Annotated in this window: 131 protein-coding genes, 1 tRNA gene, 2 riboswitches and 1 other annotated feature (2 of these 135 running past the window's edge); of the genes, 104 read left to right on the top strand and 28 right to left on the bottom strand. The window is 42.0% G+C overall.

The features are described from left to right. The 7 genes from MHH26_RS09955 to MHH26_RS09925 all read left to right on the top strand — a co-directional run. Positions 1-729: the end of a rhomboid family intramembrane serine protease gene (locus tag MHH26_RS09955; protein ID WP_340973319.1), read on the top strand. Its footprint begins 810 nt before the window's first position; 729 of the gene's 1,539 nt are visible here — the last part of the coding sequence; its start codon lies off the left edge, out of view; it ends in the stop codon at positions 727-729. A gap of 70 nt (positions 730-799) precedes the next feature. Then, positions 800-1,003 carry a YqgQ family protein gene (locus MHH26_RS09950; RefSeq protein ID WP_008342322.1) on the top strand — a complete coding sequence of 68 codons (204 nt, stop codon included), beginning with the start codon at positions 800-802 and terminating at the stop codon, positions 1,001-1,003. 13 nt (positions 1,004-1,016) lie between these two features. Next, on the top strand, positions 1,017-1,970 hold the full coding sequence (locus tag MHH26_RS09945; RefSeq protein WP_340973317.1) for an ROK family glucokinase: 954 nt from the start codon (positions 1,017-1,019) through the stop codon (positions 1,968-1,970). 214 nt (positions 1,971-2,184) lie between these two features. Further along, complete coding sequence (locus MHH26_RS09940) at positions 2,185-4,104, top strand: LTA synthase family protein (protein WP_066030661.1); 1,920 nt, start codon at positions 2,185-2,187, stop codon at positions 4,102-4,104. An 86-nt stretch (positions 4,105-4,190) separates the two neighbouring features. Continuing rightward, on the top strand, positions 4,191-5,315 hold the full coding sequence (locus MHH26_RS09935) for a M14 family metallopeptidase (RefSeq protein ID WP_340973314.1): 1,125 nt from the start codon (positions 4,191-4,193) through the stop codon (positions 5,313-5,315). 155 nt (positions 5,316-5,470) lie between these two features. Then, positions 5,471-6,724, top strand: a complete 1,254-nt coding sequence (locus MHH26_RS09930; RefSeq protein WP_340973313.1) for an MFS transporter — start codon at positions 5,471-5,473, stop codon at positions 6,722-6,724. A 77-nt stretch (positions 6,725-6,801) separates the two neighbouring features. Continuing rightward, positions 6,802-7,116, top strand: a complete 315-nt coding sequence (locus tag MHH26_RS09925; RefSeq protein ID WP_034662003.1) for an MTH1187 family thiamine-binding protein — start codon at positions 6,802-6,804, stop codon at positions 7,114-7,116. Positions 7,117-7,139: 23 nt separating this feature from the next. On the opposite strand, the gene MHH26_RS09920 is transcribed toward MHH26_RS09925, so the two are convergent. After that, a complete protein-coding gene (locus tag MHH26_RS09920) occupies positions 7,140-7,313 on the bottom strand; it encodes a DUF2759 domain-containing protein (protein WP_003217333.1) in 174 nt (57 codons plus the stop codon). A 157-nt stretch (positions 7,314-7,470) separates the two neighbouring features. Between MHH26_RS09920 and MHH26_RS09915 the strand changes: the two genes are divergently transcribed. Next, positions 7,471-8,109 (top strand): MBL fold metallo-hydrolase, encoded by a 639-nt coding sequence (locus MHH26_RS09915; RefSeq protein WP_095285390.1) that lies wholly within the window; start codon positions 7,471-7,473, stop codon positions 8,107-8,109. Between the two features lie 48 nt (positions 8,110-8,157). Here the strand turns inward: MHH26_RS09915 and MHH26_RS09910 are convergent, their stop codons facing one another. After that, entirely contained in the window at positions 8,158-8,400 is a 243-nt protein-coding gene (locus MHH26_RS09910) for a DUF2626 domain-containing protein (RefSeq protein WP_003217440.1), read from the bottom strand. A gap of 210 nt (positions 8,401-8,610) precedes the next feature. Between MHH26_RS09910 and MHH26_RS09905 the strand changes: the two genes are divergently transcribed. Continuing rightward, a complete protein-coding gene (locus MHH26_RS09905; RefSeq protein ID WP_034661298.1) occupies positions 8,611-8,991 on the top strand; it encodes a Spx/MgsR family RNA polymerase-binding regulatory protein in 381 nt (126 codons plus the stop codon). A gap of 55 nt (positions 8,992-9,046) precedes the next feature. Here MHH26_RS09905 and MHH26_RS09900 read toward each other — a convergent pair. Continuing rightward, positions 9,047-9,117: transfer RNA gene (locus tag MHH26_RS09900), tRNA-Gln, on the bottom strand. A 98-nt stretch (positions 9,118-9,215) separates the two neighbouring features. Here MHH26_RS09900 and MHH26_RS09895 point away from each other — a divergent pair. From MHH26_RS09895 to MHH26_RS09855, 9 genes are all read left to right on the top strand, one after another. After that, on the top strand, positions 9,216-10,088 hold the full coding sequence (locus MHH26_RS09895) for an STAS domain-containing protein (RefSeq protein ID WP_340973312.1): 873 nt from the start codon (positions 9,216-9,218) through the stop codon (positions 10,086-10,088). 177 nt (positions 10,089-10,265) lie between these two features. Further along, positions 10,266-11,336: a competence type IV pilus ATPase ComGA gene (gene comGA, locus MHH26_RS09890; protein ID WP_034661296.1), complete on the top strand. Its 1,071-nt coding sequence runs from the start codon at positions 10,266-10,268 to the stop codon at positions 11,334-11,336. Continuing rightward, positions 11,317-12,357, top strand: a complete 1,041-nt coding sequence (comGB, locus tag MHH26_RS09885) for a competence type IV pilus assembly protein ComGB (protein ID WP_340973310.1) — start codon at positions 11,317-11,319, stop codon at positions 12,355-12,357. Before comGA ends, comGB begins: the two co-directional genes overlap by 20 nt. A gap of 16 nt (positions 12,358-12,373) precedes the next feature. After that, on the top strand, positions 12,374-12,667 hold the full coding sequence (gene comGC / locus MHH26_RS09880) for a competence type IV pilus major pilin ComGC (RefSeq protein ID WP_003217322.1): 294 nt from the start codon (positions 12,374-12,376) through the stop codon (positions 12,665-12,667). Beyond that, the gene (gene comGD / locus MHH26_RS09875; protein WP_340973309.1) at positions 12,660-13,106 is read left to right on the top strand and encodes a competence type IV pilus minor pilin ComGD; all 447 of its coding nucleotides are present in this window, start codon (positions 12,660-12,662) and stop codon (positions 13,104-13,106) included. Before comGC ends, comGD begins: the two co-directional genes overlap by 8 nt. Continuing rightward, entirely contained in the window at positions 13,090-13,407 is a 318-nt protein-coding gene (gene comGE, locus MHH26_RS09870) for a competence type IV pilus minor pilin ComGE (protein ID WP_034661291.1), read from the top strand. The genes comGD and comGE overlap by 17 nt, the downstream gene beginning before the upstream one ends. Further along, a complete protein-coding gene (gene comGF / locus MHH26_RS09865) occupies positions 13,346-13,846 on the top strand; it encodes a competence type IV pilus minor pilin ComGF (RefSeq protein WP_340973308.1) in 501 nt (166 codons plus the stop codon). The genes comGE and comGF overlap by 62 nt, the downstream gene beginning before the upstream one ends. Continuing rightward, positions 13,843-14,226: a competence type IV pilus minor pilin ComGG gene (locus MHH26_RS09860; RefSeq protein ID WP_340973305.1), complete on the top strand. Its 384-nt coding sequence runs from the start codon at positions 13,843-13,845 to the stop codon at positions 14,224-14,226. Before comGF ends, MHH26_RS09860 begins: the two co-directional genes overlap by 4 nt. Positions 14,227-14,284: 58 nt before the next feature. Continuing rightward, on the top strand, positions 14,285-14,479 hold the full coding sequence (locus MHH26_RS09855) for a YqzE family protein (RefSeq protein WP_024718846.1): 195 nt from the start codon (positions 14,285-14,287) through the stop codon (positions 14,477-14,479). Between the two features lie 33 nt (positions 14,480-14,512). Here MHH26_RS09855 and MHH26_RS09850 read toward each other — a convergent pair whose 3' ends face one another. Beyond that, on the bottom strand, positions 14,513-14,791 hold the full coding sequence (locus tag MHH26_RS09850) for a DUF3889 domain-containing protein (RefSeq protein WP_307500677.1): 279 nt from the start codon (positions 14,789-14,791) through the stop codon (positions 14,513-14,515). 298 nt (positions 14,792-15,089) lie between these two features. On the opposite strand from MHH26_RS09850, the gene tapA reads away from it, so the two are divergent. Genes tapA through tasA form a run of 3 tightly spaced genes read left to right on the top strand, consistent with a single transcriptional unit; the run spans position 15,090 to position 17,099 of the window. Further along, positions 15,090-15,617, top strand: a complete 528-nt coding sequence (tapA, locus tag MHH26_RS09845) for an amyloid fiber anchoring/assembly protein TapA (protein ID WP_307499920.1) — start codon at positions 15,090-15,092, stop codon at positions 15,615-15,617. 51 nt (positions 15,618-15,668) lie between these two features. After that, positions 15,669-16,241 carry a signal peptidase I SipW gene (gene sipW / locus MHH26_RS09840; RefSeq protein WP_066031752.1) on the top strand — a complete coding sequence of 191 codons (573 nt, stop codon included), beginning with the start codon at positions 15,669-15,671 and terminating at the stop codon, positions 16,239-16,241. Positions 16,242-16,298: 57 nt separating this feature from the next. Next, positions 16,299-17,099 carry a biofilm matrix protein TasA gene (gene tasA / locus MHH26_RS09835; RefSeq protein ID WP_034661283.1) on the top strand — a complete coding sequence of 267 codons (801 nt, stop codon included), beginning with the start codon at positions 16,299-16,301 and terminating at the stop codon, positions 17,097-17,099. Between the two features lie 67 nt (positions 17,100-17,166). On the opposite strand, the gene sinR is transcribed toward tasA, so the two are convergent. From sinR to MHH26_RS09815, 4 genes are all read right to left on the bottom strand, one after another. Further along, on the bottom strand, positions 17,167-17,502 hold the full coding sequence (gene sinR, locus MHH26_RS09830; protein ID WP_095285385.1) for a transcriptional regulator SinR: 336 nt from the start codon (positions 17,500-17,502) through the stop codon (positions 17,167-17,169). A gap of 33 nt (positions 17,503-17,535) precedes the next feature. Next, complete coding sequence (locus MHH26_RS09825; protein WP_003217357.1) at positions 17,536-17,700, bottom strand: anti-repressor SinI family protein; 165 nt, start codon at positions 17,698-17,700, stop codon at positions 17,536-17,538. Positions 17,701-17,882: 182 nt separating this feature from the next. Then, positions 17,883-18,680: a YqhG family protein gene (locus MHH26_RS09820; RefSeq protein ID WP_034661279.1), complete on the bottom strand. Its 798-nt coding sequence runs from the start codon at positions 18,678-18,680 to the stop codon at positions 17,883-17,885. A gap of 14 nt (positions 18,681-18,694) precedes the next feature. Then, positions 18,695-20,365 carry a DEAD/DEAH box helicase gene (locus MHH26_RS09815; protein ID WP_334749719.1) on the bottom strand — a complete coding sequence of 557 codons (1,671 nt, stop codon included), beginning with the start codon at positions 20,363-20,365 and terminating at the stop codon, positions 18,695-18,697. Positions 20,366-20,615: 250 nt separating this feature from the next. Further along, positions 20,616-20,723, top strand: a riboswitch (glycine riboswitch). Between the two features lie 3 nt (positions 20,724-20,726). After that, positions 20,727-20,822, top strand: a riboswitch (glycine riboswitch). A 104-nt stretch (positions 20,823-20,926) separates the two neighbouring features. On the opposite strand from MHH26_RS09815, the gene gcvT reads away from it, so the two are divergent. The 3 genes from gcvT to gcvPB are packed head-to-tail and all read left to right on the top strand — an operon-like array spanning position 20,927 to position 24,837. Then, positions 20,927-22,024: a glycine cleavage system aminomethyltransferase GcvT gene (gene gcvT / locus MHH26_RS09810; RefSeq protein ID WP_340973303.1), complete on the top strand. Its 1,098-nt coding sequence runs from the start codon at positions 20,927-20,929 to the stop codon at positions 22,022-22,024. A gap of 16 nt (positions 22,025-22,040) precedes the next feature. Next, on the top strand, positions 22,041-23,387 hold the full coding sequence (gene gcvPA / locus MHH26_RS09805; RefSeq protein WP_340973301.1) for an aminomethyl-transferring glycine dehydrogenase subunit GcvPA: 1,347 nt from the start codon (positions 22,041-22,043) through the stop codon (positions 23,385-23,387). Next, complete coding sequence (gcvPB, locus tag MHH26_RS09800; protein WP_066030668.1) at positions 23,380-24,837, top strand: aminomethyl-transferring glycine dehydrogenase subunit GcvPB; 1,458 nt, start codon at positions 23,380-23,382, stop codon at positions 24,835-24,837. The genes gcvPA and gcvPB overlap by 8 nt, the downstream gene beginning before the upstream one ends. A gap of 44 nt (positions 24,838-24,881) precedes the next feature. Here the strand turns inward: gcvPB and MHH26_RS09795 are convergent, their stop codons facing one another. After that, entirely contained in the window at positions 24,882-25,262 is a 381-nt protein-coding gene (locus MHH26_RS09795; protein WP_024718853.1) for a rhodanese-like domain-containing protein, read from the bottom strand. A 220-nt stretch (positions 25,263-25,482) separates the two neighbouring features. On the opposite strand from MHH26_RS09795, the gene MHH26_RS09790 reads away from it, so the two are divergent. The 3 genes from MHH26_RS09790 to MHH26_RS09780 all read left to right on the top strand — a co-directional run bounded on the left by MHH26_RS09790 (position 25,483) and on the right by MHH26_RS09780 (position 28,027). Next, complete coding sequence (locus MHH26_RS09790) at positions 25,483-26,319, top strand: lipoate--protein ligase family protein (protein ID WP_340973299.1); 837 nt, start codon at positions 25,483-25,485, stop codon at positions 26,317-26,319. An 85-nt stretch (positions 26,320-26,404) separates the two neighbouring features. Next, positions 26,405-26,839, top strand: coding sequence for a transcriptional regulator MntR (gene mntR / locus MHH26_RS09785; protein ID WP_003215946.1), 435 nt, complete (start codon positions 26,405-26,407; stop codon positions 26,837-26,839). A 312-nt stretch (positions 26,840-27,151) separates the two neighbouring features. After that, complete coding sequence (locus MHH26_RS09780) at positions 27,152-28,027, top strand: patatin-like phospholipase family protein (RefSeq protein ID WP_034661272.1); 876 nt, start codon at positions 27,152-27,154, stop codon at positions 28,025-28,027. On the opposite strand, the gene MHH26_RS09775 is transcribed toward MHH26_RS09780, so the two are convergent. Beyond that, a complete protein-coding gene (locus MHH26_RS09775; RefSeq protein WP_060596828.1) occupies positions 28,024-28,419 on the bottom strand; it encodes an SA1362 family protein in 396 nt (131 codons plus the stop codon). The genes MHH26_RS09780 and MHH26_RS09775 overlap by 4 nt on opposite strands. A gap of 38 nt (positions 28,420-28,457) precedes the next feature. Then, a complete protein-coding gene (locus MHH26_RS09770) occupies positions 28,458-29,414 on the bottom strand; it encodes a DUF1385 domain-containing protein (protein WP_060596827.1) in 957 nt (318 codons plus the stop codon). Between the two features lie 222 nt (positions 29,415-29,636). Here MHH26_RS09770 and MHH26_RS09765 point away from each other — a divergent pair, with 222 nt between their 5' ends. The 29 genes from MHH26_RS09765 (at position 29,637) to MHH26_RS09625 (ending at position 55,162) form a co-directional block, all read left to right on the top strand. Then, positions 29,637-30,164: a YqhR family membrane protein gene (locus MHH26_RS09765; RefSeq protein WP_307499911.1), complete on the top strand. Its 528-nt coding sequence runs from the start codon at positions 29,637-29,639 to the stop codon at positions 30,162-30,164. A 108-nt stretch (positions 30,165-30,272) separates the two neighbouring features. Continuing rightward, positions 30,273-30,716 (top strand): type II 3-dehydroquinate dehydratase, encoded by a 444-nt coding sequence (aroQ, locus tag MHH26_RS09760; RefSeq protein WP_003215787.1) that lies wholly within the window; start codon positions 30,273-30,275, stop codon positions 30,714-30,716. Continuing rightward, entirely contained in the window at positions 30,713-31,774 is a 1,062-nt protein-coding gene (locus MHH26_RS09755) for a M24 family metallopeptidase (protein ID WP_340973293.1), read from the top strand. Before aroQ ends, MHH26_RS09755 begins: the two co-directional genes overlap by 4 nt. Positions 31,775-31,799: 25 nt before the next feature. Next, positions 31,800-32,357, top strand: a complete 558-nt coding sequence (gene efp / locus MHH26_RS09750) for an elongation factor P (RefSeq protein ID WP_012010541.1) — start codon at positions 31,800-31,802, stop codon at positions 32,355-32,357. A 382-nt stretch (positions 32,358-32,739) separates the two neighbouring features. After that, a complete protein-coding gene (locus MHH26_RS09745; protein ID WP_340973291.1) occupies positions 32,740-33,021 on the top strand; it encodes a YqhV family protein in 282 nt (93 codons plus the stop codon). A 66-nt stretch (positions 33,022-33,087) separates the two neighbouring features. Continuing rightward, entirely contained in the window at positions 33,088-34,011 is a 924-nt protein-coding gene (gene spoIIIAA, locus MHH26_RS09740) for a stage III sporulation protein AA (RefSeq protein ID WP_340973290.1), read from the top strand. Further along, positions 34,005-34,520, top strand: a complete 516-nt coding sequence (gene spoIIIAB, locus MHH26_RS09735; RefSeq protein ID WP_106037976.1) for a stage III sporulation protein SpoIIIAB — start codon at positions 34,005-34,007, stop codon at positions 34,518-34,520. Before spoIIIAA ends, spoIIIAB begins: the two co-directional genes overlap by 7 nt. 19 nt (positions 34,521-34,539) lie before the next feature. After that, a complete protein-coding gene (spoIIIAC, locus tag MHH26_RS09730) occupies positions 34,540-34,746 on the top strand; it encodes a stage III sporulation protein AC (protein WP_003153142.1) in 207 nt (68 codons plus the stop codon). Then, the gene (gene spoIIIAD, locus MHH26_RS09725) at positions 34,743-35,156 is read left to right on the top strand and encodes a stage III sporulation protein AD (protein WP_087978339.1); all 414 of its coding nucleotides are present in this window, start codon (positions 34,743-34,745) and stop codon (positions 35,154-35,156) included. Before spoIIIAC ends, spoIIIAD begins: the two co-directional genes overlap by 4 nt. Positions 35,157-35,175: 19 nt before the next feature. Beyond that, complete coding sequence (gene spoIIIAE / locus MHH26_RS09720; protein WP_340973288.1) at positions 35,176-36,369, top strand: stage III sporulation protein AE; 1,194 nt, start codon at positions 35,176-35,178, stop codon at positions 36,367-36,369. 13 nt (positions 36,370-36,382) lie between these two features. Further along, the gene (spoIIIAF, locus tag MHH26_RS09715; RefSeq protein ID WP_034661262.1) at positions 36,383-37,015 is read left to right on the top strand and encodes a stage III sporulation protein AF; all 633 of its coding nucleotides are present in this window, start codon (positions 36,383-36,385) and stop codon (positions 37,013-37,015) included. Then, positions 37,008-37,679, top strand: a complete 672-nt coding sequence (spoIIIAG, locus tag MHH26_RS09710; protein ID WP_307499905.1) for a stage III sporulation protein AG — start codon at positions 37,008-37,010, stop codon at positions 37,677-37,679. Before spoIIIAF ends, spoIIIAG begins: the two co-directional genes overlap by 8 nt. Continuing rightward, positions 37,679-38,311 carry a SpoIIIAH-like family protein gene (locus MHH26_RS09705; RefSeq protein WP_334750284.1) on the top strand — a complete coding sequence of 211 codons (633 nt, stop codon included), beginning with the start codon at positions 37,679-37,681 and terminating at the stop codon, positions 38,309-38,311. The genes spoIIIAG and MHH26_RS09705 overlap by 1 nt, the downstream gene beginning before the upstream one ends. Before the next feature lie 195 nt (positions 38,312-38,506). Beyond that, positions 38,507-38,983, top strand: a complete 477-nt coding sequence (gene accB / locus MHH26_RS09700) for an acetyl-CoA carboxylase biotin carboxyl carrier protein (protein WP_340973285.1) — start codon at positions 38,507-38,509, stop codon at positions 38,981-38,983. Positions 38,984-38,994: 11 nt separating this feature from the next. Then, positions 38,995-40,344 carry an acetyl-CoA carboxylase biotin carboxylase subunit gene (accC, locus tag MHH26_RS09695; protein WP_307499903.1) on the top strand — a complete coding sequence of 450 codons (1,350 nt, stop codon included), beginning with the start codon at positions 38,995-38,997 and terminating at the stop codon, positions 40,342-40,344. Positions 40,345-40,369: 25 nt separating this feature from the next. Beyond that, positions 40,370-40,777 (top strand): Asp23/Gls24 family envelope stress response protein, encoded by a 408-nt coding sequence (locus MHH26_RS09690; protein ID WP_034661256.1) that lies wholly within the window; start codon positions 40,370-40,372, stop codon positions 40,775-40,777. Positions 40,778-40,986: 209 nt separating this feature from the next. Continuing rightward, a complete protein-coding gene (gene nusB, locus MHH26_RS09685; protein ID WP_034661255.1) occupies positions 40,987-41,382 on the top strand; it encodes a transcription antitermination factor NusB in 396 nt (131 codons plus the stop codon). 11 nt (positions 41,383-41,393) lie between these two features. Then, positions 41,394-42,245 carry a bifunctional methylenetetrahydrofolate dehydrogenase/methenyltetrahydrofolate cyclohydrolase FolD gene (gene folD / locus MHH26_RS09680; RefSeq protein ID WP_060596823.1) on the top strand — a complete coding sequence of 284 codons (852 nt, stop codon included), beginning with the start codon at positions 41,394-41,396 and terminating at the stop codon, positions 42,243-42,245. A 70-nt stretch (positions 42,246-42,315) separates the two neighbouring features. Then, on the top strand, positions 42,316-43,662 hold the full coding sequence (gene xseA, locus MHH26_RS09675) for an exodeoxyribonuclease VII large subunit (protein ID WP_307499901.1): 1,347 nt from the start codon (positions 42,316-42,318) through the stop codon (positions 43,660-43,662). Next, complete coding sequence (locus MHH26_RS09670) at positions 43,659-43,919, top strand: exodeoxyribonuclease VII small subunit (protein ID WP_003215880.1); 261 nt, start codon at positions 43,659-43,661, stop codon at positions 43,917-43,919. The genes xseA and MHH26_RS09670 overlap by 4 nt, the downstream gene beginning before the upstream one ends. Further along, entirely contained in the window at positions 43,903-44,799 is an 897-nt protein-coding gene (locus MHH26_RS09665; protein WP_370876251.1) for a polyprenyl synthetase family protein, read from the top strand. Before MHH26_RS09670 ends, MHH26_RS09665 begins: the two co-directional genes overlap by 17 nt. 150 nt (positions 44,800-44,949) lie before the next feature. Continuing rightward, positions 44,950-46,851: a 1-deoxy-D-xylulose-5-phosphate synthase gene (gene dxs / locus MHH26_RS09660; RefSeq protein WP_334749698.1), complete on the top strand. Its 1,902-nt coding sequence runs from the start codon at positions 44,950-44,952 to the stop codon at positions 46,849-46,851. Further along, complete coding sequence (locus MHH26_RS09655; protein ID WP_340973282.1) at positions 46,848-47,702, top strand: TlyA family RNA methyltransferase; 855 nt, start codon at positions 46,848-46,850, stop codon at positions 47,700-47,702. The genes dxs and MHH26_RS09655 overlap by 4 nt, the downstream gene beginning before the upstream one ends. A 162-nt stretch (positions 47,703-47,864) precedes the next feature. After that, on the top strand, positions 47,865-48,314 hold the full coding sequence (ahrC, locus tag MHH26_RS09650; protein WP_034661246.1) for a transcriptional regulator AhrC/ArgR: 450 nt from the start codon (positions 47,865-47,867) through the stop codon (positions 48,312-48,314). Positions 48,315-48,347: 33 nt separating this feature from the next. Next, the gene (recN, locus tag MHH26_RS09645; RefSeq protein WP_340973280.1) at positions 48,348-50,081 is read left to right on the top strand and encodes a DNA repair protein RecN; all 1,734 of its coding nucleotides are present in this window, start codon (positions 48,348-48,350) and stop codon (positions 50,079-50,081) included. Positions 50,082-50,279: 198 nt separating this feature from the next. After that, on the top strand, positions 50,280-51,557 hold the full coding sequence (gene spoIVB / locus MHH26_RS09640) for a SpoIVB peptidase (protein ID WP_340973278.1): 1,278 nt from the start codon (positions 50,280-50,282) through the stop codon (positions 51,555-51,557). 285 nt (positions 51,558-51,842) lie between these two features. Next, positions 51,843-52,646, top strand: coding sequence for a sporulation transcription factor Spo0A (gene spo0A, locus MHH26_RS09635; RefSeq protein WP_012010520.1), 804 nt, complete (start codon positions 51,843-51,845; stop codon positions 52,644-52,646). A gap of 451 nt (positions 52,647-53,097) precedes the next feature. Further along, positions 53,098-54,198 (top strand): Rap family tetratricopeptide repeat protein, encoded by a 1,101-nt coding sequence (locus MHH26_RS09630; protein WP_066030680.1) that lies wholly within the window; start codon positions 53,098-53,100, stop codon positions 54,196-54,198. Between the two features lie 226 nt (positions 54,199-54,424). Then, positions 54,425-55,162: a glycerophosphodiester phosphodiesterase gene (locus MHH26_RS09625; protein ID WP_307499896.1), complete on the top strand. Its 738-nt coding sequence runs from the start codon at positions 54,425-54,427 to the stop codon at positions 55,160-55,162. 34 nt (positions 55,163-55,196) lie between these two features. Here the strand turns inward: MHH26_RS09625 and MHH26_RS09620 are convergent, their stop codons facing one another. After that, entirely contained in the window at positions 55,197-55,433 is a 237-nt protein-coding gene (locus MHH26_RS09620; protein WP_307499895.1) for a DUF2627 domain-containing protein, read from the bottom strand. 149 nt (positions 55,434-55,582) lie between these two features. On the opposite strand from MHH26_RS09620, the gene MHH26_RS09615 reads away from it, so the two are divergent. The 9 genes from MHH26_RS09615 (at position 55,583) to MHH26_RS09575 (ending at position 66,003) form a co-directional block, all read left to right on the top strand. Beyond that, positions 55,583-57,655 (top strand): sigma-54 interaction domain-containing protein, encoded by a 2,073-nt coding sequence (locus tag MHH26_RS09615; protein WP_307499894.1) that lies wholly within the window; start codon positions 55,583-55,585, stop codon positions 57,653-57,655. A 125-nt stretch (positions 57,656-57,780) separates the two neighbouring features. Then, positions 57,781-58,674, top strand: a complete 894-nt coding sequence (gene yqiS, locus MHH26_RS09610; protein ID WP_034661238.1) for a phosphate butyryltransferase — start codon at positions 57,781-57,783, stop codon at positions 58,672-58,674. Positions 58,675-58,699: 25 nt separating this feature from the next. After that, positions 58,700-59,794: a branched-chain amino acid dehydrogenase gene (bcd, locus tag MHH26_RS09605; protein WP_003215658.1), complete on the top strand. Its 1,095-nt coding sequence runs from the start codon at positions 58,700-58,702 to the stop codon at positions 59,792-59,794. A 33-nt stretch (positions 59,795-59,827) separates the two neighbouring features. Beyond that, positions 59,828-60,949 carry a butyrate kinase gene (gene buk / locus MHH26_RS09600; protein ID WP_370876250.1) on the top strand — a complete coding sequence of 374 codons (1,122 nt, stop codon included), beginning with the start codon at positions 59,828-59,830 and terminating at the stop codon, positions 60,947-60,949. Beyond that, positions 60,939-62,363, top strand: a complete 1,425-nt coding sequence (gene lpdA / locus MHH26_RS09595) for a dihydrolipoyl dehydrogenase (protein ID WP_340973274.1) — start codon at positions 60,939-60,941, stop codon at positions 62,361-62,363. Before buk ends, lpdA begins: the two co-directional genes overlap by 11 nt. A 17-nt stretch (positions 62,364-62,380) precedes the next feature. After that, the gene (locus MHH26_RS09590) at positions 62,381-63,373 is read left to right on the top strand and encodes a thiamine pyrophosphate-dependent dehydrogenase E1 component subunit alpha (RefSeq protein WP_095285375.1); all 993 of its coding nucleotides are present in this window, start codon (positions 62,381-62,383) and stop codon (positions 63,371-63,373) included. 12 nt (positions 63,374-63,385) lie between these two features. Then, positions 63,386-64,369: an alpha-ketoacid dehydrogenase subunit beta gene (locus tag MHH26_RS09585; RefSeq protein WP_034661229.1), complete on the top strand. Its 984-nt coding sequence runs from the start codon at positions 63,386-63,388 to the stop codon at positions 64,367-64,369. Positions 64,370-64,387: 18 nt separating this feature from the next. Continuing rightward, positions 64,388-65,644 carry a dihydrolipoamide acetyltransferase family protein gene (locus MHH26_RS09580; protein WP_106031018.1) on the top strand — a complete coding sequence of 419 codons (1,257 nt, stop codon included), beginning with the start codon at positions 64,388-64,390 and terminating at the stop codon, positions 65,642-65,644. 65 nt (positions 65,645-65,709) lie between these two features. After that, positions 65,710-66,003, top strand: a complete 294-nt coding sequence (locus MHH26_RS09575; RefSeq protein WP_034661226.1) for a YesK family protein — start codon at positions 65,710-65,712, stop codon at positions 66,001-66,003. A 15-nt stretch (positions 66,004-66,018) separates the two neighbouring features. Here MHH26_RS09575 and MHH26_RS09570 read toward each other — a convergent pair whose 3' ends face one another. After that, a complete protein-coding gene (locus tag MHH26_RS09570; protein WP_340973271.1) occupies positions 66,019-66,912 on the bottom strand; it encodes a YegS/Rv2252/BmrU family lipid kinase in 894 nt (297 codons plus the stop codon). A 169-nt stretch (positions 66,913-67,081) separates the two neighbouring features. Between MHH26_RS09570 and MHH26_RS09565 the strand changes: the two genes are divergently transcribed. The 6 genes from MHH26_RS09565 to MHH26_RS09540 all read left to right on the top strand — a co-directional run bounded on the left by MHH26_RS09565 (position 67,082) and on the right by MHH26_RS09540 (position 71,614). After that, a complete protein-coding gene (locus MHH26_RS09565) occupies positions 67,082-67,519 on the top strand; it encodes a BrxA/BrxB family bacilliredoxin (protein WP_034661224.1) in 438 nt (145 codons plus the stop codon). Positions 67,520-67,714: 195 nt separating this feature from the next. Further along, entirely contained in the window at positions 67,715-68,479 is a 765-nt protein-coding gene (locus MHH26_RS09560; RefSeq protein ID WP_307499890.1) for a transporter substrate-binding domain-containing protein, read from the top strand. A gap of 126 nt (positions 68,480-68,605) precedes the next feature. Continuing rightward, positions 68,606-69,262, top strand: a complete 657-nt coding sequence (locus tag MHH26_RS09555; RefSeq protein WP_003215691.1) for an amino acid ABC transporter permease — start codon at positions 68,606-68,608, stop codon at positions 69,260-69,262. Beyond that, the gene (locus MHH26_RS09550; RefSeq protein ID WP_106031019.1) at positions 69,255-69,977 is read left to right on the top strand and encodes an amino acid ABC transporter ATP-binding protein; all 723 of its coding nucleotides are present in this window, start codon (positions 69,255-69,257) and stop codon (positions 69,975-69,977) included. The genes MHH26_RS09555 and MHH26_RS09550 overlap by 8 nt, the downstream gene beginning before the upstream one ends. Positions 69,978-70,097: 120 nt before the next feature. Continuing rightward, a complete protein-coding gene (locus MHH26_RS09545) occupies positions 70,098-71,051 on the top strand; it encodes an aromatic acid exporter family protein (protein WP_034661221.1) in 954 nt (317 codons plus the stop codon). A gap of 53 nt (positions 71,052-71,104) precedes the next feature. Continuing rightward, the gene (locus tag MHH26_RS09540) at positions 71,105-71,614 is read left to right on the top strand and encodes a L,D-transpeptidase (protein ID WP_307499888.1); all 510 of its coding nucleotides are present in this window, start codon (positions 71,105-71,107) and stop codon (positions 71,612-71,614) included. A 38-nt stretch (positions 71,615-71,652) separates the two neighbouring features. Here MHH26_RS09540 and prli42 read toward each other — a convergent pair whose 3' ends face one another. Next, complete coding sequence (prli42, locus tag MHH26_RS09535) at positions 71,653-71,745, bottom strand: stressosome-associated protein Prli42 (protein WP_149865350.1); 93 nt, start codon at positions 71,743-71,745, stop codon at positions 71,653-71,655. Positions 71,746-71,847: 102 nt separating this feature from the next. Here prli42 and mce point away from each other — a divergent pair, with 102 nt between their 5' ends. From mce to MHH26_RS09515, 4 genes are read left to right on the top strand one after another with little or no spacing between them, the layout of a single operon-like run. Continuing rightward, the gene (gene mce, locus MHH26_RS09530) at positions 71,848-72,270 is read left to right on the top strand and encodes a methylmalonyl-CoA epimerase (protein WP_340973268.1); all 423 of its coding nucleotides are present in this window, start codon (positions 71,848-71,850) and stop codon (positions 72,268-72,270) included. Continuing rightward, positions 72,257-73,726 carry an acyl-CoA carboxylase subunit beta gene (locus MHH26_RS09525; protein ID WP_307499885.1) on the top strand — a complete coding sequence of 490 codons (1,470 nt, stop codon included), beginning with the start codon at positions 72,257-72,259 and terminating at the stop codon, positions 73,724-73,726. The genes mce and MHH26_RS09525 overlap by 14 nt, the downstream gene beginning before the upstream one ends. Positions 73,727-73,742: 16 nt before the next feature. Then, a complete protein-coding gene (locus MHH26_RS09520; protein ID WP_034661216.1) occupies positions 73,743-74,864 on the top strand; it encodes a M20/M25/M40 family metallo-hydrolase in 1,122 nt (373 codons plus the stop codon). Positions 74,865-74,878: 14 nt separating this feature from the next. After that, positions 74,879-75,343 carry a chemotaxis protein CheW gene (locus MHH26_RS09515; protein WP_340973264.1) on the top strand — a complete coding sequence of 155 codons (465 nt, stop codon included), beginning with the start codon at positions 74,879-74,881 and terminating at the stop codon, positions 75,341-75,343. 36 nt (positions 75,344-75,379) lie between these two features. Here the strand turns inward: MHH26_RS09515 and MHH26_RS09510 are convergent, their stop codons facing one another. Next, positions 75,380-76,198, bottom strand: a complete 819-nt coding sequence (locus tag MHH26_RS09510) for a membrane protein insertase YidC (protein ID WP_034661213.1) — start codon at positions 76,196-76,198, stop codon at positions 75,380-75,382. A 27-nt stretch (positions 76,199-76,225) separates the two neighbouring features. Then, positions 76,226-76,507 carry a hypothetical protein gene (locus MHH26_RS09505; protein WP_034661212.1) on the bottom strand — a complete coding sequence of 94 codons (282 nt, stop codon included), beginning with the start codon at positions 76,505-76,507 and terminating at the stop codon, positions 76,226-76,228. Between the two features lie 107 nt (positions 76,508-76,614). Between MHH26_RS09505 and MHH26_RS09500 the strand changes: the two genes are divergently transcribed. From MHH26_RS09500 to MHH26_RS09460, 9 genes are all read left to right on the top strand, one after another. Beyond that, a complete protein-coding gene (locus MHH26_RS09500; protein WP_307499884.1) occupies positions 76,615-77,871 on the top strand; it encodes a DNA polymerase IV in 1,257 nt (418 codons plus the stop codon). A 98-nt stretch (positions 77,872-77,969) separates the two neighbouring features. Continuing rightward, positions 77,970-79,379, top strand: a complete 1,410-nt coding sequence (gndA, locus tag MHH26_RS09495) for an NADP-dependent phosphogluconate dehydrogenase (protein ID WP_060596800.1) — start codon at positions 77,970-77,972, stop codon at positions 79,377-79,379. Positions 79,380-79,501: 122 nt separating this feature from the next. Next, positions 79,502-80,350: a GRP family sugar transporter gene (locus tag MHH26_RS09490; protein WP_034661991.1), complete on the top strand. Its 849-nt coding sequence runs from the start codon at positions 79,502-79,504 to the stop codon at positions 80,348-80,350. Between the two features lie 11 nt (positions 80,351-80,361). Continuing rightward, positions 80,362-81,147: an SDR family oxidoreductase gene (locus MHH26_RS09485; protein WP_268495522.1), complete on the top strand. Its 786-nt coding sequence runs from the start codon at positions 80,362-80,364 to the stop codon at positions 81,145-81,147. 143 nt (positions 81,148-81,290) lie between these two features. Next, positions 81,291-81,602, top strand: coding sequence for a PTS sugar transporter subunit IIB (locus MHH26_RS09480; protein ID WP_003215713.1), 312 nt, complete (start codon positions 81,291-81,293; stop codon positions 81,600-81,602). A gap of 3 nt (positions 81,603-81,605) precedes the next feature. Further along, positions 81,606-81,938, top strand: coding sequence for a PTS lactose/cellobiose transporter subunit IIA (locus MHH26_RS09475; RefSeq protein WP_060596797.1), 333 nt, complete (start codon positions 81,606-81,608; stop codon positions 81,936-81,938). Positions 81,939-81,963: 25 nt separating this feature from the next. Beyond that, the gene (celB, locus tag MHH26_RS09470) at positions 81,964-83,310 is read left to right on the top strand and encodes a PTS cellobiose transporter subunit IIC (protein ID WP_307499881.1); all 1,347 of its coding nucleotides are present in this window, start codon (positions 81,964-81,966) and stop codon (positions 83,308-83,310) included. Continuing rightward, positions 83,294-84,700, top strand: a complete 1,407-nt coding sequence (locus MHH26_RS09465; RefSeq protein WP_400558816.1) for a glycoside hydrolase family 1 protein — start codon at positions 83,294-83,296, stop codon at positions 84,698-84,700. Before celB ends, MHH26_RS09465 begins: the two co-directional genes overlap by 17 nt. A gap of 153 nt (positions 84,701-84,853) precedes the next feature. Further along, on the top strand, positions 84,854-85,576 hold the full coding sequence (locus MHH26_RS09460) for a GntR family transcriptional regulator (protein WP_340973261.1): 723 nt from the start codon (positions 84,854-84,856) through the stop codon (positions 85,574-85,576). 47 nt (positions 85,577-85,623) lie between these two features. Here MHH26_RS09460 and zwf read toward each other — a convergent pair whose 3' ends face one another. Beyond that, a complete protein-coding gene (gene zwf / locus MHH26_RS09455; RefSeq protein ID WP_307499880.1) occupies positions 85,624-87,099 on the bottom strand; it encodes a glucose-6-phosphate dehydrogenase in 1,476 nt (491 codons plus the stop codon). 221 nt (positions 87,100-87,320) lie between these two features. On the opposite strand from zwf, the gene rnz reads away from it, so the two are divergent. After that, positions 87,321-88,250 (top strand): ribonuclease Z, encoded by a 930-nt coding sequence (gene rnz, locus MHH26_RS09450; protein WP_034661203.1) that lies wholly within the window; start codon positions 87,321-87,323, stop codon positions 88,248-88,250. A gap of 139 nt (positions 88,251-88,389) precedes the next feature. After that, complete coding sequence (locus MHH26_RS09445) at positions 88,390-89,697, top strand: aminotransferase class I/II-fold pyridoxal phosphate-dependent enzyme (protein WP_340973258.1); 1,308 nt, start codon at positions 88,390-88,392, stop codon at positions 89,695-89,697. 47 nt (positions 89,698-89,744) lie between these two features. Here the strand turns inward: MHH26_RS09445 and MHH26_RS09440 are convergent, their stop codons facing one another. Beyond that, a complete protein-coding gene (locus tag MHH26_RS09440; RefSeq protein ID WP_307499878.1) occupies positions 89,745-90,509 on the bottom strand; it encodes an alpha/beta fold hydrolase in 765 nt (254 codons plus the stop codon). A 119-nt stretch (positions 90,510-90,628) separates the two neighbouring features. Next, on the bottom strand, positions 90,629-91,645 hold the full coding sequence (namA, locus tag MHH26_RS09435; RefSeq protein ID WP_340973256.1) for an NADPH dehydrogenase NamA: 1,017 nt from the start codon (positions 91,643-91,645) through the stop codon (positions 90,629-90,631). Between the two features lie 140 nt (positions 91,646-91,785). Between namA and MHH26_RS09430 the strand changes: the two genes are divergently transcribed. The 3 genes from MHH26_RS09430 to MHH26_RS09420 all read left to right on the top strand — a co-directional run bounded on the left by MHH26_RS09430 (position 91,786) and on the right by MHH26_RS09420 (position 94,002). After that, complete coding sequence (locus MHH26_RS09430; RefSeq protein ID WP_307499876.1) at positions 91,786-93,399, top strand: M20/M25/M40 family metallo-hydrolase; 1,614 nt, start codon at positions 91,786-91,788, stop codon at positions 93,397-93,399. A gap of 122 nt (positions 93,400-93,521) precedes the next feature. After that, positions 93,522-93,680: a hypothetical protein gene (locus tag MHH26_RS09425; protein ID WP_340973252.1), complete on the top strand. Its 159-nt coding sequence runs from the start codon at positions 93,522-93,524 to the stop codon at positions 93,678-93,680. After that, positions 93,673-94,002, top strand: coding sequence for a DinB family protein (locus MHH26_RS09420; protein WP_340973250.1), 330 nt, complete (start codon positions 93,673-93,675; stop codon positions 94,000-94,002). The genes MHH26_RS09425 and MHH26_RS09420 overlap by 8 nt, the downstream gene beginning before the upstream one ends. Positions 94,003-94,048: 46 nt before the next feature. Here MHH26_RS09420 and proC read toward each other — a convergent pair whose 3' ends face one another. Next, positions 94,049-94,876 carry a pyrroline-5-carboxylate reductase gene (gene proC / locus MHH26_RS09415; RefSeq protein ID WP_034661197.1) on the bottom strand — a complete coding sequence of 276 codons (828 nt, stop codon included), beginning with the start codon at positions 94,874-94,876 and terminating at the stop codon, positions 94,049-94,051. A gap of 41 nt (positions 94,877-94,917) precedes the next feature. Then, positions 94,918-95,129 (bottom strand) — a binding site (T-box leader). A gap of 169 nt (positions 95,130-95,298) precedes the next feature. On the opposite strand from proC, the gene MHH26_RS09410 reads away from it, so the two are divergent. Together MHH26_RS09410 and MHH26_RS09405 are read left to right on the top strand one after the other, a co-directional pair. Next, positions 95,299-96,249: an MBL fold metallo-hydrolase gene (locus MHH26_RS09410; RefSeq protein WP_034661196.1), complete on the top strand. Its 951-nt coding sequence runs from the start codon at positions 95,299-95,301 to the stop codon at positions 96,247-96,249. 12 nt (positions 96,250-96,261) lie between these two features. After that, entirely contained in the window at positions 96,262-97,038 is a 777-nt protein-coding gene (locus MHH26_RS09405) for an SDR family NAD(P)-dependent oxidoreductase (RefSeq protein WP_268495512.1), read from the top strand. 65 nt (positions 97,039-97,103) lie between these two features. Here MHH26_RS09405 and MHH26_RS09400 read toward each other — a convergent pair whose 3' ends face one another. Continuing rightward, entirely contained in the window at positions 97,104-98,432 is a 1,329-nt protein-coding gene (locus MHH26_RS09400) for a CoA-disulfide reductase (RefSeq protein WP_340973245.1), read from the bottom strand. A 187-nt stretch (positions 98,433-98,619) separates the two neighbouring features. Between MHH26_RS09400 and coaA the strand changes: the two genes are divergently transcribed. Continuing rightward, a complete protein-coding gene (coaA, locus tag MHH26_RS09395) occupies positions 98,620-99,579 on the top strand; it encodes a type I pantothenate kinase (protein ID WP_034661193.1) in 960 nt (319 codons plus the stop codon). 30 nt (positions 99,580-99,609) lie between these two features. Here coaA and MHH26_RS09390 read toward each other — a convergent pair whose 3' ends face one another. The 4 genes from MHH26_RS09390 to MHH26_RS09375 form a co-directional block, all read right to left on the bottom strand. Continuing rightward, positions 99,610-100,845, bottom strand: a complete 1,236-nt coding sequence (locus MHH26_RS09390; RefSeq protein ID WP_034661190.1) for an MDR family MFS transporter — start codon at positions 100,843-100,845, stop codon at positions 99,610-99,612. Positions 100,846-101,033: 188 nt separating this feature from the next. Then, on the bottom strand, positions 101,034-101,378 hold the full coding sequence (locus tag MHH26_RS09385) for a YolD-like family protein (protein ID WP_034661189.1): 345 nt from the start codon (positions 101,376-101,378) through the stop codon (positions 101,034-101,036). A 15-nt stretch (positions 101,379-101,393) separates the two neighbouring features. Continuing rightward, positions 101,394-102,626, bottom strand: coding sequence for a DNA polymerase IV (locus MHH26_RS09380; RefSeq protein WP_034661188.1), 1,233 nt, complete (start codon positions 102,624-102,626; stop codon positions 101,394-101,396). 149 nt (positions 102,627-102,775) lie between these two features. Next, the gene (locus MHH26_RS09375) at positions 102,776-103,225 is read right to left on the bottom strand and encodes a YfmQ family protein (protein ID WP_034661187.1); all 450 of its coding nucleotides are present in this window, start codon (positions 103,223-103,225) and stop codon (positions 102,776-102,778) included. 279 nt (positions 103,226-103,504) lie between these two features. On the opposite strand from MHH26_RS09375, the gene MHH26_RS09370 reads away from it, so the two are divergent. Together MHH26_RS09370 and MHH26_RS09365 are read left to right on the top strand one after the other, a co-directional pair. Then, entirely contained in the window at positions 103,505-103,984 is a 480-nt protein-coding gene (locus MHH26_RS09370) for a GNAT family N-acetyltransferase (protein WP_034661184.1), read from the top strand. Continuing rightward, positions 103,981-104,955: a GNAT family N-acetyltransferase gene (locus tag MHH26_RS09365; RefSeq protein WP_334749659.1), complete on the top strand. Its 975-nt coding sequence runs from the start codon at positions 103,981-103,983 to the stop codon at positions 104,953-104,955. Before MHH26_RS09370 ends, MHH26_RS09365 begins: the two co-directional genes overlap by 4 nt. Before the next feature lie 17 nt (positions 104,956-104,972). On the opposite strand, the gene MHH26_RS09360 is transcribed toward MHH26_RS09365, so the two are convergent. Then, positions 104,973-105,635, bottom strand: a complete 663-nt coding sequence (locus MHH26_RS09360) for an expansin EXLX1 family cellulose-binding protein (protein WP_223249902.1) — start codon at positions 105,633-105,635, stop codon at positions 104,973-104,975. 257 nt (positions 105,636-105,892) lie between these two features. Between MHH26_RS09360 and MHH26_RS09355 the strand changes: the two genes are divergently transcribed. The 3 genes from MHH26_RS09355 to MHH26_RS09345 all read left to right on the top strand — a co-directional run bounded on the left by MHH26_RS09355 (position 105,893) and on the right by MHH26_RS09345 (position 108,040). Beyond that, a complete protein-coding gene (locus MHH26_RS09355; RefSeq protein ID WP_034661177.1) occupies positions 105,893-106,219 on the top strand; it encodes an iron-sulfur cluster biosynthesis family protein in 327 nt (108 codons plus the stop codon). A 12-nt stretch (positions 106,220-106,231) separates the two neighbouring features. Beyond that, positions 106,232-106,471: a YqkC family protein gene (locus MHH26_RS09350; RefSeq protein ID WP_003215790.1), complete on the top strand. Its 240-nt coding sequence runs from the start codon at positions 106,232-106,234 to the stop codon at positions 106,469-106,471. A gap of 306 nt (positions 106,472-106,777) precedes the next feature. Then, positions 106,778-108,040 carry a Rap family tetratricopeptide repeat protein gene (locus MHH26_RS09345; protein ID WP_307499865.1) on the top strand — a complete coding sequence of 421 codons (1,263 nt, stop codon included), beginning with the start codon at positions 106,778-106,780 and terminating at the stop codon, positions 108,038-108,040. Positions 108,041-108,066: 26 nt separating this feature from the next. Here the strand turns inward: MHH26_RS09345 and MHH26_RS09340 are convergent, their stop codons facing one another. Beyond that, positions 108,067-108,999 carry an alpha/beta hydrolase gene (locus tag MHH26_RS09340; protein ID WP_334749653.1) on the bottom strand — a complete coding sequence of 311 codons (933 nt, stop codon included), beginning with the start codon at positions 108,997-108,999 and terminating at the stop codon, positions 108,067-108,069. Positions 109,000-109,123: 124 nt separating this feature from the next. Between MHH26_RS09340 and MHH26_RS09335 the strand changes: the two genes are divergently transcribed. Both MHH26_RS09335 and MHH26_RS09330 read left to right on the top strand, forming a co-directional pair. After that, complete coding sequence (locus MHH26_RS09335; RefSeq protein ID WP_034661172.1) at positions 109,124-109,348, top strand: YqkE family protein; 225 nt, start codon at positions 109,124-109,126, stop codon at positions 109,346-109,348. A gap of 170 nt (positions 109,349-109,518) precedes the next feature. Then, a complete protein-coding gene (locus tag MHH26_RS09330; protein WP_340973242.1) occupies positions 109,519-109,785 on the top strand; it encodes an LCI fold-containing protein in 267 nt (88 codons plus the stop codon). A gap of 86 nt (positions 109,786-109,871) precedes the next feature. On the opposite strand, the gene MHH26_RS09325 is transcribed toward MHH26_RS09330, so the two are convergent. After that, entirely contained in the window at positions 109,872-110,795 is a 924-nt protein-coding gene (locus MHH26_RS09325) for an aldo/keto reductase (RefSeq protein ID WP_340973240.1), read from the bottom strand. Positions 110,796-110,962: 167 nt separating this feature from the next. Here MHH26_RS09325 and MHH26_RS09320 point away from each other — a divergent pair, with 167 nt between their 5' ends. The 5 genes from MHH26_RS09320 to MHH26_RS09300 form a co-directional block, all read left to right on the top strand. Continuing rightward, positions 110,963-111,520, top strand: a complete 558-nt coding sequence (locus MHH26_RS09320) for an NUDIX hydrolase (RefSeq protein ID WP_060596775.1) — start codon at positions 110,963-110,965, stop codon at positions 111,518-111,520. Further along, entirely contained in the window at positions 111,517-112,698 is a 1,182-nt protein-coding gene (locus tag MHH26_RS09315) for a TIGR00375 family protein (RefSeq protein WP_307499859.1), read from the top strand. Before MHH26_RS09320 ends, MHH26_RS09315 begins: the two co-directional genes overlap by 4 nt. After that, positions 112,685-113,137, top strand: a complete 453-nt coding sequence (locus tag MHH26_RS09310; RefSeq protein ID WP_034661163.1) for a GNAT family N-acetyltransferase — start codon at positions 112,685-112,687, stop codon at positions 113,135-113,137. The genes MHH26_RS09315 and MHH26_RS09310 overlap by 14 nt, the downstream gene beginning before the upstream one ends. Before the next feature lie 68 nt (positions 113,138-113,205). Further along, positions 113,206-113,427 (top strand): hypothetical protein, encoded by a 222-nt coding sequence (locus MHH26_RS09305; protein ID WP_334749644.1) that lies wholly within the window; start codon positions 113,206-113,208, stop codon positions 113,425-113,427. A 109-nt stretch (positions 113,428-113,536) separates the two neighbouring features. Further along, positions 113,537-114,207 carry the 5' portion of a S8 family peptidase gene (locus MHH26_RS09300; protein WP_340973237.1) on the top strand. It continues 460 nt past the right edge of the window, so the window shows 671 of its 1,131 coding nt (coding positions 1-671); the start codon lies at positions 113,537-113,539; its stop codon lies beyond the right edge, outside the window.

Raw genomic sequence — 114,207 nt, 5'->3', positions numbered from 1 at the left:
TTCATTTCCGGCATTTTTGGCTCCATTGCGAGCTTTGTCTTTAATACGGCCATCGCAGCCGGTGCATCAGGTGCGATCTTTGGCTGCTTAGGTGCGCTATTATATTTAGCAATTTCTAACCGCAAGCTATTCTTTCGAACGATGGGGACAAATATTATTGTGATCATCCTGATCAATTTAGGGATAGGCTTCACCGTATCAGGTATTGATAACGCAGGGCACCTTGGCGGTCTGGTTGGCGGTTTTTTAGCCGCTTTAGCTGTCCGGCTCCCTAAACAGGTGCAGCCTGTCAAAATGTTTGTTGCTAGTGCTGTTCTGCTGTTGATTGGCGGTTTTGGACTGTATACAGGGTTTCATTCAGACGATCAAAAGGAAGCGGCGGCAGTAAGTGAGGCAGCAAGTCTATTTGATGAGAAGAACTATAACGAAGCAAGTAAACGATTAGAGGAATATGTACACCAAAAGGATGCATCAGCTGATGCTCTCCATATATATGCACTATCGGAAGCGCAGCTCGGCCACCTTGACAAAGCGATTGAATTTTTACAAAAGTCGCTTAAAAAAGATCCTGATGATCCAAATAAACTGTATCATTTATCGTTGTTGTACGTAGAAAAAGGAGAGACAGCGAAAGCGGAGGATCTAATCGAGAAAGGGTTAGACCAAGATCCAAAAAATGATCAATTTTTAAAACTGAAACAATATATTGAAAGCACGCAAACACATTGAATGACTTGACTGAAAGCGCATTTATGAATACGCTTATCCTATCTGTTGATGAGAAGAAATGGTGGAAATAATGAAAACGTTATATGATGTACAGCAGCTGCTCATGAGATTTGGAAATTATGTGTATTTCGGAGATCGTGAAGTGGAATTAGAATTTATGGCAGATGAACTGAAGGAAATGTATACATCGGGCATTATTGACCGGACCGAATGGTCAAACGCAATGACTATTCTTCAAATGGAACTAGCCAAATTAAATCGAAAAACAATGTGAAGGTGGAGGGCATATGACAGGGGATTGGTTTGTAGGAGTTGATCTTGGCGGTACGACAATTAAGCTTGCGTTCATTAATCTATATGGTGAAATTCAGCATAAGTGGGAGATTCCTACGGATAAATCAGGGCAGACGATCACAGTCGATATTGCCAAATCAATTGACCACAAACTGGTCGAAATCAGTATGCCAAAATCAGCGCTTATTGGGATTGGAATGGGTGCACCTGGGCCTGTAGATAAAGTATCTGGGATTGTCTATAAAACAACGAATCTCGGCTGGACAAACTATCCACTCAAAGATCACCTGGAGGCAGAGACAGGACTTCCATCTGTCATAGAAAATGATGCGAATATTGCTGCACTCGGTGAAATGTGGAAGGGTGCAGGAGATGGCGCAAAAAATATCCTGATGGTCACACTTGGCACGGGTGTTGGCGGCGGTATTATTGTAAATGGTGAAGTTGTTCAAGGTGAGACAGGGGCTGGCGGAGAAATTGGCCATATTTGTGCCGTTCCATTCCAAGGAGCACCGTGCAACTGCGGAAGAACAGGCTGTATTGAAACCATTGCATCTGCGACTGGCATCGTTCGGCTTGCAAAGGATAAATTAGAAAGGGAGCAGCATACATCTTCACTTGGCACGCTCACTTCGCTGTCTGCAAAGGATGTGTTTAGGGCCGCTGAATGTGGAGATGATCTTGCCATGCGTGTCGTAGAAGAAGTGACGACTCATCTTGGACTTGTCTTAGCGAATCTTGCCAGTGCGTTAAACCCAACAAAAATCGTGATTGGCGGCGGTGTTTCAAAAGCAGGGGAGCTTCTTCGCAGTAAAGTAGAGCACGTTGTTAAACATCACGCATTTCCGCCTTGCGCTGATGATGTCGAAGTCGTGATTGCTTCACTCGGAAACGATGCAGGAGTCATCGGTGGTGCATGGATGGCAAAAAACAAATGGCTGTCTTAAACAAAAAAGTCATCATGATGTCATTTTTATTAAAAAAAGCGATAGATGGGCATGAAATGAAATGTTTAGCATATTCATAAGTTTGTCATGAGGAAAAAGACATTGATTTTCCAGCACATACAGGATAAGATATAGTTTAGTTATTTTTGAAGAAGCACCAATAATTAGGGTATTCCCTAACTTGAGTGCATGCTTAGAGCATAAGGAGGTTACAATGCGAAAGAAAAGATTAAAGGCGATTTCATTTTTACTGATTGCGACATTGTTAATGTGGGTCAAAACCTATGTTATCTATAAATCTAGCTTTAATATTAAAATAGAAAATTTCATGCAGGAGTTTATCCTGTTTATTAATCCGCTTAGCTTTCTCTTGTTTATCTTCGGTATCGGTTTATTTATGAAAGAAAAAAATCGCAATCGATATATCATCGTGATGAGCTTTATCCTGACATTCATTTTGTTAGCTAACATTGTGTTTTATCGATTCTATAGTGACTTTCTAACCATCCCCGTCCTATTTCAAACAAACAATATGGGTGACCTCGGGTCAAGTATTACCTCTTTAATTGAACCAGTCGATTTTCTGATGTTCGTTGATATTATGATTTTAATGTGGCTCTATAAAAAGCAGCCTTCCTTTAGAACGGATGTCACCATTTCACGAAAAGAACGAGCAGCTTATTATTTATTTGTGGCAGCCACTTTCTTCTTTAACCTTGGTTTGGCTGAAACAGAAAGACCAGAACTGCTCACTCGCTCATTTGACCGTGAGATGCTGGTGAAAAATATTAGCTTATATAATTTCCATATTTATGATGGAGTGTTGCAATCGAAGCAGTCTGCTCAACGAGCCCTTGCCGACAGCAATAGCTTAACGGAAATTGAAAACTATGTAAGCGCAAATCAAACCGACCGTAATGAAAAAACGTTTGGTCAAGCGAAAGGGCGAAATGTCATTCTTGTCTCCCTAGAGTCTACTCAGAGCTTTGTGGTCAATGAAAAATTAAATGGGAAAGAAATTACCCCATTTTTAAACAAACTAATCAAGAAAAGCTACAACTTTACTAATTTCTATCATCAAACAGGTCAAGGGAAAACATCGGACTCAGAGTTTATTGTTGATAACTCTCTCTATCCACTTGGAAGAGGGGCTGTGTTCTTCACAAACCCAAGCAATGAGTATACAGCCACACCTGAGTTGTTAAAGGATGAGGGGTATCACTCTTCTGTTATTCATGCGAATAACAAAAGTTTCTGGAATCGTGACCTGATCTACGATAGCTTTGGCTACGATAAGTTTTTTGATATTAAATCATTTGATGTGAATGAAGAGAACTCAGTTGGCTGGGGCTTGAAAGATGGTCCGTTCTTTGAACAGTCAGCGGAATTGATGAAATCGATCCCGCAGCCTTTCTATACGAGATTGATTACATTAACGAATCACTTTCCATTTGATCTAGATGAAGAAGATAAGCTCATTGATGAATATGATTCTAAGAGCAAAACGTTAAACAAGTTCTTTCCTACAGTGCGTTATCAAGATGAGGCGCTGAAGATTTTCTTTGAAAAGATGAAGGAAACAGGTTTGTACGAAAATTCCATCTTTGTTTTATATGGGGATCACTATGGAATTTCAGAAAACCATAACGAAGCAATGGGACAATTTTTAAATAAAGAGATTACGCCATTTGAAGAAGTGCAGCTTCAAAAAGTCCCGTTTGTTGTACACATTCCAGGGATCACAGATCAACATCCAAAAGAAATTGACACGGTAGGCGGTCAAGTCGATATCCGTCCAACTATACTCAATCTTTTAGGAATTGATACAAGTAAACAGATTCAATTTGGTCATGATCTTTTATCAAAAGATAAGAATGACTTTACCGTGCTTCGTGATGGCAGCTTTATTACGAAGGACAGTGTTTTCACAGATGGAGTTTGCTACAATAAAGAAACGGGTGAGCCAAGAGAAGATGAGACCGTTTGTCAGTCTTATGAAGAGAAGGCAAAGCAAGAGCTCCAATTCTCTGATCAAATCATCTACGGTGATCTCCTTAGATTTTATGACCGGAACAGCCCGGACCATTCTCCATCCAAAAAAGAAGATGAAACGAAGCTGAAAAAGGCGTCCTAACATATGAGAAAACCTCTGCTATTTTTAGATGCAGAGGTTTTCTTTTTTTGTCTGCCGGCTCATATAGTATGAGAGGAGGGATGTAAATGAAGACAACGTCATTTGGGAAAATTGAATGGCAGCTGGATGAAGCGGGAAAGGATAATGTGGCAAAGCAGTTAGGGATAGGGAATGCGGCTTTTCATTTATCCAATCAAACAAGCACTGATCACCTTCTTTTACCGGGATATAGACTTCCGGAAGGCATCCATTCATTTTCTTCCATAGGTGAGCTGCAGAAATTTATTGCGCCTTACAGGCTGCAGCAATCCGATGATTGGATCAATGGAACCTTTGAATATGATAGTGCTCAATTAGAAGAAGAGCTGAGCCGCTTGAAAGCCGCATTTCCTTTTCTTCAAATCAGCATAATAGGTCATTCAGTGCTTGATACACCTATTTATGAAATCCGAACAGAGCCTGTTCAGCATTTACATTCTATTCATTTGAATGCCTCTTTTCATGCAAATGAATGGATCACGACGTCTGTTTTAATAAAATGGCTGAAATCGCTGTGTTTAGCCGCATCTGACCCGGTGCAAGCAAGACATCATGAAGCCGTTCATATTCTGCGAACCACAGCTCTCTCCATCGTGCCAATGGTGAATCCAGATGGCGTAGACCTCGTACGGAATGGACCTGAGTCGCTAGGTCTCAGAAGTGAAGAATTCACACCGCTACATGGTAGATATGCTGATTATCAGGAGTGGAAAGCAAATATTCGAGGGGTGGATTTGAACAATCAATTTCCAGCTTATTGGGAGATCGAATACTACCGTCATCAGCCTAAGGCACCGTCCAATCGGGGTTTTCCAGGGCGCGAGCCGCTAACAGAACCAGAAGCGAAAGCGATGGCAAATCTAGCGTTACGAAAACGCTTTGACCGGCTGATCGCTCTCCATACACAAGGAGAAGAGATATACTGGGGCTTTCTTGGCCACGAACCTGCCATCTCAAAAGAAACGGTCAAACGATTCGAGCAAGTAAGCGGCTATAAACCGGTTCAATATCTTGACAGCTATGCAGGCTATCGCGATTGGTTTATTTATCAATTTCACAATGAGGGCTATACAGTCGAGCTTGGATTAGGAAAAAATCCTCTTTCCATGAATCAATTTGATTCCATCTATGAGAAAACAAAGCGGCTGTTATGGGAAGCATGTAAGTGTTAAAAAGCACCTGTCAGGTGCTTTTTACATTTGAATATGAAGCAATTTCTTATTGTCAATAAAAATAATGTTAGAGCAATTGACGAAGGCCGCCTTGTGAGCTATTGTGAAAAGTACGGATGTAAAAAAAAGGATATGTTTTAGGGAGATGTCGATCATTGAGTGCTCAAAGCCTGTGGAAAAGGAATTTCACTTACTTATTTATTTCTAAAATGTGCAAAATAACAGCTGATAGTTTATCTTTCAACACCATCTTGTGGCTTTTAGTACTAGGCGGGAAAGGGGCAATTGGAACAGCTTTTTTTATTGCGGTCAGCTTTGTTCCGCAAGCCATTGTTGGGCCGCTGATTACCCCAATGATGAAGCCGCATCAATTGAAATTTTGGATGTGTTTTGCTGATTTAACAAGAGGAGCGATAATCCTTGTGATCGTGGTCAGTTACTTTTATGATTTCACGCCATTAGCACTTGTGATTGGCTGTATGCTGCTTCATTCGGCGACTGGTGGCTCCTACGAACCGGCGTCCGTATCAATTATTCCAAAGCTTGTCCATGAGGACCTCATACAAAAAGCGAATGCAACCATCCAATCAGCAAGTCATGTGGTCAGGCTTGTGACGGTAACGATTTGTGGTGTCATGATTGCATTTGTAGGGGTAGGATATACAATGCTTGTGATCATTCCTCTTTATCTCTTGTCCGCTTTATTGGTATTAATCATTACATATGAAACAGAAGTCATCATCGATAAAGCCAAAAAAGGGTTATCATACGGCAAAAGATTAATTCGGGGATTTTCACTTGTTAAAAGGCATCATATTTTGTTTCCATTGGCGATTTTTTGTGTCTGTTCAAACTTCGCTGCAGCACCATGGGAAGCATTGTCTGTTATTTATTTAACAGAGGATTTACATAGTGGACCAGTTATCTATTCATTTATTAAAGTCACAACGGCACTAGGTGCCTTCTTGATGGGGTTTGTTTTGACAAAGGTAAAAGTGAACCGGTATGGGCTGCTGTTTATAGGTGCCGGGATCGTTGATGGAATCTCGTTCTTCATCACAGGCATGAACGCATTTTTACCACTTGTGTTTATATCAGCCTTTGCTTTAGGGGCTGCCATTAGTGCAGTCAACGTGCCTGAACATACAATGATTCAATTGTCAGTAAAAGCAGAGGATCAGCCGCAAGTGTATGCGATTATCAACATGATCTCCTTCTTCATGATTCCGTTAGGCGCTCTCATTGGCGGCTATATGGCGACACTATTTGGGTCTGGGTATGTCATTGCGGCTGGTGGCATCATTGAAGCTGTGTCAGGGATATGCCTGCTTCTATTCACAAAGATTGGGAAGGTAGAGAGGGCGGATTTGACGATAGAACGAGACAAAACTTCTTTAAATGCAACGTGAGCATGGCATGATTGATTGTGAATAGGTTACAATGAGGACGAGAAAACATGAGGTTTCAATGGAAAGGGGCAAGAAATATGGCCATAGCAGATGTGACCATCATTCCAATAGGTACTGAAACACCAAGTGTCAGTGCTTATGTAGCAGATGTACAAAGAATTTTAGAAGGCTTTCAAAAAGAAGGGAAAATTAATTATCAATTAACACCAATGAATACGTTAATTGAAGGTGAATTATCTGTTTTATTTGAAGTCATTCAGCGCATTCATGAAGCACCTTTTGAAAAGGGATTGCACCGCGTAGCCACCAATATCCGCATTGATGACAGGCGGGATCAAACCACAACGCTTACAAGTAAAATAGAAAGCGTGAATAAGCACTTGAATCAATAAAAAAAGCCTGCTATTGCAGGCTTTTAATGTGCGGTTGGATAACCGCTATAGATGATGGTCATGACAGTAAACCATCCAAAAACCAAAAATGTCGCGCCAGCAAAAGCGATGGCAAGTACGTTCACTTTTTTAAGTGAGCGATAGATCCCGAGTGCAGCTAAAATCGTGACTAGACCAAAAATAATGACGAGCATCATGTGAAAGTCCCCCTTTGTCATCAATCCCCTTGATTTCCTTTCTTTTCATTTTAACCGTTTTTATAAAGCTTGTCGAGTAGATTCCAGTTGACGATTGTTTGAATTTTTATTGTGTAGCCTTCATAATAAAAAAGAATGAATAAAGTAGGTGATGAAAATGAATTGGAGAAGAATGCCACTAGGCTATGTACAAGCGAATGCGTATATTTGGAAAAATGAGCACGGAGAATGCTTAATCTTTGATCCAGGCGGTGAAGCACAAAAGCTGATTTCCTATATAAAAGAAAAACAGCTCACACCGCTTGCTGTCTTACTGACACATGCTCATTTTGATCATATCGGTGCGGCAGATGAGGTGCGTGCAGAGTGGGGAGTGCCACTCTATGTACACGAGAATGAAAAGGAATGGCTGACGAACGCTGAATTAAACGGTTCAGCTCGATTGATTGGGAATGGAATTACGGTCAAAGAAGCAGAAAAATTAATTACGTCAGAAGGAACTCTTCAAATTGGATCGTTTACATTAGAGATGTTCCATACACCTGGGCATTCACCAGGCAGTGTGTCTTACTATTCGGCGGAAGAAGGATTTGTGATTTCTGGTGACACGTTATTCGAAGGTGGCATCGGGAGAACAGATTTAGTAGGGGGCAGTCAAGAAGTGCTGCTTCAATCGATTCATAACAAATTGTTGTCATTACCAGAATCAACTCTTATTTTAAGTGGACATGGCGGTGAAACCACTGTACTCACAGAGCAGGAGCAAAATCCGTTTATCAATGGTTTTTCTCTTTAAACACAGGTATGAAAAAAGCATCTCTTTTTAAAGAGACGCTTTTTTCAATTAATGTCCGGTACCGGGAACCATGATGAAGATCGAATAATATGTAAATCCGGCAAAGAAAATCGTCAAGTACGCTCCGAAAATGTAAATATACATTCTTTCGGATAAATTCAAGTAGGATAAAAATACAAAAAGAACGGTTTGACCGAAGAACAGCAGCGATGCATCTTTCATATGCCCTAAATAGAACATGACAGCAAAAATACCCGTCCAAAAGCCAAGCACGCGGAACATGCGATTCATTTCTTTCCCTCCCCTTAAAAAAACCCCTTTGATTCATATTATAGCTGATCACCACTTGTTATGTAAACATTTACATTTTTGACAACGTGTGAACATTTATTTTACAAGCAGAAAAATTTTTGAAAAAGTGATCAAAACGTGTTTATGCCGAAATACATGAGGGTACTTACTCCATAAGAGAAAAGGTTAATGACCTAAGGAGGAAGACTAATGAGTGACATTACTTTTTATTCATACCCGAGCTGCACGTCTTGCCGCAAAACAAAACATTGGCTAAAGGCGAATCAAATTGATTTTAAAGAGCGTCACCTTTTCAGAGAAACGCCAACCCTAGATGAATTAAAAAAGATTCTTTCCTTAACAACAGAAGGAATGGATGAAATTTTAGCCACACGAAGCCAGGCTTTTAAAAGCTTAAATTTAAATATTAATGATTTAAAAGTAAACGAGGTTCTTCAGCTTCTCATTGAAAAACCAAAACTGCTCCGGAGACCAATTATCCTTGATGGAAATAAATTGGTAGTAGGCTATAATCCCGGAGAACTCATGAAAATATCAAAAAAGAAAGCGATTCATCAATCGGTTTCCTAATAAAAAACGAAGATCAGCTGAAACATTCTTCAGCCGTCTTCGTTTTTGTGCTGAACTGGGCTAGCTGGGTTCGAACCAACGATCACGGAGTCAAAGTCCATTGCCTTACCACTTGGCTATAGCCCAATATCAAACGTGTAATGATATTGTTCACCATCTGCGGTCATTTATACATAAAAGTTGTATGTCACTAGTTTTAAGTGAAAAAGGAGCGGAAGAAGTAAATGAAAAATGAAAAATCTAAGCAATTATATGAATTTATCCTAAAAGAAGCCCCTATCATGACCGAAGAATGGCTGAAAACAAGAACAGAAGAAGGCTCATTATATTCCAAACATGCTTCAGAGGAAACGGAAATGAAGCTGAAGGAACAGAACACAGCGTTTATTCAAACCATTGCAGCAACGCTTGTGACGCTGTCAGACAAAGTAGAAAATCATTTAAAAAAATGGTCTGTTGATATTGCACGTGATCGAGCCGTTCATGAGGTGCCTTTATATGAAATCATTGGACAATTTAAGATATTCCGTCAGATTTTCTGTTCGAGAATCGAGAAATTCATACTAGAAACAGAGCTTGAAGTGACGCTCCAAGATGTGTGCGGGTGGAATCAGCATTTTCATTCCACGTTTGATAATATGATCGAGCGTTTATCAGAAGAATACGACCGTGTGACACTGAGTCAGCTAAATGCACAAAGAGAGATGATTCAGGAACTGAGTGCTCCTGTTATTCCAGTTTCAAAGGAAATTGGGGTTTTGCCGCTCATCGGAGAGATTGATACGTATCGGGCCAAAATTATTCTAGAATCCGTACTAGAACAGGCTTCAAGACTGCGTCTAACGCATTTGTTTATTGATATATCAGGCGTACCGGTCGTTGATACGATGGTTGCTTATCAGCTCTTTAAAGTGGTGGATAGTGCGAAGCTTCTAGGAATCGAGACGATTATTTCAGGCATCCGCCCAGAAATTGCTCAAACCGTCGTGAAATTGGGCATTGATTTCTCAAAAGTAAATACTGAACACAGCCTTGCAAAAGCTTTAGAAAAAAGAGGATTTCGTATTTTTGAAGAACAGCCGCAAGAAGCAACATGACCAAAAAACCTGCACTTGTAAAAGTCAGGTTTTTTTATATGCTCTTTTTTAAAAAACCACGTTTTCCATCGCAAGCTGATGATTTTTTCGCATGATTAGTCGTTAAAATGATAAAATGCTCTTTTGTCAGACAGGTTCCTCCAACTTACAATATGGTCAGAGAAGGGAGTGAACCATTTGTATGGTATTGAATATTTGGGACAAGAGCTGCTAGAAGAAGCATGCCGCATGAGAGCATCTGATGTGCATATTGTTCCAAAAGAAAAGGAAGCGTCGGTATCTTTCCGCGTAGACTCAGATTTAATTCAGCAGCGAACCATTGATAAAAAAAGCGGCGAGCGGCTCATTGCTCATTTTAAATTTTTATCATCCATGGATATCGGGGAAAAAAGGAGGCCGCAAAATGGGTCACTAGCTGTGATGCTAAGAAGCGGCCAGGTGTTTATTCGGATGTCTACCTTACCAACTGTAAATGATGAGAGCTTAGTGATTAGAATATTGCCGCAGGATCATGTTCCAAAAATAAAACATCTGTCACTATTTCCGAAAGCCTCCACCAGGTTATTATCATTTTTGAATCATTCGCATGGGCTGATTTTATTTACCGGTCCAACAAATTCAGGGAAAACAACAACCCTTTATTCATTAATCCAGTTTGCAAAAAAGAATTTCAACCGAAATATTATTACACTTGAAGATCCTGTGGAAACAAGAAATGAAGAAGTGTTACAGGTTCAAGTGAATGAAAAAGCCGGCATCACATATGCCGCAGGATTACGTGCTATTTTAAGACATGATCCAGATCTGATTGTGCTAGGAGAAATAAGAGATGCCGAAACGGCCCGAACGGCAATTAGAGCAGCACTGACAGGCCATTTAGTGATGAGTACGCTCCATGCGAAAAATGCAAAAGGAGCCCTTTATCGTATGCTTGAATTTGGTGTCACAATGAATGAACTCGAACAAACGATGGTTGCGATTGCTGCGCAGCGATTAATCGAGCTCACCTGTCCTTTTTGCGGAGAAACATGTCAGCTTTACTGTAAATTAAATCGACCGGTCAGACGAACAAATGTATTTGAACTGCTGTTCGGAAAGGAGCTCGGTGAGTGTATCAAGGAGGCTAAAGGAGAATATGCTCACTCGTCATATGAAACACTGCAAAGATTAATTCGTAAAGGAGTGGCACTAGGCTATTTATCGAAAAACACCTATCATCGCTGGGTTTATGAAGAAGCAAGCCTCTAAAGCATGGTCGAAAAAGGACCAAGCGGAATGTCTATCAAAACTTGCTCAATTGATTCAGGCTGGATATACAGTGATTGAGGCATTAACGATGGTGAATATCCAGTTGTCGAATGAGCAGCAGCAGCAATTAACACCGGGCATTCAGTGGCTGCTCGAAGGGGAGCCTTTTTATGTGGTGCTGGAGAGACTCCAATTTCAGCGGGAAGTCATTGCCATATTAAGTTTCTCCGAAAAGCATGGCAGTCTAGCACAAGCACTTGAACAAAGCGCGCGGTTTTTAGAGAAAAAAATCAAACAGGTAGACACGTTTAAACGCATGTTACGTTACCCGATCTTCCTCATCTTTACGGTTTTGGTCGTGCTCATACTCGTTCAGCAGATGATCATTCCTCAATTTTCTCTCTTGTACTCCTCGATGGATAGCCGAATGTCATGGCTGATTCAAGGTATGTTTGGACTTTTTCAATTGCTGCATGTTTCTCTCCTCCTCATCGGCTGTGTGTGTATCTGTTTGACCGGATACTATGCTGTCTTTTTTAGGAAAAAGTCCACCCTTGAGAAGCTGAGGGTGATAAGCAGGTTTCCTTTTTTATATAAAGGAATGCGGCTGATGCATACGTACCTTTTCTCTCTTCAGTTAAGCGGACTGCTTCAAGCTGGATTATCGATGTACGAGAGCTTGCTAGCTTTTAAACAGCAAAGCTACTTACCCTTTCTTCAAGAAATATCAGAACAGATGATTGAAGAGCTAAGAAAAGGAGAAAGCATGGCACATCAAGTAAGCTCGTCTCCTTTTTTCGAGAAACATTTTGCAACCGTCATCGAGCATGGTGAAGCGAGCGGGATGCTTGCAAGAGAAATGTACACGTACAGCCAATTTCTATTAGAGAATGCAGAGCTGAAAATTGAAAAATGGATTTCGTGGCTGCAGCCGGTTATCTATGGTGTGACAGCACTTCTTATACTCATTGTGTATCTATCTATTCTTTTACCAATGTATCAACTCATGGAGCAAGTGTAAGAAGGAGGAGAAAGACATGAATGATAAAGGATTTACCCTGTTAGAAATGTTAATTGTCATGCTCGTGATTTCGATTCTTTTACTTATTACCATTCCGAATATCACTCGTCACCACCAAACGATTCAAGCAAAGGGCTGTGAAGGGCTTAAATCAATGGTGAGCACACAGGTGATGGCATATGAATTAGAGCATGATGGCAAGACACCATCTTTAGCTGAATTAGAAAAAGAAGGCTATGTCAAAAAGGGATTAACGTGTCCTAATGGAAAAGCGATTGTCATTCAAAACGGCCATGTGAAGCATGAATAAATTGATTTTTCATGAGAAGGGTTTTACCCTCATTGAACAGCTAATGATCTTACTTGTTCTATCGATTCTATTGTCGATCATAGGAGGAAAAATCCCAAATTTAATAGAAGGCGCTGAAGCCAAAAGACAAGTGAACATCATGAAACAAGATTTTCAAATGGCTGCTTATACTGCATTTATCAAAAAAACACGTGTGTATGTTGAATTCCATCCGCCACATGTATCATATCAGGTAATCGATCAGAAGGATGGCGAAGTCATTACTTCTTTTCAGCAACAAAAGGGAAGCATTAAGGCTTCTACATTTCCACAAGGTATCTATTTTAATGTAAACGGACATCCAAGCAGCGGCGGGTCTCTCATCATTCAATTTGGCAGTCAAACGTATAAACTCACGATCTATTTAGGAAGCGGGCGAATCCATGTTCAAAAACAATAGAGGGTTTAGTACGATTGAGGCGCTGTTTGCTTGTCATATCTTCCTATTTGCAGCCCTTGTGCTCATGCCAGCCTATGAAAAAATCATGATAGGGAAAAATGAAGTAAGAGCCAAACTTGAAGCTTACCAAATCTTGCATGAACAGATGAATGAATCGTTCATAGATGGTACAAAACCTTCTGTCAAAAAGAAACGAGGCGACGTCACATATGTATTCAATTGGAGTAAAGAGAAGGGATGTGTATCATACAAAATACAAAAAAAGCAGACCATATGCTTTCACCATGTTGCTGAACGATGAACAAGGTTTTACCCTTGTCCAGACTTTGTGGCAATTACAGCTATTTTTGTTCCTTTCTTTTGGCTGTGTACTAATCTTTTCTACAGCTGAGAAAGCCCGTCCTTTTGAAGAGATTAACCGATTTTCACAAATGGAATGGAAACAGACTGTCCTGCAATTAGATGAGGAATTAAGCCGTGCAACGGCTGTTAGATCGGTGCAAGGAGGTAAAGCGTTAGAGTATGTATCTGATCAAGGGCGAGTGGTAACGATTGAGCCATATCAAGAGATGCTTCGGAAGCGAATGGATCAAGCAGGCCATCTTCCTTTATTGCAAAAGGTGAAAGAATTTCGTGTCAGAACGAATCAATATAGAGCCATCCTGAAAGTCACAGATGAATCTGGTAAGGTGTATGAAGCCGTTTTTTTCATATATAAAGGGGTGGTTCCTACATCGTGAAAAGAGAAGGAGGATTTATCTATCCGCATGTACTAGCTGCGATTCTATTTTTTCTCTTGATCCTAGGATCAATGACGATAGGGTTTCAAAAAGAGCTGAGAAGTGCAGAGCTGACGATTTCTTTTTATAAAAAACAGCAGCTTTTCAGGGTGGGGGCGAGTGAAGCTGCCCGTACATTACATCTTTTGTGTGAAAAGCAGCATACCCATATTGACACTGAAGAAGGCCGCGTGACATTGAAGCAGATGACATGCGATCAAAAGAAAAAGCGTATCCTCATGTTAGTCAGTGTGAAAACAAAGGATGGTTTATCAGATGAGCGGGAACTGGTGCTGGATTGGAAGACCCGTGAAATCATGAAATGGGCAAACCCTGAATAGCCAGTGTATAAAATGATCCTCTTCTAGGTAACACTTGAAGAAAGAAGAGGTGAATGTGTTGAAAACCAATGACTATGTAAAATATATGACGCAGGAAATCATTAAATATATGAATACACCACGTGACGAACGGAAGGAACATAAACAAGAGAAAATGGAAACGAAACCGCCATTTTCACAGCGTTTATTTGGGGTTCTGCCGTTTGGGTTTTCAATGATGTTAAAAAAACGTCAGCGACATCGACGAAAGTAAAAAGCCGCCAGCAGGCGGTTTTTTTATGCCCCTTTAGCTGTATTCTTCCACAACAATCACTTTATTGACCTTGTTTGAGTAAGGGTTATAAGAAATAGTGACAAATACCCCAAATTCTTTGGCGTGGTCTTTTAACGTAATATGATACTGTTTCACAGATTCCTTCTCACGATGACGGTCCCATACTTTTTGTTTGAATAAGACTTGTGCCAGCGGATATCGTTTCTTTGCTTCTTTGACTGCCCGTGTTTCCCATTGATCTGCGGCGGCAGTGAAACCTTTCGCATCCGCAGGAGTGGCGTCGTGTATCATAGGGCTCAACAGTAAACTGAGCATGATTATCATCTTTCCATATTTCACTTCACATCACCTCACCTGTATTATTCTGACCAAATGCTGCACTTTTATGTAAATTTTTAAGAAGTACAAATGTCACACAAAAAATTATTGAATACGGCGAAAGAATGAGAAAATGGAAGAATTTTCTCGTAATGGTTCTTGTTTACGAACAAAATGGACTAATTTGACGTTTTGGGTTTTATAGGTATTTCCTTATACTGTATGTAATCGTTCTTATTAAAGAACAATCGTTCAAGGAGTTGGAGAATGAATGAAACAGTCGCTCTTTGTACTCTTTTGTGCCATTTGTTTGATTTTCACATCTCTTTTGATCTCAACAACGAACGCTTCTTTTAACGATGTTGAGCACTCAAACTTTGTCATGAAAACATGCGAAAATTTTGAACAGACAGATCAGCATTGTCAGCCTACCAAATGGGATAGAAGTCATTTGGAACTCATCGATCAAACGATGAACAAAGGAACAGTCTGCGCGCCTCAAAAGCTGAGCATGACACTAAAAAATAGTGGACAACCTATTGCACACTCTGAATGGAAATGGGAATTACATAAAGTAAAAAGTGAGCAGAAGCCGTTACAAGATGGTCATATTATTGAAAAAGGCTCTATACAGTCCCTTCTTTCACAAGAAACAACGACTGTCACGACAGATAAAGCAAAAACGAATGGAATCTATGCTTTTAAAATCTATTATCCTAAAGGTTTTGGTGGATCTGAAGAAGCATTCATATGGTCTAAACATATGCAGCTCGCAAAGTGTCAAGAAAAGGCATCCTAAATGGAGCTGTCTTCTAAAGGAAACAATGATAGGCGAAGGGGAGAAGAGGTCATGAAAAAATGGATGAAGATGTCTGGAAGTATTCTTTATGTGGTGGTGTTCACGGTGATGATTGCATGTATTATTGTCGTATTGTCTTCAAGAACTACTGGGGGAGATCCTCAGATTTTCGGTTATCAATTCAAGCAAGTATTATCTGGATCTATGGAACCGGAATTTTCGACTGGCTCACTCATTGTCGTAAAAGAAGTGACTTCACCGGAGGCGCTTAAAAAAGGAGATATTATCACGTTTCAAACGAAGCAGGACCAGTCTTATGTGACCCACCGAATTGTTGGGGTGAAAGGAAAGGGAGCAAATAAAGCCTTTGAGACGAAAGGTGACCACAATATGTATCAGGACGGCACGCTAGTAAAAGCGGATCAGGTGGCTGCGCAGTATACGGGTGTGAACATTCCTTATGCAGGAAAGCTTCTTTCGTATGCAGGGACTTCGGCTGGAACTGCGTTGCTGCTCATTATACCAGGTGTGATGCTGCTCGTTTATTCCACTCTTCATTTTGTGGGCGCTGCAAAACACCGAAGACACACGGCTGATTTACATATGTCAGAGGAACAAGCTTAAATTTTCGTTTGTAACCTAATTAGGTTTCAATAAAACAATTTATTAGGGGGTTCATTCATGGCAAAGAAAAGATCAATTCGTTTAGGTGTATTATCAGGGGCTTTAGGCCTTGCATTAATCGGCGGGGGGACATGGGCGGCGTTTAACGATGTAGAAAAGGCAAACGCGGTCTACTCGACAGGAGAGCTGGATTTATCAGCAAAAGAGAACTCCGGCGCCATCAACCTTGCGAACTTAAAACCTGGTGATCGGATCAAGAAAGAATTTCATTTTGAAAATAAAGGATCGCTTGCGATCAATCAAGTGCTGATGAGTCTTGATTACAGCCAGTTTCAAGACGGAGCTTCCGCGAAGAATGGCGGTAAGAATACAGCTGAAGAATTTCTCAGCCAGTTTCAGGTGAGTGTTCTTACGGTTGGAGCCGAAGGTGGAAATGGTTATCCGAAAAATATTATCTTAGACCATGCAAACCTGCTTGACTTGCATCAACTAACGTCAAAACAGGATCAGACCGCATTTGAAAAGCTTCGTCATGCCGTCGATGAGAAGTTTTTACATGAAAGTGGGAAGATTAATGTAGCAACTGTTGATGGAACAGTGGCTCCAGAGTATGACGGCATTCCAAAGAACCCGTTTGATTACGATAAAATGGAAATGATCATTGAATTTGTCAATGACCAGACGAAGGATAAAGCTGGTCACTATATCCAAAATAAATACCAAGGCGATGCGATTCAAATTGATCTTTCCTTCGAAGCGACTCAGTGGAATGGTTTAACGATCAATCCCAAAAAGCATACGGATGAAAAAGGCTACGTGAAAGAAAACGAAAAAGCACACAGCGAAGATAAAAAATAAAACCAGTCTTTAGACTGATATCAAGCTCTGCATAGCAATTGGAGGAGTATGCGCTAAAATGTGCGCTTTACTCCTCTTCTTGATTTTTTTTCCAGATTTGATAATCTAAAAATTCACGAAATTGCTTTTTCGAAACCCCTGATGTCATTGCATCTCGAACTAGTTTTTCCCATTCACTATCTAATTGACCATCGTATTCGGTTTCATCTTTTTCGTGTAACAGTGTATGAACCGAGACGTCCAGAACAGCGGAGACTTTTTCAAGAAATTGAATGGAGGGGTTTGTTTGCAAGTTTCTTTCTATTGAGCTTAAATAAGACTTCGCTACCCCAGCCTTTTCGGCCAGTTCTGATAGTGAGTAGCCTTTTTCATTGCGGTATTGTTTAATACGCTGGCCAATCAATGTCATCACCTTCCTTTCGATATTATAGCACATTCAGAAAGGTTTGATAGAATGACTTCTTACCAGAGGGTGAGACTCAGAGGACTTTTCACTTGATTTGAGGAATTGACGGACTTCTTCAACTGTTAGCCCTGCTTTACGAGCTTCAAGTAATAATTGAACCCATTCACTGTCTAATATGTTCGTTTTCTTTTCCATACAAATACCCTCCTAAAATACTGAATCATGTATTTCAGGCACTTAACGCATGAAATGGAAAGACACAGGTGGTAAGACCTCATAGTTTGCTTGCGTCATTTTTCCGCCCAATACAAACAGACAAACGTTGCTTTTGGCTGATCGAAAATTGTATGTCACATGAAAGGGAGGGGACCTATGGGTCAACCTCCTCTTTTTTGCTGTAAGTAAAAAAGTCCGCCATTTTCAATCGTAAGACTGATTTTTGGTTCGTATAAAGTTTTGAGTGCTTGTCTTTCTATTTCATATTCTACAGATGTGTCTGAAGTCCCTTCATAAAATTGGTTTAAAAGTTCAGTGTCTTCTTTCCATTTTTGAACAGCTCTCACCGCCCAATTGTCTGGTTCCTCATGGGCGTAACGCTCCATTAGACTATAGAGCCGTTTGACTCCGCTTTCTGGCTTGATCATTGTACTCATTGTAAAGCAATAATCGGGAATTTGAGATGACAGCTCACGGGTTTCCAGCTTTTCTTGAAATTGTTCAACGACTTCTCCGCGTATTAGATGAAGTCCTAGTGATAAAAGCTTATCCTTTTTTCGATCTGCGAGATAAGAAATTTTCACATTGAGACCAAGCCATGGCTCGAGTGCGATCTGGTTGTTCGTGAGCGGAGTGACTCGTTCATAGAGACGGATAAAACGGCCCTGCTGTTTGACAGCTTCAAATATTTGAAATAAACGAGGGGAGCCGAAGTGGATAAATTCACCCTCAATCGTATCATCCACTTTTTTTTGATCGGTGATGAGGGTCAATTGCCGCGGCTCTGGTACACCACCAGTTTTTTCAAGCCAGTGCCAATAAAAAGGGCGGTTCATAATCAATTTATCCATATCGATGGTTAGTTGTACGGTCATATGTCCTGCACTTTCTTCTAGTATGTCGCATTGATTTGCCTGAAAGAAACGGAGAAGAAAGGTATGTATGTCACGCTGCTCCATTGATCAACTCTCCTTTATGAGCCTTGCTGTCTTTTTTCTAAAAGTGGTGTTTTTGCTTCTGATAAATAGGAAGCAAACTGGGTTAATTTCTTTTTCATGTCTCCGTCTGATTCGTGCTGAAAGAGAATCTGATGTAGTTCTGTTTCGGCATCTTTGATATCTATTCGCGTTAAAATATCATCTAGATCGCCAATGACGTTTTCAAACAGCTGAATTTTTTCATATAAAAGCTTTAAGATATGTTCCTCAACGGTTCCGTTTGTTGCCATATTGTAAATGTGGACATCTCGCTCTTGTCCAAGGCGGTGGATACGTCCAATTCGCTGTTCTAGACGCATCGGGTTCCACGGAAGATCGTAGTTGATGATTTGGTTACAAAACTGAAGGTTGATTCCTTCGCCGCCCGCTTCTGTCGCAATTAACACTTGCGCCCGTTCTCTAAATAAATCTTTCATCCAATCTTTTTTGCCCCGCTTAAAGCCGCCTCGAAAAGGAACGGAGCTGATGCCATTTTGCTGAAGAAACCATTGTAAATAAATTTGTGTCGCGCGGTATTCGGTGAAAATAATGACCTTTTCATTTAACTGCTGAATAAGCTTGACGACTTCAAGCGCCTTTGTGTTTTGCTGAACTTGATTGATTTTCTCCATAATTTGCGCTATAGCAGAGGATCCAAGGATATGTTTTTCATCTTCCTGCATTTTTTTAATCGTCATATAGACCGCCTCGCGGCTTGAACAGCATTCTCGTTCCAAGGTCATGATGGAAAACATGTGCTTTGCATAAGACGGGTTCTCTTTCAGCTTGCAGATTTCATCATACAAAGCTTGTTCTGTTGGAGAGAAATCAATGGAAATTGTTTTGACATGCCGTTTTGTCCACTCGATGCCTGTGTCTTGCCTTCGGTTACGAATCATCACTTTATTCACAAGCTGTTTTAATCGGTCGTGGTCTTCAAGCTGTAAATCCTTTTTGGCAAAGACATCTTTAAACTGATGTTCATTCCCGAGGTGGCCTGGCTTCAGAAGGGAAACGAGATTAAATATTTCTCCGATACGGTTTTGGATAGGTGTCGCTGTCAGCAGCAGGCAGAATTTCTTATTTAGATTTCTCACAAATTCATAGTTTTTCGTTTTATTGTTTTTCAGTTTGTGTGCTTCATCAATAATGACCATATCGTAGGCTATTGATAAAATGGTGCCTCGATGCGGCTGTCTTTTGGCTGTATCAATGGAGGAAACCACGACGTCACACTGCTCCCACACGTAGCTCTTTTTTTGTTCAACAGCATCAATGTAAAATTTCGTCCGCAGCTCCTGTACCCATTGAGACACAAGGGAGGCGGGGACAAGTATGAGAATTTTTTTTGCAAGTCCACGAATCATGTATTCTTTGATAATGAGTCCTGCTTCTACGGTTTTTCCAAGTCCCACTTCATCTGCTAAAATGGCTTTTCCATTCATCTCTTCTACGACTCTTCTGGCTACTTCAAGCTGATGTTTTAAAGGCGTGAATGCAGGCAGGTGCGCGGGAGCTTGCAGTCCTTCAAATGAATCAATGGCTGTGACTTTTTGGACCTGCGTCGCTAAACGGTACATTTCCCAGTTCGCCCAGGGGCCGTCTGCTGCAAGCCGCTGCTGAAATTCACTTGCCCATTCCTGATCAAAAATCGTTTGAATATTCAATGTGATCGCCTGCCTTTCTAATAGGTTAATGATAAAATTGTTCTGTATTTAAACGCTTCATTTTTTAAGAGGTCTTTAAAAGACTAGATATATGAATAAAAGCGAACAATAGTGAATGTTTGTTTGAAAAATGTTAATGATTTTTCTGTTGCTCTTCATCCGTTTCTAATGGTAGGATGTTGGTAAGTGATCTAGAAAATAAGTCACCCATTTTGATAGTATGTCCAATAAATGTGAAGAATATGAGCGGATGATGGTATGGGGAGAGACTTGGCGGTTATTTAGCACTGGCAGGCGCCGAAGGAGCAAGCTGAATCGTTTCAGTGAATCTCTCAGGCAAAAGTACTCTTACCGGACGCAACTCTGGAGAGTGTTTGCTCATCGATTTTTAGCAAACCACCAAAGGGGAAAACGCACAATGCTGTTGTGCTGTAAACTTTCAGGTGCAAGGACAGAGACTTCTTTTTGATAAAAGGGAGCGCTCTGTCCTTTTTTGCTGCGATTTTTTTCTGAAAATTCAGCTTGTGATCTGCACTGAAAGAAAAAAGGGGGAAACGATTGATGTTGAAACGAACACCGCTTTTTCATGCGTATGAAACGTTTGGCGCAAAAACCATTGACTTCGGGGGCTGGGAATTACCTGTCCAATTTTCTTCCATTAAAGAAGAACATGAAGCTGTTCGAACAAAAGCAGGGCTTTTTGATGTGTCTCACATGGGTGAGGTGGAAATCAAAGGTCAAGATGCCCTTCCTTTTTTACAAAGGTTATTAACCAATGATGTGTCTAAGCTGACAGACGGTAAGGCACTATATACAGCCATGTGCTATGAAGATGGCGGGACGGTGGATGATCTGCTCGTCTACCAAAAAGAAAAGAACGATTATTTGCTTGTTATTAATGCATCAAATATCGAAAAAGATGTGGATTGGCTGCTTCAGCATCAAGGTGAGAACAACGTATTGATCCAAAATGTCTCGGATCAAATCGCCTTGCTAGCCCTTCAAGGACCTCTTGCCGCTGACATTATGAAAGATGTGGCGGATGAAGAAGTGACATCTCTCAAGCCATTTACATTTTTATCAAAAGCTGAGGTCGCTTATAAAGAAGTGCTTGTTTCGAGAACGGGCTACACAGGGGAAGACGGCTTTGAGATCTACTGCCAGTCAGAAGATGCGGTCCACATCTGGTCGGCTTTATTAGAAGCAGGCGAGCCAAAAGGGTTAATACCGTGCGGGCTCGGTGCACGTGACACCTTAAGATTTGAAGCAAGACTTCCGCTTTATGGCCAGGAGCTGACAAAGGATATCTCTCCATTAGAAGGCGGGATTGGCTTTGCTGTCAAAACGGATAAAGAAGCCAATTTTATTGGCAAAGAAGCGCTCAAAAAGCAAAAAGAAGAGGGAGCGAAGCGAAAGCTTGTCGGCATTGAAATGATCGATAAAGGGATTCCGCGCACAGACTATCCGGTCTTTTCAGGAGAAAAGCAGATTGGGGTTGTCACAACGGGCACACAATCTCCAACATTAAAGAAAAATGTCGGGCTTGCTTTGATCGAATCTTCTCAGGCGCAGCTTGGAACAGAGGTGGAAGTACAAGTTCGCAAAAAACGCCTAAAAGCGAAAATCGTCTCGACACCATTTTATAAAAGAGCCAAATAACGAGGGGGAATAGAGGATGAAGCATAGGTATCTGCCGCAAACAGAGCAAGATCAAAAAGAAATGCTGGATGTCATCGGCGTTCAGTCGATTGATGAGCTTTTTTCAGATATCCCAGAAAAAGTGAGATTTAAAGGAGCATACAACATTAAACCAGCCGCATCTGAAACAGAGCTTGTAAGGGAATTATCCCGATTAGCTGCAAAGAATAAGGATACTGTTTCCTATGCATCGTTTCTTGGTGCTGGTGTATATGATCATTACCAGCCTGTCATTGTTGATCATGTTATCTCACGTTCTGAATTTTATACAGCCTACACACCTTATCAGCCGGAGATTTCGCAAGGTGAACTACAGGCCATTTTTGAATTTCAAACAATGATTGCTGAGCTGACGGGTATGGATCTTGCTAATTCCTCGATGTATGATGGCGGGACGGCATTAGCTGAAGCGGCGATGCTGGCTGCGGGACATACAAAAAAGAAAAAAGTGGTTGTTTCTGAAACGGTTCACCCTGAAGCAAGAGCCGTGCTAAAAACATATGCCAAAGGACAGCACATCGAAGTTGTTGAAGTGCCTGCAAAAAAAGGGCAGACGGATCTAGCAGCATTAAAGAAGGTCGTCTGCGACGATACAGCAGCAGTTCTTGTGCAATATCCAAACTTTTTTGGTGTCGTCGAACCGTTAAAAGACATTGAACCTATTGCGCATAAAGGGAAAAGTCTGTTCATTGTCTCAAGCAATCCGCTTGCACTCGGGTTACTGACGCCGCCAGGAAAACTTGGGGCAGACATTGTCGTTGGTGATGCACAGCCGTTTGGCATTCCAGCTGCGTTTGGCGGACCTCATTGCGGATATTTTGCTGTGACGAAAAAGTTGATGCGAAAAGTACCAGGTCGTTTAGTCGGGCAGACAGAAGACGAAAATGGTGTTCGTGGGTTTGTGCTGACCCTTCAAGCGCGTGAGCAGCATATTCGGAGAGATAAGGCGACGTCCAATATTTGCTCGAATCAGGCATTAAATGCTTTAGCCGCTTCCGTTGCCATGACAGCGCTCGGAAAAACAGGCATCAAAGACATTGCCTATCAAAACGTGCAAAAAGCCCACTATGCGAAGACGCAGGCAGAAGCACATGGACTGCTTGCTGATGTAGAAGGGGCCCATTTCAATGAATTTGTAATCAAATTACAAGAACCTGTGAAAGAAGCCAATAAACGATTGCTTGAAAAAGGAATCATCGGCGGCTATGACTTAGGGAGAGACTATCCTGAGCTTCAACATCACATGCTTGTCGCCGTAACAGAGCTAAGAACGAAAGAAGAAATTGATACGTTCATTAAGGAACTGGGGGATCGCCATGAATAAACAAGATCAGCCGCTTATTTTTGAATTATCCAAAGAAGGAAGAATTGGTTATAGCCTGCCTGATTTAGATGTACCTGAACAGGAGATCCCGTCTTTATTTGATGACACGTATATCCGTCATGAGGATGCTGAGCTTCCTGAAGTATCTGAGCTTGATATCATGCGTCATTATACAGCATTATCAAGACGTAATCATGGGGTCGATTCCGGATTTTATCCTCTTGGCTCTTGTACGATGAAATATAATCCGAAGATTAATGAAAAGGTCGCACGCCTTGCAGGCTTCGCGCAAGTCCATCCACTACAGGAGGCAGACACTGTACAAGGTGCATTAGAATTACTCCACGACCTGGGTGCTCATCTTGAAGAAATTACTGGGATGGACGCTGTGACATTACAGCCTGCGGCAGGAGCACACGGGGAATGGACAGGACTCATGATGATCCGTGCGTACCATGAAGCAAGAGGAGACCATAAGCGAACAAAAGTCATTGTGCCTGATTCTGCCCATGGAACGAACCCGGCATCTGCGACAGTGGCCGGATTTGAAACCATTACCGTCGCATCTGATGCGAATGGGCTTGTTGATTTAGAGGACCTGCGCCGTGTTGTCAATGAAGAAACAGCTGCTTTAATGCTGACGAATCCGAATACACTCGGCCTATTCGAAGAAAATATTTTAGAAATGGCTGAAATCGTTCATGGAGCTGGCGGTAAGCTTTATTATGACGGAGCCAACTTGAATGCCGTTTTAAGCAGAGCAAGACCGGGGGATATGGGATTTGATGTCGTTCACTTAAATCTTCATAAAACCTTTACAGGTCCACACGGAGGGGGAGGCCCTGGTTCAGGTCCTGTTGGTGTAAAAAAGGATTTGATTCCGTACTTGCCAAAGCCGGTACTTGTGAAGAAGGAAGGCCGCTTTTACTTTGATGATGATCGACCAGAATCAATTGGCCGCGTGAAGCCGTTCTATGGCAACTTTGGCATTAACGTCAGAGCATATGCGTACATTCGCTCTATGGGTCCAGACGGCCTAAAGGCTGTAACGGATAATGCCGTGTTAAATGCGAACTATATGATGCGCCGCTTAAGTGCTCATTTCGATTTGCCATTTGACCGTCACTGTAAGCATGAATTTGTCCTTTCAGGTAAACGTCAGAAAAAATTAGGTGTGCGGACACTCGATATTGCTAAACGATTACTTGATTTTGGCTATCATCCGCCAACGATCTACTTCCCGCTCAATGTAGAGGAATGTATCATGATTGAACCAACTGAAACAGAATCAAAAGAAACTCTTGATGCCTTCATCGAAGCGATGATTCAGATTGCCAAAGAAGCAGAAGAGAATCCAGAAGTGGTACAGGAAGCGCCGCATACGACGGTCGTCAAACGAATGGACGAAACAAAGGCCGCGCGGAATCCAGTCCTCGTTTTTGAAAGATAAAGAAAAAAAGACTCAGGGGGATCACGCTCCCAGAGTCTTTTTTGTTAGTTCTTCGTTTTGATGCGGCCGCCCCATTTTTTAAAGCCGCCTTTTAAATTATAAATCTCACGACAGCCGTTTTTACGTAAAGTTTGAGCTGCTTTTCCGCTTCTTAAATTGTTTTGGCAATAGAGATAAACAGGCTTGTCAGGACGAATTTCATTTTTGCGCTGCTTTAGCTGGGAAAGGGGGATGTTTCTTGCCCCTAAAATATGTCCGCCTTCAAACTCATTTGGCTCTCTCACATCAATGAGTTGAGCTTTGCGGTAACCTTTAATAAATTCTGCTTCCGTCAGCGTTTTCATAATGCGCTGCTGATAAATGTAGCTGCCGATGGAATAAAGAACGAAAAGTCCACAAAGTGAGAGGACGATATAGTTGAATATTGACAATACAACTCGACTCCTTCTTGAGCATCAGCACAGTAGCCTGTCTGATGGTACGTTTTAGACAAATACTATTATAGTAAAGCAAAAGAAACTTGTCATCATAAATGGTAAGAATTATTTTCAATTCGTTCCCTATTTGATAGACTGATGAAGAGAGAAAACCGGTGGCCATCACCATCATCTAACATTGACTACGTAAAAGAGAAGGGATTTTTATATGCAAAAAGAGAAATGGTGTTTCATTGATACAGGAAATCAAGACCCAGCCTTTAACATGGCAATGGATGAAGCCTTGCTTTATTGGCATAGTGAGAAGCTCATCCCGCCTGTCATCCGTTTTTATGGATGGAATCCGGCGACATTGTCTGTTGGGTATTTTCAGCATGTTGAAAAGGAAATCAACATGGAAGCAGTCGAGCGCTATGGTCTTGGGTTTGTCCGCAGACCAACTGGAGGGCGGGGGGTTCTTCATGATCAGGAGCTGACCTACAGCGTGATTGTGTCAGAGGAACATCCAGAAATGCCAGCGACGGTGACAGAGGCATACCGCGTCATTTCAGAAGGCATTTTAGAGGGCTTTAAAAAACTGGGACTCGATGCATATTTTGCCATTCCTCGTACAGATAAAGAAAAAGAAAGCTTAAAAAATCCAAGATCGTCTGTATGCTTCGATGCTCCTTCCTGGTATGAGCTTGTCGTAGAAGGCAGAAAGGTAGCAGGCAGTGCTCAAACGAGACAAAAAGGAGTGATCCTCCAGCACGGCTCCATCTTAATTGACCTTGATGAGGACAAATTGTTCGATTTATTTCTTTATCCAAACGACCGTGTGAGAGAGCGGATGCAGCGGAGCTTTAAAAACAAAGCGGTCGCCATCAATGAAATCTCAGACCGAACCTGTACAATAGACGATGCGCGTGTTGCGTTTAAACGAGGATTTGAAAAAGGGTTAAATATTGAGCTTGTGCCTTATGAGCTGACAGATGAAGAATTAGCGTTTGTTCATCATCTCGCCAAAACGAAATATGCCTCAGACGAGTGGAATTACAAGCGTTAGGACAGTGGACACTCCTTGTTTTTTAATGGGCGATGGTGTAGAATTGTTATGATTATTAAGTAAAGGTGCATTATGGAGGGGTTTTATGACTACACCTAGTATGGAAGATTACATTGAACAAATATATATGCTGATAGAAGAAAAAGGATATGCCAGAGTCTCTGATATTGCAGAAGCACTCGCTGTCCATCCCTCCTCTGTAACAAAAATGGTTCAGAAGCTAGATAAAGATGAATACCTCATTTATGAGAAGTATCGTGGTCTAATTTTAACCCCGAAAGGCAAAAAAATTGGAAAACGTCTCGTATACAGACATGAACTGCTAGAGCAATTTTTAAGAATCATTGGTGTAGATGAAGAGAAAATTTATGATGATGTAGAAGGCATTGAACATCATCTCAGCTGGAACAGCATTGACCGCATCGGCGATCTCGTTCAATTCTTTGAAGAAAACGACGAGCGATCTGTTCAGCTGAAAGCGATTCAAAAGAAAAACGAACAAACAAATCAAGAATCTTAAGAAAAAGGACACCCTCAGCAAGGGTGTTCTTTCATATTGTTGACAAAGGGCTAAAATGAACTTTATTTTAGCCCTTTGTCTTCTTTTTTTTCAGCGTGACTTGAAAACCTTTGCAGTCTAGGAAGGACGAGTACCGGAGCGGAGCGAATTTGACATTCGTGAGCACCGGAGCGCAGACCTGACACCGAATGCGAGGGTTTGTCCGCGCGCTGAAAGGACACCCTCAGCATGGGTGTCCTTTTTGATTAAAGTTCTAATTGAAAGCATATGCTCTTACACTATTAATAGCGTGATATCAAAGGGGGCTCCTTGATGAAGATAGATGGTGTGTTCTCAGGTGGAGGCATTAAAGGGGCAGCACTTGCGGGTGCCTATGAAGCGCTTGAAGCGAGAGGATATCAATTTGTCCGTCTTGCTGGTACAAGTGCTGGAGCGATCATTGCTTCACTCATCGCAGCAGGTTTTACAAGTCAGGAGATTCGGGAGCTTTTAGATGAAATGGATGAACATCACTTGCTTGACAGGAGATGCCAATTCATTCCGTTTAAAATGCTCAGGTGGGTATCCATTTACTGGCGCCTCGGTCTGTACAAAGGCGATCGGCTGGAAAAATGGCTGACAGATGTGTTGAAACGAAAAGGGGTTACCGTATTTGGGGATCTCAAAAAAGATTCTCTGAAAATTGTTGCCTCTGATTTAACAAATGGGAAAATCCTCGTGCTGCCAGACGACCTTCCTTCATACGGCTTAAATCCAGAGCGCTTTTCCGTTGCAAGGGCGATTCGGATGAGTTGCAGCCTGCCGTATTTTTTCGAGCCTGTCAAACTAAGGTCATCAAAAGGCATTTGTACCATTGTGGATGGAGGAGTGCTTAGCAATTTTCCAATTTGGTTGTTTGCGGAAGAGAAAAAAAGACCGTTCGTCGGTGTCACATTAACCCCAAACGAAAAAGAACGCCCTCAACACTCCATCCGCAATGCGTTTGAACTGTTTGGCGCTCTTTTTGAAACGATGCGTGGTGCTCATGACGAAAGACACATTGCCACAAAACACGAACGTCATGTTATTTTTATTCCTGTAGAACACGTCATTGCCACTGATTTTCATCTGATGACAGAAAAGAAAAAGGCGCTTGTCGATCTAGGCAGACAGAAAGCCGAGCAATTTTTAAAAAGCTGGACATTTTAAAACAAGGCGCGATTCTTCTTTTTGTTTTTCTTGCCTTCAATCACAGTTAACTGTGTTTGGCTTTTCTTTTTGAGAAGGACGGGCTTAGACTTGTGGTCAGTCGGCACGCTTCGCAAATGAGTGACCCGATTTTTCATCTGGCTTTTCGTTTTTGGTTTAGGCTGCTGGTAGCGACGTTTTGATTGTTTGACTGCTTTACGATAAAGATTGCCCTCTGTTCCAGTTCTTCGATTCATCAGCCATCTAAATAGGAAAAATAGAGCCGCTCCAATGATCACAACTGATAGCAGCATTGTAAAAAGTCTGCCTGGATTCGTTGTGAGTAAATACACAAATCCCAAAACACCTAAAGCGAAAATAATGGTAAAAGCAGGATGTACTCGGCGATTCATAACTGTCCACCTCCGAAGGAATTTACCGGATTTATAAGTTAGATCACTTGATGAGCAGAATCTGATGCTTGTTTCTCAGACGCTTCCTCTAAACGAAGAAGTTCATTAAAACTTGCAATGGCTACCTCGACTTGATCGTCAGAGGGTTCTTTTGTTGTGAGCAATTGCAGCCAAAGGCCAGGATAGCCAAGCACTTTAAGCACAGGCACTTCTCGGAGTTTGTTCGTGAGCTGAAGCACTTCAAATGAAATGCCCAGAACAACCGGAATGAGCGCCAAGCGATTCAGAACTCTCACCCATAAAGGATCTGTCGGTACGAGTAAATAGACGAACATTCCGACAATGACAGTGAATAAAATAAAGCTGCTGCCGCATCGATAATGCAGCCGTGATTGTTTTTGTACATTTTCCACTGTGATGTCAAGATTCTGTTCATAGCAGTTTATGACTTTATGTTCTGCGCCATGATATTGAAATACCCTTTTAATTAAAGGGGTCATGGAAATAAAGTAAATGTAGCCTAATAACAGGACCAGTTTAAAGAATGTTTCCACTGCGATTTGTGCGAAATTCCCTGAAAAGACGGGCCGCACCAGTTCAGCTAAAAAGACAGGTACTAGGGTAAAGACAAATTTACTAAAGAGAAGAGAGAGAACTCCGATTACAGCAATGCCGAAAATCATGGATAATTTCGAGCTTTTTTGTTCTTTTTCAAGAGTATGATCTTCTGAAGGATCTAAGTCATAGCGCTCGCTGGAGAAGTTCAAGTGCTTACTGCCATTTGCGCTTGCTTCAACAAGTGCAGCAACACCCCTGACAAAGGGGATTTTCTTGAGAAAGGCGGTTCGTTTATTGGAGGTCCGGGGAAGCTTCAAAAACTCAATGGACTGATCCTTTCGCCGAATCGCTGTCACATAGTTCTTTTTACCTCCAAACATGACACCTTCGACAACTGCCTGCCCTCCATATGCTGGACGTTTTGTTTGATTGGACATATTTCATCAACCTGCCTGTTTCCTGTAATTTACATGCATTTCCTTATACCTTTATTGTACAGGAAATGAGGGGAAATCACTAGCGCACAGGTCGATTATCTACTAGAATTCTATCTACCTCTTTTTAGCCAGTATACCCTGTTATAAAAATTTTACACTCACGGATGGAAATCCTTTTTTTTATGACATTTTGGACATACTACTTGCTGGAGGTGTTCACAAATGAAACGTGATGAAAAGAAAAACCAAGAAGAAAAAAATCAGTCTGTACAAACGTCATCGCTGTTGGCAAGAGCAGCTGCGACAGGCTTTGTTGGCGGTGTTTTTTGGGGCTTTATCGGGTTTCTGACCCATATGTTTCATTTCTCAGAGGTGAGTCCCAATATGCTCCTTCAGCCATTTGTGCTTGGAGAGTGGAAAAAGGGAGGACTTGGCACTTTTATTAGTATTGTGCTTTTAGGGGTTTTATCGATTGGAGCAGCCTTTATTTATTATGGGATTTTGAAACGGATCAAAGGCTATTGGATGGGGCTGATATATGGCGCGCTTTTATGGCTGCTCGTTTTTTACGTATTTAATCCGATTTTCCCAGATGTAAAGCAAGTCCAAGATTTGCAGCAAAGCACCATCGTCACGACATTTTGCCTATATATTTTATATGGCATGTTTGTCGGGTACAGTATTTCGTTTGAATATAATGAATTAACGAGTCAGAAGCTTGCAAGGGCTCTCGGGAAAAAGACAGAATAAAGTGTAAATCACCTATTCATATGATAAAATATTTTTGGAAACGAAAGGTTTCTAAGGAAAAAGAAACAGATCTCGATATAGATTGAATCAGGGTGAAGGAGTGGTTGTATGCCTCATTTTCTTGTGCTGAATGGGCCCAATTTAAATAGGCTTGGCAAAAGAGAGCCGGCTGTTTACGGAAGTAAGACGCTGACAGATTTAGAAACGGATTTGTTCCAGTTTGCAGAAAGAGCCAATATCCAGTTAACGTTCTTTCAATCGAATCACGAAGGGGATTTGATTGATGCGCTCCACGAAGCAGAAGATCAGTACGATGGAGTCGTGTTTAACCCGGGTGCTTTTACACACTACAGCTATGCGCTGAGAGATGCCATTGCAAGTATTTCTTTATCCGTCGTCGAAGTACATATCTCAAACGTTCATAAGAGAGAGGAATTCCGCCATCATTCTGTACTTGCTCCAGTATGCCAAGGGCAAATCGTTGGTCTTGGTTTAGAAGGGTATAAATTGGCGATTCGTTATTTAGTGAGTGAAGGGGGAGCAGTATCATGAAACTTGAAAAGTTAAGAACACTTTTATCTGAATTAGAGATCGATGGTCTTGTCATTACGAGCAGCTTTAATTTACAGTACATGACCAGCTTTACTGGCTCAGCCGGTCATGCAGTTGTTTCAAAGGACCAGGCAGCTTTTATCACAGATTTCCGTTATACAGAGCAAGCGAAGGACCAAGTAAAAGGCTACGACATTATTGAACATAAAGGAAACATCGTGGAAACCGCAGCCCAAACGGCAAAGGAATTTGGGATAAAACGCCTTGGGTTTGAACAACATCATATGACATTTGCCACGTACCAGCAGTATGCAGATAAAGCAGGCGATATAGAGCTTGTTCCGGTCTCAGAATCAGTTGAAAAGTTGCGCTTGATTAAGTCTAGTGAAGAGATTAAGATATTAGAGGAAGCTGCGAAGATTGCAGATCACGCCTTTGATCATATTCTCACTTACATCAAGCCGGGCTTGACGGAAATTGCTGTCATGAACGAGCTTGAATTTTTCATGAGAAAAGAAGGCGCTGAAGGATCTTCATTCGATATGATTGTCGCCTCAGGTGTTCGTTCAAGCCTGCCGCACGGAAGAGCGAGTGAAAAGGTGATTGAATCTGGTGATTTAGTCACACTCGATTTTGGTGCTTACTATAAAGGTTATTGTTCTGATATGACAAGAACGATTGCTGTCGGCACACCGAGCGATAAGCTAAAGGAAATTTATCATATCGTATTAGAAGCAGAAAACGCTGGTGTGGATAGAATCAAGCCAGGCTTAACAGGAAAAGAAGCTGATCGCATCACACGTGACATCATTGAAAAGTATGGCTATGGTCAATACTTCGGGCATTCAACTGGCCACGGGCTAGGGATGGAAGTACATGAAGCGCCAGGCCTTTCCTCACGATCAGAGGTCGTCTTAGAAGAAGGAATGGTCGTGACAGTTGAGCCGGGAATTTACTTGCCGGATGTCGGCGGCGTGAGAATTGAGGATGATATTGTCCTGACAGCTGACGGCAATAAACGATTGACCCACTCACCGAAAGAACTTATCATATTATGATGGTGAAATGTAGGAGGATGACAAAATGATTTCAGTAAACGATTTTCGTACAGGCCTGACAATTGAAGTGGACGGCGGTATTTGGCGTGTAGTGGATTTCCAACACGTAAAGCCAGGGAAAGGCGCAGCGTTTGTTCGTTCGAAACTGCGTAACCTGCGTACTGGTGCCATTCAAGAAAAAACATTCCGTGCAGGCGAAAAAGTAGCGAAAGCTCAAATTGAAACAAAAACAATGCAGTACTTGTACGCAAATGGCGACCAGCATGTCTTCATGGATACAAGTTCTTATGAGCAGCTTGAACTAAGTGAAACACAAATTAAAGATGAGCTGAAATATTTGCTAGAAAATATGTCAGTTCAAATTGTGATGTACGGTGCTGAAACACTTGGAGTAGAACTTCCAAACACGGTAGAACTAGAAGTAGTAGAAACAGAGCCTGGTATTAAAGGTGACACAACATCAGGCGGCTCAAAACCTGCAAAAACTGAAACTGGTTTAATCGTCAACGTTCCTTTCTTTGTGAACCAAGGAGATAAACTAGTCATTAATACATCAGACGGTTCATACGTGTCAAGAGCGTAATGAACGAAGAAAGACTGTAAACCTCGTGTTTACAGTCTTTTTAGATTGTTGACAAAGGGCTAAAATGACGTTTATTTTAGCCCTTTGTCTTCTTTTCAGCGTGATAGAAAACCTTTGAAGTCTAGGAAGGACGAGCACCGAAGCGGAGCGAATTTGCCATTCGTGAGCATCGGCGCGCAGGACTGACACCGAATGCGGGGGTTTGTCTACACGCTTTGACTGTAAACGTCGTGTTTACAGTCTTTTTTTATTGTAAAACATGTAAGACTCCTCAAAAGGCAGACCTTCTCTCAATTCTCTCATTCATCTCTCTTCCTTTCTGAAAAACAAGACTACTTCCAGCTAGACAAGCATATAGTGTAAAAAAAGCTGGAGGTTCTATATGAAACAATTTCTCCCAGGCATACACCCATCAGTAGCTGCAATGGCAGGCGTGAGGTTCTTATCGGCCGCGATTGAACTGACGGCCGCCATCCTCATTTTAGTCACAAATGACGTTCGAAAAGCGGTTGTCATCAATAGTATATTGGCGATCATTGGGCCGCTCATTTTTATTATCACGATGACGATTGGAATCTATCAAATTGCAGGGCAGTTATCCTATGCCAAGCTCGTCTTTATTTTCATTGGTGTCGTGTTTATTCTTGTTGGGATCTATAAGTGAAACGGCTTGGCATAATTAACGACTCCCATCATACATTTTAGAGAAGAAAAAAAGGAGGGGAATTCGTTGCGGAGTTTGTTGGATATTCTCCCGCACTCGATTGGACAAGAACTTAGACTGCTAAAAGAAGCAGAATGGGATCAAATAGAAGAAATCCGCATTCGCACGGATCGTCCTATTGAATTGATGCAAAGAGGAAAACCGCGCTTTCTTTCTTATCGCACAACAGGAGAAGATGCGTCTCAGCTATTAGGCAGGCTGAGCAATTACAGCATGTACACACTTGAAGAGGAGCTAAAGCAAGGCTACATCACCATATCTGGCGGACACCGGGTGGGACTTGCAGGAAAGGTGATCGTTGAAAACGGCATTGTCAAAGGATTAAGAGATATCTCTTCATTTAATATCCGCATCGCAAAAGAAAAAATCGGGATTGCGCTTCCCTTTCTTCCTTATTTATATGACGAGCACTGGTGCAATACACTCATCATCGGTCCACCGCAAACAGGGAAAACGACATTATTGCGGGATGTAGCAAGACTTGTTAGTACTGGCAGAAAAGCAATTCCTCCTAAAAAAACAGGCATTATAGATGAGCGTTCTGAAATCGCCGGAAGTATAAGAGGGGTGCCGCAGCACCAGTTTGGACACCGGGTTGATGTGCTCGATGCATGTCCAAAGGCTGAAGGTTTGATGATGATGATTCGGTCTATGAGTCCAGAGGTCATGATTGTTGATGAAATCGGAAAAAGCGAGGATGTGCAGGCACTTTTAGAAGCAATTCATGCTGGGGTCACCATTATCGTCTCAGTTCATGGCTATTCACTTGAAGATGTGTATAAACGTCCATCATTGAAGCCGTTATGGGAGCTTCGAGTATTTGAACGATATGTTGAATTAAATCGCAAGAATGGTCCCGGCACGATCGGGCGGATATATGACCAAGACGGACAAGAGATGAAATGGAGGCGGGGAGTGGACGTATGTTAAAGCTCATTGGCGCTATCTTGATTGTCGCGGCTACGACTTGGGGAGGGTTCGAGTTTGCCAAACGATATAGCGACCGGCCGAAACAAATTCGGCAGCTTCGGTTTGCGCTCCAGTCTCTTGAAGCTGAAATTATGTATGGCCAAACACCTCTAGCGCGGGCTGCAGAGCAAATTGCGTCGCAAGTAGGTCCTCCTGTGAATCGGTTATTTGAGCAATTTGCAGAAAAACTGAAAGTCGGAACTTTTTCTGCACGGCATGCATGGAATGAGAGTCTTGAGGATGTTTGGAAAAAAACCGTTTTGAAAAAAGGCGAATATGAGGCACTGAAGCACTTTGGAGAAACACTTGGCCAGCATGATGTCGCGTCTCAGCAAAAGTATATCAAGCTTGCTTTAGGTCATTTGGAATCGGAGGAGAAGGAAGCTGAAATCGCCCAAGCGAAAAATGAAAAAATGGTCAGAAGCCTCGGATTTTTAAGCGGATTACTACTGATTCTTTTATTGATGTGAGAGGAAGGGAGTCGAGAGCATGGGCGTTGATGTAAACGTCATTTTTCAAATTGCGGGAGTAGGCATCGTTGTGGCATTCCTCCATACGATTTTAGATCAAATGGGGAAAAAGGAGTACGCTCAGTGGGTCACGCTGCTTGGGTTTATCTACATTTTGTTTATGGTGGCAACCATTGTAGATGATTTGTTTAAAAAGATTAAAGCCGTATTTCTATTTCAAGGATAGGGGAGGGCTTACAAATCGAAATCATACAAATTGTTGGACTTGGTTTAATCGCTACTTTTTTAGCATTAATCGTCAAAGAACAAAAGCCGACCTTCGCCTTTATGCTTGTTGTTTTTACAGGATGTGTGATTTTTCTTTATTTAATTGATCAAATCTATGCCATTATCTCGATGATTGAAAAAATTGCGGCAAGCGCCGGCGTCAATATGAAGTATGTTGAAACCATTTTAAAAATTATTGGCATTGCCTATATTGCAGAATTCGGCGCCCAGCTGACAAAAGATGCTGGACAAGGCGCCATTGCATCAAAAATAGAGCTTGGCGGCAAAATTCTCATCTTGGTCATGGCAGTCCCTATTTTAACAGTCATCATTGAGACCATCTTAGGTATGATCCCGTCCATGACGTAATTGAAAAGAGGTGATGACAATGAAACGGGTGACAGCTGTTATGGGACTGATGCTTTTCTTCTGGCTGATCGCTCCGCATGCAGGTGCAGAAGAGAAAGTACCTTTATCAAATGAAGAACCAGCAGTAGAGGAAGTGGCGAATGGACAGGCTGATGCACTAGAGCTTCAATCCATCAATGACTTTTGGGAAACCATATTGGACGAGTATGGCGGCTTTCTGCCAGAAAGCCAAAAAGGCACAGTGAAGGAAATGATTGATGGCGATAAAGAGCTGTCTCCCCAAACATGGCTGAAAGCCTTTGTTCATTATCTTTTTCACGAGGTCATAGCAAACGGAAAGCTTCTAGGTACACTGATTTTACTCACCATCTTTTGTTCGCTTTTGCAGCTTTTGCAGAATGCGTTTGAGCAAAGCACCGTCAGTAAAGTCGCATACGCTCTTGTTTATATGGTGCTGATCATTATTGCACTCAACAGCTTTCATGTGGCGATTTCTTATGCAACAGAAGCCATTCAAACGATGACCAGTTTTATTCTTGCTCTTATTCCTCTTTTATTAGCACTTATAGCTTCATCAGGCGGGCTTGTCTCAGCCGGATTCTATCATCCCGTTATTTTATTTTTGATGAATACGAGCGGCGTTTTTATTCAATATGTCGTTCTTCCCCTTATCTTTTTATCTGCGATATTGAGCATTGTCAGTACGCTGACCGAACAATACAAGGTCACCCAGCTTGCCCAGTTGTTAAGAAATGTGGCGATAGGCGGGTTAGCCGTTTTTTTAACTGTCTTTCTTGGCGTCATTTCTGTGCAAGGTGCATCTGCTGCAATTACGGATGGAATCGCTCTTCGTACAGCCAAATTTATTACCGGAAATTTCATCCCTGTCCTTGGCAGAATGTTTACAGATGCGACGGATACCGTGATCAGTGCCTCTGTGTTACTCAAAAATACGGTCGGACTTGTTGGCGTCGCCATTCTCATTTCAATTGCCGCCTTCCCGGCGATTAAAGTGCTCTCGCTAGCCCTTATATATAAGCTTGCCGCAGCCATTCTTCAGCCATTAGGAGGCGGACCGATCATCAGCTGTCTTGATGTCATTTCAAAAAGTGTGCTTTATATCTTTGCCGCACTTGCTGTCGTGTCGCTCATGTTTTTTTTAAGCATTACCGTCATTATCACTGCTGGCAACTTGACCATGATGATGAAGTAAGGAGGGACACCTTTTGAGTTTTCTCACGGAATGGATCACAAGTATTATTCTCTTTATCTTATTTGCGATTGTCATTGATCTTCTGCTTCCCAATTCAAGCATGCAAAAGTATGCCAAAATGGTCGTCAGCCTGCTGCTGATTGTGGTGATGCTCAATCCGATCTTTGCTTTATTTCGGGCAGACCCTGACCAAATTTTTTCGGAATTGATGAAGGGGAAGGAAGAAGCACAGTCAGAAGAAATAAAAAATCAGATGAATTTAGAAAAAAAAGAAATACAAGCCTCTCAGCGTGCATATATTTTAAAGCAAATGGCTGTCCAACTAGAAAAAAGCGCAAAGGAGCCACTGGAGAAGGAGAGCTATGAAATGAAACACGTAGAAGTGCTGGCAGATGAGGAGCACCTGGATCAGAATATGGAGGCGGATCAATTTCGCATCAAAGCAGTTCTTTCCCCGCTCACAGGTGATGCTGTAGAAACGGTGGCAAAGGTGGACATTGATCTCTCCACGCAAAAGGAGGAAAGCGCTGAATCTTCTAGCAAAGAGATCACGAGGGTGAAAGAGACACTTGCTGATGTTTGGAATACGAGTCCTGAGCACATTGCGCTGAACATTGAGGGAGGTGACGCAGCAGATCATGAATAACAAGGACTGGAAACAAAAGCTGAAATCATTCTTGCAGCCGCCTGAAAAAGGTGAAGGGAAACCAAAATTAACGAAGCACCATTACTTGCTGCTTGTATTCATCATCGGCGTATCTTTCATGTTAGTCAGTCAGATCTTGTCACCGCCATCAAGCAAAGAACAGGCTGCTGTTCCTGCTTCTAATAAAACATCCTCACAAGAGCAGGAGGTATTCAAGCCGGCATCGTCAAGTAAATCAAAGAATTCGATTGAGGATGTGGAGCAAGAATACGAAAATCAGCTGAAAGAAATTTTAGAGACCATCATTGGCGTTGAGGATGTATCGATTGTGGTCAATGTAGACGCAACTTCTTTAAAAGTGTTTGAAAAAAACAAATCCAATAAAAGCACAACGACCGAGGAAACAGATAAAGAAGGCGGCGTGCGAAGTGTCACTGATCAAACAAAAGAAGAAGAAATCGTCATCATCAAAAATGGCAATAAAGAAACACCTGTAGTGGTTCAAACGAAAAAACCAGATATTCGCGGTGTCCTCGTTGTTGCTCAAGGAGTAGACAACGTTCAAATAAAGAAAACCATCATTGAAGCGGTTACACGAGTGCTTGATGTACCGAGCCATAGAGTGGCTGTTGCCCCTAAAAAAATTAAGGAGGATTCGGAATGATGTTAAAAAAACAAACGGTTTGGCTATTAACGATGCTAAGTTTAGTTGTCGTCTTAAGTGTGTACTATATCATGTCTCCACAAGGTGAAAATGCAGTGACAGTAGAAGATATGAAATCAAAAGGAACGGAAGAGAAAAAGACTGAAACAGAAAAAGGGACGGACAAAGGAACGGAAAAAGGCACTGATGAGAAGTCCGCTGACAAAGAAACAAATGGCAAACAAGAGGATATCGAAACAAGCGGTGAAGAAGGAAAGGCTGTGTCGGAGCAAACAGACGATGAGCTTTTTACAACATACAGATTAGAGCTTGAAGATAAACGAAGCAAACAGCGCGAAGAGTTCAACGAAATCGTATCCAGTGATGATGCAACAGCACAAGAAAAAAGTGAAGCGTATGATCAAATGACAGCACTTAGTGAGGCAGAAGGAACGGAGCGTCAGCTCGAAACCTTAATTAAAACAAAAGGATATAAAGATGCGCTAGTGAGTGCAGAGGGAGATAAAGTGAGCATCACGGTTCGTTCTGACAAAAAATCAAAGTCCCAAGCGGCCGATATTATTGATATGGTCACAAAAGAAATGAGAGGTCTTGATAACGTAGCTGTCACTTTTGAGCCCTCCAATCAATAAAAAATGAACAAGCGCCCTTTGCCGAAAAGGGCGTTTTTTGATGCGGTTTGGCGCCCCCTCCAAGGTGCTTTCGCGAGGCGCTTCGCCACAATAGTAGTTGAATTCATTGAAATCCTCCTGTAAGATGGTTATAGTATGTACTTTTAGTACTAGCCTATAAGAAAAAGATAAATCCATACATAGGGGTGCAAATCCATGTTAAAAATTGAAGAAATTCATGAACTGATTAAATTAATTGACGAATCTACAATTGATGAATTTACGTACGAAAACGAAGGTGCAAAAATCAAACTGAAGAAAAATAAAGAAGTCGTTCAGCAAGTTGCGGCACCAGTGGCTCCTGTCCAAGCAGCTCCAGCTCAACAAGCTCCTAAAGCACAAGCTCCAGCTCAGACCGAAGCCCCTGCACAAGAGGCAACTGCGTCTGAAAATCTGCATAAAATCACATCCCCAATGGTTGGCACATTTTATGCTTCATCTTCACCAGAAGCAGGTCCATACGTGACAACAGGTTCTAAGGTGAAGGAAAACACAGTTGTGTGCATCGTAGAAGCGATGAAACTGTTTAATGAAATCGAAGCAGAAGTAAAAGGTGAAATCGTCGAAGTATTAGCTGAGAACGGTCAGCTTGTAGAATTCGGACAACCCCTCTTTCTAGTGAAAGCAGAGTAAGGAGTACGATCATGATTAAAAAGCTATTAATTGCAAACAGAGGAGAAATCGCAGTTAGAATTATCCGCGCTTGTAAAGAGCTTGGAATTGAAACAGTTGCGGTATTTTCTGAAGCGGATCGCGATGCGCTTCATGTTCAAATGGCTGATGAAGCATATTGCATCGGACCGACTGCTTCAAAAGATAGTTATTTAAATGTCACGAATATTGTCAGTGTAGCAAAATTAACAGGGACAGATGCCATCCATCCAGGATACGGCTTCCTTGCTGAAAATGCAGACTTTGCAGAGCTTTGCGAGGAATGCAATGTCATCTTTGTTGGTCCAACTGCGTCAGCGATTTCCAAAATGGGAACGAAAGATGTCGCAAGGGAAACAATGAAAGATGCCGGGGTTCCGATTGTTCCTGGTTCTCAAGGAATTGTAAAAAATCTTGATGATGCTGTTTCAACAGCAGCAAGTATTGGGTATCCTGTAATTATTAAAGCAACCGCAGGCGGAGGCGGTAAAGGAATCCGTGTGGCTCGTACCGAAGAAGAGCTCATTAATGGTGTCACCATCACGCAGCAGGAAGCAGCGCAAAACTTTGGTAACCCTGGCGTCTATTTAGAGAAGTTCATTGAAGACTTTAGACACGTGGAAATCCAGGTGCTTGCAGATCAGCATGGCCATACCATTCACTTAGGAGAGCGTGATTGCTCGATCCAAAGAAGAATGCAAAAGCTTCTTGAAGAAACGCCATCACCAGCGCTGAATGCAGACATCCGTGAGCAAATGGGTGAAGCAGCCGTAAAAGCAGCAGAAGCTGTTGAATACACTGGTGCTGGAACGGTCGAATTCATTTATGATTATAATGAAGAGAAATTCTACTTCATGGAAATGAATACCCGTATTCAAGTAGAGCATCCTGTAACAGAAATGGTCACAGGTGTTGACCTGATCAAAGAACAGATCAAAGTGGCATCAGGTGAAAAACTTTCTCTTACACAAGAGGATGTCGTATATGCAGGATGGGCGATCGAATGCCGTATTAATGCAGAGAACCCAGAGAAAAACTTCATGCCATCAGCTGGTGAAATTAAAATGTATCTTCCGCCAGGCGGTCTAGGAGTACGTGTTGATTCTGCCGCTTATCCGGGCTATGTGATTCCGCCATATTACGATAGTATGATTGCAAAGGTGATCACATATGGTAAGACGAGAGAAGAAGCGATTGCGAGAATGAAACGCGCGCTTCAAGAATTCGTCATTGAAGGAGTCTACACAACGATCCCATTCCATCTAAGATTGCTTGAGCATGAAACATTTGTGAGCGGTAATTTTAATACGAAGTTTTTAGAAACATACCAAATCATGAAATAATCATAGCTTTCGGAGGTGAATGATCGTGTCAGAAAACAATTTGCTTGAAATGAACCTTGATGAAGATCAATTGGGAAAAGTGCAAATTGCACCAGAAGTGATTGAGGTCATTGCTGGGATCGCCGCTTCAGAAGTCGAAGGCATTGCCGAAATGCGCGGCAATTTCGCTGCTGATGTAGCAGAACGCTTTGGTAAGAAAAATCACCGTAAAGGTGTGAAAGTAGATGTCTCTGATGAAGGCATCACAATCGATGTATATTGTGTGGTTCAATTTGGCCTATCCATTCCAAAGGTATCCACTGCTGTCCAAGAAAATATCCGTCAAACTCTTTTGAACATGACTGCCTTGACGATTAATGAAATCAATATTCATGTCGTTGGTATTCAATTTGATACTAAAGCATCTGAGGCTGAAGTAGATCAAGAAATGTAAAAAAGAGTTTAAGTGAAACCAAGGAGGCATTGCCTCTTTGGTTTTTTAAAGCCCATTTTTGGGTCATTTCCGAATAATAATGATCTCACGCGTTGATTGATTCGTTTTCGTCACAGCTCGCATGGATCTTGGTGCGACCACGGGCAAAATATGTTATGATCTCTGTATGGCTTAACGACAAGCGGATAAAGTGGTTAAAGGAGTAAATAATGAAAAGAAGAACTGCAAGAGAAAAGGCGCTACAAACATTATTTCAAATTGATGTGAGCAATATTGATCCGAAAGAGGCCATTACACATGCGCTGGATGAACAAGAATCAGATCCTTTTTTCGAGGAACTGGTTTTCGGTGTGCTTGAACAAAAGGACAAGCTCGATGACATGATTTCACAGCATCTAGTGAATTGGAAACTCGATCGTATTGCAAACGTAGACAGAGCCATTTTAAGGCTGTCTGTGTACGAGATGGTGTATCAAGAAGATATCCCGCTTAGTGTTTCGATGAATGAAGCGATTGAACTGGCCAAATTATTCGGTGATGATAAAGCACCGAAATTTGTAAATGGTGTACTTTCAAACATTAAAAACGACCTAAAGCAGCAATAGGAGGATTCGACATGACAGCAACAATCATCGATGGGAAAGAAACAGCAAAAGAAAAGCGTGAGCAATTAGCAAAAGAAGTAGAAGAGCTAAAACAAAAAGGTGTCACACCTGGTCTTGCCGTTATTCTAATCGGTGATGATCCGGCTTCACTTTCTTACGTACGCGGGAAGAAGAAAGCAGCAGAAGCAATGGGGATGCATTTCCAGCTTGATCATTTAGATGCTTCTTTAACAGAAGAAGAATTGCTTCAGCTGATTGATCAGTACAATGCGAACGACCAATTCCACGGGATTCTTGTTCAGCTTCCACTGCCAAAACATATTTCTGAAAAAGCCGTTATTGAACGTATTTCACCTGAAAAAGATGTTGATGGTTTCCATCCATTGAATATCGGGAAAATGCTCCTTGGGGAAGACACATTCCTTCCATGTACACCAGCAGGCATTGTTGAATTACTAAACAAAACGGGTGTTAATCTTTCTGGAAAAGAAGTCGTTGTTGTCGGACGCAGCAATATTGTCGGCAAACCAGTAGGACAATTGCTGTTAAACGAAAACGCAACGGTTACTTATTGCCATTCAAGAACAGTGAATATTTCAGAACATACGTTGAAAGCGGACATTTTAGTTGTTGCCGTCGGTCGAGCAAACTTTATTAAAGCTGACCAAATTAAAGAAGGCGCTATTGTTATTGATGTAGGAGTCAATCGTTTAGATACTGGGAAGCTTGTTGGAGATGTTGATTTTGAAGAGGCAAAAGAAAAAGCTTCTTATATCACACCAGTCCCTGGCGGAGTCGGTCCAATGACGATTACGATGCTTGCACACAATACGGTTAAATCAGCAAAACGTACATTAGCATAAGCTTTATCCATTCATCCACCTGCATGCTGCTGGTGGATGAATGTGCGTTTTTGAAGAGGAGGAATACGTCATGAGTGAAAAAGCCTTTGTGACGGTCACAGCCCTTACAAAATACATAAAAAGAAAATTTGATGTTGATCCGCATTTAGAAGATATTTGGATCAAAGGTGAGCTATCCAATGTAAAGATTCATTCAAGAGGACATGTTTACTTCACCTTAAAAGACGAAAACGCACGCATGCAAGCTGTCATGTTCCAGCGCTCTGCGTCTAAGCTGCCTTTTTCACCTAAGAGCGGAATGAAGGTGTTTGTACGCGGCGGGATTCAAGTATATGAACCAAGCGGAAATTATCAATTATATGCAAAAGAAATGCAGCCTGATGGTGTTGGTGCTCTTCATCTTGCTTATGAAGAGCTGAAGAAAAAGCTAGCAAGTGAAGGCTTATTTGATGCGCGCTATAAAAAAACAATTCCTGAATATCCAGAGGTTGTTGGTGTGATTACGTCTCCAACAGGAGCAGCTGTTCGAGATGTCATTACGACCATCAATCGGCGCTATCAACAGGCGAAAATCATTGTGCTTCCGGCGCTCGTTCAAGGTGAACATGCGACCCGTTCAATCGTAGAACGGATCAAGGAAGCAAATGAAAAACAGCTCTGTGATGTCTTGATTGTCGGAAGAGGAGGCGGTTCGATTGAAGAACTTTGGGCCTTTAATGAAGAAGCTGTCGCAAGGGCTATCTTCGCATCAAACATTCCAATCATATCTGCAGTTGGGCACGAAACAGACTTTACGATCAGTGATTTCACTGCAGACATGAGAGCACCCACACCAACAGGAGCAGCCGAGTTAGCTGTTCCAAGCACGACCGATTTAATTGAACGAATCAAATCAATCGATATACGGCTAACAAGAGCCGTAAAGAATCGAACCTCACAAGCGAAGGACCGTCTTGTGGCGCTGCAATCCTCTTATGCCTTCCGTTTTCCAAAACGATTACAGGAGCAAAAAGAGCAGCAATTCGATTTGGTATTTGACCGTTTTCAAAAACAGCTGACGAGACAAATTGAGCAAAAGCGCAGTCAACTAGACCGCCAGACTTACAGGCTGAAGCCGCTTCATCCTAAAGAGCAGCTGCTTCAGGCGAAAAAACGCCACGCCAATGAAACAGAACAGCTCATCCGCAGCATGAATGTGCAAATGAAAACAATTCATTCGCAGTTCCAATCGGTTCTTGGTAAACTAAATGCATTAAATCCACTTCAAGTGATGGAAAGAGGCTACAGTTTAGCCTATAAAGAAGATGAACTGATAAAAAGTGTGAACCAAGTAGAGACGAAGGATCAGCTGACCATCACGATGAAGGATGGACGTCTGATTTGTGAGGTTATTGAGAAGGAGGGGCAATCATCATGACAGAATCCAATAAACAAAAAGAAGAACAAATGACATTTGAAGAGGCGATGAAAGGTCTTGAGGAGATTGTGGGAAAGCTCGAAGAAGGAGATGTACCACTTGAACAGGCCATTCATTATTTCCAAGAAGGCATGACCCTTTCGAAGCTTTGTCATGAAAAATTACAGCATGTTGAAAAGCAAATGGATTTCATTTTAAAAGAGGACGGTGAGCTGGCTCCCTTCTCAGTGAAGGAGGCAGATGCTGGTGACAAGTAATTTAAATGAATTTTTAACAACACGAAAACAGGCCATTGAAGATTATTTATTTACATATGTTCAGGAATTGACGATTCCAGAAGACCTGAAATCTTCTATGCTCTATTCTCTTAAAGCGGGCGGGAAAAGGCTTCGACCTGTTCTCGTTCTTGCTCTATTACATGCCTACGGTAAAAACGAAGAAGACGGTATACCTGTCGGCTGTGCAGTTGAGATGATTCATACGTATTCATTGATACATGACGACCTTCCTTGCATGGACGACGATGACCTTCGCAGAGGAATACCGACAAATCATAAAGTGTACGGAGAAGCAACAGCGGTTCTCGCAGGTGATGCCCTTTTAACAGAAAGCTTCCGCCTGATTACATCACAGCTGTCTAGCAGCGTCTCAGCTGACAAAAAGCTCAGAATTGTGGATGAGCTTGTAAAGTCAGCAGGTGCACTAGGAATGGTTGGCGGTCAATTTGACGACATGGAAGCAGAGCAAAAACAAGTATCGCTTGCTGAACTCGAATCCATTCACGCCCGTAAAACAGGAAAGCTTCTTACGTTCAGCGTCGCAGCAGGTGCAATGCTGGCAGGAGCATCAGATGACGATATCGAAAAGCTAAGGGAATTCAGCTATCATATTGGCATTGCGTTTCAAATCCGTGATGATATTTTAGATCTCGAAGGAAGCGAAGAGAAAATCGGAAAACGGGTCGGCTCTGATACAGCAAATGAAAAGTCGACATATCCTTCTTTATTAACGCTTTCAGGAGCAAAAGAAAAACTGCATGAGCACATCACACGTGCAAAAGAAATTGTCTCAAATCTTCAATTAGAGCAGCAATTGCTGCATGATTTATGTGATCTGATTGCCTCAAGAGATCATTAAAAACAGCCTAGATTTGAGGGTCCTCGAGCAATTGTGGTAAACTGTAAACAGTTTATCATGATGAGACAACTCTTATTCCGCATTGGTTTTCAAAGGAATAAGGCATTATATATGTATATAGAAATTTTGTTGAAAGCGAGTTGATCCTGATTGGATCTTTTATCAATAAAAAATCCAACGTTTCTAAAAAAAATGTCAAATGCAGAATTAGAGGAGCTTAGTGCTGACATTCGCATGTTTTTAATTGAGTCCTTAGCTAACTCAGGCGGGCATATCGGTCCGAACCTGGGAGTCGTTGAACTGACTGTTGCGCTTCATAAAGTATTTGACAGCCCAAAAGACAAATTCCTCTGGGATGTTGGACATCAGTCTTACGTTCATAAGCTGTTAACGGGAAGAGGGGCGGAGTTTGATACACTTCGTCAATATAAAGGGCTTTGCGGTTTTCCTAAACGAAATGAAAGCGAGCATGATGTTTGGGAGACAGGTCACAGTTCAACCTCGTTATCTGGCGCGATGGGTATGGCGGCAGCGCGGGATATCAAAGGGACAGATGAATATATCCTGCCGATTATCGGAGACGGTGCACTAACCGGAGGTATGGCGCTCGAAGCCTTGAATCATATCGGTGATGAAAAGAAAGATATGATTGTCATATTAAACGACAATGAAATGAGTATTGCACCAAACGTCGGTGCAATTCACACAATGCTTGGCAGATTGCGTACAGCTGGCAAATACCAATGGGTAAAGGACGAACTCGAATATTTATTCAAGCGCATTCCAGCCGTAGGCGGAAAGCTTGCTGCCACAGCAGAGCGGATCAAAGACAGCCTCAAATATTTACTTGTATCTGGCATGTTTTTTGAGGAAATGGGATTTACTTACTTAGGTCCTGTCGATGGACATTCGTATGAAGATCTTTTTGAAAATCTTGAATATGCAAAGAAAACAAAAGGTCCAGTTCTTCTGCATGTCATCACGAAAAAAGGAAAAGGCTACCAGCCGGCAGAATCCGATAAAATCGGGACTTGGCACGGTACGGGTCCATACAAAATCGATACCGGTGATTTTGTAAAACCGGCAGCAGCAGCTCCGTCTTGGAGTGGTCTCGTCAGTGAAACGGTCAGAAAGCTGGCACGGGAAGATGAGCGGATTGTTGCGATCACGCCTGCGATGCCTGTTGGTTCAAAGCTTGAAGGCTTTGCGAAGGAATTTCCAGAGCGGATGTTTGATGTAGGAATTGCCGAGCAGCATGCAGCTACAATGGCAGCTGGGCTTGCGACGCAGGACATGAAGCCATTTTTAGCGATTTATTCAACGTTCCTGCAAAGAGCCTATGACCAAGTGCTGCACGATATTTGCCGTCAGAACCTCAACGTATTTATTGGCATTGATCGTGCGGGACTTGTCGGTGCAGATGGAGAAACCCATCAAGGTGTGTTTGATATTGCCTTTATGCGTCATATGCCGAATATGGTACTTATGATGCCAAAAGATGAAAATGAAGGACAGCACATGGTCAATACAGCCATTCAGTACGATGACGGTCCTATTGCTATGCGCTTCCCGCGCGGTAATGGGCTGGGTGTCAAAATGGATGAACAGCTGAAAACCATTCCGATTGGGTCCTGGGAGGTTCTTCGTCCAGGGAAGGATGCTGTGATTTTAACATTTGGTACGACGATTAAAATGGCGCTTCAAGCAGCAGAAGAACTTCAAAAAGAAGGGAAATCGATTCGTGTGGTCAATGCTCGTTTTATTAAGCCTCTTGATGAAGCGATGTTAAATGACATTCTTTCTGAAGGCATTCCGATTTTAACGATTGAAGAAGCAGTGCTCCAAGGCGGATTTGGCAGCAGCGTATTAGAATATATACACGATAAGAAAGCTTCACATATCAAAGTAGAACGTATGGGCATTCCAGATGAATTTATTGAGCATGGAAGTGTTGATGCCCTTCTTGAAGAAATTGGTTTGACGAAAGCACAGGTTGCTGACACTTTACGTGACCTGCTTCCCGCAGCACCAAGAAAAGGAATTGGATCATGACATCAAAGAAAGAACGACTTGACATTTTATTAGTCGAACAAGGACTAATGGAAACGAGAGAGAAAGCAAAGCGTGCCATCATGGCAGGAATCGTTTACTCAAATGAAAACCGTTTGGATAAACCAGGAGAGAAAATCGCTCGTGATACTCCGCTCACTGTGAAGGGGAACCCTCTGAAATATGTGAGCCGCGGCGGGTTAAAGCTCGAAAAAGCGCTCAAAGAATTCGACTTAACAGTTGAAGGAAAATTGCTAATCGATATTGGTTCATCAACAGGCGGATTTACAGATTGTGCTCTTCAAAATGGAGCGGTCAAATCATATGCTGTTGATGTTGGCTACAATCAGCTTGCGTGGAAATTAAGGCAGGATGACAGGGTAATCGTCATGGAGCGCACCAATTTCCGTCACTCCGTCCCAGCAGATTTTACTGAAGGGTTGCCAGAAGTAGCATCAATTGATGTCTCTTTTATTTCACTTAAACTCATCCTGCCGGCTTTAAAGCACATTCTTGTCCCGGGCGGAGACTGTATTGCACTCGTCAAGCCTCAATTTGAAGCAGGCAGAGAGCTTGTTGGGAAAAAAGGCATTGTGCGAGATCCGTCCGTCCACCTCGGTGTACTGGAAGAGATGAATCAGTTTGCTGCAAAAGAAGGCTATGATGTAAAGAATGTATCATTTTCGCCTATTACTGGTGGAGACGGGAATATTGAGTTCCTTCTTCATTTAGTGCTTCATCCCGATCAAGAAGAGAATGCGGCACTTCCGGCTGCAGAGCTTGAAAAGGTCGTCAAGGAAGCCCATTCGGTATTGAAAGAAAAGAAAAACAGCCCTGAGCCGGCTGACACATGAGATCATCGAAACAAAAGGAATAATAGCTCGCTATTATTCCTTTTTACATGGTCAAAAGACGAGAATTGACCGTTTCTCACGTAATGCTTGTTTTTTGAACTGTGGTTCATATAACATAGAACGTAAAGACAAACTGAGATCAAACGCCTAGGGGGGTCAAACATGAATAAAGGTCAAAGGCATATTAAGATTAGAGAAATCATTGCGGGCCAAGAGATTGAAACACAGGATGAACTAGTCGATATTTTAAAAGCTGATGGATATAACATCACACAAGCGACCGTTTCAAGAGATATTAAAGAATTACATTTAGTGAAAGTGCCGACGAACAATGGAACATATAAATACAGTCTTCCTGCGGATCAGCGGTTTAACCCGCTGTCTAAACTGAAGCGATCCTTAATGGATGCATTTATCAAAATGGATGCTGCCAGTCATTTAATCGTCCTCAAAACCATGCCCGGTAATGCTCAGGCCATTGGGGCTTTAATGGATAATTTAGATTGGGAAGAAATCATGGGAACCATTTGCGGAGATGATACCATTTTGATCATTTGCCGCACACCAGATGATACGGAGACAGTTTCGAGCAAAATTTTAGAGCTTCTATAAAGAATCAGGTTTACAAAAAGAGGTGTCAAATGAGTGTTAGCAGAACTAACCATTAAAAACTTTGCAATCATTGAAGAGTTAACGGTTTCGTTTGAAAAAGGACTCACAGTCCTAACAGGGGAAACAGGTGCTGGAAAATCCATCATGATTGACGCAGTCTCACTTCTTGTAGGAGGGAGAGGGTCGTCTGAATTTGTTCGTTATGGTGAAAAAAAGGCAGAGCTGGAGGGGCTTTTTCTTGTGCCAGCCGATCACCCTGTATTTGCTTTATGCGAAGAGCAGGGAATTGACGCATCGGATGAAATGATGATTCTTCGCCGTGATATTAACAATAACGGAAAAAGCATCTGCCGCATCAATGGCAAACTTGTCACGATCTCACTTTTACGCGAGGTAGGACGCCTTTTGCTCGATATACATGGGCAGCACGATAACCAGTTATTGATGGAGGATGAAAATCATCTGCATTTGCTCGATCAATTTGGAGCAGAAGAAATTGCACCTGCTTTGTCACAATATCAAGAAGCATATGAGCAATATACAAAGACAGCCCAAAAGCTAAAACAGCTCTCTGAGAATGAGCAAGAGATGGTGCACCGGTTAGATTTACTGCAATTTCAGCTAGAGGAGATTGAAGCGGCACAATTAGAGCCGGGAGAAGATGAGAAGCTTCAAGAAGAGCGCCATCAGATCAGCAACTACGAAAAAATCTTTTCCTCACTCCAAAACGCATATAATGCCTTGCGCAATGAGCAGGGAGGACTTGATTGGGTTGGCATGTCATCAAGCGAGCTCGAGCAGGTTTCTGAGATCAACGACGATCTGAAAAAGCTATCCGAACAAGTGTCGAACTCCTATTACTTATTAGAGGATTCGACGTTCCAAATGCGAAGCGTGTTGGATCAATTAGAGTTCGACCCAGCACGTCTTGATTTTATTGAATCTAGGCTGAATGAAATGAAGCAGTTAAAACGAAAATATGGGACAACGGTTGAGGAAATTTTGGAGTATGCGGCGAAGATAGAAGAAGAAATAGATCAAATTCAAAATCGAGACAGCCACCTGCAGACGCTTAAAAACAAACTGGATGCAATGAGCCGTGATGCCCTGCTGGAAGCTCTCAACGTTTCGGAGCTTCGTAAAAAATGGGCCACAAAGCTAGCGAAGCAAATTCAAACGGAACTAAAGGATTTGTATATGGAGAAGTCATCGTTTGACACAGCTTTTTCCATTCGGTATGCGCCTTTTGGCAGTACGGACTATCCGCTGCTAGATGGAAAGCCCGTCCAGCTCGGAAAAAACGGAATCGACCAAGCACAATTTGTTATTTCTACAAATACAGGCGAACCGATGAAATCTTTATCAAAAGTAGCCTCGGGTGGAGAAATTTCACGTGTCATGCTCGCCGTGAAAAGTATTTTCTCAGCCAAACAAGAAGTCACGTCCATTATTTTCGATGAGGTGGATACGGGCGTAAGCGGCAGAGTTGCACAGGCGATTGCCGAAAAAATTTACAAAGTAGCAGCTGGCTCACAAGTGCTCTGCATTACGCACCTCCCGCAAGTAGCAGCAATGGCTGACACGCATCTCTTCATTTCTAAACGCTCTAAAGCCGGCAGAACACTGACGAGCGTCAAACCATTAAGTCATGAAGAAAAAGTGAGTGAAATTGGCAGGATGATTGCGGGGGTGGAAGTCACTGAGCTGACAAAACAGCACGCAAAAGAATTGCTGCATCAAGCAAATGATGTCAAAACAACAGGGTAGCTGAAAAACCAGCTGCCTTTTTTATATTGTGTCAAAATCGCTGTATATACCCGCGAAATCGTCTTTTTCTTTTATCAATTTATCCAATCATTTTCTATAGGTGTCGGTTATAAATCCTAGCGAAGAAGGCAAAAGTAAAGATGTAGCCAAAACATGAGTGTTCTGGTGTGGGTAAGGAGCGAGGAGAGTGAAAAATGAATGCCCGAAAAGATGAGAAAAGCCATTGGTGTGATTCTCCTTGTTTCTTTAATAAGTACAGGGTTTATGAGCATAGTGAAGGAATACATCAGCATTCCAACAAATGTTGCTGTATTTGAAAAACAGAAGCACTCAATTGACACATCAATAGAAGCGTCAGCCAATGCTTCTTCACAAGCCTTTAGTCTTTCAGAGAAAAAGAATCAGCTTGAAGTGACAGGACAAAAGGCGGGAAAAGCCGAAATTGTTTATGATTTTAAAGGATTTCCTATTAAGAAAACAAAAGTCGACGTTCTCCCTGAATTAAAAGTCGTTCCTGGAGGACAATCCATTGGCGTCAAGCTCCACTCAGTAGGAGTTCTCGTTGTAGGTTTTCATCAAATCACAACAGCAGACGGCAAAAAATCACCAGGCGAAGCCGCAGGCATTCAATCAGGGGATATGATCATTGAAATCAATGGTCAAAAGATGGAGAAAATGAATGACCTCACCCCATTTATCCAGAAAGCAGGAAAAACAGGTGAAACGCTTCGTTTACTCATAAAAAGAGACCATAAAACCTTTCAAACAACATTAACACCCGCAAAAGATGCAAGTGAAGGCACCTATCGAATTGGTCTTTACATTCGAGATTCCGCAGCAGGAATCGGCACGATGACCTTCTTTGAACCATCTTCTAAAAAATATGGTGCCCTTGGGCATGTGATTTCTGACATGGATACAAAAAAACCAATCGTTGTCAACAATGGTGAAATTGTCAGATCAACCGTGACATCAATTGAAAAAGGCACAGGAGGCAATCCTGGAGAAAAATTGGCGAGATTCTCTTCCGAACGAAAAACGATAGGGGATATCTCCCGCAACAGCCCATTTGGTATCTTTGGTACGTTAACCGAAAAGCTTGAAAATCATGTATCAGACAAACCGCTTCCAGTCGCTTTATCAAATGAAGTAAAAGAAGGTCCAGCAGAAATTTTAACCGTTGTGGATCATGATAAAGTGGAGAAGTTTGATATTAAAATCGTCAGCACGACACCGCAGAAATTCCCGGCAACAAAAGGGATGGTATTGAAGATAACAGATGAGCGTCTTTTAGATAAAACGGGCGGTATCGTCCAAGGCATGAGCGGAAGCCCCATCATCCAAAACGGAAAGGTCATTGGAGCGGTCACACACGTATTTGTCAATGATCCGACAAGCGGGTACGGCGTACACATTGAATGGATGCTGTCAGAAGCAGGAATCGATCTTTATCAAAAAAACAAAAAAGCAAGCTGATCATCAAACTGCCGCGAATCTCCCGGCAGTTTTTTTCTCCCCTTTCTTTCTCTGCCATCATGTTATAAAATAAGGAAAAAGAGATTTTTCGACAAAATGGAAAATAGTATGTTGTCAAATTGCAATAATCGTCGATTCGTTAAGAAAAACGTAGAAAAAGCTAGATAATGCTCTATTATTCGGAAAATTAAAGTTTTTTAAAGGGGATAGCATGGTTTTGTCGAATTGAACACTCAGAAGAGAAATGCAAAAGACTAAAGGAATCGACATTGGGGAGGAAAGAACGTGGAGAAAATTAAAGTGTGTGTAGCTGATGACAATCGAGAGCTTGTTGGCCTTTTGACAGAGTATATTGAGGGACAGGAAGATATGGAAGTACTTGGCGTGGCGTATAATGGCCAGGAATGTCTGACATTATTTAAAGATAAAGAGCCCGACGTTCTCCTCTTAGATATTATCATGCCTCATTTAGACGGTCTTGCTGTACTGGAACGCCTCCGTGAAAACAATGACATGACCAAACAGCCAAGTGTGATTATGCTAACGGCGTTCGGTCAAGAAGATGTCACGAAAAAAGCAGTTGATTTGGGCGCATCCTATTTCATCTTAAAGCCATTTGATATGGAAAACCTAGTCGGTCATATTCGTCAAGTCAGTGGAAACGGCACACAAGTCACCCATCGATCTTCATCTATCCAAAACAGTGTCCTTCGGAACAAACCTGAACCGAAACGTAAAAACTTAGATGCGAGCATTACGACGATTATTCATGAGATTGGCGTACCCGCTCATATTAAAGGATATTTATACTTAAGAGAAGCGATTTCGATGGTGTACAATGACATTGAGCTTCTCGGAAGCATCACAAAAGTGTTGTACCCAGACATCGCGAAGAAATTTAACACGACTGCCAGCAGGGTAGAACGAGCGATTCGCCATGCGATTGAAGTTGCTTGGAGCAGAGGAAACATCGATTCCATTTCTTCACTCTTTGGTTATACAGTCAGCATGTCTAAAGCGAAACCAACCAATTCTGAATTTATTGCTATGGTGGCTGATCGTCTGCGCTTAGAGCATAGAGCTAGCTAGTTCATTTTCTTAAAAAAACGTTTCTGCAAAGAGGCGTTTTTTTATTTCGAAAAATATTGTTAAAAATTGGTTGTGTTGATACAATCATCTTATTGTTTCATTTGGACAACTCGGCTTGCTTTATTTTCGGAATAAAATGAAAAATTAAGCATGAAAGAAATGGGTATGTCATAAATTAGTGGTAATCAGCTACGCCAATCAATTGTTCTTCAAATAGAAGAAGAAAAAACTCATTCGTAAGGAAAAGGATGAGAGGAAAAGGTCTGATGGATTTGGTAAATAAAGCAAATGAGATCGAAAGTTCTATTTCTATTGACCTGATTGGTTGGCGTTTTAAAGTCACTGGCTTCTTAGAGATTGTGCCATTTGAACTGAATATTCCCATTGTCGAATTTAATAATTTTCACATTCTTTTACTATGCTATAATAATGAGAAGAAGAGGGTGAGGTTATGGGAAAGCTGAAAATCCACTCTGCTGAGGTAGCGAACGAAATTAGCAAGTGGACGAGGGTCATTTCTCAGAATGACCTAGAAAAATCTGCTGTCTATAAAGAGAAAATTCAGAATTTGCTAAAAAATACAGATGAAGACCGTGAAGTTCTCCTTTATTATCAGCTTGTTAATGGCAGACATGAAATGTTACTTGGAAATATTGAAAAAGCCAATCACATTATGAAGAGTGTCGGAACGCTCGATGAGAAAGCAGATGACATTATTAATTTTTATTTTTACTTTTACAAAGGCCAATATGCTGCATATGTGAAAAAGTATGATGAAGCCATCAGTTTTTACAAAATTGCAGAACAGCGCCTAAAACGTGTGAATGAAGACCTGGAAGTAGGAACTTTTCACCATAAGGTTGCTTCAATCTATTACGAACTGAAACAAAATTTCATATCCATTAATCATATCAAAAAAGCCATCGATACGTTCAAAGCGCATGAAGAGTATACAGCGCAGGCGATTGACAGTTTGATTTTACATGCAAGTAATTGTATTGATTTGTTTCAATTTGAAGAAGCAGAAGAAAAATACCAAGAAGCACTTGAGAAAAGTAAACGCATTAACAATGAAGTGCTGATTGGGAAATGCTATCACAATTTAGCCGTTCTTTATTATGCGAAGCCTGATTATGAAAAAAGCGCACAATATGCCAAAAAAGGGATGGGCATTCAAATTCACCGTGACAATAGCCATTATTACATCCAATCTTTATATGTTCTGGCAAATGCCTTGGTTCATCTAGGAGATCAAGAGGCGAAGGAATATATTAAAGAGGGTATTCAGTATAGCTGCGATATCCAAAATAATGAATATATAGTAAAATTTGAAATTTTGGATTTGATGTGCGAAAATAGTGGAGCAGCAGACGTATTCTCTGAAAAATTAGACTACATAGAAAAAAATAGATTATATGTGGAGCTTGAGGATTTGTCTGAACAAATATCGAAATACTTCAAGGAACGAAATGACTATCAAAATGCCATTCGTTTTCTTGAAAAGAAATTCGATGCACAAATACTTCAAAAGAAAGTGGAGGTTATCTTATGAAAAAGTTGTTGTTAGGTGTAACCGTCGTTACAGCAGTCGCAGTTGTTTCTTCCCTTTTTGCTCTTGACGCAGAGACGACAGAGCAAGCCATCAGAGCGATTACGTGATCGAATTTATCTGTGAGCCTCTTCGTACTAATCAGAAGAGGTTTTTTTATGTGCTCAAACTGGAAAAACGAAAAGAGACACGTCATAATGAAAGGAAGCATCATACTTAGAGGTGACCTATGACGAAAATTTTTGCACACAGAGGTTTTAAAGGAATCTACCCTGAAAATACCATGATAGCCTTTGAGCAAGCACTCCATTCTGGAGCTGACGGAATTGAGCTCGATGTTCAGCTGACGAAAGATGGCAAGCTTGCTGTCATTCACGATGAGAAGCTGAACAGAACAACGAATATGAAGGGATTAGTGAAAGACCATACATATGAAGAGTTAAAAGCAGGAGATGCGAGTCATTCTTTCTATGAAGAAACCGGTGCTGTATCCATTCCTCTTTTAGAGGAAGTATTGGAGCTAGTGACGCAGCAACCATCACTCATCATCAATATTGAACTGAAAAATTCCATTTATCGATATCCTGGTATTGAAGAGAAAGTAAAGGAGCAAATTGAACACTTTCAAATAGAAGATCGTGTACTTGTCTCATCGTTTCATCATGGGAGTTTAGCTCTTTTTCACAAGCTGATGCCGCATGTTGAGCTTGCTGTTCTCACAATGGATGTGATTCATCAGCCGGAGATGTACTTAAAAACAGTGCCTGCAAGAGGTTATCATCCGAATATAAAGGGCGCAGGGGTGACAAAAGAAGTCGTGTCGGCTCTCCGTGCCGCTCAGCAAGTGATCAGGCCGTTTACGGTAAACAGTGAAAAGCAGATGAAAAGCATGTTTTCCTTAGGTGTCGATGGAATTTTCACTGATTTTCCTGACAGAGCTGTCAAAATAAGAGAAGAAATGAAATAAAGACCTGCTATCAAAAGCGGGTCTTTTTTTATGTCTATCTCTGCTTAAAGCGGGTGGTCACTTTATTGTGTTTGCGATCTCTATATAAAATAAAGCCAGCGACTACATAAAGACCTCCTCCTAAAAATAATAAACCTGCAATTCCTTGCAGCCATAAAAATGGAAATGGTGCAATGATGATGCCGAAAACCGTGTCACGCAGCAGCTTAATCCCAAGTGCAGCAAGCGCACCAGGTATTAAAATAATCACTAATGCAAGTATTCTCCCCATCAAATGTCCCCTTAAACGTCATTTACTTCCATTGTCTAATTCAAAAAATATTTTGTCAAGAAAGGAAAACGTGGTAATATAAGAGTTGTGCAATTTTTTGCAACGGAAAAATATGGTGTGCAAATTTTTTCATATAAAGGGGTAACGGGATGCAGAGAGTCTTGATTGTCGGTGCAGGACACGGTGGATCAATATTGCTTGAAACATTGCTGAAAACAAATATGATTCAAATCGTTGCGATCGCCGACCTTGATCTTGGGGCACCGGGGATGGTAGAAGCGAAAAAGAATGGAATCGATACGACAACGGATTGGAAAGAATACATAAAAGATGACATTGATATCATCATTGAAACAACGGGCAGTTCAGCTGTGCTTAAAGAACTGATGAAAGAAAAACGAGAGCATGCTGTCATTGTTCCGAGTTCGATGGCATACGTCATATCAGAATTAATGTCAGAAAAGCATCAGCTCATTCAAATATTAAAGGAACAAACCTATAAACATGACCGCATTTTTAATGCAACGAACGATGGCATGATTTTTATTAATATGGATGAAGAAGTCGTCCTATTTAATCGGTCGGCTGCCAAAATGGTTGGATGTTCGCAAAAAGATGCGATTGGCCGTCACATACGTGAAGTCATTCCAAACACAAAGCTTCCTGATATTTTAAGATCGAGGGAGCCTGAATTTAATCAAAAACAATTTCTGAATCAGCAAATACAAATTGTCACAACGCGTTTGCCAATTATTGATGACGCAGGAAGAATGCTGGGCGCTTTATCGATCTTCAAAGATATTACAGATGCGGTGGAGCTTGCGGAGGAAGTCACAAACCTCAAAGAAGTGCGGACAATGCTTGAGGCCATTATTCAATCATCGGATGAAGCGATATCCGTCGTAGATGAGCAGGGGAAAGGAATTTTAATCAACCGAGCTTACACGAAAATGACGGGGTTAACAGACAAAGAAGTTGTGGGCAAACCAGCAGGTGCGGATATTTCTGAAGGAGAAAGCATGCATTTGAAGGTGCTTGAAACGAGAAGGCCGGTTCGAGGCGTTAGAATGAAAGTCGGACCAAATAAGAAGGATGTGATCGTCAACGTAGCGCCAGTGATCGTTGATGGCATTCTAAAAGGCAGTGTCGGCGTCATTCATGACGTATCAGAAATTCAATCACTCACCAATGAATTGAATAAAGCAAGACAGCTCATCCGTACACTTGAAGCAAAGTACACTTTTGAAGACATTATTGGAGAAAGTGAGCAAATGCTTGTGGCACTTGAGCAGGCAAAGCTAGGGGCAAAAACACCAGCCACCATTTTACTCAGGGGAGAATCAGGTACTGGGAAAGAGCTGTTCGCGCACGCTATACACAATGAAAGTGACCGGAAATATAATCGCTTTGTAAGAGTCAACTGTGCGGCCTTATCGGAAACCCTTTTAGAGTCAGAGCTTTTTGGCTACGAGGAAGGAGCGTTTTCTGGTGCAAGGCGCGGCGGTAAAAAAGGGCTGTTTGAAGAGGCAAATCACGGCAGTATTTTTTTGGATGAAATTGGTGAAATGACGCCAAGTACACAAGCAAAATTATTACGCGTCATGCAGGAGAAAGAAATTGTCAGAGTAGGCGGAACAAAAGCCATACCTGTTGATGTACGTGTGATCACCGCAACAAATGTCAATATTGAAAAAGCGATGGCGGAAGGAAAATTCAGAGAGGACTTATATTATCGCATGAACAGATATCCGATCTCTATTCCGCCGCTAAGGCAGCGCCTTGAAGATATTGACTCCTTAAGCAAACGTCTCATCCAGAAGATCAATTTAGACTATGGACGAAATGTGAGCGGCTTAACGGAAGGGGCGCTCGATAGACTTCGATCCTACAGCTGGCCTGGAAACGTAAGAGAACTGGAAAATGTCCTTGGACGAGCCATGATCTTTTTGAACCCGCAAGAAGAATGGATCGATGAAGATCATATTTCCTTCATGGAGTCAGAAGAGCAGGAAGAAAAAGAGCAGCAGGAACTGGCTGTCAGTCAATTTGAGGGAGAGACACTTTCGGATGCTGTTGAGGCATTTGAAGAGCAGCTGATTAAACAAACCCTTGAAAAGCATCAATTCAACCGCACGAAAACAGCGAAAACGTTAGGGATTAGTATTCGAAACCTTTACTATAAAATGGATAAATATCAACTTGCAAAAGATAGCATGCAATAAAATGCATGTTACCTGCAAAAAATTGCATGTATTTCATGCGAAATGCCTTATGTCGCTGCATTTCAAGCTGGCACAGAACTTGCATATGAAAACCATGAACCGAGCATAAGGAAAGGTGGACATATATGAAGCTTGACGATCTGATTATGAAAGCCGCCCAGCTGCAAAATAAAACTGCTGCTGTGGCTCATGCAGAAGACGAAGAAGTGCTTCATGCCATCAAGATGGCAATTGAACGAAAGGTCGCTCGCTTCCTGCTGGTTGGGAACAAACGCAACCTAAAGGAGCTGGTGAAACAGCATGAGATCAATGAGGACTGGATAGATATTATTCATTCGGATTCTCCTGAAGAATCAGCCAAAATTGCCGTGCAGGCAGTGAGTGAGAAGCATGCAGATATATTGATGAAGGGGCATGTCCCGACAGCCGTTCTTTTAAAAGCGGTACTGAATAAAGAGTACGGGCTGCGGACAGCGAGTGTCCTATCACATGTCGCGGCATTCGAAGTGCCGGGCTTTGATCGTTTTATTTATGTCACGGATTCTGCGATGAACATCGCGCCCGATTTAAATATGCTCAAAGAGATCACGATCAATGCTGTTCAAGTAGCACAAGCTGTCGGAAACGACATGCCAAAGGTGGCAGTGTTATCTGCGGTAGAGGTCGTGAACCCGGCAATGGATTCAACTTTGACAGCGGCAAGTCTGGCACAAATGAATAGGCGAGGTCAAATTTCTGGTTGCCTCATTGACGGGCCTCTTGCTTTAGACAATGCCATTTCTCAAACGGCAGCTTCTCATAAAAATATTACAAGTGATGTCGCCGGTCATGCAGATATTTTGCTTGTGCCAACGATTGAAGCAGGGAACATTCTTTATAAATCTCTCATCTACTTTGCACATGCAAAGGTGGGAGCTGTGGTGGCAGGAGCGAAGGCGCCGATTGCCTTAACAAGCCGGTCGGATACAGCCGAAAGTAAGCTTTATTCAATTGCACTTGCCATCTGTACATCAAATTAAGCGGAAGTCATAGGAGGAATAAACAATGGAACTTTTTAAATATATGGAACGATACGATTATGAGCAGCTTGTATTTTGTCAGGATGAACAGTCTGGCTTAAAAGCCATTATTGCTATTCATGATACAACACTTGGGCCAGCACTAGGCGGGACGAGAATGTGGACGTATGAAAACGAAGAAGCAGCGATCGAAGATGCGTTACGTCTAGCAAGAGGGATGACTTATAAAAACGCAGCAGCAGGCCTGAATCTTGGCGGCGGGAAAACAGTCATCATCGGTGACCCGAGAAAAGATAAAAATGAAGAAATGTTCCGTGCGTTTGGACGCTACATTCAAGGATTGAATGGACGCTATATCACAGCGGAGGATGTCGGTACAACGGTAGAAGACATGGATCTTATTCATGAAGAAACAGACTTTGTGACAGGTATTTCTCCTGCATTTGGTTCTTCCGGAAATCCGTCTCCTGTTACGGCTTACGGTGTATATAAAGGGATGAAAGCTGCTGCCAAAGCTGCATTTGGGACCGATTCATTAGAAGGAAAAACAATTGCTGTCCAAGGTGTTGGGAATGTGGCCTACAATCTGTGTAAACACCTGCACGAAGAAGGCGCACAGCTGATTGTCACAGATATCAACAAAGACTCTGTAAAACGAGCTGTAGAAGACTTTGGTGCAAAAGCAGTAGACCCTGACGATATTTATGATCAAGCATGTGATATTTATGCACCATGTGCACTTGGTGCAACGATTAACGATGTAACGATTCCTAAGTTGAAAGCAAAGGTCATCGCAGGTGCAGCCAATAACCAGCTGAGAGAAACGCATCACGGCGATCTTATCCATGAAATGGGCATTGTCTATGCACCTGATTATGTGATCAATGCAGGCGGCGTGATTAACGTTGCTGATGAGCTTTATGGCTATAATGCAGATCGTGCGATGAAAAAAGTGGAAGGTATTTACCAAAATATTGAACGTGTCATTGAAATTTCAAACCGTGATGCCATTCCAACTTATAAAGCGGCAGACCGATTGGCAGAGGAGCGAATTGAAAGAATGCGCAAATCAAGAAGCCAATTCCTGCAAAATGGTCAACATATTTTAAGTCGTCGCTAATTTGAAGAATGAGTTGAAACGGAGGTTTTGTTTTTGCTGACAAAAGAATGGCGTATTCTCACAATCAATCCTGGCTCTACTTCAACAAAAATCGGTGTGTTTCACAATGAACGATCTATTTTTGAAACGACACTCAGACATACAGATGAGGAATTAAAGCAATTCCCACATATCATTGATCAATTTTCATTTCGTAAAGAAACAATCCTGAAAACGCTGCATGAACAAGGGATGAACATCTCGAAGTTTGATGCAGTGTGCGCACGCGGCGGCCTTCTCCGGCCTATCGAAGGAGGCACATATGAAGTCAATGAGCAAATGGCCCAAGACCTCAAAGAAGGATATGCCGGCCAGCATGCATCAAATCTTGGCGGTATCATTGCACGAGAAATTGCACTTGGCCTGAACATCCCAGCTTTTATTGTCGATCCAGTTGTGGTGGATGAGCTAAAACCAATTGCTCGTATTTCAGGGCTGCCAACGATTGAAAGAAAAAGCATCTTCCATGCATTAAATCAAAAAGCAGTCGCAAGAAAAACAGCTGCTTCCTTTGGGAAGCGCTACGAAGATTTGAACATGATTATTACGCATATGGGCGGCGGCGTCACCATTGGTGTACATGAAAAAGGAAAAGTCATTGATGTCAATAACGGACTGCATGGCGAAGGACCTTTCAGCCCGGAGCGAGCGGGGACCCTGCCAACAGGTGACCTCGTCAATCTTTGCTTTTCTGGTGAGTACAGCCAAGAGGAAATGCTGAAACGCATTATTGGTGAAGGCGGACTTGCGGGCTACCTTGGCACGACAGATGCTGTGAAAGTGGAGCGCATGATTGAAGCAGGCGATGAACGGGCGGCGCTGATTTATGAAGCGATGTGCTATCAAATTGCCAAGGAAATCGGTGCGGCTAGTGCTGTCTTAAAAGGAGCAGTTGACGTCATTGTGTTAACAGGCGGACTTGCGTACAGCAAACAAATTACATCAAGTATTAGAGGATACATTGACTGGATTTCAGATGTTGTCGTGTATCCAGGCGAAAATGAACTGCAATCCTTAGCAGAAGGTGCACTTCGTATTTTAAAAGAAGAAGAAACACCGAAAAAATACCCAAATGATCAACGAATGAAGAAAGGAGTGACAAGTCATGGCAACTGAATATGACCTCGTCATTCTTGGTGGAGGCACAGGCGGCTATGTAGCGGCCATCCGTGCCTCACAGCTTGGATTGAAAACAGCAGTTGTAGAAAAAGAAAAGCTTGGCGGAACATGTCTGCATAAAGGATGCATTCCGTCTAAAGCGCTGCTTAGAAGTGCAGAAGTCTATCAAACCGTCAAACGTGCTGCTGATTTTGGCGTTGAGGCAAACGGCATTGCCTTGCAATTTGCCAATGTGCAGAAAAGAAAAACAGAGATTGTAGAGAAACTAGCAGGCGGCGTCAAACACTTAATGAAACAAGGAAAAATTGATGTCTATGAAGGGATCGGCCGTATCCTTGGTCCATCTATCTTTTCACCAATGCCAGGAACCATCTCCGTAGAAATGACAAATGGAGATGAAAATGAAATGCTCATTCCAAAGCAGGTCATTATTGCAACAGGTTCAAGACCGCGGGTGCTGCCTGGGCTTGAAGCAGATGGGACGCACATTCTTTCATCAGATGATGCACTTGAACTGCCAGAGCTTCCACAGTCAATGCTCATTGTCGGCGGCGGGGTGATCGGAATTGAGTGGGCTTCCATGCTCAATGATTTTGGTGTGAAGGTGACTGTGATTGAATTTGCAGATCGCATATTGCCAACAGAGGATCATGACATTTCTAAAGAAATGGAAAAGCTTTTATCTAAAAAAGGCATCACCTTTGTGAAAAATGCGAAAGTACTGCCAGATACCGTCAAAAAGCAGGAGAATCTCGTGACGATTCAAGCAGAAAAGGATGGAGACATTCAGACGTTTGAAGCGGAAAAACTTCTTCTTTCAGTCGGCAGAGTACCAAATATTGAAGGCATTGGTCTTGAAAACACGGACATTCAAACAGAAAAACAAGGCATTGTCGTGAATGAACATTATCAAACAAAAGAATCGCATATTTATGCAATAGGAGATGTCATTGGCGGGCTTCAGCTGGCACATGTGGCTTCACACGAAGGCATGATTGCTGTGGAACATATGGCTGGGAAAGATCCAAAGCCGCTCGATGAAACGCTCGTATCTAAATGTGTCTACTCTCACCCAGAAACCGCTAGTGTTGGACTCACTGAACAGGCGGCAAAAGAGCAAGGCTTTGAAGTCAAAATAGGGAAATTCCCCTTTATGGCGATCGGAAAAGCGCTTGTGTACGGGGAGTCTGATGGATTCGTCAAAATCATTGCTGATCAAAAGACAGATGATATTTTAGGGATTCATATGATTGGTCCTCATGTCACAGATATGATATCTGAAGCTGGATTAGCCAAAGTACTTGATGCAACACCGTGGGAAGTGGGGCAAACGATCCACCCGCACCCTACCTTATCAGAAGCGATTGGTGAGGCAGCTCTTGCTGTTGACGGGAAGGCGATCCATTTTTAATCAAGGAGGGAAATAAGATGAGTAACATGCGTCATCATGAATTAGGATTATCAGATGAACAAGCAATTGATATATATAGAACAATGCTTCTAGCAAGAAAAATTGATGAACGGATGTGGCTTTTAAACCGTTCTGGTAAAATTCCATTCGTCATTTCTTGTCAAGGACAGGAAGCGCAGCAAGTCGGTGCTGCTTTTGCTCTCAATAGACAAGAGGATTACGTCTTACCTTACTACCGTGATATGGGGGTTGTCCTCGCATTTGGGATGACAGCAAAAGATTTAATGATGTCTGGTTTCGCAAAACAAGACGATCCAAACTCGGGCGGAAGACAGATGCCAGGTCATTTTGGACAAAAATCAAATCGAATTGTGACGGGATCTTCACCTGTCACAACGCAGGTTCCTCATGCAGTGGGGATTGCACTTGCTGGACGTCTGGAGCAGAAAAACTTTGTCAGCTTTGTCACGTTCGGTGAGGGCTCTTCAAACCAAGGTGATTTCCACGAAGGCGCTAACTTCGCTGCTGTGCATAAGCTGCCTGTTATTTTCATGTGTGAAAACAATAAGTACGCGATTTCCGTGCCGTATGACAAACAAGTGGCATGTGAACGCATTTCAGATCGTGCAATTGGGTACGGAATGCCTGGTGTAACCGTTGATGGCAATGATCCGCTTGAAGTATATGCCGCTGTCAAAGAAGCGAGAGACCGTGCGGCAAGAGGCGAAGGGCCAACGTTGATTGAAACGATCTCTTACCGTTTAACTGCGCATTCAAGTGATGATGATGATTCAAGCTATCGAGAAAAAGAAGAAGTGCTCGAAGCGAGAAAGAAAGATCCGCTCATCCAATATGAAACGTATTTAATCGAAGGAAACGTCATGACTTCTGAAATGAAAGAAGAGATGACAAAAGAAATCATGCAAATCGTAAACGAAGCGACTGATGAAGCGGAAAACGCTGCTTATGCTGATGCAGAAAGCGCACTTCGTTACGTGTATGCGGAGTAAGGGGGAAGAAAAATGCCTGTTATGTCATATATAGACGCCATTACACTGGCGATGAAAGAAGAAATGGAACGAGATCCAAAAGTGTTTGTGCTCGGAGAGGATGTCGGGAAAAAGGGCGGCGTATTTAAAGCGACAGCGGGTCTTTATGAGCAATTCGGAGAGGCGCGCGTCATGGATACACCTCTTGCAGAATCAGCCATTGCTGGTGTAGGTATTGGGGCAGCGATGTATGGAATGCGCCCAATTGCGGAGATGCAATTTGCGGATTTCATTATGCCTGCAATCAACCAAATCATTTCAGAGGCTGCGAAAATCAGATACCGCTCAAATAACGATTGGAGCTGTCCAATGGTCATCCGCGCACCTTACGGGGGCGGTGTACACGGGGCGCTTTATCATTCACAATCGGTTGAAGCGATTTTTGCCAATCAGCCTGGTTTGAAGATTGTCATGCCTTCTACACCTTATGATGTAAAAGGTCTTTTAAAGGCTGCGGTGCGTGATCCAGATCCTGTATTGTTCTTTGAACACAAACGTGCCTACCGTCTCATCAAAGGAGAAGTACCTGAGGAGGATTACACACTCCCTATTGGAAAAGCAGATGTGAAACGTGAAGGCGATGATATCACGGTCATTACATATGGCCTCTGTGTCCATTTTGCGCTGCAAGCAGCAGACCGCCTTGCAAAAGACGGCATTTCTGCTCATATTCTCGATTTGAGAACAGTGTACCCGCTTGATCAGGAAGCCATTATTGAAGCGGCATCAAAAACAGGCAAAGTGCTTCTTCTAACGGAAGATACAAAAGAGGGCAGCATCATGAGTGAGGTAGCGGCGATCATTTCGGAGCATTGCTTATTTGATTTAGACGCACCAATCAAACGTCTAGCCGGACCAGAAATCCCGGCAATGCCTTATGCGCCGCCAATGGAAAAATTCTTCATGGTCAATCCAGATAAGGTAGAAGCTGAAATGAGAGAGCTAGCGGCGTTTTAAGAAAGAGGAGGGTTTCAAGTGGCAATTGAACAAATGAAAATGCCTCAGCTAGGTGAAAGTGTAACAGAAGGAACCATTAGCAAATGGCTCGTTTCACCTGGCGATCATGTGAATAAATACGATCCGATTGCGGAAGTCATGACGGATAAAGTGAACGCAGAAGTCCCGTCATCTTTTACAGGAACGATTACAAAGCTATCGGCTGAAGAAGGCGATACGCTGCAAGTAGGAGAAGTGTTCTGTGAAATTGAAGTAGAGGGCAGCTCGCAGCAGAGTGCGAAAGAAGAAGCGGCACCTGAGCAAAGTGAAGCACCTGAAGCAGATCAAACAAAAGAGAATCAAAGTCAAAAGAAACGCTACTCTCCAGCAGTCCTTCGTTTAGCAGATGAGCACAGCATTGATTTAGCGGCTGTTCAAGGAACCGGAGCAGGCGGACGAATCACAAGAAAAGATTTACTTCAGCTCATTGAAAACGGCGGCGTACAAGAGAAGGCAGCACCTGTTAATGAACAGGCGGCAAAGCCGGAGCCTGCGCAGCCATCAAAACCAAAAGCGGCGCCTTCCGTCTCTACAATGCCTGGTGATGTTGAACTGCCAGTCACGCCAATTAGGCAGGCGATTGCGGCAAATATGCTGAGAAGCAAACATGAAATTCCGCACGCATGGACGATGATGGAAGTCGATGTGACAAACCTTGTGACAAGAAGAAATCAGCTCAAGGACCAATTTAAAGCAAAAGAAGGCTTTAATTTGACGTTCTTTGCGTTCTTTGTCAAAGCAGTGGCTCAGGGCTTAAAGGAATTCCCAGAAATGAACAGCATGTGGGCTGGAGATAAAATTGTTCAAAAGAAAGCAATCAATGTCTCGATTGCTGTTGCGACTGATGACGCTCTTTTTGTTCCAGTCATTAAGGATGCGGATGAAAAAACGATTAAGGGCATCGCCAAAGAAATTCATGAGCTTGCTTCCAAGGTGAGACAAGGAACGCTGAAGCAAAGTGACATGGAAGGCGGCACCTTTACTGTAAATAACACGGGATCATTTGGTTCTATACAATCCATGGGAATCATTAATTACCCGCAAGCGGCGATTTTACAAGTAGAATCGATCGTGAAGCGTCCAATGATTGTAAATGGCATGATTGCAGCAAGAGACATGGTCAACCTTTGTCTTTCATTAGATCACAGAGTACTTGATGGTCTTGTATGCGGCAGATTCCTTCAACGAATAAAACAAATCCTTGAAGGCATTGACGAGCAGACATCTGTTTACTAAAACAAGAATGTCCCCCTCCCGGTATGGAGAGGGGGATTTCTACATAATGAGAAAGGAGCGGTGATATGTCTGGATTAGACTTTTTTGCGTTTTTAACGGTTGGACTCATGTTTATCACAGCAATTGCGTTCGCTTTTCTTCGATATATTTCTAAATCACGCAATCATCCTGAAAGATTACTACTCATCATATCAATCGTTTCAATGATTCAAATTGTGTATTGCTTGCTGATTGTCGGTGGATTTAAAGGAGCAGCAAATAGTCTCTTAGGAATTTCTCTTCTTGCCGGGACGCTGCTTGGCTATGCACTTGAATATTTATACAGACGCTATATCAAAAAAACGCCCGAAAAAGAATGATCTCGGGCGTTTTCTTTATTCTGCTGGAACAATAAAGGTCAAATGCTGTTTTAACGCTTCTAAAGAAGTTGGGGCTGTCATATACACTTCGCCATCTGTATCAGCATCCATTTCCTCCTTTGTGTTGATCTGAATATTGGATGCTTGAATGAGGGAGAGGTCGCCGGTGAAATCCTCCAGTTCTTCCCGGTTCATAGAAAAGATTTCTTTTAGAGCAGAGAAGCTCGTATTTCTGCAAATTAAGATTTCTGCTTTCCCATCATCAATTGCTGCATTGGGCAAATCAATTTTATTTGTCCCGATGAAATGTCCATTCATGACAAGAACGATGACGGCTTCTTCTTCCCAGCTTTCCTCCTCTGTTTCAATTCGTACGTGAAAAGGATCTGTTTGCTGCAAGGTGCGCAGGGCACTTGTGAAGTAGCTGATTTTGCCGAGTACAGCTTTTTCCTTGTCATTAATATTGTTGGATGTGTCTGCAATCAGCCCGATGCCCCAAAAGTTTAACAAGTATCGATCTCCTGCTTTGATTAAGTCGACCTTCTTTTCTATGCCGTCTACAATCATTTGAGCGGCTTTTTGCATTTGTTGCGGAATACCAAGCGTTCTAGAAAAGTCATTGCATGTCCCGCCTGGTAATATCGCTACAGCCGGCCTTTTTTCTAAACCGCCGATGCCATTCATGCATTCATGCACGGTTCCATCTCCGCCTAATATGATAAGCAATTCTATCGTCTCATCAATTGCACGACAGAATTGATAAGCATCATTTGGCTGTTTTGTTGGTTTAAGAATGAGTTCATCAATATGTAGAGAAAGCAGAGGTACTGTTTGACCGAGAATTTTTTCCATGTTTTTTTGTCCAGCATTTCCATTATAAATGAGCATCGCTTTTTTGAATTGTGCCATCACGCAGTTCTCCCTTTCATCTCTTTATCATCACTTTTCCCCAATTTTGCGGCGTATAAACGATGTTCGGAAAAAGTGGGGGGATGAAAGACAACACATTTGCCCGCAGGCGTTTTCCTTGATATGATGTTGTTAAAATGGTTTTGGCATGCAAAAGGAGTGGACAGACATGAATATTGATTTTAATTTATTTATGAATGATATTGTGAAACAAGCGAGAGAAGAGATCAAACAGGCAGGCTATACTGAGCTTACATCATCTGAAGAGGTAGATGAAGCACTGTCTAAAAAAGGCACAGCACTTGTGATGGTGAATTCAGTATGCGGATGTGCTGGCGGTATTGCAAGACCAGCTGCAGGCTATTCTGTTCATTACGATAAGCGTCCAGATCAATTGCTGACAGTGTTTGCTGGACAAGACAAAGAGGCAACAGCAAGAGCCCGTGAATACTTTGAAGGCTTCCCGCCATCTTCACCATCCTTTGCATTATTAAAAGATGGAAAGATCATTAAAATGGTCGAACGTCATGAAATTGAAGGACACGAGCCAATGGAAGTCGTGTCAAAGCTTCAAGCTGCATTCGATGAGCATTGCGAAGAAATTTAATGTGTGACGTTTGAATGATGAAATAAAAAGCAGTCCGGTCTTTAGATCGGTCTGCTTTTTGTTTTATAAGACCATTGAATCAAAATAATTTTAGCAAAATACTATTGCATCTTAAAAAGAAAGTGTTTAAAATACATTATAGTGAATAAATATTCAAAACAATACATGATTTTAAATACTGGGAGGCATTATCTTATGAAAAAGTGGTTATTATTACTTATGACAGCTGGTCTTGCAGCTGCACTCGCAGCTTGCGGAACTTCTTCTAATAATTCAAACGCATCAGGAGATGACAAAACACTCGTTATGGCGACATCAGCAGATTATCCGCCATTTGAATCAAAAGAAGGAGATAAAATTGTCGGTTTTGATGTCGATCTTGCAACAGCACTAGCGAAAAAGAACGGCTACAAGCTAGAAATTCAAGATATGGATTTTGCAAGCCTTGTATCAGCGCTTAAAACAAATAAAGCTGATATCGTCCTTGCAGGCATGACCCCTACAGAAAAACGAAAAAAACAATTAGATTTCTCTGATGTTTATTACAATGCTAAAAACTTAGTTGTCTCAAAGAAATCTAGCGGAATGAAAACAGAGAAAGACTTAAAAGATAAAACAGTCGGCGTTCAATTAGGTTCAATCCAGCAGGATGAAGCAAACGGTTTGCAAAAGAAATATAACTTAAAAGTGGAAGACCGTAATAAAATCTCTGATATCATTCAAGAAATCAAAGCAGGTCGTTTTGATGCAGCCATTATTGAAGATAAAGTAGCTGCTGGTTATTTGAAAAAAGAAAAAGACTTCCAAGCATTTGGATTGAATAGTTCAAACGAAGGTTCAGCCATTGCATTCAAGAAAAATAGCGACTTAACAGCTAAATTTAATAAATCATTAAAAGAAATGCAAGACAATGGCGAACTTGATAAATTAATTAAAAAATGGTTTGCTGATGAAAAGTAAGTCAGGAAAAGGATCAGCGTCATTCATGAAAATCAAGTAGAAAGCGCTGAAAAGTTCAACTCGTGTTGAACTTTTTTCCTGTTTTATTTTTTGATTTCGTATGAAGGCAAAAAAAAGGAGAATGTCATGTTGGATTTTAAAGATGTAATACCTCAGATGCCCTTTATTTTAGAAGGGCTTAAGGTCACACTTTCTATTGTTGTGGTATCACTTTTTCTTGGATTTATCTTAGGGATTTTATTAACGCTTTGCAAAATTAGTGTATTTAAGCCGCTCATTTGGCTTGCAGATTTTTATACATCCATCTTCCGAGGCACACCGCTTGTGCTTCAATTGCTCATTATTTATTTTGGTCTGCCTCAGCTTCTCGGGTTTCAAATCGATCAATACTGGGCTGCTGTAGCGGCATTTTCACTAAACTCTGCGGCATACGTATCTGAAATTATTCGTGCTGGTATTAATGCGATTGATAAAGGTCAAAAAGAAGCAGCCGTTGCTTTAGGCATCCCTTATGCTAAAATGATGAAGGACTTATTGCTTCCGCAGGCATTTAAAAATATTTCACCTGCACTTGTGAACGAAACGATTACACTGACAAAAGAATCAGCTATTGTGACAGTCATTGGACTGGGAGATGTCATGAGACGAGCTTACCAAGCAGGTGCCGTCACGTATAATTATCTTGAACCGCTTATTTTTGCGGGTCTGATCTATTATGTCATCGTGCTTGTTCTCACCTTTGTCGGCAAATCGGTGGAAAGGAAGTTAAAATCAAATGATTAACATAGAGAAACTCACAAAATCTTTTGGCAAAAATGAAGTATTAAAAGGGATCGACACCACCATTAAAGAAGGGGAAGTTGTCGCAGTCATTGGACCATCTGGTTCAGGAAAATCGACGTTTCTTCGCTGCATCAACTTGCTTGAAAAGCCGACTACTGGTGTCATTACAATTAAGGATACTGAAATCACAAACCCAAAAACCAATGCACTAAAAGTGCGTGAGAATATCGGAATGGTGTTTCAGCATTTCCACCTGTTCCCGCATAAAACCGTGCTGGAAAATATCACGTATGCGCCAATGAATGTGAAGAATCAATCGAAGGAAGACAGCATCAAACAAGCTGAAGATCTGCTGAAAAAGGTAGGGCTTTTAGAGAAAAAAGATGATTTTCCGAACCGTTTGTCAGGCGGTCAAAAGCAGCGTGTGGCGATTGCACGTGCGCTTGCGATGACTCCAGACATCATGCTGTTTGACGAACCAACTTCTGCCTTAGATCCAGAGATGGTCAAGGAAGTCCTAGAGGTCATGAAAGAGCTTGCTCAATCTGGAATGACACTTGTGATCGTCACACATGAAATGGGCTTTGCAAAAGAAGTGGCTGACCGCGTGATCTTTATGGATGATGGGAAAATTGTAGAGGATGCAAACCCTGTGCAATTCTTTGAATCGCCGTCGTCACAGCGCGCGCAAGACTTCTTACAAAAAATATTATAAAGAAAAAAGAGAAGGCGACTTAACATCTCCTTCTTTTTTTGATTATAATGGGGAAAGTAAAAAAAGTTCATCATTTCACAAAAGTGAATGGAAACAAGACAGAAAAGAGTGAATCACATCATGTTTAAAATCGGCTACCGAACGCTGAAAACAGCACTAGGAACAGCGATCGCCATTTATATTGCACAACTGCTCGGCCTTCAAAATTATTCCGCTGCCGGGATTATTACGATCCTGTGTATTCAGGTGACGAAGAAACGGTCGCTCCTCGCATCAGGCGCCCGCTTTGCAGCTTGCAGTCTTGCCATTTTATTTTCTTATCTATTTTTCGATCTGATTGGATATCATCCTTTTGTGATTGGTCTGATGCTGCTTGTCTTTATTCCGACAACCGTTTTGCTCCGCATTAAAGAAGGGATTGTCACAAGTTCAGTCATCATTCTCCATTTATACATGTCCGGCGGGATTACCCTTCACCTCATCTGGAATGAGCTGCTGCTGATTACAATTGGTGTTGGCGTAGCACTTATCATGAACTTGTATATGCCAAGTGTCGATAAAAAGCTCAAACGCTACAGCGAACAGATTGAAGCCAACTTTGCAAAAATCTTTGAGGAAATCGAGCAATACTTAATGACAGGGAAACAAGACTGGACAGGAAAAGAAATACCAGAGACACATCAATTGATCAAAGAAGCGAAAGCTCTCGCATATCGTGATGTTGAAAACCATGTCCTAAGACATGAAAACCTGTATTATCATTATTTTAATATGAGGCAAAAGCAATTCGAAATCATTGAGCGTGTGCTTCCGAAAATCACGTCCATTTCCATCACAACAGAGCATGGGCAAATGATTGCCGAATACGTCAGAGACTTACGCGAACATATTCACCCAGGGAACACGGCGCATAAGTTTTTAAGACGTCTCATTGATATGAAAGAAGAGTTCGATAAGCTTCCGCTGCCGCAAACACGAGAAGAGTTTGAGGCGAGAGCTGCACTTTTTCATTTCCTCGGAGAAATGGAACAATATTTAGTACTGAAAAGCTATTTTAAAGGGATGAAAGAATAGAGACGCATGAGTTCCTCCTTCATTGGTCAATCTAATGAAAAAAGGAGGAGCCTATGCGTCTTTTATTTTATACCGTATTGACCATGTCCCTTTCACCTATCTGGCCGCTCGGACAAAACCCGCTTCCAGGAGACCCGTATGTCATTATTAATAAACAAACAAATGAACTTGCCTATATTGATCAAGGACAAATCCAAAAAATATATCCTGCTTCTACAGGGAAAACAGCCGATTTAACACCAGAAGGGGAATTTACCATTATGATCAAAGCGAAAGATCCTTATTACAGAAAAAAGAATATTGAAGGCGGTGCGAAGAATAACCCACTTGGCAGAAGGTGGATTGGATTTGATGCACGAGAAACAGATGGCAGAACGTACGGAATTCATGGGACGAGTGACGAAACATCGATTGGGAAATTTATCACGGCAGGCTGTGTGAGACTTCATAATCAAGATGTAGAGCTTCTATTTGACCAGCTTCCGATTGGGACAAAAGTATGGATTACAACATCAAGCGATTCATTTGAAAAGCTTGCCAAAGACAAACAGGCCATTCGTTGATTGAACGAATCACCTGCTTGTCTGCTTTTATTGAAACCTTATAAAAAGGTTGCTGCTCCTGCTAAAAGTGAAGAAATTAACAGCAGGCTAATCATGAGCAATACCATGAATTTCATAAATTTCTGAGACATATCGCACCCCTATAACCGAAGATTTTTTGCGACGAACGCACCTTTCTTTATTCTAGCTGGTTTTTTCAAATGCGACAAGTGATCAACAAAGGATGTGAATGGATGAATCAAATCGATCATATTGCCATTGCGGTCTTTTCTATTAAACAAACATCTCAACTCCTTCATCAGCTGTTTAACTGGCATTTTTCAGACATACAAGAGATTCCTGAGCAGGAGATTAAAGCGTCCTTCGCTTCACTTGATCATGTGCACATTGAATTAATTGAACCAATGTCAGACAGCAGTAAACTACATACCTTTTTAACAAAAAGAGGAGAGGGGCTCCATCATATTGCATTAAAGTCAGGAGACATTCAGGCAGATCTTAACCATCTTGAACACCTTGGCGTGCAGCTTCTCCAAAAATCAGCACAGAAGGGCGCAAGCGGCAAGCAGATTGCATTTATTTCACCTAAAGAAACGTTTGGTGTGCTATTCGAATTGTGCGAGCCCTTGAAAGGAGAAAAACATGGCAATGAATGAATCGTTCAATGACTTGTCTAAATGGCGGGAAAAAGCATTAATGGGCGGCGGTGAAAAACGAGCAGCCGCGCACAGAAACAAAGGAAAGCTATCGGTACGCCAGCGTCTGCATGAACTTCTTGACGGGGGCAGTTTCATGGAAATTCAGAGGTTTGCAACAGGCCGCATGTCAGAGCATGTCGGTGATGGCGTCGTCATTGGAACGGGACTTATTCATGGAAAGCCAGTATGTGTTTATGCACAAGATGCGACAGTGCATGGGGGCTCTTTAGGCGAGATACATGCCAAAAAAATTGCTTCACTAATGGATCTCGCAGCTAAAAATCAGATGCCGGTCATCGGTCTAAAAGACTCAGGTGGTGCGAGAATTCAAGAGGGTGTGGTATCATTAGAAGGATACGGACAGATTTTTAAACGAAATGTGCTGTACTCTGGTCAAATCCCGCAAATATCCGTTATTTTAGGCTCATGTGCTGGAGGTGCAGTCTATTCTCCTGCTTTGACTGATTTTGTCTTCATGACAGAACAAACAGCTCATATGTTTTTAACAGGTCCGAAAGTAATAGAAAAGGCAACAGGAGAAACGGTCTGTCCTGACCGTCTTGGCGGTGCAAGTGTTCAGCATCAGACAAGCGGGAATGTGCACTATACTGGGAAAGATGAGCAGGACGTGTTAAAGGCGGTTCGAACACTTTTAACGTACATACCAACGACTAAACAGCCTGACATGCACACTGAAGTGCAAAAGCATGACGCCGTTGATCCAGGCAAAATCTTGCCAAAGGATCCATCACGCACCTATGATGTCAAACAAGTGGTGACAGCGATCATCGATCCAGGCTCATTCTTTGAGACCCAGCCTTGTTTCTCAAAAAATATCGTCACAGGGTTTGCCAGATTAAAAGGGGCTCCAATTGGTGTAGTTGCCAATCAGCCAAAGGTGCTGGCAGGAAGCCTTGACCTTGACGCTGCCGATAAAGCGGCCAGGTTTATTCGATTTTGCGATGCGTTTCATATTCCGATCTTAACGCTTGTCGACGTCCCTGGTTTTTTACCAGGGGAGAAAGCCGAGCATGCGGGAATTATCCGTCACGGCGCAAAGCTTTTATATGCGTACGCTGAAGCGACCGTTCCAAAAATCACGGTGATTTTAAGAAAGGCGTTTGGCGGTGCATATGTCGCGATGAATAGCAAGGGCTTAGGCGCTGACTTTGTTTATGCATGGCCAGTGGCAGAAATTGATGTCATGGGGAAAACGTTCGCAGACGAAATCGTTCATCCAGCTTCGCGCGAGGTTGAGACGGAGCCAAGTGTATTAAAAGCGGCTCAGGCAGGGCTGATAGACGATATTATCATGCCGGCTGAAACGAGAGAGCGATTGATTCGCTCATTTGATTTGCTTCGCAGGAAGGAAGAAGATAGACCGTTAAAAAAGCATGGCAACATGCCGCTATAAGAGGAGGAGCATCATCATGATCAATGAAAAACGTTTACTAGATGAATTTTTAGAACTGGTTCAGATCGATTCGGAAACAAAACACGAAGAGAAAATTGTGGAAGTCTTAAAAGAAAAATTCTCGCAGCTTGGTCTTAAAGTGGTGGAAGACGACTCAAAAGCGAAAACTGGCCACGGTGCAGGCAACCTCATCTGTACACTGGAAGGCAATCAAGAGGCTGATACTATCTATTTCACTTCTCATATGGACACAGTTGTTCCCGGCAATGGCGTAAAACCAGTCATTGAAGACGGCTATGTGAAGACAGATGGAACAACCATTCTTGGTGCTGACGATAAAACAGGGCTTGCGGCTATGTTTGAAGCCATCCGCGTGCTGAAAGAGAAGAATTTACCGCATGGAACGATTGAATTTGTCATCACAGCAGGTGAGGAATCAGGACTTGTTGGAGCAAAAGCGTTAGATCCAAAATTGATGACAGCAGCATACGGCTATGCCCTTGATTCAGATGGCAAGGTCGGGACAATTATCGTAGCTGCGCCAACACAGGCGAAAGTACGCGCAACCATTTACGGAAAAACAGCTCACGCAGGTGTGGCACCTGAAAAAGGCGTGTCTGCGATTACCATTGCATCAAAAGCCATTGCCAGCATGCCGCTTGGCCGAATTGATGAAGAAACAACGGCGAATATCGGGCGTTTTGAAGGTGGAACGCAAACGAATATTGTGTGCGATCAAGTCGATATCCTTGCTGAAGCACGCTCTTTAGAACCTGCAAAAATGGAAGCACAAGTAGCGAAGATGAAAGAAGCCTTTGAAAAAACCGCTAAAGAAATGGGCGGAAGTGCCGATGTACAAATTGACATCATGTATCCAGGCTTCAAATTCTCTCACGGCGATCAAGTCGTAGAAGTGGCGAAAAAAGCGGCTGCGAAAATTGGCCGTCCATCAGAACTACAGACGAGCGGCGGAGGCAGTGATGCAAACGTCATTGCAGGAAACGGCGTCCCAACTGTCAACCTAGCTGTTGGATATGAAGATATTCATACGAAAAATGAGAAAATGCCGATTGAAGAATTAGTCAAAACAGCTGAAATGGTTCTCGCCATTATCGAAGAAACGACAAATCCATCGTAAAGGCAGGAGACTCTGTGAGCACGCAAAAGATCATTATTTTCCAAGTGGGGCAAGAGGATTTTGGCATCAGTGTAGAGCATATTCGTTCGATTGAGAAGGTCCCTTATTTACAAGAAGTATCGAACCTTCCAAAAGAAATTAAAGGACTGATGTCTTTAAGAGAAGAAGTCATTCCTGTCAGTGACACAGGCGTGATGCTTCATGGAAAGCCTCTTGATGTGAACGAACAGTCCAAGGTGTTGCTATTTGAATTAAACGATCAAATGATTGGTTGTCTTGTCTCAGATGCAAAAGATATTATCGATATCGAGCTAAGCGAGATCAAGCCATTTCATATGAACACGAAAGCCTCCGAATATTTCTTCGGCGTTGTGGAGAGAGAGAACAAGATGATTTTACAAGTGGACCCTAATAAGTTCCTTGGGAGAATTGATGACCTCGATCAACTGCCAGAGCGGTTAAAAGAAGAGTTGGCATAAAGAAAATCCCCCTATCTGATGATAAGGGGATTATTTTTATTCAGCAGCTGGGCTAGCTTGGTCGTTTGCCTCAGCTTTCGATTTTGATTTTTGGTACATGACATTCAAAATAATTGTTTGGATTGTGAGTAGTAATCCGCTTGTCATCCAGTATAAAGGAAGGGCAGCGGGTGCATTGATTGAAATAAACAGCATCATGATTGGGAAAATCATGCCCATGACTTTGGCTTGCTTCAGCGCAGCTTCTGTCTGGGTGCCTGATTGCTTCGCAAATCTTTGCGTAACATAAAATTGCAAGAAATACATGGCGCCTGCAAAGATCGCGACCAATAGATCGGTTTGTCCTAAGTTAAACCATAGGAACGAATGTGTTGCGATCTCAGGTGTTGAGCGGATCGCTGAGTAAAAGCCAAGAACAATTGGAATTTGAATCAGCATAGGCAGACAGCCCATTGCCAGCGGGTTCACATTATTCTCTTTGTATACTTTCATCATTTCCATTTGTAGTTCTTTTTGTTTTTCAGGTTCTTTCGTTTTCTTCAATTTGCTTTGAATTTGGTCAATTTGAGGCTTCACCAGTGCCATTTTCTCCTGCATGACTCTTTGTTTCTTAAATTGGTTCGCAAAAAGAGGGAAAATCAGCAGGCGGACTATCAAGGTCACGAACATAATCGATAAACCATAATCATCATGGAAGAAGTTCGCAAGCCAAATGATCAGCTCCGAAAAAGGCTGGACAAAATAATGATGGAAAAACCCATCAGAGCTCGCATTCGTTTGCCCACTCGCTGCAAAAGCAGGTGAGGCAATCATCATTAAACATAAAGTCGTACAAATCGTCAATAAACGTTTCAATTCGTTTCCTCCTCATTTTTTAAAAAATTAATTAGAGAGAGGAAGCGAATGGTCTTCATCATCATTTGATGATCGTTTCATTCGAATGACTTTACTAATCCAAGTTGTAATGCGATCATATATGATAAACAGAAAGTCTGTTCGGTTCAATAAAGATGCGTCAAACTCTTCCAAACGATGTCCACCGAGGTGTTCGTTCATACGGCAGTCTTTTAATAAAAACGCAATGCCGATAGCCGTCAGCGCTGGAAGAATAATCGTAAAGAATTCAACAAGGAAAAAGACTTCATTGAATGTATCAATAATCATGATTATCACATCCCATTTCATTACTCACAGTGTACTATACACTATATGAAATGTCTATTGGAACAAACATGAAGTAACAAGAGTCAATAAATGTAGGAGGCAGGCAAATGGGTGATTCTCAAAGGAAGGGTCGAATTATTTTTCATATTGATATGAATAGTTTTTATGCATCTGTTGAAATGGCGTATGATCCTTCTTTGAGAGGGAAACCTTTAGCCATTAGCGGAAATGCGAAAGAGCGTAAAGGGATTGTTGTGACGTGCAGCTACGAGGCAAGAGCACTAGGTGTAAAGCCCCCGATGCCGTTATGGGAAGCGAAGCGGCTTTGTCCGGGGCTGATTGTCCGTACACCAAACTTTGACCGGTACCGCAGCTCCTCACAAGAGATGTTTACGATACTAAGAGAATACAGCGATTTAGTCGAACCTGTATCCATTGACGAGGGCTATATTGATTTAACGCATACGCCCTATGCCGAGCACGCGGTGAAAACGGCTCATGATATTCAAACGAGGCTTGTAGAGGAGCTCATGCTTCCTTCAAGTATTGGCATTGCACCGAATAAATTTTTAGCGAAAATGGCGTCTAATTGGAAAAAACCAATGGGCATCACCATTTTACGTAAACGAGATGTGCCCCAAATGCTCTGGCCGCTGCCAGCGGGTGACATGCACGGAGTTGGACAGAAAACGGCAGATAAATTGAAAACGATTGGCATTCATACCATTGAAGATTTAGCGAAAGCAAATGAGTATACGCTAAAGAAATTACTGGGCATCAATGGACCGAGATTAAAGCAAAAGGCGAATGGTGAACATGACGGTATCGTGGACCCAGAAAGGATATACGAATTTAAATCTGTCGGTAATTCGTCAACCCTTCCTCATGATTCTGACGATCCAGATGAACTTGTCACGTTAATTGATAAGCTGTCACAATCTGTGAGTGCAAGATTAAGGAGAAAAGAAGTGATGGCAAATCGGCTTCTCATCATGATACGGTACGCAAGCTGGAAAAATATCACGCGAAGTGTCACACTCACGAATCCAACGGATCGAAAGGAAGACTTATTTGAGGCAGCAAAGCAATTATTCCTTAAACATTGGAATGACCAGCCCGTGAGGCTCTTAGGTGTGACGGGGACAGACCTTGTAGAACGAAAAGCAGCTGTTAAACAGCTTGATTTATTTTCCTATACAGAAGATGCAAAAGAAGAGCCTCTCCAAACCGTTTTAGAAGGGCTGAAAGAAAAATATGGCAAATCACTTATTCAAAGAGGAATGACCATCAAGGAAAAAGAGAGCAAAACAAGCGGAACAAGTTTTAATAAAGACTTTTTTCAGGACGAAAAAGGAAATGACTAGCCTGAAAACTTGATAAAAGAGGTGGTGTTGTGGTAATTTCAAAGGGTACATCATTTTAGCAGTAATCAATATAGTGTGTTAGAAGGGACGTCAGAATTATGTCAAAACAACAAATCGGTGTGGTTGGACTAGCCGTTATGGGGAAAAACCTTGCCCTTAATATTGAAAGCCGCGGTTTCTCCGTGTCCGTTTATAACAGATCTAGCAGCAAAACAGAAGAGTTTCTCGAAGAATCAAAAGGAAAAAACGTTGTAGGCACATACAGCATTGAAGAATTTGTTCAGTCGCTTGAAACACCGCGTAAAATTCTTTTAATGGTAAAAGCTGGTGCAGCAACGGATGCAACCATTCAATCATTACTTCCTCACCTAGAGAAAGGTGACATCTTAATTGATGGTGGAAATACATATTACAAGGATACGCAAAGACGTAATCAAGAGCTTGCGGAAAGTGGTATCCACTTCATTGGTACAGGTGTTTCTGGGGGTGAAGAAGGTGCACTAAAAGGTCCATCTATCATGCCAGGCGGTCAAAAAGAAGCGCATGAGCTAGTGAAACCAATTTTAGAAGCGATCTCTGCGAAAGTAGATGGCGAGCCATGTACAACGTATATCGGCCCAGATGGAGCAGGACATTATGTCAAAATGGTCCATAACGGCATCGAGTACGGAGACATGCAATTGATCTCTGAATCATACTTTATCTTGAAGCATGTGGCTGGCTTGTCAGCAGAGGAGCTTCATGAAGTATTCTCAGAGTGGAATAAAGGCGAGCTTGACAGCTATTTAATCGAAATTACAGCGGATATTTTCACAAAAGTGGATGAAGAAACAAACCAGCCGCTTGTGGATGTCATCTTAGATAAAGCTGGTCAAAAAGGAACTGGAAAATGGACGAGCCAAAGTTCTCTTGATCTAGGTGTCCCGCTTCCAATCATTACTGAGTCTGTTTTTGCGCGCTATATTTCAGCAATGAAAGATGAGCGTGTAGAAGCAAGTCAATCAATTCAAGGTCCTGAGCCAACGCAATCAGCTGAGAATAAACAAGAGCTGATCGAAGCTGTTAGAAAAGCCCTATTCATGAGTAAAATCTGCTCGTATGCTCAAGGTTTTGCGCAAATGAAAGCAGCATCTGATGAATATAACTGGGATTTAAAATACGGTGAAATTGCGATGATCTTCCGCGGTGGATGTATCATTCGTGCAGCCTTCTTACAACAAATTAAAGAAGCATATGACCGTAACCCTGAACTGAAAAACCTATTGCTAGATCCTTACTTTAAGGATATTGCTCAAAGCTATCAATCATCACTTCGTAAAGTCATTTCACTTGCAGTGGAGCAAGGAGTTCCTGTTCCTTCATTCTCAAGTGCACTTGCTTACTTTGATAGCTATCGCACAGCTGTCCTGCCAGCGAACTTAATTCAAGCGCAGCGTGACTATTTCGGTGCACATACGTATGAGCGCACAGATAAAGAAGGCGTCTTCCATACGGAATGGATGAAATAAAATAAAACGTCAGAAAAACCTTACCATTGGATTGGTAAGGTTTTTTTGTGTTTGCATCTTTTCGGCTAAAAATGCGAAAAAGAGGGATGCTATGTAAAAAAGAAAAGAAAGTAGGGATAGAAGTGGGCATCTTATATGCACTTCTCCCAGCAATATTTTGGGGAAGTATTGTTCTGATCAGTGTCAAACTTGGCGGGAATGCATACCAGCAAACGCTCGGCATTACGCTTGGCGCATTTTTATTTTCAATTGCAGCCTTCTTCATCAAAATGCCAGAGCTGACACCGCTTATTTTTGCGGTTTCTGTGATTTCAGGCATCTTTTGGAGCATTGGACAAATGAATCAGCTTTCAAGTGTTGCGTTTCTCGGAGTCTCGAAGGCGGTTCCTTTGTCAACAGGCATGCAGCTTGTGAGCACTACTTTATTTGGTGTCATGGTTTTTAAAGAATGGCAAACGATGACGGTCATACTCATTGGTTCTTGCGCCATTTTACTGATTATTGCAGGCGTTGTGATGACATCGCTCGGTCAAAAGAAGAATGGCGGCGGAAACGGTGGAGGCAATTTCAAAAAAGGGATCATTATTCTGCTCATCTCAACGGTTGGCTATGTCGGATATGTCGTCATTTTAAGATGGTTTCATATTGATGGGTGGTCTGCCCTCGTTCCGCAATCGGTCGGTATGCTGCTTTCATCCTTGGCGATTAGTCTAAAGCAGAACCCGTTTAGTAAATATACGTTTAAAAATATCATTGCCGGTTTGGTTTGGTCGACAGGAAATCTTGGGCTTCTTTTGGCCATTCCGCTCATTGGCGTAGCCGTAAGCTTTTCGATGTCACAAACAGGGATTGTCATCTCAACATTAGGCGGCATTTATTTATTAAAAGAGAAAGCATCCAGAACAAGCTTTGTCATTGCTGGCTGCTTAATGATCATAGCAGGCGGCGTGCTGCTAGGCTTTACAAAATAGGAGGTAAACGAATGTATCCAGATTTAGAAGGAAAAACAGTCCTGATTACAGGAGCCGGCACAGGAATAGGGCAAGCGATGGCGCGCCGGTTTGGACAAGAAAAAGCCAATGTGGTGATCAATTATTTCTCAGATCAAGAAAATCCGGATGACACCATTGCGGATATTCAAAAAAATGGCGGACAGGCTGTGAAAATCAAGGGAGATGTCTCAAAAGAAGAGGATATGCAGGCGATGATTGATAAAGCCGTTGATACATTTGGCAGTCTTGATGTCATGATCAATAACGCAGGCATTGAAAATGAAGTGCCTTCTACCGAAATGACGCTGGATAATTGGAACAAAGTCATGTCGACCAATTTAACAGGTATGTTTCTCGGCTGCCGTGATGCACTGAAGTATATGACAGATCACGGGATAGAAGGATCGATCATCAATATGTCGTCGGTTCACCAGCAAATCCCTTGGCCTCATTTCGTCCATTATGCAGCAAGTAAAGGGGGCGCCAAGCTGCTGACAGAAACGCTGGCACTAGAATATGCTCCTAAAAAAATCCGTGTAAACAGCATTGCACCAGGCGCCATCGATACCCCGATCAATGCGGAAAAATTCGATGATCCTGCATTAAAAAAAGGCGTGATTGAACTGATCCCCATCGGTTATATTGGAAAGCCGGAAGAAGTGGCAGCATGTGCTGTCTGGCTGGCGTCAAAAGAGGCAAGCTACGTGACAGGCTTGACGCTTTATGTGGACGGCGGCATGACAAAGTATCCTGGCTTCCAGGCAGGAAAAGGATAGGGAGAAAGTCAAAGAGCGTACACACATGACGCTCTTTTTTTATATAAAATACAGACAAATAAAATGAAATGTCTAGACATTTAAAAATAAAAATATATAATATTAAATGGAAGCGCTTTTATTACAACAATGGGGTGAGAGAAATGAAACGTATTTTATTAGCATGCAGTTCAGGAATGTCTACGAGTTTACTAGTTACAAAGATGAAGGCTCATGCCGACTCAATAGGGGACGAGGCAGAAATTTGGGCAGTTGGGCAAGATCAAGCGAGAAAAGAAATGGCGAATGCGGATGTTGTGTTAATTGGACCGCAAATGAGCTTTTTAAAAGGGGATCTTCAAAAAGAAGCAACAAAATACGGGATTGCAGTAGAGGTCATAGATATGCAGGCGTACGGGCTTGCCGATGGACAAAAAGCGTATGAACAAGCCGTTACATTGATGGAGGAATCGTAAAGAATGGAAAAGAAAACACTCGAAGGGCTCACGGAGGAACAAGTCAGTTTTCAATTGATCTTACACAGTGGAAATGCACGCAGCAAATTGCTTCAATCTCTTAAACAATTTCGAGAAGGTCAAGAAGATGAGGCATTTGGTCTTATGAAAGAAGCGGAAGAAGATTTACGTCATGCACATGGTATCCATTTTCAACTTGTGCAGCAAGAGGCAGGTGGGGAGAAAACGCCTTTCTCCTTATTGCTCATGCACGCCGAAGATCACTTAATGTCCACCATTACGATCAAGGAGCTTGTGGGAGAGCTCCTGCCGATTTTCCAATCGCTTAAACAATAAAGGGTGTAAACAAGGGGGGAAACCAATGTTTGATAAAATAAGTGCCATTTTGGTTCCGATTGCTGGGAGATTGAACAACAACCGCTATTTAGGCGTATTACGGGATGCTTTTATGCTTGCGTTCCCGCTCACCATTTTTGGTTCCATTATGGTTGTGCTAATGAATTTGCCATTTTTAGATAAAATCATGAGTCAAACCGCACTGGAAGGAGTCCAGTCTGCACTGAATATCGCGCCAAGTGCGACCATCAGCATTATGAGCGTGTTTGTTGTATTTGGGATTGGCTACTATTTATCGAAAAGCTATGATGTGGAAGCTGTATTTGGCGGCGTGATTGCTTTAGCCTCTTTCTTGCTTCTGACGCCATTTTTACTAGAACAAGAAGGCGGTGCATCTATTGCAGGTGTGATCCCAGTCGATCGTTTAGGAGCAAAGGGGATGTTCCTAGGAATGATCACAGGCTTTTTGTCTGCTGAAATTTATCGTTATTTTGTCCAAAAGAAATTTGTCATCAATATGCCGCAAGGGGTTCCGCCAGCTGTTTCAAAGTCTTTTGCTGCACTGATCCCGGCTACTTTGACACTCACAACCTTTTTACTGATCAATATCATCATTACACAAGGCTTCAAAACAAACATGCATGACCTGATTTATCATGCCATTCAGGCGCCGCTTGTTGGACTTGGAAGCGGTATCATCCCGACCTTGATCGCTGTTTTCTTTATACAAATTCTTTGGTTCTTTGGGCTCCACGGCCAAATTATTATCAACTCTGTCATGGACCCGATTTGGAATACATTGTCCATTCAAAACCTAGAGAGCTACACAAAAACTGGTGAGGTTCCGAATATCATCAGCAAGCAGTTTATCGAAATCTATACGGTTGGCATGGGCGGAACCGGTATGACGCTGGCTGTTGTGTTTACGATTTTAATTTTCCTGAAAAGTAAGCAATTAAAACAAGTAGCAAAGCTCGGCTTAGGACCAGGATTATTTAACGTCAATGAACCGATTATTTTCGGTTTACCGATTGTCATGAATCCACTTATTCTCATTCCATGGATTTTGGCGCCAATGGTCATTACATGTATTTCTTATTTTGCGATGGCAACAGGCATTGTACCGCCGCCGACAGGCGTGAATATTCCATGGACGGTGCCGATCTTTATTAGCGGAATAATGGCAACAAATTCACTAGCGGGCGGTCTGCTTCAGCTGTTTAATCTGATGATTGTGTTTGTCATTTGGTTCCCGTTCCTGAAGTTTATTGACCGTATGAATGTGAAAAATGAAAAAATAACCACAACGGAAAAAACGAAGACAACAAACATCAAAGGCGAAGGAGACTCAATACATGTCGATGGAAAATAACAAGCAATCATATACATTTCCAGAAGGTTTCTGGTGGGGATCTTCTGCCTCTGCCACGCAAACAGAAGGCAGTGTCCCTGGAGATGGTAAGGGACCGAATATTTGGGATCATTGGTTTGAACAAGAGCCGACTCGTTTTTTTGATGGTGTAGGCCCAAACGTGACATCCCAATTTTATCGAAAATATAAAGAGGATATCCGTCTGATGAAAGAAATTGGGCACAATTCATTTCGGCTGTCCATTTCATGGTCACGTCTTTTACCTGAAGGGAAAGGTGTGGTCAATGAAGAAGCAGTATCTTTTTACAATGATGTGATCAATGAACTGATTGCACATGATATTGAGCCGTTTGTGAACCTGTACCATTTCGATATGCCAATGGCGCTGCAGGAAAAAGGCGGATGGGTGAACAGACAGGTAGTAGATGATTATGTCAGCTATGCGGAATTGTGCTTTCAATTATTTGGCGACCGGGTGAAAAAATGGTTTACCCATAATGAACCGATAGTTCCTGTAGAGGGCGGGTATATGTATAGCTTTCATTATCCAAACGAAGTCGATTTCCAAAAGGCTGTACAGGTCGGTTTTCATGAACTTTTATCAAATGCTAAGGCGATTGCGGCTTATAAAAATCTGCAGCAAGGCGGGAAGATCGGCATCATCCTAAATCTAACCCCATCATATCCAAGAAGCCAGAATCCGTGCGATGTAGAAGCAGCTGAGATGGCTGATGCTTTCTTTAACCGTTCCTTCCTAGATCCTGCGGTGAAGGGACATTTCCCAGAAAAACTAGTAGAGGTCTTAAAGAAAGAAGGCTTTATGCCAAGTATTGAAGAAGGAGACCTTGAGCTCATTCAAGAGAATACCGTCGACCTCCTTGGGATCAACTATTATCAGCCAAGAAGAGTGAAAGCGAAAGAGCATATGCCGCATCCGAAAGCACCATTTATGCCAAATCATTATTTTGATGCGTTTGAAATGCCGGGAAGAAAAATGAATGTGTATCGAGGCTGGGAAATCTATGAAAAAGGAATTTATGATATATTGAAAAAAGTTCAAACAGACTATGATAATATTGAATGCTTTATTTCTGAAAATGGAATGGGTGTCGAAGGAGAAGAGCGGTTTAAGGATGAAGAAGGAATGATTCATGACGATTACCGCATTGACTTTATTTCTGAGCATCTCAAATGGGTGCATCAAGCCATTCAAGAAGGAAGTAATGTAAAAGGCTATCATCTGTGGACGTTTATGGATAACTGGTCATGGTCGAATGCCTATAAGAATCGTTATGGATTTGTCTCAGTTGATCTTCAAGAAGACGGGAAACGAACCATCAAGAAAAGCGGATACTGGTTTCAATCGGTATCAGAGAATAACGGTTTTTAATCAAGATACTTGCTCTTTCCTTGAAAAGGGCAAGTATTTTTCTTATGTGACGGTAAGTGGATGAAACAAAAATGGCTGGTACCTTTTAAGCTCACTAGGCTTAGTGTAGAATGAGAGGAAGCTATGAAAAAACAAGTCAGTTGGTGATGTGAGATGAAAAAGTACGAACTCATTTCAGAAGAAATCAGAAAACGAATAGGAACAGCATATTATCCAGAAGATCAACCCATTCCAGATGAAAACTCGCTTGCCGCTGAATTTCAATGCAGCCGAATGACGATGAAGCGTGCGCTCGATCTTCTCGTAGCAGAAGGTCTGCTCTTTAGAAAAAGAGGCCATGGCACATTTATTGTGAAGGCAGCGCTCAATCAAGGGGCAATCAATGTATCAGGCCATGAAAATAAAGGGTTCACAAAAGTCATGGCGGATAAAAACGTCACAACCCAAATCATTCGCTTTGATGTCCATTTTCCAAGCGAAGAGGTGGCAGCCCATCTATTCATTGACTCCACCACACCCATTTACGACATCATCCGGCTCCGTCTTGTGGACGAGGAGCCATATGTATTAGAGAAAACGTTTATGCCCGTTAATCTCATTAAGGGCATAGATGAAGAGGTTTTATTGGGATCAATCTATGGCTACATATCAAATGAACTCCATTTAAAAGTGGCAGGAGCGCATAAGAAAATTAGAGCGGCTAAATCAGATGAGCTGGACCAGCAATATTTAGGCTGTGATCCAAGTGATCCTGTGCTAGAAGTCGAGCAGGTTGCTTATTTAAACACAGGCCGGCCATTTGAATACTCCTTTAGTCATCACCGCTATGATAAGTTCGACTTTTCAACGGTTGAAATTACGAAAACAGGACATTAAAAAAAGAGCAGAACCCCCAAGGGAGGCTGCTCTTTTTTCATATGATTTTATATATTCCACCAATGGTACCCGTCTTTTTCTAGAAGCTGATCGGCTTCTTTTGGTCCCATAGAACCAGCAGGATAATTTGGTTTTAATGTTTTGTTTTCTGCCCATTTTTCAGAAATCGGATCAACAAAGTTCCAAGAAAGCGCCACTTCATCCCAGTGAGCAAAGTTCGTTGCATCGCCTAGCAAGCAGTCATGAATCAGCTTTTCATATGCTTCTGGTGTATTCATGATGTCGTTATAGTTTGTTTGGTAGTCGAGCTTAATCGGCTTCGCAAACGTGCCGCCATCAAGCTTACGAGCGTTCAGGTGAAGGGTAATGCCTTCATCTGGCTGAATGTGAATGACGAGTAAGTTTGGATGCATGGAATTTCCGTTACCATAGTACAGGTTCATTGGAATGTCTTTAAATTGAACAACAATTTGAGTAGATTTCTTTTCTAATCGTTTTCCTGTACGAATGTAAAACGGCACCCCGGCCCATCTAAAGTTATCAATGAGCAGCTTCCCTGCAACGAATGTTTCTGTGTTTGAGTTCGGGTCTACATTTTGCTCTTCAAGATAGGAAGGAACCATGCTGCCATCAACCGTACCAGCATCATACTGTCCGCGGACAAAGAATTGATCGACCTCATCTTTAGAGAAAGGACGAAGAGCGCGTAATGCTTTCCGTTTTTCGCTGCGGATCTCCTCTGTATTCAGCTTAATTGGCGGCTCCATTGCTAAAAGTGCCACCATTTGAAGCATATGGTTTTGGACCATATCTCTTAGTGCACCTGAACTTTCGTAATAGCGAGCCCGGTCTTCAACCCCTAATGATTCACTAGATGTAATTTGAATGTTTGAGATATATCGGTTTGTCCAAAGTGGTTCAAAGATGGCATTCGCAAAACGGATGACCTCAATGTTTTGAACCATTTGTTTACCGAGATAGTGGTCAATACGATAAATTTGATCTTCAGAGAATGCATCTCGAATTTCTTCATTTAATGTTTTGGCACTTGGCAGGTCATGTCCAAATGGTTTTTCGATGACAAGTCTTGACCAGCCGGTTGTTTTTGATACGCCTTCACTTTTTAGGAACTTCGCAATCGTTCCGAAGAATTCCGGTGCCATCGCTAAATAGAACATCCGGTTATTTGGGATACTGTACGTATCTTCAAGGCCTGCTAAAAGTGTGTTAAGCGATTGATAGGAAGCAGGGCTTGATACGTCAAAGTCGTGATAATAAAAATGCGAACTGAATTCCTCTATTTTCGCTTCTGCATCATCAGAAGAAACAGATTCTTTCACCACAGCTCTGAGATCCTCATGAGACCACGGACGGCGTCCAACACCGACGACGGCGAATTGATCACCAAGCTTTCCGCTATGAAAAAGTCTATGTATAGAAGGGTAGAGCTTGCGTTTGGCAAGATCTCCTGTTGCGCCAAAAATGACAATGACTGCTTTTGGATTGTTAGTTTCTGTATTCACGAAAAGTACCTCACTTTATTCGTAGCATTGTTGTAAAAACCGAGATTGTATGTACATTTTCTTTATTTTAAAGGTTCATTGTTCGTAAAGCAAACATTTGATTCGACTTTTTCTGCTCTCGTTTGACTTTTTTCGAAAATTCCGCTGAATTCACATTTACCTTGTCTTCATGTATTCTATATGAATGAAGATATTGTATACCGGCTTTAGGAGGAAAAGTAATGGAACTGCTCTTTTTAGGAACAGGTGCAGGCATTCCTGCAAAAACTAGAAACGTCACTTGCACAGCGCTAAAGCTTTTAGAAGAAAGAAAAGCAGTGTGGCTTTTTGATTGCGGAGAAGCGACGCAGCATCAAATATTACATACAACGATTAAACCGAGAAAGATCGAGAAAATATTTATCACTCATATGCATGGTGATCATGTATACGGTCTCCCAGGACTGCTTGGCAGCAGATCCTTTCAAGGCGGAGAGGATGAACTAACGATCTATGGACCTAAGGGCATCAAAGCGTTTGTGAACGCAGCACTTTCAGCTACACAAACGCATTTGACATATCCGCTGCATATCATAGAGATAGATGAAGGGATCATATTTGAAGATGATACCTTTCAAGTAGAAGCAAGACGAGTATCTCACGGTATTCCAGCTTACGGCTATCGGGTAGTGGAAAAAGATGTACCAGGTGCATTAAAAGCCGAAGACCTAAAAGAAATCGGTGTAAAACCTGGACCTTTGTATCAGAAGTTAAAAAATGGGGAAACCGTGACACTCGAAGATGGAAGAATCATTGATGGAACCGATTATTTGGAACCCCCTAAAAAAGGGAGAATCGTTGCATTTTCAGGAGATACCCGTTTATGCGAGAATATAACAAGGCTTGCCAAAGATGCGGATGTGTTAGTCCATGAAGCAACATTCGGTAAAGAAGATGCTGATCTAGCCTACAATTATTATCACAGCACGACAGAACAAGCAGCGAAAACGGCGCAGGAAGCAGGCGCAAAAAGATTAATTTTGACCCATATTAGTGCACGTTACCAAGGAGAAGAGGCACTGAAACAACTATTGAAAGAAGCCCGCGATATATTCCCGCTGACAGAAGCTGCACATGATTTCTTTTCTTTTTCCATTGACCGCACGCTGTAAAAAATGGATGAATCGTCAAAAAAAGTTGTGTGATTTTTTTGATATTTATAATGACTCTCTTTTTCAGGTAGTGGTAAAATGGTGAAGAAAAAACAAATGACGAATGAAACTATGAAGAATACGGGAGGCACAATCAAAGATGAGCGGTTTTACAGCGTTAAGTGAAGCAGAATTAAATGACCTATATGCAGCACTACAAAATGAGTACGAAACTTATAAAAGTAAAAACTTACACTTAGACATGTCTAGAGGAAAACCTTCACCAAAACAGCTCGATTTGTCTATGGGCATGCTCGATGTTGTGACATCAAAGGATGTGATGACTGCTGAAGATGGCACAGATGTGCGAAACTATGGCGGCTTGACAGGGCTTCCTGAAACGAAGACATTTTTTGCAGATGTACTCAATCTGAAGCCAGAACAAATCATCATCGGCGGTAATTCCAGCCTTAATATGATGCACGATACCATTGCCCGTGCCATGACTCACGGCGTATATGACAGCAAAACACCTTGGGGAAAGCTGCCAAAAGTAAAATTCCTTGCACCAAGCCCAGGATATGACCGTCACTTTGCCATTTGTGAGCTATTTAACATAGAGATGATCACAGTCGATATGAAGGCTGATGGACCTGATATGGATCAGGTAGAAAAATTGGTCGCAGAAGATGAAGCGATTAAAGGCATTTGGTGTGTACCAAAATATAGCAACCCAGATGGCATTACGTATTCAGATGAGGTTGTTGACCGCCTCGCTTCTATGAAAACAAAAGCAGACGACTTCCGCATTTTTTGGGATGATGCATACGCAGTCCATCATCTAACTGATACGCCTGATACGTTAAAAGATATTTTTCAAGCAGTAGAGGAAGCAGGGCACCCAAATCGTGTGTTTATGTTTGCGTCTACTTCTAAAATTACATTCCCAGGATCAGGTATTGCACTGATGGCGTCTAGCCCGGACAATGTAAGCTTCACTCAAAAGCAATTATCGGTTCAAACGATCGGACCAGACAAAATCAATCAATTAAGACATCTTCGTTTCTTCAAGAATCCAGAAGGCTTGAAGGAACATATGAAAAAACATGCAGCGATCATTAAGCCAAAGTTTGACCTCGTTCTTTCCATTCTTGATGAAACACTTGGCGGGAAAGACATTGCTGAATGGCACAAGCCAAATGGCGGATATTTCATTAGTTTAAATACGCTCGATCATTGTGCAAAAGCTGTTGTGCAAAAGGCAAAAGAAGCAGGTGTTACAATGACAGGTGCAGGCGCGACATATCCTTATGGAAAAGACCCGCTTGATCGTAACATTCGCATTGCGCCAACGTTCCCAACACTTGAAGAGCTAGAGCAAGCGATTGACATCTTTACATTATGTGTTCAGCTTGTCAGCATTGAAAAGCTGCTTTCTAAAAAAAGTCAGTCTGCTCCAACGGCATAAAGAAAAGAAAACTCCTTGACTGATAACTAGTCAAGGAGTTTTTGTTTTTAATTGGCTGTTTGATAATAGGAAACAGGTTGTTTGGCTGCGCACCATACATCATAGATCGCAAGCTGCACAATATGCGGTTCATCATGATGAATATAGTGCGAGCTGTTCTGCGCCTGAATCCATCCGCTTTGGGATGACAAAGACAGCATCCGTTTATGAAGTCTGAGCCAAGCTTCATGCGCTGGATGAAACAATCGGCTCTTACCTGATGAAATGACAAGGAGCGGCATCATCCCATAATGGGTTTGCTCCTCTTTCATTGTACTTAGCATTTGCTGAAAGTCCTCATGCGTACATTCTGCTGTGAATTGCGCCATATATGAGGTGCGTTCTTCCTTTGATAAAAGCGGCAGGATGACCTGTTCTTGCTCCTCACTTGCTGGGTCTAACATCACCATGCCAATGACGTCATCTCCTCTGCGGCTTGCCCATAACCGGCTGACAAGAGAGCCAAATGAGTGAGCCACAATGAGAAAGGGCGGCTGAATATTGGCTTCTTCTAGCAGCGCATCTAAATCATCTGCAAGATCATGCAATGTTCTTCCTTCACTGCTGTCACTGCTCTTTCCATTTCCTAATCGATCGTATAAGAAAACCCCAAGCTCAGGATCAATATCGCGGGTCATATTCGACCACGTATCACCCGAAATGCCGTAGCCTGCTTCAAAGATAATGGTGGCTTGCCTTTTGCCTTGACGATGTTTTGTATAAAAATGATGTCCATCTATATGATACATTCTTTCAATCATTGCCGAGTTCATTCTTCCATCTCCTCTAAGTGGTTCTTTAGCTAAAAGACGGCACAAAAGGCTGATATGTTTCTCTTAAAAACAAAAAAGATGCCTATTTCAAAAAATAGACATCTTTTTTCTATGAGCTTTTACCAAGCGCGATCATATTGACGCGGGCCTTCGATAGATGTACGAAGTTCTTGAGCAGCTGTTTTTGGAAAGTATGGATCCCGTAAAAATTCTCTGCCTATAAAGATTAAGTCTGCACGCTGATTTTGTAAAATTTCCTCTGCCTGTACACCAGATGTGATCAGACCGACTGCCCCTGTTTGAATACCGGCACCTTCTTTTATTTTTTCTGCGAAGGTCACTTGGTAGCCAGGGAATGTGTTGATTTTCGCCTGTACGACAGCGCCTGAGCTGACATCGATTAAGTCGACACCTTGTTCCTTCAGCCATGTAGCAATGCCAATGTAATCTGCAATATCAAGTCCTTTTGTCGTGTAATCAGAAGCAGACACACGGACAAATAATGGACCGCCCCATACTTCATTGACTGCATCGATGACTTCTCTTAAGAAACGATAACGGTTCTCTGGTGAACCGCCATAGTCATCTGTTCGATGATTTGCCAGCGGTGAAAGAAATTCATTGATCAAATAGCCATGCGCCCCATGAATTTCAATGATGTCAAAGCCAGCCTTTTTTGCTCGGACAGCTGCATCCTGAAACGCCTGAACGGTATCTTTGATTTGATCGATAGACATCTCGGCAGGGGTTTTAGACTGTTCATCAAATGGAATGCTTGATGGTGCCAGGATGTCACCACCTAGTTCAGCCTTACGCCCTGCATGAGCCAGCTGGATAGCTGTCTTGGTTCCGTATGCTTTGATTTGTTCGTTTAATGAAGCAAATCCTTCAATGTGCTCATCACTCCAAATACCGAGGTCTTGATCACTAATTCTTCCCTCGGGAGAAACAGCACTTGCCTCCACCATGATCAGGCCAGCCTGACCTTGGGCACGGGAAATATAATGTGTAAAGTGGAAAGGCTGTAATTTCCCATCATGGTCATAGGATGAATACATACACATCGGGGACATCACGATGCGGTTTTTCAGTGTAACACCTTTTAATGTCCAAGGTGAAAAGAGTTTTGTTTCCAAATACCTTCGCCTCCTCATGGAATTGTATAGCCGATTATAACAGCCATTCAAACTTTCGTCATAAAAGGTGCTCAAAGAATATAGCTTTTATACGCGTTTTTGTATAATGGAGAGATAGAGACAACAAAGGGGGAAAAGGGATGAAATGGCAAACAGAGAGTGAACTAAAGGAACTGCTCACAGCTCTTATGCAGTATGAAAGCATATCGGGTACAACTGGAGAAGTCGCGTTAGCTGAATATTTATATTATTTGCTGAGGGAGCGGCCTTATTTCAAGCAGAACCCTGATCATTTGGCTTTGCATCCGATGAAAGATGGCCGGTATTATTTAACGGCGCTTGTAAAGCGCAGCACGCTGCCACGTACCGTTTTGCTGCTTAGTCATTTCGATGTCGTCGATACAGAAGATTACGGTGAATTTCAAAACATGGCATGCAAGCCAGAAGAGTTAATGGCGTCATTTTCTCAAAAAAGTGCGCTTCTCCCAAAAAGAGCAAGAGAAGATCTAGCTTCAGGTGACTGGTTGTTTGGAAGAGGTGCCATGGATATGAAAGCAGGTCTTACTGTACAGCTTTCTATGCTGGAAAGAGCGATGACAGAAACCTTTCATGGAAATGTCCTGCTCGTCACAGTCCCTGATGAAGAAGTGAATTCTCAAGGAATGCTTGAAGCTGTTCCGAAACTAAAGGAGCTTAAGGAAAAGCATGACCTTGACTATACCGCGTGCTTAAACAGTGAGCCCATGTTTGAAAAGTATCCAGGTGATGAACACCATTATATGTATACAGGCAGTATAGGGAAGGTGCTGGCCGGATTTTTCTGCAAAGGAATTGAAACACATGTAGGAGAGCCATTCTCAGGCTTAAATGCGAATTTTATGGTATCTGAATTAAACCGGCTGTTAGAGCTGAATAGTGATTATTGTGAGGAAGTAGACGGAGAAGTCACGCCGCCGCCAACCAACTTGATGCAAAAGGACTTAAAAGAAGCCTATTCCGTTCAAACACCTCACACAGCTGTTTCTTTATTTAATGTGCTGATGATGAATCGTTCAAGTGAAGAACTGCACGGGCTTCTCTATGACACTGCGAAACAAGCAGCAGACGAAATCGAGGCCAATCTCAAACAGAAAACAGCTGAGTTTCAGCGCTTTAAACCTTTTACACCGATTGATACGAAGATTACGGTTCTCACGTATCATGAGCTGTATCAAAAAGCTGCAGAACGCTCAGGTAAACAGGAGGTTGAACGCATTGTTAACTATGCTTTCGCCAATCGAGGTGAGCTTGGAGATCGTGATTTTTCAACCAAAATCGTCTCTGAGCTGACGACGCTTTGTAAGGAAGAAGGGCCGCTGATTGTTCTATTTTATAGTCCGCCATTTTATCCTGCGGTTTCCTCAACGGAAGATCCGCATATCCAAACAACTTTAAAGAGGATTCAAATAGAGGCAAAAAAGAGTTATGGACTTGAAATAGAAGAAGTGAAATATTTCCCTGGATTGTCTGATTTAAGTTACTTACAGCTCGAAAAACAGGACGTAGGTCATTACACGACCAATATGCCGCTTTATCAAAAAGGCTATTCTTTACCGGAAGGAGAAAAGGGAGCACTTTACGTTCCAGTTATCAACGTGGGGCCATTAGGAAAGGACCCGCACAAATGGACAGAGCGGCTGCACATCCCGTTCTCATTCGGCATTTTGCCAGAATTACTAGAATCAGCGATTCATGCTTTGTTAGAGAAACATTGAGTATGTGTGAAGAGCCCTATCGTGATAGGGCTTTTATTTTTAAATAGACGATCCATCGACTTAGATAGAGTATGATAAAGAATAAGACTTACACTTATTTGAAGGGAGATTGTGAGGATGAAATGGAAACTGGAAAATTAACAAAAACAGACATCATTACATCGCTTCAGGAAAGTATCCGTGAACTAGAAAAGCTAGTGGAAACATGTGATGAGCACACGCTAGATCAATCTTTGGGAGAGGACAAGGTCGATCAAGCAAATCGCAGGGCATTTGTATGATACAGAAGAAGTCTGGACAGAGCGGATAGAGCAGGCGATATCAGATGAGCAGACGCCTTTTCAATCGTATGATCCTGAAATATATGTGAAGGAAAGAGGCTATGAAAGGTATAACGAGCAGGAGATCAAAGCACTGATTAAACGATTGAAAGAGAGAAGAAGCAAGACCCTTCATCTATTAGAAAAGGATACATGGGAGCAATCGGGTCTGCATCCTGAAGAAGGGATGATGACAGTGCAGATATTAGCTGAAACCATCGCTTTACATGAACAACATCATCTGGATCAAATTAAAGCCATTATGTCAAAGAGTGAACGTTAGCAGTATGTAAAAAAGCACCTGTCATCAAAACAGGTGCTTTTCTCTATCATTTATACGTGCTTGCTGAAAACATTTCGTTTAATTCTGCTGCGCGTTTTGTTGCCGATTTAACACAATCGACAACAGCCTCTTCAAATTGATAGGCAGCAAGTGTGTTTAGGCCGGCTTCTGTCGTTCCGCCTTCACTGGTGATTTCTTTGCGCAGTTCAGCAGGTTCTTTACCGCTGCCTTGAAGCATGTTAGCGGCGCCCGCAATCATCTGGCAAATGAGTAACTTCGCTGTTGCTTGGTCCATCCCAAGTTCCGAGGCGCCCCGCTCCATTCCTTCAATCAAATGATAAATGAAGGCAGGGCCGCTTCCTGCAATAGCTGTAACAGCATTCAGCTGTGATTCATCCAATACCGTCACATGACCGATCGTTTCAAACAGCTCGATTGCTTTATTCTTTTGATCCTCTGTCACTTCTTGACTTACGGCAATGCCTGTTGCTGATTGCTGAATCGCCGCTGATGTATTTGGCATCGCGCGAACCACCGCAGTCTTCTCGCCAGCATAGTGCTGAATCGTTTCAATGGAGATGCCAGCTAAAATCGAAATGATCAGCTGCCCATGTAAATGAGGCCGCACATCAGATATCCCGCTTTCCGCATCTTTCGGTTTTAAAGCAAATACGAGAATATCCGCTTCTTCATAAATAAAAGAACGAGAGAAATCCGTTTTGACCCCATAACGCACCTTTAATTCTTCTAGACGTTTTTCATTCGTTTTGTTTGTGACAATAATATCTTCATTTGACATGATGCCGCTTTTTAATAAACCTTTTATCATCGACTCTGCCATCGAGCCTGCACCAATAAATCCAATTTTACTCATAAGCTGCTCCTCCTTGTAGAAAATAAAAAAACCTCTCGCCTGAAAAGGACGAAAGGTTTTTCGCGGTACCACCCTCAATTAGCATGCAGACATGCATACTCAGCTCTAGTCCCTTAACGCGGGAAACGTTTAGGTTTGCCTAACAGCTCAAAGGGCAGGTTCAGCAAATAAGAGGACGGTGAGGCCTTACAGCCGGCGGACCTCACTCTCTTTCATCATTATTTTGCTTACTAATCCTTGTCATCGCGCATCTTATATTTGTTGTTCATTATGCAACGATGAACAAGTTTGTGTCAATAGGGACAGATAAAAAAATTGACCACCTAAACCGCATGACAGTCTGCCCTTTGCAAGATACAATGAATAAAGAAGACTGAGTTGTAATGAACCATGAGTCAAAAAGCAGGAGATGACATATAAAAGTGAAAGAAGACATCATTCAATTATCCATCCCTACACCGTTTGCTGTTGGGGATGTACATGCATATATATTAAAAGGAGAAGCCGTGACCTTAGTGGACTGCGGGCCGATGACAGAAGAGGCGGAGCACGCCTTTGTCGCGCAATTACAAGAGCATCGTTTATCGATAGACGATATTGATCAAGTGGTGTTGACCCATCATCATGCAGATCATGTCGGTCTTTTAAATCTGATGAAACCTCATGTCCGTGTGATCGGACACGAGTTAAATGAGCCGTATATTAGCCAGGACCCTGTGTTTAAAGAGCGTCAAATTGCTTTTATGGAGCGCTTTTTTCAGCAGTTAGGTGTGCCGCTTCGTCAAGGTGAGTGTGAAAGAATCGTGAAGCAATCTTATACATATTCCTGTACTGCACATGTAGATGACGTCATCAAAGAAGGCGATCGGTTGAAAGGGCATGAACACTTCTTCGTGATGGAAACACCGGGACATGCACAATCTCATCTTTCCTTTCTAGATGAAACAACGGGCCATTTCATTGGTGGAGACCTGCTTTTGACGACCATTTCTTCAAACCCGTTAATGGAAGCGCCGTTTGAAGGGGAGGAACGCCAAAAATCGCTGCTTCAATATAAAGCATCACTCAATCGATTATTGCATCTGCCAATCAAGACGATTTATCCAGGACACGGTGAGCTCATCACGTCTCATCATGAATTGATCGAAGAAAGATTTAAGAAACAAGAAAAACGGGCAAATACGATGTATCAGCTGCTCAAACGAAAAGAAATGACTGCCTTTCATCTTTGCCGCAAGCTATTTCCAGTGCTGTATGAAGAGGCCTTATTTTTAACGATGTCGGAGACAGTTGGGCAGCTGGATGTCCTCTTAGAAGCTGGACAAATTGAAGAAGTGCAAAAAGACGGAATTCTCTATTACAGGGCAAACTAAGGAGTGAAACGCATGGGGAGATTAACAGGAAAGAGGATATGGATTACAGGCGCATCTGGGGGCATTGGTGAAAAAATGGCGTACTTGGCAGCAGAAGAAGGCGCAGAAATCATTATTTCAGCAAGACGAATCGAAAAGCTGACGGGTGTAAAAGAAAAGATTATGAGTGCTGGCGGGGTGTGTCACATCGCTCAGCTAGATGTCAGTCACCTTGAGGACGTTGATCGCGCATATCAAGAAGTGGGGGCTGTTGATATTTTGGTTAACAATGCCGGTTTTGGTGCGTTTGATCTCGTTGAAGATGCTTCCATTGAGGAAATGGTGTCGATGTTTGAAGTAAACGTGTTTGGCTTAATCGCTTGCACGAAAAAGGTCATTCCAGAGATGAAACAAAGAGGACAGGGACATATTATCAATATTGCTTCTCAGGCAGGAAAGATTGCCACTCCGAAATCAGCCATTTATTCGGCATCAAAGCATGCCGTCCTTGGATTTTCAAACAGCCTTAGAATGGAGCTGGCAGACCTCGGCATTCACGTCACCACGGTGAATCCAGGACCGATCGCCACTGACTTCTTTACCATCGCCGATCGCAGCGGTGAATATGTGAAGAATGTTGAATTCATGATGCTTAGTGCGGACAAGGTGGCTGGGAAGGTCGTATCCGCTATGATGACGAAAAAAAGAGAGATTAATCTGCCCGGATGGATGAACGCTGGCAGTAAATTGTATCAATTATTCCCGTTTTTATTTGAAAAAGCAGCACGCAAAGCGATGATGAAAAAATAACAAAAAAGAAACCGGTCGTGAGCTGGTTTCTTTTTTTGAGATAAGACGCCATTGTGACCGTCTTTTTATCTCCGCCTTGCCGCTTGCTGAAGCGGGTCCCACACACTGTTAAAAGGTGGTGCATAGCTAATATCTAAGTCTTCTAGATCTGTTATGGTCAGCTGTTGGTAAAGGGCTGTTGCCATCACATCGATCCGTTTATCTACACCGTTTCTTCCGATGATTTGGGCACCGAGCAAGGTGTAGTCATCACTTCTGTAAATCAGTTTGACTTTCATTTTCTGCGCATCTGGATAATATCCAGCGTGATCCGTACTGTCAATGGTGATGGTGGAATAAGGAATGTCAGCTGCTTGTGCTTCCTTTTCTGATAAGCCCGTTCGTCCCGCTGTCATGCTCATAAATTTCATCACTGCTGTTCCAGTCACGCCTTGAAACGCCCGGTTTGTTCCCGTCATATGAAAACCAGCGATTCTTCCTTGTTTATTCGCCGTTGTGCCGAGCGGAATATAATCTAGTGATTGTTTGATGCGGTGATAAGTTGCTGCGCAATCCCCGGCAGCATAGATGTCTTTTACATTGGTTTGCATGTATTCGTTTACAACAATGGCGCCATTTGGAAGACGCTTGATTCCTGTTTTGTCTAAAAAGGATGTTTGCGGTGTGACGCCGATGGCCATGATGACCATATCCGTTTTAATGGTTTGTTTGTCTGTTTGAACAGCTGTTACATGTGACTCGCCCTCTAATGTCTGCACGGTTTCCCCAAGTGTCACGTGAATACCTTGGGCATCCGCCTCTTCTTTCAGATGCTTTGCCATATCGGGGTCAAAGCCCGGACCTAGTGTTGAACCCCGCTGAATGATATGTACTTTTTTTCCCAGCTTTTTTAAATTTTCAGCCATTTCTAAGCCGATATACCCGCCGCCAATGATGGTGACATGTGTGATATTTTGTTTTAAATGGTCTAAAATGGACAGCGCATGCGGAATGGTTTTTAATACGTGTACGCCTTCTAGCGGCTGATTGTCTAAACCCAGTGTGACGGGGCTTGCTCCTGTCGCAATTAAGAGGCGGTCATAGCTTTCGGTAAATGGTTCTTTTGTTTTCGTATGATGACCTGACACCGTTTTTTGCTTTGGGTCAATGGAGGTCACGTCGTGTAAGCATCTAGCATCAATTCCATATTTGTCGCGAAAGGTTTCAGTGCTGCGTGCAATCAGCTTGCTGTGATGATCAATGAGACCGCCGATCAAGTAGGGAAGGCCGCACTGTCCATATGAGAAAATCTCTCCTTTTTCAAAAGCGACAATATGTGCCTCTGGATCCTCTCTATATATTTGCATAGCACAGCTCATTCCTGCTGCATCTCCGCCAATCATCACATATTTCATTTGGTGTGCTCCCTTCTATCTATCGAACTGAATACTCTTATTTACCCTCATTTTCCTTTTTTTAATGCTTTTTTTCGCAAAAGAAGCAAACTTTAGTTGAAAAATAAAGACAGCGCCTTCATTTTAAGCTACAATCGGATTATCGTCTTTTTGGTTACGAGTTTAGTGAAGATTGGTGGGAAAGACTTTGAGTGACACGCGACTAGATTTTAATACTTTATATACACGCCATACAAGAGAGGCTTGGTCTGCTCTTGGGGAATATATGCCGGTATCTGTTTCAGAAGAGGAAGCGAGAGCACTTCAAGGATTAAATGACTATTTATCGCTTGAAGAAGTTCAAGATATTTACATACCACTTATTCGTTTTCTGACATTGCATGTCTTTGCAGAAAAACAAAAAAATCAGCATGTGAATGCCTTTTTAAACTACCCGCATCATGCGAAAATCCCTTTTTTAATTGGGATTGCTGGAAGTGTGGCTGTCGGGAAAAGTACAACGGCTCGTATCATTGAAACGCTTTTATCGAGACTTGGAGATGGGCTGAAAGTGAGTCTTGTGACAACAGATGGCTTTTTGTATCCTCAAAAAGAATTAAAGGATCGAGGACTCATGGAAAAGAAAGGCTTCCCGGAAAGCTATGATGTCAAAGCCTTGTTATCTTTTTTAAACGAATTAAAATCAGGCAAACAAACTGTTCATGCCCCGGTATATTCGCATCTGACCTATGACCGGCTTGAAGGGGTGTATGAAACAGTGGAGGATGCCGATATTGTCATCATTGAAGGAATCAATGTGCTGCAATCACCAGCGCTGGATGATCTGAAGGATGAACCGCGTGTGTTTGTATCAGATTTCTTTGATTTTTCGATTTATGTAGATGCTGCTGAAACGCAAATTCAATCATGGTATAAAGAACGGTTCCGTTTGCTAAGGGAAACAGCTTTCCAAGACCCTGAATCCTTCTTTCATCAATACAAAGATTTGACGGATGAAGAGGCAGATCACATGGCAAGCACGATTTGGAATACCGTCAATCGCCCTAATTTATATCAAAATATTTTACCGACAAAATATCGAGCCGATCTCATTTTGAAAAAAGGTGATCAGCATAAGGTGGAAGAGATTGCTATCCGCCGAGTATAAAGGAAAACCGCTCAAACGAGAGCGGTTTTTTTAATGATCTCCACTGACTTTAACAGCGACCGCAGCTGCGGATCGCTTTTTCAGGCGGTAGTATCCAATGAGTAAGAACGGGACACCTGCGATGGTGACCATCGACAAGACTGAAAAAATGGAGAAGGGATGGGCTGCGCCAAAATAGTCAATGCACAGTCCGCCGACAAATGGTCCGATGACGCTGCCGAGCTGAGAAAATCCCATCGCACCAAAGTACGATCCCTTTACTTCTGGCTTTGCCACATTGTCTACAAAAAGATCCATCATCGCAAACAGCAGAACCTCTCCAATTGTAAACACGACAATGATGAAAGCAAGCATGCCGAGACTCTGTGAAAAAGCAATAGCAAACAAACTGCCGGCAAGAAGAATATTCCCAGTGGTCAGCGACAAAATGGTGGAGTAGCGCTTGGCGATCATGATGAGCGGATATTGTACGACAATGACAACAACTGCATTTAAAGATAAAAGGTATCCAAACAGTTTCGGACCATCCTCAATCATAGGTGAAGCGGATAAATATTGAGGCAGCGTTGAGCTCAAATGCGAATACCCGAACGAACATAAGGTCACGCCGATGAGGATAATGCTAAAGACCGTATCTTTTTGGATAATGGAAAGGGCTTTTTTGACACCAATTTGTTTCGTGCTTTCTGGAGCAGCAACTGGATGTTTCTGAAATTGCCAGACCAGCGTTAATCCGTATAACAAGTAAATGAAGGCAGCAACGAGAAATGGGAATGTTGTTTTCGATGACCCGAGATATAAGCCAAGCAGAGGACCGAAGATGACCCCTATGTTAATGGCTGTATACCGTAAATTAAACACAAACAACCGAATACTTGATGGGGTGACATCAGATAAGAGCGCCTTAGATGTTGGTTCAAACAGTGCCCGGCACAGTCCGTTTAAAGCGTTCATGATAAAGAAGACCCAAATGGCATCTGCAAATGCAAAGCCAACAAAGACAAGTGACCAACCGAAGATCGATAGAAGCATTACCTTTTTTCTGCCGATACGATCAGAAATATATCCGCCGTAAAAACTCGCAACGATCCCAATCAGAGAGCTAACGGCAATGATTAATCCAGCAGAAGACGCTGAGGCGCCTTTGACTTGTGTCAAATAAACGGCCAAAAAAGGAATGCTCATGGACGTCGCCATTCGGCCAAATATGGTGCCGATGATGATCGTCCAACTAAGCGGATGTAACGTACGTAAGTTATTTTTCATGCTGTTTCTCCCCTGAGTTTGTAAGATGTTCCAATCATACATGAAAAATTGTGCAAATTAAATACACAATTTGATGGAGGAGACATCTGCCATATGGCAAAGAAGCAAGATTGGCTCGCCATTTGGAGGTTTGCTTTTTGCTGCCAGTGCTTCTATGTCACTGATTCGCGCGGTCATTTGGCGAAAATTTAATCAAGGTCGATCGCGACGATTTGCTGCAAGGACAGGTTGAGAACATCCTCATCATTGACGATTTTTATGCGCTGCGTTTCATAATGAATGGCTTTTACCCAGCCCCAAAACTGCTCTTTCATACCTGCTGCGGCATATGTCACGTAAATCGCTTGATCCTCGGTAATCGACTGTGTGATCAAAAAATTCATTTCCTCCAGCTGATCGGTGCTCAGCGGGGGAGGGGTGTACTCTTTTTTCTTCCGTTTTTGAGCAAGCAGCTGCTCCCGGTGCTCTGGAAGCATCATTCGGCTTGATTCCCACATGAGGTTGTATCCAGGTGTTAATTTATTGGGATTCATGGCTGTTCGCCTCCGTTATTTGTAATGTCCGCCAATTTTTTCGGCGCGGTGATACGCCTGCCCTGCGCTTGTCAGTGACGAAGCGTGCAGCAGGGCAGCAGGTCCATACTTCATGTGGATCGCATCAAATACTTTGCTGAGTTTGTCTTTTTGAACATGGTGATCAAATAAAGTCAGCTGATATTGGCTGTCAGACTGCAGCTGTGAGAGAGTAATCCCCACACTGCGAATGGGCTGGCCATCCCAGTGCTGCTTGCATAGCTGAATGGCTGCGTCTGCAATATCTGTCCCGTACTGTGTAGGTGAATGAAGCTTGATTTGTCTATGAAATCCAGTCGGATGAGAAAAATCAGCGCCTCTCACGCCAACAGACACTGTTTGCCCAAGATAATGCTTAAAGCGTGCACGTCTTGCCACTTCTTCACTCAATTCAAGAAGAGCGACTTTGATATCCTCAAAAGACGCATAATCATGGGGAAGAGTCATATGATGTCCAACCGCTTTTTGCTGATCATGTGTGTGAATGGTGACCGGAGAGGGATCATGCCCTAAAGCTGTTCGCTGCAAAAGCTCTCCGTTGATTCCCCAGCGTTTTTTAAGCCGGTCTAACGGATAAGCAGCAAGCGTCCCAATGGTACTGATGCCCATTCGTTTTAAATGGTGCTCCATTCGTTTGCCGACGCCAAATAATTTTCCAATCGGAAGCGGCCATAAATCAGCCGCAACACTGTCTGTACGAAGTTCATAGATACCAGATGTGTTTTTTTTAGCAAAATGGTCACAGGCCATTTTAGCGAGCACTTTATTAGGACCGATGCCAACACGTGCGTAAATGCCAGTCTGGTTCATAATGGTTGTTTGTATATTTTGAGCGATCTCGCGGGGAGAACCGAGTAGTGTCAGACTGCCTGTAATATCAAGAAATTGTTCATCAATTGAATAGGGTTCGACAAGATCTGTGTATTGTTCGAGCAGCTCTGTTATCATGACAGAGATATCAAGATAGCGCTGCATACGGGGGCGTACGACGACAGCTTCGGGGCATTTCTCCTGCGCTTCCCATAATCTTGATGCATTTTGTACGCCTCGTTTTTTAGCGAGCGGGCAGGCGGCAAGTACGACCCCGCTCCGCCGCTCAGGATCTCCAGAGACGATGAGCGGTACATCCTTCAAGTGGGGAGCCTCCACTTTTTCGACTGACGCATAAAACGATTGCATATCCACAAGCAGAATGGCTCGTTCATTCATTATTTTCACCTCTTAGAACATATGTTCCGTTTATATTGTAACCGTCAGGAGGCGAAATTGATACTGGTAAATCATTCAAAGAAAAGAGCGTAAATCCATACAAAAAAGACGAAGTGTCTTCCACTTCGTCTCATTTGATGCAACATATTTTAAGCATGTGCCAAGTTGTGGGATGTTTGGAGCGGCTCAGAACGCAAACGATAGGCCGTCAATTTTTTCTTAGGCTTATGTGTAAACTGCCGCACCACATCCACGTGGTCATCGTAATGATACAGATAAAGGGTCACATCATGTTTGCCAAGCTTTGTTTGCATGGTAAGCGGCGCCGGCCCTTCCTGCGGATGAAGAAAACGCTCTTCATCACCAGGATAAATATAATAGCGTTCAATAAAGATCGCATCATTAAAATGTTGAATAATTTCAGATACTTGCTGATCATTGAGCGGACGATCTTCAAACATGATCGTTGTTTGATCACTTGTTACTTTTGCATGCACCGCATAACGACTAAAAAGGCGTTCCACAACACCAGAAGGCAGCGAAGTGACAAGAAGCTTTAAAAGACTAAACACAACAAGTGAAGTAACAATCCAAACCAATATCATCATCTCCAATAAACATTTGTTACATTTCCTATATGAACCATCTTAACATACCAAAAGAATGAAACTTTCACACAAAAAGTGAACTTTTTGAAATAAGTGTGAAGATTTAAAAGGAGATGACGGCGAAAGAACGAAGAATCAACAAAGCTGAAAGGAAAAAGGCTGAGACGTGATCTTTACAAACAATTAATCGAACAGGTAGACTATTGAAACAACAGTTTTTTTTAAAAAAAAGAGAGCGGTAAGCCAAAAATGAAAAGGGGCGAGGTCATCATGATACGTCAAGTGAAGCCGTCAGATTTTTACGCCGTCACATCCGTCATCCAAAGCTGGTGGGGAGGCAGAGATTTGCGCGCAAAATTGCCGAAGCTATTTTTTGAACATTTTCAGCAAACAAGTTTTGTCGTCGTTGAAAAAGGTGAACTGATTGGCTTTTTAGTCGGTTTTTTATCGCAATCTCATTCAGATGAAGCGTATATTCATTTTGTAGGTGTACATCCAGACCATCGGAAATTAAAGATAGGAAAAATCCTATATCAAGCCTTTTATGATGTGGCAAAACAGGAAGGAAGAACAACCATTAAAGCGGTAACAGCACCTGTAAATAAAGTATCGATTGCCTATCATGCAAAATTGGGCTTTCAAATTGAAAAAGGGGACAAAACTGTAGAAGGAATCTCCGTGTTTTCAGACTATGATGGAATAAATGAAGATCGTGTTTTATTTGTGAAAAAATTAGAGGCAATGCAATGATTGTCAATTTAGATCAAACAATAAGTGATGTAGCAAAGCAGATCTTACATATTCAACTAGCTGCATACCAACAAGAAGCTGAACAAATTGGCTATGCCGATCTCCCGCCATTAAAAGAGACCATTCAAGATGTAATGAAAGCAAAAGAGCAATTTATTGGTTTTGAGCAAAAGGGAATCTTACTAGGTGTTGCATCTTATGAAGAGCAGAAAGATTATTTGATCATTAGTCGATTGGCTGTACATCCAAAAGCGCTAAAGCAGGGTATTGGAACAAGACTTATGTCCACAATTATGGAGAAAAATGTCCCTATAGAACTGACCACAGGGCAAAAAAACACCCCTGCAAAAAGGCTATACGAAAAGTTAGGATTTCTTGAAACAGATGTGATTCATGTTGTAAAAGAGCTCACCTTATCAAAAATGAAATGGAGACCAAGGCGAAAGGTTGAGGTTGTCGAATTCAAAAAAGAGTGGCATGAAGAATTCCATCAAGAAAAGCAGCAACTCAAGCAAATCATTCAAAAGAACTGGATAGAAGGACATCATATTGGTAGTACGTCAGTTGAAGGGCTTGTTGCCAAACCAATTATTGATATCTTAATAGAAGTAAGTCATATAAAAGAGATCGATAGAAAAAGAGAGAGCTTTGAACATCTTGGATATCAAGCGCTAGGTGAAAATGGCATAAAAGGGAGACGTTTTTTTCAAAAGGGTGGCTTGAATCGTACGCATCATGTCCATGTTTATGAGAGAAATCACCCTGATGTGAAAAGGCATTTATTGTTTCGAGATTACTTAAGGGCCCATCCAGAACGAGCTGTAGCGTATGCGTCTGTCAAGGAACAATTAGCAAATCAGTATCCGGAAGATATACAAAGCTATATGGCAGGAAAGAATGAAATCATAAAAGAAATAGAAAATGAGGCATATCACTGGGATAGAGAAGGAAGAGAGGAAGCTCTTAAATAAGCTACCTCTTTTCCTCGTTAATTAGGAAGCTGAACATTGCCTTTTACAATATAGGCCTGTGAAGCAGCAGTAGATGGAAGAGCGGGTAATTTATCCTTTACGATGACCCCGCGGATATCTGTGATTCGAACAGGAAGAGATTTAGACCCCATATTAAATCCAAGGAAATGGTTGTAGTCTGTCTTTTCCATGTTCACCCATTGTCCATCTTTGTAATATTCCATTTTCATAATCGGATATTTATGATTGCGCACTTGAATCGCAGCCCACCACTCACTGCTGCCTTCTTTTATTCTGTAAGCTACATTTCCGCTAATCGGTGCTTTTACAATTTTCCAACTAATTGGGATTTTTCCATCTGCCATATTACCGATTTTGGCAAAGGCATTAGGAGAAAGATCAAGAGCTCCTTTTGCTCCTTCTGGATATTTATCGGTTACATACACAACGGTTTTTCCTTTTGGACCCTTTACTTCAAGGTAAGCACCTGCAAGTGCCGCATTTACCCCTTTATAGTTATAGTCATGAGGATTTAAAGCCGTAATTTTCATGTCAGATGGAATAGGATCTAATAATGCGGAGCCCCCTGAGTAACCAGATCCCGTATAAGTCGCATAGCTTTCTCGTACTTCATCAAGGACAGATGCCGCTTTCATGTTTGGCACAGCGAAACTCAACATAAATATCAGTGCCCCGATGAAGCAGAGAGATAATCTTTTTTTCACGATCTAAAACCTCCTGTTTATTCTTTTAAAATTGGTAGCGTCATAAGTATAATTCTAAAAAACAAGAAGCGAAAAGAGCCAATAGATAGATATAATCCTAGTGAGAAGAGCGTGTATTTCAAAGAATATGACTTTCGGATTTAGTCGTGTGTCATGTTTTATGGTGTTTTATGTGTTACAATGTAAGCATCAATTTAAAAAGGATGTTCGCCATGTATATTCACATCACAGAACTGGCTAAAACATATATAGAAAAACAGCAAATAGGAAACGAAACTAAGGAATTACTGCTTCGCTACGATTCAGAAGGTTGTGGCTGTGCAGTGAGTGGCGTACCAATGCTTTGGTTAACAAGTGAAAGAACAGGTGAATGGGAACAACTGAATAATAGCCAACATTTAAAACTATATATACACATTGCACAGAAGGTATTTTTTGATGAGGAAATGACCATCGATTTTAATGAAAAAGCCAATACATTGATGCTGAAAAGTCCTCAGCAAATACTCAGTCCAAGAATGGGCATACTTGTAAAGTAAGGTGGAAACGTAGTGGATCAGAAGCTTAGAGTGATACAAAACACGGCACAAAATAAAACATGGGTGTCGTTTTTAAATAACAATCATCCCTATACCCTTTTGCACTGGTCAATAGGTGGAATGGACTCGGTGAAAAAGGACGTTTGGCTTCTTCAAGATGAAGTCACATTTGAAACGGAAGAATTTCCAACGCTCGAATTAGCTGTCAATTGGATCAAAGAGAATATGGAACAGGTAACAGATGTATTATAAAAGCCCTTTTTTGACAAAAGGGTTTTTTTCGTGCCTTCATCATCTCATCAAACAGCAGGGATGTCTAATCTGAAAAATGATCTTTTAAAACGCAAAAAAACCGTTTTATAACAACCAATTCGACAAAATGAGAAAAATAGAAATGAAAAAACCGTGGTTATAAATGCCGAAAAATAGGCAATGAAAGCGTTTATTGCGGGATACCGAAAACTTTGCGAAAAAATGACATTTCATATTTCTTCCATTCGAGGGAATGTGATAGAATACAACATGTATCGTATATGAGAAGGGAGGTGCTAAAGTGAATTGAAGCTCAAGCTGTCATCGCCTCAGGTTGGAATCAAAATAAACGAATGGTATAGGCAGATTTGCGGATTTCATGTCATGAAAGCAGAGAAGCTGAAGGCCGAGATCGAGCAGGAAATTCTGGAGATGGAACAGGATCAAAACTTGTTGCTGTTTTACCAGCTGATGGATTTTCGCCATAAGGTGATGCTTGAATATTTTGAACCGGCAAAGAAAGCCTCAAATGATGAAGAAATTAAGAACCTGCTAGAAACGATCGAACATTCGCAAACGAAATTAACGGACATGCTTGAATACTATGTTCATTTTTTCACAGGAATGTTTGAGTTTGAACAGCAAAACTATTTAAGTGCCATTGCTTATTACCGTTCAGCAGAAAAAAAGCTCAATCTTATATCAGATGATATAGAAAGAGCAGAATTTTACTTTAAATTAGCTGAAATATACTACCACATGAAACAAACCCACTTTTCGATGCACTATGCCTTGCAAGCGTTAGATACGTACTCTGCCTACAGAACGTACACGCTGAGAATCATCCACTGTGAATTTGTCATCGGTGCAAACTATGATGATTTGAAATGCTATGAACATGCATTACCCTACTTTAAAAATGCTCTAAATCGAGCACGCTCAATTGGAAACCCTCGAGTCATAGGTTCGGCCCTTTTCAACTTAGGTAACTGTTATTACCAAATGAACGATCTTGCGGAAGCAAGCCGTTATCTGAAAGACTCTCTTGAAGTGTTTGAAAAGGAGAATTTAACCCATCTTAATCGCTCTCTAGACCCACTATTTATGCTGACCCAAATCCTGTTTAAACAAAAACAAATAGAAGAGTCGTTAACCCTCTATCAACAAGGTATTATGAAAGCCTGTGAATTAGAAGATGAAATTTACATCTGCAAATTTCAGTTCTTAAAAGCATTATACGTTGATGCAGAAATAACGATCATAGACGATACATTAGACCTGCTCGAGGACAAGCGCTTATACCCAGATATTGAGGAATTGGCACTTGATGCGGCTCATTATTACAATGAGCTTGGACTGTATGAAGCATCTACACGGTTTTACGAAAGGAAGATTCAAGCCATATCAAAAATTCAAAATGGGGGTCATTTATATGAAAACGAGTTTGATAGTTCTTTTATTGGCAGCAACTGCAGGATTATCGGTCATGAGTCAGCAGCAATCGGAAGAGAGCCATATGGAGCTGGCGGGCAGACATCATACAACAGTGGTGACTATCGCATAAGTTAGCTCAAAAAGAGGAGACGAACCGCTGTTCATTCTCCTCTTTTATCTTCATTCGATTCAAATTGTTGAAGAAATCCTTGAACTTCTTGTTCATAAGCTGCCTTATTTTCGCTAAAAGACATCGCATGTGCCCCGTGCGGCGCTATAAATAGCTGTTTATCACCTTTTTTTCGAGCATATAGCTGCTGACTCTGCTCGCATGGAATATAGTCATCATGAAGACTATGGATAAAAAGCACAGGTTCTTTCACCTGATCGATCACATCCAGCGGTGAAACTTGCCGAATGCTGTATCCATCCCGCCATTTTAACACTCGATCACTTAGTGGAAGAATCCATTGCCCTGAAAGACGAAAATCTGTTTTTAATCGATAGAGAAGCTGATCCTCAAAAGAAGCAAAAGGACAGTCAGCTATGTAAAAATTGGCGCTTGCTTCCGGCTTTGCAGCATATAACAAAGTCGTGACTGCACCCATTGATTCTCCATGTATGCCGATAATGGCATTTTCCCCGAGTCTTTGTCTGAGCCACTTCGCGACCTGCGCTAAATCTTCTTTTTCGTAGTATCCATAACTCGTGGTTTTCCCGCCGCTCATTCCATGTCTTCTATGATCATAAAGCATCACATTCCATCCGAGCTTTTGGAATAATTTCATATACTTAACGGAATTAATCAAACTGACTGTGACGCCATGACAAAGTACGATGGTGCGTGTTGTATGTGGATGTGGGTGCGGCACAAAATAGCCATGAAGATCATAACCAAATGCTGAAGGAATACACACTTTCTCTTTTTTAAGCTGTTGAAACTCTTCGTGATGATAGTGTCCTTCATCTGATTCTCTTTTGATGAGCTCTTCATCTGTTAATTTTCGAATATACATCATTTTATTGGTGAAAAAAATGCCGATTGCAGCGAGCGGACATAATATCAAGGCAAGTATAGCGATCCATTTCTTCATCCAGCGGATTCTTCCTTTCCGAAGTTTTTCCTATGACGATCATACCACATGTTGGGAGATTGGCGTGACTCTTGCTCAGCAAATAAAACGGATGATACACTTAGGACAAAAGGAGAGAGGCACGATGAAAAAGACCAATCAAGAACAAGCGAAATTAAAGGACGGTATAAACGAGGATCTCAAACAGCAGCTTCTTCAAATGAAGCAGAACCTTGCCGCCCAGACAGAAAAAAGAGAAGAACAAAAACGACAAGACCTCCTTAGGCAGCAGAAAGAAAAAGAAAAAAATAAAAGCTTCTCCGAGCTGCTAGATGAAAGTCATTTGGACTGGAGAAAATATAAAAGCTAAAAAAAAGGAGCTCTGATGCTCCTTTTTTTCATGTCATCATTGAGATTGATCAACACGAAATGAACTTGTTCAAAACATAGGTGATTTGAGAGCAGACTCTTCTGACTCGTTCGAATTTCACTTCATTTCAGCTTCGTGAAAATATGATTTAAAACTAAATCCCAAGAACAATGCCTGGAGTTGCTTTATCTTTAGGATTGCTTTTACCTGTTTTTGGACAAGCTCTTGCTACAAAAGATTCAAAGGAAGCGGATTTTCGTACGTCGGTGACTACAATTGTTGATTGTTCTGTAACTCCTTTTAAAGGTGGAGGTAATCGATTATGTATGCATTCAGATAATGGCGTATTTGCAAATAATTTTCAACGTTTTGGTACTACATTTCACCTTAAAGGCAAAGCCGGAAATTATGCGTATTATGAAAGTGCAAATAGATAAGAGTACAGGGGCTTTTAGCCCCTTCTCATTTTTAATAGAGAAAAACACGATAAAAAAGAGATCACATAAAGCGATCTCTTTTTATGTTATTTAAACCGGTGCGCCTCATACACAGATGGTTTTGTATAGTAAGTCAATGCTTTTACTTCTTGGTCACTTAAAGAACGTGCATTTGCCGCTGCTACATTTTCTTTTAATTGTTCCACCGAGCTTGCGCCAAATACAACGGAACTGACCGCAGAATGCTTAAGCAAATATTGAATGGACAGCTCTGTGAATGATAGGTCATAAGCGACTTTCTTTAAAGAAGGAATGACCTGCTGGAGCTCGTCAAATGAATATTGAAGATAGCCGTTTTTTTGAATCGCTGCACTTGCTTGCGAAAGTGGTTTTTCAGTTAAAAGCCCTTTTGCTAAAGGTCCTCTTGCGACGACACTAATGCCTTGTTCTTCAAGAAGAGAGAACCATTCCTCTGGACGGCGGTCGAGTAAACTATATTGCATCATCACACTGACGATGTTGGATTTTTTGGCGTATTCTTTAATGACGTTTGGACGGATAGAAGAGATGCCATAATAGCGAATAACGCCTTCTTCCACTAATTCTTCAAAAGCCTCAATCGTCTCATCGATAGGATCATCTATCGTGCCTCCGTGCAGTTGGTATAAATCAATATAATCTGTTTGCAGCCGCTTGAGGGTTTGTTTCACGGCCTTTTTTATGTACGCCTTTGAAGGGTCCCAGTCCCAGTCAGATTTGCCTTTTTCAAAGCGGTTGCCGCCTTTTGTGGCCAAAATCAAATCTTGCCGCCTGTTTTTAATAGCCTCCCCGACAATTTCTTCATTTGTCCCAAAATCATATAAATCGGCTGTATCCAAATAATTAATTCCAAGGTCTATAGCCTCATCTAATAAAGAGAGCGCTTTTCCTTTTTCCGTTCCAAGGGACATACATCCTAGTGCTGCCTCGCTCACCAAAAGATCCGAGGTACCAATTCGTCTTTTTTTCAATTCCATCACACTCCTATCCCTTCACATTAAGTGAAAAAAATCTGGAATTCAAGCTAGGTGATTTCAAGTGGCGCATTGAAGCAAGCGTTCGCATTTCGCTTCTCCTAAATCATCTATGTTAAAATGAATGAAGTAAAAAGTGAAAGTAGAACGAGGAGCTGACAAAATTGAAGGACTTTGAAGAAAAAACATTATCGACTAAAGAATTATATAACGGAAAAATCATTGATTTGGTTCTTGAAGATGTAGAATTGCCAAACGGAAAACAAGGCAAACGCGAAATCATCAAACATCCTGGTGCAGTAGCCGTCATTGCTCGTACAGACGAAAATAAAATCATCTTGGTCAAGCAATACCGTAAAGCACTAGAGAGAGCCATCGTTGAAATTCCGGCTGGAAAATTAGAGCCAGGAGAAGAGCCGGCACATACAGCACTGCGAGAATTAGAAGAAGAAACAGGGTACACCACTCAGCAGCTCCAAAAGCTGACGGCCTTTTATACATCACCTGGTTTCGCAGATGAAATCGTCCACATTTATCTTGCAGATCAGCTGGTTCCGCTTGAAGAAAAAAGAGAGCTGGATGAAGATGAATTTGTTGAAGTGATGGAAGTTTCATTAGAAGAAGCCTTGCACCTCATTGAAAAGCAGCACATTTATGATGCAAAAACAGCCTATGCCATTCAGTACTTACAATTGCAAGAGGTACTTAAGTCAACAAAATGAGGGAGTTTTTTGCAGACATCCATATTCATATTGGCAGAACAAGAACAGGCAGAGCTGTTAAAATTACAGGTGCAAGGTCACTGACAATTGACCAAATTCTCATTGAAGCAACGCAAAGTAAAGGGATGGGGATGATTGGTGTGATTGATGCACAATCTCCAGAAGTCCTAGAAGAATTAATAGAGGGTGTAGAGGAAGGCAAGTATACTGAACTAAATGATGGCGGTCTATCATTTGGACAGACCGTGCTGCTTTTAGGCAGTGAATTAGAAATTAACGATAACCATTCAAAAGGTCCAATTCACGTGCTTGCATTTATGCCCACACTTCACAAAATGTCTGAGTTCTCCGCATGGCTCGCGCTTCATATGAAAAATGTGCATTTGAGTTCACAGCGCCTCTATGTTGATGGGAAAACACTTCAGCGCAAGGTCAAGGAGCTAGGAGGCTTGTTTATTCCTGCTCATATTTTCACGCCGCATAAAAGCTTATTTGGCAAAGGAGTCAACACGTCTTTAACGGAAGTATTCGACCCAGACCTCATTGATGCTGTTGAACTAGGACTTAGCTGCGATACGTCAATGGCGTCCCAGATAAGTGAGCTGAACCGTTATCCCTTTTTAACGAATTCAGACGCTCATTCTTTAGGAAAAATTGCGCGAGAATATACAAAAATCCGAATGGATCATGCCTCTTTTGCCGAATTCAAACTAGCCCTTGAAGGGAAAGAGGGAAGAGCCATTACAGGAAATTATGGACTCGCTCCTCGGCTTGGGAAGTACTATCATACAACCTGCGAGAAGTGCGGAGTAAGACCTAGCGCGCTAGATCAAGAAAAGTGCCACGCATGCGGACATACCCGGATGACAAAAGGGGTGAGTGAGCGTTTAAAGGAGCTTGCTGACCAAGAAAGTGACAAAGGAACAAGACCTCCTTATGTTCATCAGCTCCCGCTTCAATTTATTCCGGGTGTCGGAGCCAAAACGCTGGAGAAGCTAAAAGCCGTGTTTCACACAGAGATGAATATCCTTCATCAAGCAACAGAACAAGAACTAAAAGCTGTCCTGCCAGAAAAAACAGCCAATTACATCATCAAAGCAAGAAAAGGTGAAGTCGAACTGATCGCTGGCGGGGGCGGAGTGTACGGTAAGGTGGATATCAATCATGAATCAAGTTAACTGGACATGTCAAACGTTTGACCAATTAACAAAAGAGGATCTTTACCTAATTTTAATGGAAAGAGTCAATGTGTTTGTTGTCGAACAAACATGCCCTTACCCTGAAATTGATCACCGGGATCAAGAAGCGCTTCATCTGTCTGCAAAAGAGGACGGCACGATTGTGGCTTATTGCCGAATTTTTCAAAGCGGAATCATGTACGAAGAGGCGTCCATTGGCCGCGTTCTTGTGACGCAGGCAGGCCGAAAAAAAGGCTATGGAAAAATGCTGCTCAGCAAGGCTTTGGAAAAGCTGAGTGAATTAGGTGAAACAAGTGTCAAAATTCAGGCGCAGGCCTACTTGAAGTCGTTTTACGAATCATTTGGTTTTAAGGCCGTTTCAGATTGTTATGATGAAGATGGAATTCCGCATCTTGATATGGTGAAAACAGAAAGATAGGCGTGTATACGTCTATCTTTTTTATGTCACATCGTGTATCATAACGTCAACGAAAGGGGTTTTGCCAAATGGGAAAAAGCAATGCAAAGAAAAAACGAGAACATATTCAAAGGCAGCACAGCCGAAACCGGGAACTGTCGAGAGGAAACATGCCGCACTTTAGCACACATGAAAGAAAGACAAAAACAAAACAAGAAGCCTTGCAGCACATGATGAAAAAACATAAAAGAAGGAATGCTTATGACCACTATCAAGAGGATCATAAGCATTTTTATTTTGCTTTTTTGTGACAACTAGTTCAAATAAATGGAAAAATTTTAAAAAATAGGACAAACGGTCGTTTCTTTTTGTCTGAAAATGTAGTTAAATGACAAAAAGATGAAAGGGAGAGTGAGTATTGTGAACGTCAAGTCAATTGGAGCAGGGCTTTGTATGGCAAGTATGATGCTGGCATCGGTCACGTTCGGCGCCTCACATATTTCTGCAAAGGAGCAAGCAAAAAAAGAGTACATGATCGGCTTTTCTTCTTCCGTTCAAGATCATACACAAAAACAGCTTGTCGAAGAAGCTGGTGGGCATGTAAAAGAATCCATAGAGCAAATAGATATGATGAAAGTTTCCTTGAATGAGGCATCGAAAGAGAAACTGAATCAGAGAAAAGAAGTGACCTTCATTGAGGAGGACCAAAAGGCAAAAACAAGCGGTCAAACGATCCCATATGGCATCAAAAGCATCAAAGCACAAAAGGTACATAAACGGGGATACGCCGGACAGAATGTCAAAGTAGCCGTTCTTGACAGCGGCATCGATGGCAAACATGAAGATTTACATGTCACCGGCGGAGTCAGCTTTGTTCCAACAAAGTCAGATCCGCTTGTTGACCCGCATGAACACGGAACGCATGTGGCAGGCACAATTGCAGCGTTAGATAATAAGGTAGGTGTCGTTGGTGTTGCACCAAAGGCTTCTATCTATGCGGTCAAGGTGGCAGATGAAAATGGTGACGGCTACTATAGCTGGATCATTAAAGGAATTGAATGGGCCATTGAGAATGACATGGATGTCATCAA

Origin of the sequence: Bacillus sp. FSL K6-2839 (assembly GCF_038003365.1) — a bacterium.
Lineage (GTDB): Bacteria > Bacillota > Bacilli > Bacillales > Bacillaceae > Bacillus.
This window is presented reverse-complemented; position numbering and strand designations above follow the sequence as displayed.

Bases quoted from the DNA above. Each gene is read 5' to 3' on its own strand.
- gcvT (WP_340973303.1), top strand. From the start codon at position 20,927: ATGTTGAAACGAACACCGCTTTTTCATGCGTATGAAACGTTTGGCGCA.
- MHH26_RS09485 (WP_268495522.1), top strand. From the start codon at position 80,362: ATGTATCCAGATTTAGAAGGAAAAACAGTCCTGATTACAGGAGCCGGC.
- MHH26_RS09545 (WP_034661221.1), top strand. From the start codon at position 70,098: ATGTTTAAAATCGGCTACCGAACGCTGAAAACAGCACTAGGAACAGCG.
- MHH26_RS09625 (WP_307499896.1), top strand. From the start codon at position 54,425: ATGACGAAAATTTTTGCACACAGAGGTTTTAAAGGAATCTACCCTGAA.
- nusB (WP_034661255.1), top strand. From the start codon at position 40,987: ATGAAAAGAAGAACTGCAAGAGAAAAGGCGCTACAAACATTATTTCAA.
- MHH26_RS09385 (WP_034661189.1), bottom strand. From the start codon at position 101,378: ATGAATCCCAATAAATTAACACCTGGATACAACCTCATGTGGGAATCA.
- MHH26_RS09475 (WP_060596797.1), top strand. From the start codon at position 81,606: ATGGAAAAGAAAACACTCGAAGGGCTCACGGAGGAACAAGTCAGTTTT.
- MHH26_RS09655 (WP_340973282.1), top strand. From the start codon at position 46,848: ATGACATCAAAGAAAGAACGACTTGACATTTTATTAGTCGAACAAGGA.
- mntR (WP_003215946.1), top strand. From the start codon at position 26,405: ATGACTACACCTAGTATGGAAGATTACATTGAACAAATATATATGCTG.
- MHH26_RS09360 (WP_223249902.1), bottom strand. From the start codon at position 105,635: ATGTTGAGTTTCGCTGTGCCAAACATGAAAGCGGCATCTGTCCTTGAT.
- MHH26_RS09370 (WP_034661184.1), top strand. From the start codon at position 103,505: ATGATACGTCAAGTGAAGCCGTCAGATTTTTACGCCGTCACATCCGTC.
- MHH26_RS09665 (WP_370876251.1), top strand. From the start codon at position 43,903: ATGCTGGTGACAAGTAATTTAAATGAATTTTTAACAACACGAAAACAG.
- MHH26_RS09505 (WP_034661212.1), bottom strand. From the start codon at position 76,507: ATGATTATTGATACATTCAATGAAGTCTTTTTCCTTGTTGAATTCTTT.
- MHH26_RS09445 (WP_340973258.1), top strand. From the start codon at position 88,390: ATGAGCGGTTTTACAGCGTTAAGTGAAGCAGAATTAAATGACCTATAT.
- MHH26_RS09905 (WP_034661298.1), top strand. From the start codon at position 8,611: ATGAGTGACATTACTTTTTATTCATACCCGAGCTGCACGTCTTGCCGC.
- MHH26_RS09620 (WP_307499895.1), bottom strand. From the start codon at position 55,433: ATGGGGAGAATACTTGCATTAGTGATTATTTTAATACCTGGTGCGCTT.
- MHH26_RS09330 (WP_340973242.1), top strand. From the start codon at position 109,519: ATGCCTGGAGTTGCTTTATCTTTAGGATTGCTTTTACCTGTTTTTGGA.
- MHH26_RS09555 (WP_003215691.1), top strand. From the start codon at position 68,606: ATGTTGGATTTTAAAGATGTAATACCTCAGATGCCCTTTATTTTAGAA.
- spoIIIAB (WP_106037976.1), top strand. From the start codon at position 34,005: ATGTTAAAGCTCATTGGCGCTATCTTGATTGTCGCGGCTACGACTTGG.
- gndA (WP_060596800.1), top strand. From the start codon at position 77,970: ATGTCAAAACAACAAATCGGTGTGGTTGGACTAGCCGTTATGGGGAAA.
- comGB (WP_340973310.1), top strand. From the start codon at position 11,317: ATGAAGAAGCAAGCCTCTAAAGCATGGTCGAAAAAGGACCAAGCGGAA.
- MHH26_RS09910 (WP_003217440.1), bottom strand. From the start codon at position 8,400: ATGAATCGCATGTTCCGCGTGCTTGGCTTTTGGACGGGTATTTTTGCT.
- MHH26_RS09365 (WP_334749659.1), top strand. From the start codon at position 103,981: ATGATTGTCAATTTAGATCAAACAATAAGTGATGTAGCAAAGCAGATC.
- MHH26_RS09940 (WP_066030661.1), top strand. From the start codon at position 2,185: ATGCGAAAGAAAAGATTAAAGGCGATTTCATTTTTACTGATTGCGACA.
- spoIIIAE (WP_340973288.1), top strand. From the start codon at position 35,176: ATGAAACGGGTGACAGCTGTTATGGGACTGATGCTTTTCTTCTGGCTG.
- folD (WP_060596823.1), top strand. From the start codon at position 41,394: ATGACAGCAACAATCATCGATGGGAAAGAAACAGCAAAAGAAAAGCGT.
- MHH26_RS09355 (WP_034661177.1), top strand. From the start codon at position 105,893: ATGTATATTCACATCACAGAACTGGCTAAAACATATATAGAAAAACAG.
- MHH26_RS09315 (WP_307499859.1), top strand. From the start codon at position 111,517: ATGAGGGAGTTTTTTGCAGACATCCATATTCATATTGGCAGAACAAGA.
- MHH26_RS09925 (WP_034662003.1), top strand. From the start codon at position 6,802: ATGGCCATAGCAGATGTGACCATCATTCCAATAGGTACTGAAACACCA.
- MHH26_RS09405 (WP_268495512.1), top strand. From the start codon at position 96,262: ATGGGGAGATTAACAGGAAAGAGGATATGGATTACAGGCGCATCTGGG.
- xseA (WP_307499901.1), top strand. From the start codon at position 42,316: ATGAGTGAAAAAGCCTTTGTGACGGTCACAGCCCTTACAAAATACATA.
- ahrC (WP_034661246.1), top strand. From the start codon at position 47,865: ATGAATAAAGGTCAAAGGCATATTAAGATTAGAGAAATCATTGCGGGC.
- MHH26_RS09915 (WP_095285390.1), top strand. From the start codon at position 7,471: ATGAATTGGAGAAGAATGCCACTAGGCTATGTACAAGCGAATGCGTAT.
- MHH26_RS09755 (WP_340973293.1), top strand. From the start codon at position 30,713: ATGAAACTTGAAAAGTTAAGAACACTTTTATCTGAATTAGAGATCGAT.
- MHH26_RS09920 (WP_003217333.1), bottom strand. From the start codon at position 7,313: ATGATGCTCGTCATTATTTTTGGTCTAGTCACGATTTTAGCTGCACTC.
- MHH26_RS09520 (WP_034661216.1), top strand. From the start codon at position 73,743: ATGATCAATGAAAAACGTTTACTAGATGAATTTTTAGAACTGGTTCAG.
- proC (WP_034661197.1), bottom strand. From the start codon at position 94,876: ATGAGTAAAATTGGATTTATTGGTGCAGGCTCGATGGCAGAGTCGATG.
- MHH26_RS09305 (WP_334749644.1), top strand. From the start codon at position 113,206: ATGGGAAAAAGCAATGCAAAGAAAAAACGAGAACATATTCAAAGGCAG.
- MHH26_RS09540 (WP_307499888.1), top strand. From the start codon at position 71,105: ATGCGTCTTTTATTTTATACCGTATTGACCATGTCCCTTTCACCTATC.
- comGE (WP_034661291.1), top strand. From the start codon at position 13,090: ATGTTCAAAAACAATAGAGGGTTTAGTACGATTGAGGCGCTGTTTGCT.
- MHH26_RS09425 (WP_340973252.1), top strand. From the start codon at position 93,522: ATGGAAACTGGAAAATTAACAAAAACAGACATCATTACATCGCTTCAG.
- MHH26_RS09550 (WP_106031019.1), top strand. From the start codon at position 69,255: ATGATTAACATAGAGAAACTCACAAAATCTTTTGGCAAAAATGAAGTA.
- MHH26_RS09670 (WP_003215880.1), top strand. From the start codon at position 43,659: ATGACAGAATCCAATAAACAAAAAGAAGAACAAATGACATTTGAAGAG.
- MHH26_RS09615 (WP_307499894.1), top strand. From the start codon at position 55,583: ATGCAGAGAGTCTTGATTGTCGGTGCAGGACACGGTGGATCAATATTG.
- MHH26_RS09390 (WP_034661190.1), bottom strand. From the start codon at position 100,845: ATGAAAAATAACTTACGTACGTTACATCCGCTTAGTTGGACGATCATC.
- MHH26_RS09565 (WP_034661224.1), top strand. From the start codon at position 67,082: ATGAATATTGATTTTAATTTATTTATGAATGATATTGTGAAACAAGCG.
- prli42 (WP_149865350.1), bottom strand. From the start codon at position 71,745: ATGTCTCAGAAATTTATGAAATTCATGGTATTGCTCATGATTAGCCTG.
- celB (WP_307499881.1), top strand. From the start codon at position 81,964: ATGTTTGATAAAATAAGTGCCATTTTGGTTCCGATTGCTGGGAGATTG.
- bcd (WP_003215658.1), top strand. From the start codon at position 58,700: ATGGAACTTTTTAAATATATGGAACGATACGATTATGAGCAGCTTGTA.
- MHH26_RS09945 (WP_340973317.1), top strand. From the start codon at position 1,017: ATGACAGGGGATTGGTTTGTAGGAGTTGATCTTGGCGGTACGACAATT.
- MHH26_RS09775 (WP_060596828.1), bottom strand. From the start codon at position 28,419: ATGAATCGCCGAGTACATCCTGCTTTTACCATTATTTTCGCTTTAGGT.
- MHH26_RS09500 (WP_307499884.1), top strand. From the start codon at position 76,615: ATGGGTGATTCTCAAAGGAAGGGTCGAATTATTTTTCATATTGATATG.
- spoIIIAG (WP_307499905.1), top strand. From the start codon at position 37,008: ATGAATAACAAGGACTGGAAACAAAAGCTGAAATCATTCTTGCAGCCG.
- accC (WP_307499903.1), top strand. From the start codon at position 38,995: ATGATTAAAAAGCTATTAATTGCAAACAGAGGAGAAATCGCAGTTAGA.
- MHH26_RS09850 (WP_307500677.1), bottom strand. From the start codon at position 14,791: ATGATACACGACGCCACTCCTGCGGATGCGAAAGGTTTCACTGCCGCC.
- comGC (WP_003217322.1), top strand. From the start codon at position 12,374: ATGAATGATAAAGGATTTACCCTGTTAGAAATGTTAATTGTCATGCTC.
- MHH26_RS09770 (WP_060596827.1), bottom strand. From the start codon at position 29,414: ATGTCCAATCAAACAAAACGTCCAGCATATGGAGGGCAGGCAGTTGTC.
- sipW (WP_066031752.1), top strand. From the start codon at position 15,669: ATGAAAAAATGGATGAAGATGTCTGGAAGTATTCTTTATGTGGTGGTG.
- MHH26_RS09400 (WP_340973245.1), bottom strand. From the start codon at position 98,432: ATGAAATATGTGATGATTGGCGGAGATGCAGCAGGAATGAGCTGTGCT.
- mce (WP_340973268.1), top strand. From the start codon at position 71,848: ATGAATCAAATCGATCATATTGCCATTGCGGTCTTTTCTATTAAACAA.
- spoIIIAC (WP_003153142.1), top strand. From the start codon at position 34,540: ATGGGCGTTGATGTAAACGTCATTTTTCAAATTGCGGGAGTAGGCATC.
- MHH26_RS09335 (WP_034661172.1), top strand. From the start codon at position 109,124: ATGAAAAAGACCAATCAAGAACAAGCGAAATTAAAGGACGGTATAAAC.
- MHH26_RS09790 (WP_340973299.1), top strand. From the start codon at position 25,483: ATGCAAAAAGAGAAATGGTGTTTCATTGATACAGGAAATCAAGACCCA.
- MHH26_RS09340 (WP_334749653.1), bottom strand. From the start codon at position 108,999: ATGAAGAAATGGATCGCTATACTTGCCTTGATATTATGTCCGCTCGCT.
- MHH26_RS09380 (WP_034661188.1), bottom strand. From the start codon at position 102,626: ATGAATGAACGAGCCATTCTGCTTGTGGATATGCAATCGTTTTATGCG.
- MHH26_RS09465 (WP_400558816.1), top strand. From the start codon at position 83,294: ATGTCGATGGAAAATAACAAGCAATCATATACATTTCCAGAAGGTTTC.
- MHH26_RS09820 (WP_034661279.1), bottom strand. From the start codon at position 18,680: ATGGAGCAGCGTGACATACATACCTTTCTTCTCCGTTTCTTTCAGGCA.
- MHH26_RS09480 (WP_003215713.1), top strand. From the start codon at position 81,291: ATGAAACGTATTTTATTAGCATGCAGTTCAGGAATGTCTACGAGTTTA.
- lpdA (WP_340973274.1), top strand. From the start codon at position 60,939: ATGGCAACTGAATATGACCTCGTCATTCTTGGTGGAGGCACAGGCGGC.
- MHH26_RS09460 (WP_340973261.1), top strand. From the start codon at position 84,854: ATGAAAAAGTACGAACTCATTTCAGAAGAAATCAGAAAACGAATAGGA.
- MHH26_RS09950 (WP_008342322.1), top strand. From the start codon at position 800: ATGAAAACGTTATATGATGTACAGCAGCTGCTCATGAGATTTGGAAAT.
- MHH26_RS09585 (WP_034661229.1), top strand. From the start codon at position 63,386: ATGCCTGTTATGTCATATATAGACGCCATTACACTGGCGATGAAAGAA.
- gcvPB (WP_066030668.1), top strand. From the start codon at position 23,380: ATGAATAAACAAGATCAGCCGCTTATTTTTGAATTATCCAAAGAAGGA.
- tasA (WP_034661283.1), top strand. From the start codon at position 16,299: ATGGCAAAGAAAAGATCAATTCGTTTAGGTGTATTATCAGGGGCTTTA.
- spoIVB (WP_340973278.1), top strand. From the start codon at position 50,280: ATGCCCGAAAAGATGAGAAAAGCCATTGGTGTGATTCTCCTTGTTTCT.
- MHH26_RS09440 (WP_307499878.1), bottom strand. From the start codon at position 90,509: ATGAACTCGGCAATGATTGAAAGAATGTATCATATAGATGGACATCAT.
- MHH26_RS09570 (WP_340973271.1), bottom strand. From the start codon at position 66,912: ATGGCACAATTCAAAAAAGCGATGCTCATTTATAATGGAAATGCTGGA.
- MHH26_RS09575 (WP_034661226.1), top strand. From the start codon at position 65,710: ATGTCTGGATTAGACTTTTTTGCGTTTTTAACGGTTGGACTCATGTTT.
- accB (WP_340973285.1), top strand. From the start codon at position 38,507: ATGTTAAAAATTGAAGAAATTCATGAACTGATTAAATTAATTGACGAA.
- MHH26_RS09705 (WP_334750284.1), top strand. From the start codon at position 37,679: ATGTTAAAAAAACAAACGGTTTGGCTATTAACGATGCTAAGTTTAGTT.
- MHH26_RS09825 (WP_003217357.1), bottom strand. From the start codon at position 17,700: ATGGAAAAGAAAACGAACATATTAGACAGTGAATGGGTTCAATTATTA.
- MHH26_RS09780 (WP_034661272.1), top strand. From the start codon at position 27,152: ATGAAGATAGATGGTGTGTTCTCAGGTGGAGGCATTAAAGGGGCAGCA.
- MHH26_RS09630 (WP_066030680.1), top strand. From the start codon at position 53,098: ATGGGAAAGCTGAAAATCCACTCTGCTGAGGTAGCGAACGAAATTAGC.
- MHH26_RS09765 (WP_307499911.1), top strand. From the start codon at position 29,637: ATGAAACGTGATGAAAAGAAAAACCAAGAAGAAAAAAATCAGTCTGTA.
- MHH26_RS09310 (WP_034661163.1), top strand. From the start codon at position 112,685: ATGAATCAAGTTAACTGGACATGTCAAACGTTTGACCAATTAACAAAA.
- rnz (WP_034661203.1), top strand. From the start codon at position 87,321: ATGGAACTGCTCTTTTTAGGAACAGGTGCAGGCATTCCTGCAAAAACT.
- MHH26_RS09590 (WP_095285375.1), top strand. From the start codon at position 62,381: ATGAGTAACATGCGTCATCATGAATTAGGATTATCAGATGAACAAGCA.
- MHH26_RS09935 (WP_340973314.1), top strand. From the start codon at position 4,191: ATGAAGACAACGTCATTTGGGAAAATTGAATGGCAGCTGGATGAAGCG.
- MHH26_RS09895 (WP_340973312.1), top strand. From the start codon at position 9,216: ATGAAAAATGAAAAATCTAAGCAATTATATGAATTTATCCTAAAAGAA.
- tapA (WP_307499920.1), top strand. From the start codon at position 15,090: ATGAAACAGTCGCTCTTTGTACTCTTTTGTGCCATTTGTTTGATTTTC.
- MHH26_RS09560 (WP_307499890.1), top strand. From the start codon at position 67,715: ATGAAAAAGTGGTTATTATTACTTATGACAGCTGGTCTTGCAGCTGCA.
- efp (WP_012010541.1), top strand. From the start codon at position 31,800: ATGATTTCAGTAAACGATTTTCGTACAGGCCTGACAATTGAAGTGGAC.
- aroQ (WP_003215787.1), top strand. From the start codon at position 30,273: ATGCCTCATTTTCTTGTGCTGAATGGGCCCAATTTAAATAGGCTTGGC.
- MHH26_RS09745 (WP_340973291.1), top strand. From the start codon at position 32,740: ATGAAACAATTTCTCCCAGGCATACACCCATCAGTAGCTGCAATGGCA.
- MHH26_RS09525 (WP_307499885.1), top strand. From the start codon at position 72,257: ATGGCAATGAATGAATCGTTCAATGACTTGTCTAAATGGCGGGAAAAA.
- comGD (WP_340973309.1), top strand. From the start codon at position 12,660: ATGAATAAATTGATTTTTCATGAGAAGGGTTTTACCCTCATTGAACAG.
- yqiS (WP_034661238.1), top strand. From the start codon at position 57,781: ATGAAGCTTGACGATCTGATTATGAAAGCCGCCCAGCTGCAAAATAAA.
- gcvPA (WP_340973301.1), top strand. From the start codon at position 22,041: ATGAAGCATAGGTATCTGCCGCAAACAGAGCAAGATCAAAAAGAAATG.
- MHH26_RS09430 (WP_307499876.1), top strand. From the start codon at position 91,786: ATGAAATGGCAAACAGAGAGTGAACTAAAGGAACTGCTCACAGCTCTT.